This window comes from Pseudomonas sp. S44 (assembly GCF_016624805.1).
Taxonomy (GTDB): Bacteria; Pseudomonadota; Gammaproteobacteria; order Pseudomonadales; family Pseudomonadaceae; genus Aquipseudomonas; species Aquipseudomonas machongensis.
In genome coordinates this window covers 1-96,340 of record NZ_JACVTY010000024.1, presented here as the reverse complement: position 1 = coordinate 96,340, position 96,340 = coordinate 1, and the positions used below count along the sequence as shown (strand labels likewise).

Genomic DNA, 96,340 nt, shown 5'->3' with positions numbered 1-96,340 from the left:
CCTGTCACGCCGGGGGTCGCGGGTTCGAGTCCCGTCCGCTGCGCCATATTCGCTCCGAGGTCACTGAACCCCTCGAGGCACAAAGAAAGCGACCTTAGGGTCGCTTTTTTTTGTTTCTGTGGCCTGGTAAATGGCTAGTGCCGACCTTGGTATCAATCGCCAGTGCGGTTAGACATCTGCGTGGAGCTGACGGGGTCACTCCGAACATTTACCTGATGCTGACAGACTCTTCACCGACCAGCGGTTTCAGCGACCCAGCGATGTGTTGCACAATAGGCACCATTCGTTCTTCCCGGAATTGACAATGTCCAGATCTACCGTCTCTGTAGCGCTCGGGCTGGCCCTGGTGCTGGCGGGTGTTTCCGGCTGTTCCTCGAAAAAGGCAGCGATCTACGAACACGAGAACTTCGACGACTCGGGGACGTTCTCGCGCAGCTTCCAGGTCAGCGATGCCGGGTCGTGCGAAGCCGCGCGCCGGGCATTGCTGAGCCAGGGCTATATCATCACCAGCAGTGACGCGAGCCAGGTGGCGGGCAACAAGAGCTTCCAGCAGAACGCCGAGAACCACCTGCAGATCAGCTTCAACATCACCTGCGCCCCCGACAGCAGCGACGATCAGCGTTCGACGATCTTTGCCAACGCCCTGCAGGATCGCTACACCCTGAAAAAATCCAACACCTCGGCCAGCCTCGGTGTAGGCATCCTCGGCTCGGTGTCGATGCCGATCGGCTCCACCGACGACTCCATGGTCAAGGTGGCCAGCGAAACCGTGACTTCGCCGCAGTTCTACGAGCGTTATTTCGCGCTGGTCGAAAGCTACCTGCCAAAACCGAAGAAGCAGAAAAAGGCCGGCCCTCAGGTGGAGGCGCCCAAGCCTGAAAAACCGGCGCAGGAGTTGGGCTTGCCCGAGCCTGCGGCATTGGCCCCGGCCGCACAGCCAGCGGCGGTACCGGTGTCTGGCAGCGCGCCGCAGGTCGAGCCGGCAGCGCCGGTGACTCCTTCGGAGCACGCGCCATCGCCGACCGCTGCAGCACCGGCCGCCAGCGAGGCGCCCGCGGCGCCAGTGGTCGACGATAGCCAGGGCTCCCAGCCTATCGCGCCGCCGGTCGAAGCTGCGCCGATCCAGGTGCAGCAAGCGGCACCCACCGGCAAGTCGGTACCTTCGTCACTCTAGGGAAATGCTTCATCTGCTGTTACACACGTACTGCGGTTAACGACCTGAACGCCTGCTACGTTTATTCCTCATGGGGATGTCATGATTCCTTCATCCGGCCCGCTTAGCTTGATGGCCAGACCCATGAAAAAATGAATGCAAGAGGACGCAGGCCAATGGACGACTATCAGGAAGAACTTCTCGAATTCCAGGCATACGAACTGGATACCCCGGAGCCGGCGGAAGACGCCACCGAGCTCTAGCCTACTTGCCGCTGATGGCGGCGAAACTCCCCCGGTGTCAGCCTCGTCCAGCGCTTGAATGCGCGCTGGAAGGCTTCGGCCGATGCAAATCCCAGCAGATAGGCGATTTCACCGAAGGCCAGCTCCGTGTCGCGGATGTAGGTTTCGGCGAGGTCGCGTCGGGTGTCATTGAGCAGGCCGCGAAAGCTCGAGCCTTCCTCGGCCAGCTTGCGACGCAAGGTCCAGGTGGGCAATTGCAGGTGGCGTGACACTTCCTCCAGGTCAGGCTCCCGTCCGCCGTTGAGCAATGGGCCGAGCAGATGTGTGATGCGCTCGCCCAGGCTACGCACACGCGTGCGCTGGGTCAGCTCCGCCTCGCACAGTTGCAGCAGGTGCTGCCAGGTGCTGGGGCAGTGGTGTGGGTTGCCCAGCGCGAGCGCGGCCTGGCCGAGGCGCAGCTGGTTGCTGGCGGCACCGAACTGCACGGGCGTGCTGCACAACGGTTGGTACAGGGTACTGTAGGCGGGCGCCTCGAACTCGATTTCCATGCGTTCGGCCAGCAGCGGCGTGCCAGCCAGCCCTGACAACTGTGCCAGCCAGCCGGCCAGCAGCGAATCGACCACGAAGCGGTTGTAGGTGTTGTACGGGCTGATCGAATAAAAGCGCAGCCAGGCCCCTTGGGCGTCTTCGATGAACGCCGAGCTGCCACGATAGTTGGCAGCGTACAGCGGCTCATAGCGCAGCAGGGTACGCGCGGCCTCACGCACGTTCGGGGCTTGCGCTGCCGTCACGCCTGCCAGGCCGGCCTGGGCCAGGCGGCTCAGGCGTCCCATGCGCAGCCCAAGGGCGGGCTCGGTACTGAGCTCGATGGCTGCGTGCCCCAGGTGCATGTAGCGGGGAATCGACAGGCGGGCACCGGCTTCGTTCATGCGCATGGCATCCAGCCCATAACGTTGCAGCAGCGGTGCCGGGTCATATCCGAGCTCCTGCAGGGCTTCGGTCAGGGGCTGGACGAAACCTACCGAGAGGTCACCCAGGCGCACGCGTGGCTGGCGCATGCCCTTACAGCCAGAGGTTCAGCAGGCGGGCACCCTGGCTGGGATTGCCAGCCAGTTGCGCGCCCGCCTGGTTGGCAAAGCCCTGGCCGTCGCTGCCCAGCTCCCAGAACTGGCCGCGCAGGAAGACACTGATGCTTGGCAGCTTGGGGTTGGCGGCCAGGATCAGTTGACGCCAAGCCGCCTCTTCACTGACTTCGCCCTTGCTCAGCGGCAACTGGTTGGCAGCCTGTTGGTGGCGGTTGCCGCGCCAGGGTTCCTGCCAACTTCCCTTGCCACTGAGAAACACCGGATTGGCGATCAGTTGCACCGACTGGTGAGCCAACAGTTCATGGTTGCGCGGATACCAGCTGTCGCTGCCCACCAGTACACCCAGGCGCCCCGCCGGGGTCTGCACGACCTGCAGCGGCTTGGCCTGGCCATCTTGAATGAAACGACGGACCTCGCTATCGGCGTATTGCTGCAACTGCGGCTGGCCAAGCGGTGTGCCATCGCTGGCGAACACCAGGCTGCTGTTGAACAGGGGGCCTTTGCCGACGTGCAACTGGCCCTCCTCGACATAGGGCGACGGCAGCACGATGGAGCCGGCCACCAGGGTGACGCCGAACTCGCGGGCCAGGCCGCCAAACAGTTGCTGGTAGTCAGCGGCCATCTGCCGCGCCTTCATGCGCAGGTGCGCGTCGGAGCGGCGATCATCACCAGTGGCCGCCAGCATGGCCAGGCCGTAGCGCACGGGGTTGCTCAGCTCCAGCCACTGCCAGGCCTCGCGGAACTGGGTGACCTGGTACAGCTCCTTTTTCTCGCCGCGGGCCCAGAGCCAGGTGCCGATGTGCTCGGGTAGCACCACCACCGTTCGCGGGTTGACCAAGCCTTGGGCACGGGCCTGTTCCAGATAGGCCGAGAGCTTGCGGTGCAGGCGCCCGAGGTTCTGGTAGTCGCTGGGGTAGAGCAGCGGCTCGATGCCCAGCAGGTTGCCGTGCTCGCCGGGTACGCCCTGGTTGAGCGCCAGTTCGATGCGCAAATCGGACAGGTAATGACCTTCCGGGCGCTGTTGGGTCCAGAAGCCATAGCTGAACAGGGCGGCGATCATCACCAGCGCCAGGGCGCTTGCAAGGAGTTTGCGCATGAAGCGGTACGGCATCTTGAGGCCAAGGGTGCTCTAGGGTAGTCCCGCTGTGCAGCAGGATCAATAAGTTGTCAGTTTCGATCATTGAGCCAGTTCAAACGCCTGTTTAATGTCGACGGCAGACAAACGACGGGGCCCGTGTGAGGCACCCGCATTTCGTGATCACGCCTCATCAGGAGTCCCTCCATGGCTGCCGAACGTTACCCACACCTGTTGGCCCCGCTCGATCTGGGCTTCACCACCCTGCGTAACCGCACCCTGATGGGCTCCATGCACACCGGTCTCGAAGAGCGCCCGGGTGGCTTCGAGCGGATGGCCGCCTACTTTGCCGAACGTGCCCGTGGCGGGGTGGGCCTGATGGTGACCGGCGGTATTGCGCCGAATGACGAGGGTGGCGTGTACTCCGGTGCGGCCAAGCTCAGCACCGACGAAGAAGCCGATAAGCATCGGATCGTCACCGAGGCTGTGCACGCGGCTGGGGGCAAGATCTGCCTGCAGATCCTGCATGCCGGTCGCTACGCCTACAGCCCCCGGCAGGTGGCGCCCAGTGCCATCCAGGCACCGATCAACCCGTTCAAGCCCAAGGAGCTGGACGAGGCGGGCATCCAGAAGCAGATCGATGACTTTGTGAACTGTTCGGTACTGGCCCAGCGTGCCGGCTACGACGGCGTCGAGATCATGGGTTCGGAAGGCTACTTCATCAACCAGTTCCTCGCCGCGCACACCAACCACCGCACCGACCGCTGGGGTGGCAGCTACGAGAACCGCATGCGTCTAGCGGTAGAGATCGTCGGACGCGTACGTGAAGCGGTGGGCCGTGAGTTCATCATCATCTTCCGCCTGTCGATGCTCGATCTGGTCGAGGGTGGCAGCAACTGGGACGAGATCGTGCAGTTGGCCAAGGCTATCGAGCAGGCGGGCGCCACCTTGATCAACACTGGCATCGGCTGGCACGAAGCGCGCATCCCGACCATCGCGACCAAGGTGCCGCGCGCAGCGTTCAGCAAGGTAACCGCCAAGCTGCGCGGCGCAGTGCAGATTCCGCTGATCACCACCAACCGCATCAACACGCCGGAAGTGGCCGAAGCCGTGTTGGCCGAAGGCGATGCCGACATGGTATCGATGGCCCGGCCCTTCCTCGCCGACCCTGACTTCGTCAACAAGGCTGCCGAGGGCCGCGCGGACGAGATCAACACCTGCATCGGCTGCAACCAGGCCTGTCTGGACCACACCTTCGGCGGCAAGCTGACCAGTTGCCTGGTGAACCCGCGTGCCTGCCACGAGACCGAGCTCAACTACCTGCCCGTACGTGCGGTGAAACGCATCGCCGTGGTCGGTGCAGGGCCTGCTGGCCTCGCTGCGGCGACGGTCGCCGCCGAGCGTGGGCACGAGGTGACCCTGTTCGATGCCAGCGCCGAGATGGGTGGGCAGTTCAATGTGGCCAAGCGTGTACCGGGCAAGGAAGAGTTCTTCGAGACCCTGCGCTACTTCGCCAACAAAGTGAAGAACAGCGGCGTGACGCTGCGCCTGGACACCCGTGTCGGTGTCGACGAACTGGCGGCGGGCGGCTTCGACGAGATTATCCTGGCTACCGGGATCACCCCACGTACGCCAACCATCCCCGGGGTCGAGCATGCCAAGGTTCTGAGCTACCTTGATGTGCTGCTCGAGCGCAAGCCAGTAGGTGAGCGGGTTGCCGTGATCGGCGCCGGTGGTATCGGGTTTGACGTCAGCGAGTACCTGGTGCACAAGGGCATCGCCACCAGCCAGGATCGCGCTGCGTTCTGGAAGGAGTGGGGTATCGATGCCAGCCTTGAAGCCCGCGGCGGTATCGCGGGGGTCAAGCCTGAACCCCATGCCCCGGCACGCCAGGTCTATCTGTTGCAGCGCAAGAAGACCAAGGTCGGCGACGGCCTGGGCAAGACCACTGGCTGGATTCACCGTACGGGTCTCAAGAACAAACAGGTACAGATGCTCAACAGCGTCGATTACCTGAAGATCGATGATGCGGGCCTGCATGTGCGCATTGGCGAAGGCGAACCGCAGGTGCTGGCGGTGGACAACGTGGTGATCTGCGCCGGGCAGGAGCCGCAGCGCGAGCTGTATGAAGGGCTGCTGGCCAAGGGGCAATCGGTGCACCTGATCGGTGGTGCGGATGTCGCTGCCGAGCTCGATGCCAAGCGTGCGATCAACCAGGGATCGCGTCTGGCAGCGGAGCTCTAGGAAGACCGAACTGCAAATACATACTTAGCACCGACTGTCCGCCTGGTGGCGGCAACCTCTCGATTTTTCAAAAGAGATTGCCGCCATGACCCATCCCCCGCAACCCCAGCCGCTTGCCGCCGAACTGCCGGATCAATTCCCGCAAACCGATGCCCTGCCCACGCTCGGCGCGTCGGCCCTTGCGCTGTTCGAGGCACAGTTGCCGGGCCTGCTGGCGCGTGCCCCCTACCTGTTGCAATTCATCGACGACGAGGGCTCCGAGGAGCGTACGGTCACCCATGGCCACACCCTGAAGAGCCTGGTCGAGTCCGCACGCCTGGGGCAGACTACGGCTGATCTCTTCGACCCGGCACAGGCGGTGCTGTCGTCGAGCGCCAGTTCGCTGGCCGAAGCCGACCTGATTGCGGACGTGACCCTGGATCAGGTGCACGACGCCTTGAAGCTTATAGACGCCAAGACGGTGCTCAGCCGCTTCGAGGTCGATGCGCAAACCTACTGGGAGGTTCCCGCGCAGCTGTCGTTGGCCCCTCGGCAACTGGCCATGGAGCAGGAGGTGCGCGCGAGCCTGGCGGATGATGTGCAACTGCTGGAGAGCGTCGGAACGCTCACTGCCCAAGCCAGGGCGCTGATCGAAGACATCGTCGCCCACCCCCGTTTCTCCGACCGCAGCGTGCCAAGAGGTGTCTATGACCTGACGGTGCGCACCGGTGGAAGCTCGAAGTCCTTCTCTTTGCCAGGCATGCTGGTCCTCAGCGAAATCCCGGCCGGCTACGACCCGGCACTGTCCTACGTTACCGAGCGGCAGGCTCTGACCGGCGAAGCTGTGCTGTATTGCAGCGGGCACTTCGGTTTCATCCGTCGTCACGACAACCTCCAGGCCACCCTGGATGGGGTGCGCAAGGCATTGTTGGAGGATCGCGCCTGGGGCTTGGCCTTGTTGATGCGCCTGGCACCGGAGGCGCAGCAGGCGTTGCTGGAAGAATGGGAGCGCGAAGACGCAAGCTTCGAAGTGAGAGCCGGGGTGATCGAGGGCAATCCGTTCGAGCACCTGGCCAGACAGCAGTGTGAGGCCTGGCGTGCGAGCGCGACCTGCGAGCAGCGCGGTGTATGGGATGATCGTATCGGCCTGGATGTATCGCGTGCACGTTCCACGCAGGTGCTGGTGGCGTTCGAGGCCGAACGCCAGTCGTTGCGGGCGCAACTACCAGATGGTCTGCGCAACCTTGGCCAAGCGCAGCAAGACATGCTGGATGGCCTGTTGCTGGACATTGCCCAGCAGCAGAGCCTCGCCGAGGACTATTGGCAGCAGTTACCCGCTTTCGAGGATTTCGCCCGTGATCGGATTCGCACCGAATTGCGCAAGGACGGGCAGGATTTGGACCCCCGTGCTGTCACCGTCGAGATCGACGTCGTCGAATACAGCCCCGAATTGCCAGAGTCGGAACTTGCGCCGGGCGTCACTCCTGATCCTGGACAGGCGCAAAGCGTGCAGAGCGAGTGCTCGTTGCTCGAATACATCGCCATGCGCATGGATGCCAGGGCCGACGCCAGTTGGACGGTCGAATTCAGTGGCGTTACTCAGGCTCAGTCACGCTATCTTTCCAGTACTCGGCTGGGCAGCCTGATCCAGCGGCTGGACCTGCAGGCGCACTATCTACAAGCAATCAGCGACGCGTTGAAGACACCTTCCGATGGCGAAACCAAGGGCCTGCACCAGCGGCGCCACGATGCTGCGACAAGCCTGTTCGAGAAACGTCTGCGGCTCGATGCGTTCCTGGCGCATGCTACCGGTAACCTTGACGATTCCGGGTATCAGGCTGTCCAGGACATTCTGGATCATCCATCGCCGGACCAGCGGCCTATACGCGAAGGGCAGCGTGCCGAGTTGCAGTGGCTCACGCTGGGTGGCAACTCTCTGCGTGACGTGCTGATCTTCCATGAAGTGGGTGAGTCGTCACTGATCTGCTATACACCCGGCCATCCATCTGGCAAGCCGTTCAGGCGTCACAGCTCTCGCAGTGCGCTGCGCAGCGTGCTGGCCCAGGAGCTCGAAGGTCTCCAACGGATGTCCCCGTGGCCTGCAAGCACTGAGTACTGGGTGTCGCGGTTCGGCCGTCATCAGCTCGGGGCCGCCTTGCCTCTGTTGCTCCGCATCGCTGATGGCAAGGCCGGTGCAGAGCTGGCGACGCAAACCCTCAACCAACCGATAGGCAAGGCAATTTTCAATTATCGCATCGCTTATCTGCTGGCCGAAGGTAACAGCCTGGCGGTTTCCGATGCCGAGTTGCGGCTGGAGCGTGGCCTGGATATCGCTGTCACCGTGTTCCGCGTGCTGAGCGCGCTGATTCCTGCGCGGGTCATGACCGTGCTCGACCTGGCAGAGCTTGGCTACTACATGTTCAACAGCTATGCGGCGCTGGCCAGCGGGCAGCGCGAGCAGGCCGGAACCTATGCCCTCGAGGCCTTGACCAGCCTGAGCGGCCTGGCTAATGCAAAGTTCTACCGGTTCAAGGCTCCCGCTGCTTCGGGAGTGCCGCTGCGACTGGTGAGCGGCAGCGGTGTACGGTCGGTCGTCGCGATCGACGAAGTGCCCAAGCCTCAGGGCGCGCCCTTTGTCATTTCTCACGGCCTGCGCAGTGGGTTACTGGTCTTCGATGGCCGGTTGAACGTGTCTTTGCAGGGCCGTTACTACCCCGTCTACGAAGTGCGTGACCCGCTGCAACGCACTTCGACTTTTTATATCGGATCAGGCGACGGGGTTCAAAGCCGCTCGTTGTTTTCCAATCCCGATCCAAGAATCGAACGTGATCCACGTACAGGCGATTGGCTGATCGTGCGCCGCCCGGGGTTGCTGGGCGGAATGGATCAACCGCTGCCGGTTCGGCCAATGCCGCTGAAGGTGATGCGTGGCGTCCGAGAAAGCGCCAATAGCAGTGGCAGGACTTTCCGGATCATGGACGGCACCCAGGAGGTGGAGGTGCTGTTCGATCTGGATTATTGCTGCTGGTACTCATCTTCCAAAGGTCGTTATTACCGGCGGGATGAGCAGACGAATACCTATCTGGGCGCCGTCGACCCTGGCCCTGCGGCTTCTCGATTGGAGCGCCAGCAAGCGCGCCTGGAACTGGAGTGTCTCCAGCGGCCGGTGTTGCCAGAGCTGCCGCCGAGCAGTGGGCTGGAGCTGCTACCGAAGGTTATCCACCAGATCTGGATCGGCAGCGCAGACAGTCTGATTGCGTCTCACGACTCCACGCTCAAGGGCAACATCGAGATGGCACGGGCCGGCGGTTATCAGTTGCATCTGCATTTTCTAGGCCGCAGCGGATGGGGGGTGAACAATGCGTTGCAGCTGCGCAAGCTACGCTCGCGCTACCCAGGAGCAACCTGCACGTCCTTGAAGGGAGACGCGTTCTTCAAGGATTTCGAGGAGGGTCCGCAGGGTGAGGTGTTCAAGTTCTTCCTGCGGCCGGAAACCCGCAACTATGCGGCGGCCTGCGACGCCTTGCGCTACAAGTTGATAGATGAGTTGGGCGGGGTGTACATGGACATGGACGATGTGCTGCTCCGCCCGCTGCCTCAGTTGGCATTGCGCCCTGGGCAACTGGCGGTGGGCGGGGTGGTGAGCAACGCGACCCTGATGCTCAACGGCCCCAACAACAGTCATTTCGCCTCGCTCAAGGGCAATCCATTGCTCGATGCGGTGTTGCGGGAAATGTCCCAGCGTTTCAGCGCTAGTCGCAAGCTTGGGCATCGTCCGAAGTTTTCCGATCCTGGTTTCACCGAGTACATGCGTGAGGTATCACGGGTGACTGGCCCTGGTCTGCTCAATACGATGCGGCACAGCGCCAGCGCGATCGAGAAGGCCTTGACCGAGGCGAAGCTGTATATCTTCCACTCGCAGGACAACGGCGTACGTCCCGAGCGCGCGGTATTTGAATGGGTGAAGCGCGTTTCCGCGCTGCTGACGCCACTGGAAGACTACATCAATGTCGGCAATGCCCACAGCTGGAAGACGGGGCGCCGTTGACCTGCTAACGTGCGGGCTTTTCGGGGTGCTATAGATGTTCGATGGACTTTCCGGCTCCACCGCCGCGCCCCTGCAAAGCCTGCACCTGCCCTGGTTGGCGCACGCTGATGTGGCGTGCGCGGTGTTGCGTCTGGACCTGATCGACCCACTGGTCAGTGGCAACAAGTGGTTCAAGCTGCAGCACCACCTGCGTGCTGCCCGGAAGGCCAACGCACCTGGCCTGATCAGTCTGGGCGGCAACCATTCCAATCATTTGCACGCCTTGGCCGCTGCGGGCAGGCGCTTCGGCTTCGCCACCGCCGGGTTGTTGCGAGGCCAGCGGCAAGACACCCCGACCGTCCGTGATCTGGAAGCGCTGGGCATGACCTTGCACTGGTTGGGCTACGGTGGTTATCGGGCGCGCCACGCGCCAGGCTTCTGGCAACCCTGGCAGGCGCGTTATCCCGGCTGGCATTGCATCCCCGAAGGTGGGGGCGGTATGGAAGGTGCCTTGGGATGTGGGCAGATCGTCGAGCAGGCGCGAGCGCAATTGGCGTCGATCGGTTGGGATGATTACCACGCCTGGTGGCTGGCGGTGGGCACCGGCACCACGCTGGCAGGCCTGGTACTGGCCGAGCAGGGCGCGCATCCGGTGCATGGCGCCTTGGCGGTGCCGCGCGATCATGGTGTGGAGCAGGGCATTGCGCAACTGGCGGGTACAGCGGGCTATTGCCTGTACGATGCCTGCCGCGGCGGATTCGCCCGGCGCGATGACGCGTTGCTGGCATTCATCGCAGACAGCGAGCGGTACAGCGGTCTGCCACTCGAAGCGCTCTACACAGGGAAGGCACTGTTGGCCCTGCGTGAGCAGGTCGAGGCCGGGCGATTTTCACCCGGCACCCGCCTGATCTTCGTTCATACCGGTGGCCTGCAGGGGCGGCGCGGCTACTTGTAAGGCAGCATGCGCAGCAGTGTGTTGTCCCGGCGTACGTAGTGGTGGTACAGCCCGGCAACGGCATGCAGCCCGATCAGCCAGTAGCCCCAGGTGCCGATGCGTTCATGCCAGCCCTTGATGAACTTTGCCTGGTCCGGATCCTGGCCGATCAGTGCAGGCAGCTCCAGCCCAAAGAATGGTATTGGCTTGCCCGCAGCGCTGAGGATCAGCCAGCCGGCCAGTGGCATGCCGATCATCAGCAGGTACAACAGCACGTGGACCAGATGGGAGAGGCCGGTCTGCCAGGCGGGTGGCTTGGGCACGATAGGCGGTGTCGGGCGCGCCAGGCGCATGGCCAGGCGAAGCCATACCAGCACGAACACGGTGAGGCCGAGCATGAAGTGCAGGCTCTTCATCAGGTCGCGCTCGGCGCTGTCCTTGGGGAACAGGCCGCGCAGCTCGATGCAGGCATAGACGGCGGCGAGCAGCACCAGCATCAGCCAGTGCAAGGTGATGGACAGGCGCGCGTAGTGTGGCGCGGGAGTGGATGAAACCATGGTCGGTCCTCGTCATCAGGTTGGATGGGCGCTCTTGCTGGCGCCTGATGTGGACTTTAGCGCGTCGATTGGTAATTTTTCGTTGTTTCAGGTCGGTTGTTTCGATGATTTTTGGGCTCGGAACGGCATCTTCTCGAGCACTGGTCCTGGGTCATCCCGACAAGTGTGGCCAGCTGTCACTCACCAGAAACACTCGCTCCGCCTCTTGCCAGGCGCCTTCGCCATCCTCCTCCAACCTCACCAGCAATTGTGCCGCGGCTCCTTCCTCCAGGCGCCACAGCCAGGCTGCAAAACCCGCCGCCCCCCAGTGATCCCCAGCCTCGACCCGTGCAGGTGCCAGCCAGGCATGGCGTTGCAGCGGTTGCCAGAGTGCCATCGGATGAGCGCTGGCATACTGCGCCCACTCGCGTCGATGCAGCCATCGCCCGCGCAGGTGCGCAGGGTTGGCCCCGAAGGGGGCCGTGAGTTGCCCTGGCCATGGATGGAAAAGATAGCCACCCAGCCACAGGTGCGACTGCACATCGCCCACCTGCAGCTGATTCAGGACTTCCCGGCTTTCGGCCCGAGCCGAGATCGGCAACTGATGTGCGACCAGGTGCGCCAGCTTGCTGCCCAGGCGGTCGTGGCAGCCTGGCCCCAGCCACTGCGCCGGGTCATGGGCATCAGACTGATCCGGCCCGAGGTAAAGCTTGATCGCCAGTTCCAGGTGATGGTCGCCCGTGCGATCGCGCAGCAGGATATCCAGCTCACCCAAGGTTTGCCCGCCCCGGCGGATTGCCAGGTTGGCGGCCAGCAGCTCGACACCGGGTGCCTGTTGCAGGGCGAACTGCCAGAGGCTTTCGTAGTACAGCCCTAACCGCCGGCTGGTGAGGTGCGCCAGCCACGTCTGCAAGGGCTGCGCATCATGGTCGAGAGCCAGCAGCCAGTCGCGTAACCGCCCCGGATCGTCCGCCCAGCCGCTGGCCGCCAGCGGATGGCGTTGCGGGCAGGGCGGTTCGCTCAGCAGCGGCGGCGACAGCAGCGTCCACGCCAGATCACGCACGGCAGGGTGGCGGAGCTGGCGGGGCAGGGCATGGAGGTCGGTGAAGGGTGTCATCCTGCGAGCATAGCCGGTTTGCCGCTGGCCGGTCGTTTCGCCCATAATCCAGGCATTGTCACCCGCCGCAGAGCCTTGCAGGAGCCCCATGGAGCAATTTCGCAATATCGGTATCATCGGACGCCTCGGCAGCTCGCAGGTGCTCGACACCATTCGCCGACTGAAGAAGTTCCTGCTCGAGCGCCACCTGCACGTGATCCTCGAGGACACTATCGCCGAAGTGCTGCCCGGCCACGGCCTGCAGACCTCCACGCGCAAGCTGCTGGGCGAGGTCTGCGACCTGGTCATCGTCGTCGGTGGCGACGGCAGTTTGTTGGGCGCCGCCCGAGCGCTGGCCCGGCATAACATCCCGGTGCTGGGCATCAACCGCGGCAACCTCGGCTTTCTCACCGACATTCGCCCCGACGAGCTGGAAACCAAGGTCGCCGAGGTGCTCGACGGCCACTACCTGGTCGAGAACCGCTTCCTGCTGCAGGCCGAGGTTCGCCGCCACAACGAGGCCATTGGCCAGGGCGACGCGCTCAACGATGTGGTGCTGCACCCAGGCAAGTCGACGCGGATGATCGAGTTCGAGATCTACATCGACGGCCAGTTCGTCTGCAGCCAGAAGGCCGACGGCCTGATCGTCGCCACGCCCACGGGGTCCACCGCCTACGCGCTGTCTGCCGGCGGCCCGATCATGCACCCCAAGCTCGATGCCATCGTCATCGTGCCGATGTACCCGCACACCCTGTCTGGCCGGCCGATCGTGGTCGATGGCAACAGCGAGCTGAAGATCGTGGTCGCCAAGGACCTGCAGATCTACCCACAGGTCTCCTGTGACGGGCAGAACCACTTCACCTGCGCTCCAGGCGACACCATCACGGTGAGCAAGAAGCCACAGAAGCTGCGCCTGATCCATCCGCTGGATCATAACTACTACGAAGTCTGCCGCACCAAGCTTGGCTGGGGCAGTCGCCTGGGGGGCAGGGACGACTGATGCTCGATCCGGCACGCAGTTTCGACATCATCGGCGACGTTCACGGTTGTGCGTTGACCCTCGAACGCCTGCTCGACACCCTTGGCTACACGCGCACGGGCGGTGTCTGGCGCCATCCGCGGCGCCAGGCGCTGTTCCTCGGCGACATCGTCGACCGTGGCCCGCGCATCCGCGAGGCGCTGCATATCGTCCACGACATGGTCGAAGCCGGCCAGGCCCACTGCATCATGGGCAATCACGAGTACAACGCCCTGGGCTGGGTCACGCCGGCGCTCCCCGGCAGCGGCAAGGCCTTCGTGCGTGAGCACACGCCGCGTCATGCCCGCCTGATCGACGAGACCCTCACCCAGTTCGCCCAGCATCCCGGCGACTGGCATGATTTCATCCAGTGGTTCTACACCCTGCCGCTGTTCGTCGACGCCGGGCGTTTCCGTCTGGTGCATGCCTGCTGGGATCATCAACTGATCGCACAGCTGCGCGCCCAGTACCCGGACGGCCGTATCGACGAACACTTCGTGCAGGCCTCGGCGGTGTCGGGAAGCTTCGCCTCGACCGTGTGCAACCGCCTGCTGCGCGGCACCGACATGCGCCTGCCGGACGGCCTCACGCTGACCGGCGGCGACGGTCTGACCCGCGCCTTCTTCCGCACCAAGTTCTGGGAAGAAGACCCACAAACCTATGGCGACATCGTGTTCCAACCTGATGCGCTGCCCGAGGAAGTGGCCCGCGCGCCGCTCAGCCACAGCCAGAAGAACGCCCTGCTGCGTTATTCGGAGGATGAGCCACTGCTGTTCGTCGGCCATTACTGGCGCAGCGGCCACCCCGCGCCGATTCGCGCCAACCTGGCCTGCCTGGACTACAGCGCGGTGCTCTACGGCAAGCTGGCCGCCTACCGGCTGGACGACGAAACCCGCATCGACCCGCACAAGTTCGTCTGGGTCGATGTCGACCGACCGCAGGCCAGCCAATGAACGTGATCGAAGCGATGCGTCTGCCGCTGGGTGTCGACCTCAGTGGTTTCGTTGCCTTGTTGCGGCGCCTCGAGGTGCCGCACCGGGTGGTCGAGGAGGGCAGTGAGCAGGTGCTCTGGGTACCGCCGGCCATGGCCGCCCAGGTGCTTGACCTCTACCGGCGCTACCCTGACGGCAATGCCGATGTGGAGCCAGTCGTGGACGCAGGCTTGCCGGCGAGCGAGCCGGCCCGGCCCCCGCTAAAGGAACAGTTGCGCGCCTGCAAGGTTACCGCGGGGATGCTGCTGCTGTGCATGGCCGTCGTTGGCTTGACCGGCCTGGGCGAAAACCTCTCGACCCTGAGCTGGTTCACCTTCCAGGACTACCAGGTACAGGGCGACTACCTCTATTTCGTGCCGCTGGCCCAGGGCCTGGGCGAGGGCCAGTGGTGGCGCCTGGTGTCGCCCATGCTGCTGCACTTCGGCGTTCTGCACCTGGCCATGAACGGGCTGTGGTACTGGGAGCTGGGGCGGCGCATCGAATTGCGCCAGGGGCCCTGGGCGTTGCTGGCGCTGACCCTGGTGTTCAGCCTGGTGTCGAACCTGGCCCAGCATTTCATCGGCGGCCCGAACCTGTTCGGTGGGCTGTCCGGAGTGCTCTATGGCTTGCTCGGTTACCTCTGGCTCTACCAGTGGCTGGCGCCCACCCCATTGTTCAGCCTGCCCCGCGGCGTGCTGGTGATGATGCTCATCTGGCTGGTGATCTGCCTCAGTGGCGTGGTCGGCCAGCTCGGCTTCGGCCAGATCGCCAATGCCGCACACGTCGGCGGGCTGCTCATCGGATGCCTGACAGGCCTCTTGGGTGGACTGCTGGCCCGGCGTAAACTGTCGGCTTGATTTAGGAGACGCTCATGTCCACTTTCGCGCAAATGATCGAAAACATCACCCCCGAGATCTACCAGAGCCTGAAGACGGCGGTGGAAATCGGCAAATGGTCCGATGGCCGCAAGCTCACCGCCGAGCAGAAGGAGCTGTCGCTGCAGGCGGTGATTGCCTGGGAAATCCAGAACCTGCCCGAGGAAGAGCGCACCGGCTACATGGGGCCGCAGGAATGCGCCTCCAAGTCCGCGCCGATCCCCAACATCCTGTTCAAGTCGGACTCGGTACATTGATCGAACTCGCTCGTGGCTCCTTGAGCAAGATGGCGGTGCGTCTCGAAGCACCGGTCGTGCAGTACAGCTTTCGCCTCGGTGAGGAGCAGGTGCCGGTCAACCCGTTGATTGGCCAGTCGCTGCGTCTGGAATACCTCGGTGCGATCCACTGCACCCATTGCGGCAAGCGCACCAAGACCAGTTTCAGCCAGGGCTACTGCTACCCCTGCATGACCAAGCTGGCCCAGTGCGATGTGTGCATCATGGCCCCTGAACGCTGCCACTACGACGCCGGCACCTGCCGCGAGCCGTCGTGGGGCGAGCAGTTCTGCATGACCGACCATGTGGTGTACCTGGCCAACTCGTCGGGCATCAAGGTGGGCATTACCCGTGCCACGCAACTGCCCACTCGCTGGCTCGACCAGGGCGCCAGCCAGGCACTGCCGATCATGCGCGTGGCCACTCGCCAGCAGTCGGGCCTGGTCGAAGACCTGCTGCGCAGCCAGGTACCGGACCGCACCAACTGGCGCACCCTGCTCAAGGGCGATGCCGAGGTACTGGACCTGGTCGCGGTGCGCGAACAGATCTTCGATGCCTGCGCCGAAGGCCTGCGCGAGCTGCAAGGCCGCTTCGGCCTGCAGGCGATCCAACCGTTGCCCGACGCCGAAGTGGTCGAGATGCGCTACCCGGTCCAGGCCTACCCGAAGAAGATCGTCAGCTTCAACCTGGACAAGGACCCGGTGGTGGAAGGCACGCTGCTGGGCATCAAGGGCCAGTACCTGATCTTCGACACCGGCGTGATCAATATTCGCAAGTACACGGCCTACCAGCTGGCCGTGCTCCAGTAAAAGGATCGTCACCATGCGTACCGAACAACCGCAAGTGATCTACCTCAAGGACTATCAGGCGCCCGAGTACCTGATCGACGAGACGCACCTGACCTTCGAGCTGTTCGAGGACCACACGCTGGTCCATGCGCAACTGGTCATGCGCCGCAACCCCGAGCGCGGCGCCGGCTTGCCGCCGCTGGTGCTCGATGGCCAGCAGCTGGAGCTGAAGCGCGCCGCGCTGGATGACCAGGAGCTGCAGGCCGGTGACTACCAGCTCGATGACAGCAGCCTGACCCTCCACCCCAAATCTGAGCGCTTCACCCTCGACACCAGCGTGAAGATTCACCCGGAAAGCAACACCGCGCTGGAAGGCCTGTACAAGTCCGGCAAGATGTTCTGCACCCAGTGCGAAGCCGAAGGTTTCCGCAAGATCACCTACTACCTCGACCGCCCGGATGTGATGAGCACCTTCACCACCACGGTGATCGCCGAGCAGCACCGCTACCCTGTGCTGCTGTCCAATGGCAACCCGGTCGGCAGCGGCCCGGCAGAAGACGGCCGTCACTGGGCAACCTGGGAAGACCCGTTCAAGAAGCCGGCCTACCTCTTTGCGCTGGTCGCGGGCGATCTCTGGTGCGTCGAGGACAGCTTCACCCGCCAGTCGGGTCGCGACGTGACCCTGCGCATCTACGTCGAACCCGAGAACATCGACAAGTGCGACCACGCGATGGTCAGCCTGAAGAAGTCCATGCGCTGGGACGAAGAGGTCTATGGCCGTGAATACGACCTGGACATCTTCATGATCGTGGCGGTCAACGACTTCAACATGGGCGCCATGGAAAACAAGGGCCTGAACATCTTCAACTCCAGTTGCGTGCTGGCCCGCGCCGAAACCGCCACCGATGCCGCCCACCAGCGCATCGAAGGGGTGGTCGCCCACGAGTACTTCCACAACTGGTCGGGCAACCGCGTGACCTGCCGCGACTGGTTCCAACTGTCGCTCAAGGAAGGCTTCACGGTGTTCCGCGATGCCGAGTTCAGCGCCGACATGAACTCGCGCACGGTCAAGCGCATCGAGGACGTCGCCTACCTGCGCACCCACCAGTTCGCCGAAGATGCCGGGCCCATGGCCCATCCGGTGCGCCCGGACAGCTTCATCGAGATTTCCAACTTCTACACCCTGACCGTGTACGAGAAGGGCGCCGAAGTGGTAGGCATGGTCCGTACCCTGCTGGGCGCCGAGGGCTTCCGCAAGGGCAGCGACCTGTACTTCGAGCGTCATGATGGCCAGGCGGTGACCACCGACGACTTCATCAAGGCCATGGAAGACGCCAACGGCGTCGACCTGACCCAGTTCAAGCGCTGGTACAGCCAGGCTGGCACGCCGCGTCTTGAGGTCAGCGAAACCTACGATGCCGCGGCGCAGACCTACAGCCTGACCTTCCGCCAGAGCTGCCCGCAGACGCCGGACAAGCTCGACAAGCTGCCATTCGTGATTCCGGTGGCGTTGGGGCTGCTCGATGCTCAGGGCAATGACCTGCCGCTGCAATTGGCCGGTGAAACGGCTGCCGATGTCGCTACCCAGCGCGTACTGTCGGTGACCGAGGCCGAGCAGACCTTCACCTTCCAGGGCATCGTCGCCAAGCCGCTTCCGTCGTTGCTGCGTGGCTTCAGTGCGCCGGTCAAGCTGAGCTTCCCCTACGACCGCGACCAGTTGATGTTCCTCATGCAGCACGACAGCGACGGCTTCAACCGCTGGGAAGCGGGCCAGCAACTGGCCGTGCAGGTGCTGCAGGAGTTGATCGGCCAGCATCAGCGCGGCGAAGCGCTGAAACTCGACCCACGGCTGATCACCGCCTTGGGTACGGTGCTGGGCAACGAGTCGCTGGACCCGGCCATGGTCGCCGAGATGCTGTCGCTGCCCGGCGAGGCCTACCTCACCGAAATCAGCCAGGTGGCTGACGTCGACGCGATTCATACGGCCCGCGAGTTCGCCCGCAAGCAGATCGCCGAGCAGTTGTTCGATGCGCTGTGGGCGCGCTACCAGGCCAACCGCCAGGTGTCGCGCAGCACTGCTTATGTAGCCGCAGCCGAGCACTTCGCCCGCCGCAGCCTGCAGAACATCGCGCTGTCGTACCTGATGCTCGCTGGCAAGTCGCAGGTGCTGGAAGCGACCCTCGAGCAGTTCGAGCACGCCGACAACATGACCGAGCGCCTGACCGCGCTGGCAGTGCTGGTCAACTCGCCGTTCGAAGCCGAGCGCGCCAAGGCGCTGGAGGCCTTCGCCGAGCACTTCAAGGACAACCCGCTGGTCATGGACCAGTGGTTCAGCGTGCAGGCGGCAAGCAGCCTTCCGGGCGGGCTGGCGCGGGTCAAGGCGCTGATGCAGCACCCGGCCTTCACCCTGAAGAACCCGAACAAGGTGCGCGCGCTGGTCGGCGCCTTTGCCGGGCAGAACCTGGTCAACTTCCATGCCGGCGACGGCTCGGGCTATCGCTTCCTGGCGGACCTGGTGATCGAGCTCAACGCGCTCAATCCGCAGATCGCCTCGCGTCAACTGGCGCCGCTGACCCGCTGGCGCAAGTACGATGCCGCGCGTCAGGCGCTGATGAAGGGCGAGCTGGAGCGGATTCTCGCTTCCGGGGCACTGTCCAGTGATGTGTATGAGGTGGTGAGCAAGAGCCTGGCTTGATTCACTTTTAAACCGGGCTGGCCTATTCGCGGGCAAGCCCGCTCCCACAAGGATCAGGGAGCGGGCTTGCCCGCGATGCTTTTTGGCGGTTAACAAAACATAACGTCCCGCCCGTTGTGTTCGCGCGATTTTCCCCGATAGGATGGCCCAAAGCTATTGCAGGGCTCTGGATCAAGGGTTTTCGCAGTACCTGCAAGGCATTGACCCACTACAAGAACACAACAGGGGGCGGTCATGAGGGAATGGCTGAAGGCGGATGCCAGGCGCGGAGCCTTGGCGTTGACGGCCAGCGCGTTACTGGCGCTGGGCACATGGGCAGGTACCGCACAGGCCGCGGCCGTGGCCGAATATTCGGTGGAATCGGCCAAGGCCAGCCAGAGCCTGCTGATCGACGCCGTGCACGCCGGCAAGCGCCTGGTGGTGGTCGGCGATCGCGGCCATATCCTGTTCTCCGACGACCAGGGCAAGACCTGGACTCAGGCTCGGGTGCCAACCCGTCAACTGCTCACCGCCGTGTTCTTCCTCGACGACAAGCGTGGTTGGGCAGTCGGCCATGACGCGCAGATTCTCGCCAGCAACGACGGCGGGGCAACCTGGAGCAAGCAGTTCGAAGACCTCTCCCGTGAAGCCCCGCTGCTCGATGTGCGTTTCGTCGATGCCCAGCACGGCTTCGCCGTCGGCGCCTATGGTGCGCTGCTGGAAACCACCGACGGTGGGCAGAACTGGCAGGACGTCGCCGAGCGTCTCGACAACCCCGACCAGTTGCACCTCAATGGCATCACCCAGGTGAAGGATGCCGGCCTGTTCATCGTGGGCGAGCAGGGCAGCATGTTCCGCTCCAGCGACGACGGCCAGACCTGGTCGCACGTCGAAAGCCCCTACGAGGGCTCGCTGTTCGGCGTGACCGGCACTGGGCAGGCGCACACGCTGCTGGCTTACGGACTGCGCGGCAACCTGTTCCGCTCCACCGACTTTGGCGACACCTGGCAAGCCATCCCGCTGGAGGCGGGACGAGGGGCGCTCGAATTCGGCCTGGCAAACGCTACGCTTCTCGATGATGGCAGCCTCGTCGTGGTCGGCAACGGTGGCAGCGTGCTGCGCAGCCGCGACGACGGACAGACGTTCACGGTCTACAACCGCGCCGATCGCATCGCGCTGTCCGGTGTCAGCGGTCTGGCCGATGGCGGCCTGCTGCTGGTGGGGCAGGGTGGCGTACACCTGGCCACCGCCGAAGGCGCCCAGGAGGCTCGGCCATGACCCGTCCGGAGAATTTCAACATGCCCCACCACAAGGACAAGGCCACCCTGCTCGAGCGGCTGATCTTCAACAACCGCCCCGTGGTCATCGCCCTGTGCGTGCTGGTGAGCATCTTCCTGTTCTGGCAGGCCACGCAGATTCGCCCCTCCACCAGCTTCGAGAAGATGATCCCGCTGCAGCACCCGTTCATCGAACAGATGATGGAGCACCGCAATGACCTGGCCAACCTCGGCAACACCGTGCGCATTTCGGTCGAGGCGGTCAACGGCGACATCTTCGACAAGGACTACATGGAGACCCTGCGCCAGATCCACGACGAGGTGTTCTACATCCCCGGCGTCGACCGTGCCGGGCTGAAGTCGTTGTGGAGCCCGAGCGTGCGCTGGAGCGAGGTGACCGAGGAAGGTTTCTCTGGCGGCGAGGTGATCCCCAACACCTACAATGGCTCGCAGGACAGCCTCGACACCTTGCGTGACAACGTGCTCAAGTCTGGCCAGGTCGGGCGCCTGGTGGCCAACAACTTCAAGTCGAGCATCGTCGACATTCCGCTGCTGGAAAACTTCCCCGACCCGCAAGACCCGGGCAAGCTGACCAAGCTGGACTACCAGAAATTCTCCCACCAGCTGGAAGAGAAGATCCGCGACAAGTTCCAGGCACAGAACCCGAACGTGAAGATCCACATCGTCGGCTTCGCCAAGAAGGTCGGTGACCTGATCGATGGCCTGGTGATGGTGGCGATGTTCTTCGGGGTTGCGCTGGTCATCACCTGGGCGTTGCTGTACTGGTTCACCTGGTGCATTCGCAGCACCATCGCCGTGCTCATCACCACGCTGGTGGCGGTGGTGTGGCAGCTAGGGCTGATGCATGCGGTCGGCTTCGGCCTCGATCCTTACTCGATGCTGGTGCCGTTCCTGATCTTCGCCATCGGTATCTCCCACGGGGTGCAGAAGATCAACGGCATCGCCTTGCAGTCCAGCGATGCCGACAACGCCCTGACCGCAGCGCGGCGCACCTTCCGCCAGTTGTTCCTGCCGGGGATGATCGCCATCCTCGCCGACGCCGTGGGCTTCATCACCTTGCTGATCATCGACATTGGCGTGATCCGCGAACTGGCCATCGGGGCCTCGATCGGTGTGGCGGTCATCGTCTTCACCAACCTGATCCTGCTGCCGGTCGCGATCAGCTACGTCGGCATCAGCCAGAAGGCCATCGCCCGCAGCAAGAAGGATGCGGTCTGCGAGCACCCGTTCTGGCGCCTGCTGTCGAACTTCGCCAGCCCCAAGGTGGCGCCGGTGTCGATCGCACTCGCGCTGGTCGCCTTTGCCGGCGGTCTCTGGTACAGCCAGAACCTGAAGATCGGCGACCTCGACCAGGGCGCGCCGGAGCTGCGTCCGGATTCGCGCTACAACCAGGACAACAGCTTCATCATCAACAACTACTCGACCAGTTCGGATGTGCTGGTGATCATGGTCAAGACCCCGGCAGAGAGCTGCTCGATCCACTCGACCATGGCGCCGATCGACGAGCTGATGTGGACCATGGACAACACGCCGGGCGTGCAGTCGACCATCTCCCTGGTGACCGTGTCCAAGCAGGTCATCAAGGGCATGAACGAGGGCAGCCTGAAGTGGGAGACCCTCTCGCGCAACCCGGACATCCTCAACAACTCCATCGCCCGCGCAGACGGCCTGTACAACGCCGACTGCTCGTTGGCACCGGTGCTGGTGTTCCTCAACGACCACAAGGCCGAGACCCTCGAGCGCGTCACCACGGCGGCCAAGGCCTTTGCCGATGCGCACAACAAGGAAGGCCTGCAGTTCCTCATGGCGGCCGGTAACGCCGGCATCGAGGCGGCCACCAACGAGGTGATCAAGTCGGCCGAGCTGACCATCCTGATCCTGGTGTACATCTGCGTGGCGGTGATGTGCATGATCACCTTCCGCTCCTTCGCCGCCACCCTGTGCATCGTTCTGCCGCTGGTCCTGACCTCGGTACTGGGCAACGCGCTGATGGCGTTCATGGGCATTGGCGTGAAGGTCGCGACGCTACCAGTGGTCGCCCTCGGCGTGGGCATCGGTGTGGACTACGGCATCTACATCTACAGCCGTCTGGAAAGCTTCCTGCGCGCGGGCCTGCCGCTGCAGGAAGCCTATTACGAGACCCTGCGCTCCACCGGCAAGGCGGTGCTGTTCACCGGCCTGTGCCTGGCGATCGGCGTGTGCACCTGGATCTTCTCGGCGATCAAGTTCCAGGCCGACATGGGCCTGATGCTGACCTTCATGCTGCTGTGGAACATGTTCGGCGCGTTGTGGCTGCTGCCGGCGCTGGCACGGTTCCTGATCAAGCCCGAGAAGATGGTGGGCAAGGAGGGGGGCTCGATCTTCGCCCATTGAGGAAACTGACGCTATTCGTGCAGGAGCGGCGCAAGGCCGCTCCTGCACAGTTTCAAGGCCTCTTGCAGTGATCCGAAGATATAATGGCCACCTTCCTACCCCAAGGTGCACCCATGCCCCCTCTCGCAACCGCCCTGCAAACCTGCGACATGCTCCTGATCGACGGCCTGCACGCCTTCGAATTCACCTGCGACAGCTCTGGCCTCACCATCGAATGCATGGACGGGCGCCAGTTGCGCCGCTGGAGCTTCACCCCCGAACAGATCGCCGCTGCGCGGGCAGAGGGGAACGATTGGCTGCTCGACGATGCCCAAGCAGAACACCGTCTAGTCTTGATGAGTGCGTTTCGCGCCCCGGAAGATGACGAAGATGAAGCTGACCTCCAAGAGCCTGCTGACCGCTAGTCTGATGAGCCTGTCGATCCACACCCAGGCTGCCACCTTGCTGGTCGGCAGTTACACCGAGGGTGCCAGCCAAGGCATCTACCGTTATCAATTCGACCCGCGCAGTGGCCAGATCGCCACGCCAGCCCAGCAGGTGATCAAGGCTGTCAGCCCGTCCTGGCTGGTGCTGTCTGCCGACCAGCGTCAACTGTTCGCGGTGAACGAGACGCCCGCGGGGCACATCAGCAGCTTTGGCGTGAGTGGCAACGGCGAGATAACCCCGCTGAACAAGGTCGCCAGCCTGGGCGATGAACCGACCCACGCCAGCCTCAGTCACGACCAGCGCTACCTGTTCGTCGCCAACTACGCCGTGGCGCCCGTTCCTGGCGGTAGCCTGGTGGTGGTCCCGGTGGCGCGCGACGGCAAGCTCAAGGCGGTGCTACAGCAGCTGCGCCATGCCCCGAGCAAGGTCAATTCCGAGCGCCAGGCCGGCGCCCATGTGCACTCGGTGGTTCAGTCGCCCGATGGCCGCCATCTTTATGCCAGTGACTTGGGCGCCGACAAGGTGTTCATCTACCGCTACGACGGCGCCAGTACCGACCGGCCGCTGAGCCCGGCGATACCCGCGTTCGTCACCTTGCCGCCAGGCAGCGGGCCACGGCACCTGCTGTTCGATGCCAAGGGGCGGCATGCCTACCTCACGCTGGAAATGAGTGCCGAGGTGGTGGCCTTCGACGTTCTGGACGGTGCGTTGCTCGAGCGTCAGCGCCTGCCGTTGACCGACAGCACCGAACCTGCCGCCAAGGCCGCGGGCGGCCTGCACTTGTCCGCCGATGGACGTTTCCTGTACGTCAGCAACCGCGGCAGCGCCAACCAGATCGTGGTCTACGCCGTGGGCAAGGACGACGGCCAGTTGACCTTGCTGCAGCGTCGCTCGGTGGAAGGCGATCACCCCCGGGAATTCAGCCTGGATCCAAGCGGCAACTTCCTGCTGGTGGCCAACCAGAAGAGCAACCAGATCGTGGTCATGCGCCGTGATCCGCGCAGCGGCAAGCTTGGCGAAACGGTGCAAACGTTGCCCCAGGATGCACCTTCGGACCTGAAGTTTCTCGATTGACTATCAATCGGCTTGATAATCGCTACTGCTGCAATGAATTTCAGCCAAGCGCCTCGTCGGCGTAAGTTTGACCCAAGGCCCAAGAGGGCCACTGTCAAACAGCGAAGACGAGGACACACCGATGAACTTCAATCTCTTCCCGGTCATTGCCGCTTCCGCCATTTCCGCTTCCGTCGTGCTGCCGGTCCATGCCCAGTCGGAAAGCCGCAGCAAAACTGTCGAAACCCACAGCTACACCGAGCAGTACCTGCGCCAGAGTGCCCATTTCCACGCAGCCCTGAGTGCCAAGCACAGCAGCTGATGGACCCCTGACAGGTTTTTGTGGGAGCGGGCTTGCTTGCGAAGCAGTCACCACGGTGCCATGGCACCGACTCCGCCGGTGTTTGCGAGCAAGCCTACTCCCACAGAAACCTGGTCAATGGGTTTTTCAGCGGACCATGATCGCCTTGAACAGGTCCGATGCCAGCCATCCCTGCAACCAGCTCCGCACCCGCGGATAAGCCGCCTCGGCGAACCACTGAGGTTCGACCCCGGCGAACTGGCGCAGCAATGGCAGCAACGCGGCATCGGCCAGGCTTGGGTGGTCCGCCAGCAGGAAAGGCCTGTTCTCGAGCAGGCCTTCGAGCTCCGCCAGCCAGGCTTCGGCCTGCTGGCGGTAATGCTCGCGTGAATGCTCCGGGTAGCGCTCGGCGTATTTGTACAGGTTGACCTGCGCCTTGAAATCCCGGTCATTGCGCGCGATCAGCGCTTCGCCCCGTTCAGCCGCCAGTGGATCGGCCAGCAGCCGCCAGTCTTGCGGGTCGTCTTGCGCCAGCGCCCAGCGCATGATGTCCAGACTCTCCTCCAGCACCCGCTCCCCGGTATCGAGCACCGGCACCGTGCCCTTGGGCGACAGGGCCAGCAGTTCGGCTGGCTTGTCCTTGAGCGCCACCTCGCGAACTTCCACGTCACAGCCTGCATAACGCAGGGCCAGGCGCGCACGCATGGCCCAGGGGCAACGGCGGAATGAATAGAGGATCACCCACAGACCTCGACATCGCTCAGGCCATTGCCCTGGCGGCGTACCTGGATCTGCACCGGAATGCGCTCATGCATCTCCTGCACGTGGGAAATCACCGCGACCTTGCGCCCCTGGGCCTGCAGGCCGTCGAGCGCATCCATCGCCAGCTGCAACGACTCGGGGTCCAGGCTGCCGAAGCCTTCGTCGATGAACAGCGACTCGATGCGCAGGGTGCTCGAGGCCATCGACGCCAGCCCCAGTGCCAGTGCCAGCGAGACCAGGAAGGTCTCGCCGCCCGACAGCGAGTGCACCGAGCGCAGTTCGTCGCCCATCTCGGTGTCCAGCACCAGCAGGCCGAGGGCGCTGCCACCGCGCTTGAGACGATAGCGCCGGGCCAACTGGCGCAACTGATTGTTGGCGTGGTGCAGCAGCAGGTCGAGGTTGTAGCCCTGGGCGATCTTGCGGAACACATCGCCTGAGGCCGAGCCGATCAGGTCATTGAGCCGGCCCCAGCGCTGGCGTTCGCCACGGGCCTTGTCGATGTCGTCGGCGAGTGCCTGGTGCGCCTGCTGGCGACGCTGGTCGTCGGCCTGTTGGGCGCGCAGTTCGGCGCAGTGCTGTTCGTGGATGGCCAGTTGCTCGCGCAGTTCCCCAAGGCTCTGCTGCAGGTCTTCGGCCGATGCGTGGACGGTGGACTCGGCGCTGTGCTGTTGCAGGCGCTGTTCGCGCTCGTGCAGCAGCACCCGCGCCTGCTCGACAGCCTTGTCGGCGTCCTGCAAGTGCTGGCGCAGCGCGCTGACGGCGGCGTCGTCGATGGCCAGCAGGCGCTCCAGACCGACGTCGTCCAACTCAAGGTGCTCGGCGCGCCATTGGGCGATGTCGCCGTGCAGTTGTTGGTGTTCCTGTTCCAGTGCCTGCTGGCGATTGCCGTTGGCCTTGAGCTCACTGGCCAACTGCACGCCTTGGGTGCGCAGCGTCTGCAGGTGTTGTGCGGTATCGGCGTCGAGCGCACGGGCCTGCTCCAGTTGTGCCTCCATATGCTGTTGCCAGGCTTCGGCGCTGGGCTGTTCGCCAAGCAACTCGGCCAGCGCGGCCTGGGCCTGCTGTCGCTGGGCCTCAAGGGCGGCGAGTTGCTGGCGCAATTGTTCCTGGGTATTCAGCCGTGCTTGATGCTGGTCGCGCAGCTTGTCCAGCTGGAGTTGGCGTGCCTGCTGTTCTTCCTGTTCGTCCTTGCGCTGTTCGAGCTGCTGCAGGCGCTGGGTGATCTGCTGGTCGAGGGCGACGAACGCGTGGGTCGGGTCGTCGCTCAGGGCCTTGAGCACGTCGTCCGGCAGCACGCTGGCGAGGTCCTTCAGCCCTTGTTCCAGTTGCTGCTCGTCGTTGGCCAAGGCCTGGTGCTGTTGTTCCAGATGGCGCTGGGCCTGTTGCTGGGCCTCTTGCGCCGCTTGCAACTGCTGGGTGAGGCGGGCGGCGTCCTTCTGCAGGGCGAGCAGGGCGCTCTGGCGCTTCTCGTCCTTGCCGATTTCCTCGTCCAGGCGCCGCAGCTGACTGTCGAGCCAGGCGCTGCGGGCCTTGTCGTCCTGTGGTGCCAGGGCTGGCCACAGACTGTGGGCCTGCACCTGTGCGACCAAGGGCTGCAGCTGTTCGCCGAGTTGCTGTTGCTGCTGTTGGAAATCCTTGAGCTGGGCATTGACCACGCCCAACTGGGTGCGCAGCTCCACCAGTTGACCGTTGAGGGCCTCGACCTGTTGCTGCGCAGCCTCTTCTTCGGCCTGGTCATGGCGGCCGAGGCTCTGCAGCAGCGCTTCGGGCTGGTGGAACGGATGCTCGGCGCTGCCGCACACCGGGCAGGGTTCGCCGTCGCGCAGTTGGCCGCGCAGTTCTTCAACGCTGGTGTTGCGCGCCAGGCGTTGGCGATCGAGCAACTGGCGAGTGAGGGCGAGCGCCTGTTCTGCCGTTTCCAGCCGGGCCTTGGCCGATGTGCCGTCGCTGATCAGTTGCTGGCGTTGCTGCATGGCCTGTTGCTGTCGCTCACGCAGAACGTCGAGCTGCTGGCGCAGTTCCATCTCGCGACCGTGCAGGCGCGACAGTTCCTCGACAGCACGCTGCTGCTTGCGGTTGTCCTGGAGCATGCCGCCGAGCAGGTCGATCTGTTCGGCCAGGGCCTGGGGTTCGGCCTTGGCTTCGCGGAACAGCAGCTCGAAACTGTCGCGCTGGGTTTGCAGTTGGGTATTGGCCTGGCTGGCCTGCGCCTGCAAGCCTGGCAGCTCTTCGCGACCCTTGGCCAGACGGCCGCCGATCAGCATCACCTGCTTGAGCTGCGGCAGGTAGGCCTGCCAGGCATTGGCCAGGCCCGCCAGATGTTGGCTGTCGGCCAGCGCGGTGTCGATCAGGGCCAGTTGTTCCAGGCTGCGCTGCTGGTTCTGTTCCAGCTGCTGCAGGTGCTGCTGGCTTTCGGCAAGGTCCTGCTCAGCCTGCTGGCAGGCCGAGTGCTGTTTTGCCAGGTCCTGGTCGAGGCGGGCGAGGCCGTCCTGGGCGGCAAAGGCCTGGCGCAGGCGGGGAGCGTTCTCGCTGTGCTGCGCCTGGCATTGCGTGAGCGCGTCGCGTGCCGCGAGCTGCGCCTGCTCCAGTTCGCCAGTACGGGTGTGCAGTTCGGTCTGCTGGCGTACCTGCTCGGCGATTTCGGCGGCCAGCGGCGTGAGCTGGGCGGCCAGGGCCAGCTGACGGTGGAACTGATGGCGCTGCGGGGCCAGGCGCTCCAGGCGTTGCAGGTCGATACGCTGCTCGCTGAGCTGTGCGCTGGCGTGCTCGGCGGCCTTGAGCGCTTCACTGGCCTCGGCGTGTTGGGCCAGCAGTCGCTGTTGTTCGCTGAGCCAGGCGCACTGTTGTTCAAGCTGCCGCTCGCGCGCCTGTTCGCCCTTGAAGTGCTGTTGTGCCTGCTCCAGGCGCAGGTCAAGTTCGGCACGGGCCTCGGCGGCCAGCGGTAGCAGGTGGCTGGCGCGCTCCTCAAGATCCTTGAGCGCTTCGGCGGCCTCGCGCGAGCGGGTGAAGGCGCGCTGCCCCAGGCGGGTATAGATGGCCGTGTTGGTGAGCTTTTCCAGCAGTTCGCTGCGCTCGCGATCGTCGGCCTTGAGGAAGGCTCCGAACTCACTCTGGGCCAGCATCACCGCACGGGTGAACTGCTCGAAATTCAGCCCCAGGCGTGCTTCGGCCAGTTGCTTGTATTCGTTCTTGCCGCTGGCCAGCAGTTGTTCGCCGTCCAGGTCGTAGAAGCTCTGGCGGCTGTGCTGCAATTTGCCGTTGGCCTTGTCACGCGCTCGGTTGGCTTCCCAGCGGGCGCGGTAGCGCTTGCCATCGATGCCGACGAAATCGACCTCGGCAAAGCCGCTGCCGGTGCCACGGCGCAACAGGTTGCGCGGATCGGAGGTGGGGATTTCGCCGTCGGCGTCCGGCACCTTGGCTTCGCGGCCGATCTCGTTCAGACGTGGCACCGTACCGAACAGCGCCAGGCACAGGGCATCGAGCAGGGTGCTCTTGCCTGCGCCGGTCGGGCCGGTGATGGCGAACAACCCGGCGCTGGCCAAGGGCTCGGCAGTAAAGTCGATGTCGATGGGGCCGGCCAGGGAGGCAAGGTTCTTCAGGCGGATGGCCAGGATCTTCATGGCTGCTCCTCCAGTTGCACGTCCTGCAGCAGCAGGGCGAAGTCGCTCAGGGTCTGTTCATCGACGGGGCTGCCGTAGGCCTGCTCCCAAGCGCGGCCGAACAGGTCCTGTGGGGTCATCTGCGACAGCTCGACGAAGGCCTGTGCGTCCTCGTCCTGAGCGTTGCGCCCAGCATATTCGGCGCTGATGCGCACCAGGCGCACTGCCTTGCCCTGCAGTGCGCTTTCGATCTGTTGGCGCAGGTCGGGCTGCGGCTCGTCCAGGCGTACCCGCACTTCCAGCCACGGCTGGCGGTTGGGGTCTTCGAGGAGGTCGATCACCGGCAGGTCGGCAAGCTGCTCGAGCAGTTCGCCGAGCGGTGCCGGGCCCATGCGCTGCAAGGCCACGGCCCGCGGTACCAGGCGCGGTTCGACGCTGAGCAGCTCGGTGCCGTCCAGCTCGATCTCCAGTACCTGGTGCGGGTAGTTGATCTCGGCGAACGACAGCGGGATAGGCGCGCCGCTGTAGCGGATGCGGTTCTCCCGGTTGACCTTCTGTGGCTTGTGCAGGTGGCCCAGGGCGACGTAGCTGATGGCCTTGTCGAACAACCGCGCCGGCAGGGCTTCGGCATTGCCGATGATCAGGCTGCGCTCGGAGTCTTCGGAAATCGAGCCGCCGGCCATGTGGGCGTGGCTGATGGCGATCAGCGCCTGGTCCTTCTTGCGCTTGCCAAGGGCGGCGGCGATCAGTTGTTGATGCACCTGGGTGATGCCTTGCAGGTAGTCATCGCCCAGTTGCGGGCCGGTGACTTCTGCCGGGCGCAGGAAGGGCAGGGCCAGGCACCAGGCACAGACCTTGCCGCGGGCGTTGGTCAGCGGGATCAGCAGGCGTTCGGCGTCGAGCTGGCCTTCGTCGAGCCAGTGCACGCGGCCCAGGGCGTGAGTGCGCAGGCGGCGCATCAGGGCGGCGGGCAATTCGATGCGCGAGCCGGAGTCGTGGTTGCCGGCGATCATCACGATGTCCAGCTTGGGCTGCTGTTCGTGGGCCTGGACGATGAAGTCGTAGAGGCGCTCCTGGGCTTTGACCGGTGGGTTGACCGTGTCGAAGATATCCCCGGCGATCAACAGCGCGTCGGGTTGGCGCAGGCGCAGCTGGCCGAGCAGCCAGTCGAGGAAGCAGGCGTGTTCGAAGTCGCGTTCCTGGCCATGGAGGCTCTGGCCCAGGTGCCAGTCGGAGGTGTGAAACAGACGCATGGAGGACCTGTTGGTGTCGAATCAAGCGAGCGGCCGGGGCTGCGCTTGGGATGGGGTCTCGGAGGGTGGGTATGGTAACCCAAGTGGCTGCGCAGGTTCGCTTTTGCTGTGGCTGCGAGGTCGCCAGGCGAAGTGTTTGCGTAGAGGCTGATAGGTGTTCGCCGAAAGATTTTTGGTGCCCTTGAGATCGAGCGCCGCGCGGGCGGCGCTCGATCTCATGGACGCTGAAAATCTTTCGGCAAGCACCTCAGTTACCAACAAGATAATCACGCAAGCGCAGCAACATCGCATCACAACCCTGCAGTTGCACAACGCTGACAAACTCGTCCGGCTTGTGCCCCTGATCCATGCTGCCCGGCCCGCAGACCACGGTCGGGATCCCCGCCTGATCGAACAGCCCACCTTCGGTGCCAAAGGCCACGGTGCCGAAATCTTCCGAGCCACTGAGCAGCGCCACCAGGCGCGCTGCTTCGCTGTCTTCGGACGTTGCCAGCCCGGGGTAGGCACTGAGCGGCTTGAGGCGGATATCGCTGGTTTCACTGACGGCACGCATGCGTGGCAGCAGGTCGGTTTCGGCGTAGGTCTGCAGGCGCTCGGCCACGACCTTGGCCTCGAAACCCGGCAAAGCACGCACCTCGAAATCGAACCCGCACTCCTCAGGCACGATGTTCAGCGCCCGCCCGCCCTTGATAACACCGGTCTGGACCGTGGAGAACGGCGGATCGAAGCGCGCGTCATGGTTCTCGGGACGGGCCAGTTCGCCGCCGATCTCGCCCAGCTTGCCGATCAATTGCGCTGCGTACTCGATGGCATTGACGCCATAGGGTGCATAGGCCGAATGACAAGCGGCGCCGTGCACCTGGCAGCGCATGGCCAGCTTGCCCTTGTGCCCGAGCACGGGTTTGAGCTCGGTGGGTTCGCCGATCAGGCACAGGCGTGGCTTGTTCGGGCGCTGTTCGAGCGCCTCCAGCATCGAGCGCACACCGAGGCAGCCGACCTCTTCGTCATAGGAGAATGCCAGGTGCACCGGCGTTGTCAGCGGCTGGGCGAGAAACGCCGGCACCGCCGCCAGCACCGAGGCGATGAAGCCCTTCATGTCGGCCGTGCCACGGCCATACAGGCGACCATCGCGCTCGCTCAGGCGAAACGGCTCGACGCTCCAGGCCTGGCCGTCCACCGGCACCACATCGGTATGCCCGGACAGCACCACGCCGCCACGATCGGTCGGGCCGATGGTGGCGAACAGGTTGGCCTTGGTGCCCTCCTCGTTGAGGAACAGTTCGCTCTCGACCCCCAGCCCCGCCAGGTAATCGCGGATGAAACCGATCAGTTCGAGATTGGAGTCGCGACTGACCGTGGCAAAGCCGATCAGGCGCTCCAGCACGGCGCGGCTGGTGAGATCACTCATCGCCCGGCACCCCGTAGCTGGGTGCGGTGGTCGGGTTCAGGGCGCGGGTGACGTAGTCCTGCATCTGTGGGCGATAGGCCTGCCACAGGCGGTCGAGTTCGCCGATCGGGTCGTGCTCGGCCCAGTCCACACGCAGATCCACCAGCGGCCAGGTCAGCTCACCGGCGATCTTCAGGGCGGCCGAGTGCACAGGGCCTGCCTCGCCACCGGCGGCCATGGCCGCGTGCATCGCCGCCAGCAAGCGATCGGCCAGGTGCCCACCGGCCTGCTCGAACGCGTGCACCATCGCCTCGATCACCTGCGGCGAGGCCAGCAGGTTGCCCGCGGCTGCACACTGCTCGCCGGCGACCGCGTTGTGTACGCCGAGTGCTTCTTTGCCGGTGAACAGCGCGACCTGGCCGTGGCTGTCGATCACCGTCACCTGGCGGTACTCGCTCCAGCCGTTGGCGCTGAGCACCCGGTCCAGCGCTGCGGCAGGCGGCAACTGGCCCTGCTCGAGGGCGTCGAGGATCTGCGGGCCGAGGGCCGGCAAGGTGATGTTCTGCGTCGCCACCGCCCCGACCCCGGCGCGCACCCACGGGCAGCGGGCACCGACAGCGATGCTGGACGAGCTGATGGCGATGCCGACCTGGCCGGTTTCCTGGCAGCGGCCGATGATGGAGAAGGTCATGGTGCAGCTCCTTTCTGGGTTTACCGGCATTCTCGGCAAGCCCTGGCGGCGGCGAAACGAGCATTTTGCTTGGCATTGGCGAGGAAAAAACTGGGCACTGCGGGTTTGCTGCGCAAATCTGCCGTGCTGCTCGCTGCAGCGCTGCCACCCTTCGCCAATTTATCGGCAAGCCCCAGCTAAATACTATTTTCGCGAAATTCCGTGCATCCCTAGTCTGGCCCCAGGTAACGGCGGTCCTCCAAAACCGACCTGACAAAAACCGCCTGAACAAGGGCTCGGACATGACATTGAACAATCTCGAAATCGACACCCTCGTGGTCGGCGCCGGCCAGGCCGGCGTGGCCATGAGCGAACACCTGAGCAAACTCGGCGTGCCGCACCTGGTGCTGGAACGCAACCGCATCGCCGAGGCCTGGCGCACTGGACGCTGGGACTCGCTGGTGGCCAACGGGCCAGTCTGGCACGACCGCTTCCCTGGCCTTGAATTCGACCTCGATGCCGACGCCTTCGCTGGCAAGGACCAGGTCGCCGACTACTTCGAGCGCTACGTGCGCAAGTACAACCTGCCCGTGCGTACCGGCATCGAAGTCAAGCGCGTGGTGCGCAACAGCGACCGCCCGGGCTTCACCATCGAAACCAACGAAGGCGTGATCCGCGCCAACCGCGTGGTCGCCGCCACCGGGCCGTTCCAGAAACCGGTGATCCCGGCCATTGCGCCAAAGGATGAACGCCTGCACCAGATCCACTCCGCCGCCTACTACAACCCGCAGCAATTGCCTGAAGGAGCGGTGCTGGTCGTCGGTGCGGGATCTTCCGGGGTGCAGATCGCCGAAGAGCTGATGCGCGCCGGGCGCCAGGTCTACCTCTCGGTCGGTGCCCACGACCGCCCACCACGCGCCTACCGCAACCGTGACTTCTGCTGGTGGCTGGGCGTGCTGGGTGAATGGGACGCGGAAATCGCCAAGCCAGGCCGCGAACACGTGACCATTGCCGTCAGCGGTGCCCGTGGCGGCCATACCGTGGACTTCCGCGCCCTCGCCCACCAGGGCATGACCCTGGTCGGCCTGACCCAGTCGTTCGAAGATGGCGTGGTGCGTTTCCAGGACAACCTGGCCGACAACATCAACCGCGGCGACGAGAACTACCTGGCCCTGCTCGATGCCGCCGATGCCTACATCGAGCGCAACGGCCTGGACCTGCCAGAAGAGCCCGAAGCGCGCCAACGCCTGGCCGACCCGGACTGCGTCAGCAACCCGCTGCTGGAACTGGACCTGGCCAAGGCTGGTGTCACCAGCATCATCTGGGCCACCGGCTACGGCGTGGACTTCAGTTGGCTGCAGGTCGACACCTTCGACGCCAACGGCAAACCCCAGCACCAGCGCGGCGTGGCCCGCGAGCCGGGGGTGTATTTCCTCGGCTTGCCCTGGCTGTCCCGCCGCGGCTCGTCGTTCATCTGGGGCGTATGGCACGACGCCAAGCATGTCGCCGGCCATATCGCCACCCAGCGCACCTACCTGGCCTACCGCGACCGCGACCAGCGCGCAGCGGATGAGCAGCCACACACCTCGATCAGCAACGTCAGCACCCTCGGAGCCCACTGATGCCTACCCATACCCGCATCCGCATGTTCAACACCAAGGCCACCTACCCCAACCAGACCCTGGACAATGACCTCTGCCAGGCCGTGCGTGCCGGCAACACCATCTATGTACGCGGCCAGGTCGGCACCGATTTCGAAGGCCGCCTGGTCGGTCTGGGCGACCCGCAGGCGCAGGCCGAGCAGGCGATGAAAAACGTCAAGCAACTGCTTGAAGAGGCCGGCTCCGACCTGTCGCATATCGTCAAGACCACTACCTACATCACCGACCCACGCTTCCGCGAGCCGGTGTACCGCGAAGTCGGCAAGTGGCTCAAGGGCGTGTTCCCGATCTCCACCGGGCTGGTGGTCGCGGGTCTGGCGCAGGCTGAGTGGTTGATGGAAATCGATGTGATCGCTGTGGTGCCAGATGAGCAGTAAGCACTGATTGCCACCGCGGTGTTCTGTTCGCGGCGGTTCGGGTAGCCGAACCGCCGCGAATCGTTTACAGCTTCGCCAGCTCTTCGCGGCAGAACTCGACAAACAACTGCGCAGGCTTGGTCAATTGCACACGCTTGAGGTGCGCCGCCGCCAGCCCCGACAGCGCCACCGGTTCGGCGATATCCAGCGTCACCAGGCGCTTGCCGTCGTAGGTGAAGGGTGAATGCGGCCGGGTCACCAGCAGCGAAAAACCGAACCCCTGCCCTACCATCCCGCGCACCATCTCGATCGATGGCGAACTGAAGACGATGTTCGGCGTCAGCCCCATCTCGTTGAACAGGCTGACGAAGTAGGTGCGGCTCGGCGCAACGTCGAGCAGGATCATCGGCTCCGGGCACAGGTCGCGCAGCGAAACCTGGGCCTGGCTGGCGAAGCGGTGCTTCTCGGGCAGCAGCACATAGGGCTTCTGCGGCGGCATCAGCGGCTCGGCCTCGATGGTGCCGTCCAGGTCGTGGTCGTAGAGAAACGCCAGGTCGAAGGTGCCAGCGGTCAGCCCCTGGATCAGCTCCTGCTGCTCACCGTCACGCAGGCGGATGTCGACGCCGGGGTAGCGCTCGCGAAACCCTGCGATCAACCGTGGCAGATAAAGCGGCGCGACGGTCTCGAAGCAGCCGATGTCGATCTGCCCGGCCACCGTATCGTTGTCGGCCAGGGCGTTCTGCTCGAACTCATGGGACATCTGCAGCAGCGCCTTGGTCTTGGCGTAGAAGCGCTTGCCGCTGGGGGTCAGCGACACGCCCTGGGCGTGGTGACGAATGAACAACTGCACACCGAAGCTCTCTTCCAGGCTCTTGATCGCGGTGGAGATCGACGGCTGGGCGATGTACAGCTGGCGCGAAGCCTCGGCAACACTGCCAGCCTCCACGGTGGTGACGAAGTACTTGAGTTGTCGCAAGGTGTAGGAAGCCATGGGCACCTCTGGGGCGCCGTGGGCGGCGCGCGGAATTTTCCTCTCACCTTACCTTAGTGGCTGGCGCGCGTGCGGCCAGTGCAGCCTAGGATTTGCCTGGGGGCTGAGCATATTTTTGCTCGCTTGTTGCCCGCCCCCAGGGCAACGGCCCCTCAGAACCCGACCGTCGCCGACAGCAGCCAGGTTCGCGGGGTCGACAGGGTCAGGCCGGTGGCGGTGCCGTCGGGGACGTTGGCCGAGGCCCAGTAGGTCTTGTCCAGCACGTTCTCGACGCTGGCGCGCAGGGTGACGTCCTTGTCACCGAGCTTGAGTGCGTAGCGTGCACCCAGGTCATAACGCTGCCAGGCGTCGACCTTCTGCCGGTTGGCAGCATCCAGGTACTGGTTGCCGGTATGGATGACACGCGCGCTCAGGGTCAGCCCGTCGATGGCCGGCAGGTCCCACTCAACGCCAAGGTTGGCATTGACCACCGGCGCGCCGATGGCCCGGTTGCCATCGTTGCGGCCATTGGCCGTGCGGGTCTGCTCGGCATCGAGGAACATCGCCCCACCCAACACCCGCACCCCGTCCATTGGTTCGCCGAACAGGCTGATTTCCAGGCCTTGGTTGCGCTGCTCGCCGTCGGCGCTGAGGTTGTTCTGGGCATCGGTGAAGTACGACGGTTTCTCGATGCGGAACAAGCTGACCGTGGTGCTGAAACGCCCCATGTCGTACTTGGCGCCGACCTCCAGTTGCTTGCTGCGGTATGGCGCGAAGACCTTGCCGGCGTTGTTCGCCGTTTCCGGTGCCACCTGCCCCTGGGTCAGGCCCTCCATGTAGTTGAAGTACAGCGACAGCTGCTCGGTGGTGCGCCACACCAGGCCCATGGCCGGCGAGGTGGCGCGCTCGTTGTAGCGCTGGTCGGGCTCGCCGGGCTCGGAGCTGTCGACCTCGACACGCTGAAGGCGCGCGCCGAGGGTGAGCAGCACGGTGTCGTCAGCGAAACTCAGGGTATCGGCCAGGGCCAGGCTCGACAGCACGGTGTTGGTGTGGGTCGGGTTGTCGTCGGCCAACGGCGCGCCCGGTGCGGGCAAGGTCACCGGGTCGAACAGGTTGCTGACGCCGTTGGCATAGCGCGCACCGCTGTTGTCGAAGGTCAGGTCGAAGCGATTGAGGCTGATGTTGAGGGTATGGCCGACCGCACCGGTGTTGAACCAGCCGCGCACGCCGACGGTGCCGGTAACCACGTCCTCCTCGCGCTGGAAGGCGCGCGGGCTGACGGTGAAGCGACCGGCTTCGTTGACCACCTGCACGGCATGGCGCATGAAGTCGTAGTCGCCCTTGCGCGCTCCCAGGGCGCCCAGCAGCATCCAGTTGTCGCTCAGGTCATACTCGCCGCGCACGGCGCCGAAGGTATCCTTGGCCCGCGAGTAGCTCCAGGGTTGGGCGAAATTGTGGTGAACATCCTTGGCATCCGGCACCTTGAGCCCTGCGGCAAGGCCCACACGCTCCATTGGCGCATCCACGTCACGCGCCTGATGGCCGATATCCAGCGACAGGCGAGTGCGCTCGCCTTTCATATCCAGGCCCAGCACGGTCGCCTCGCGGTCCATATGCTGGTGATCCCATTCGGTATCGCCGGCCTGGCGCACCGCATTCAGGCGCACGCCAAAGCGTTGGTCGTCACCGAAGCGTCGACCGATGTCCAGATGACCGCCCCCTTGTCCCGCCGAGGCGTACAGCGCGGTGAACTCGGTCAGCGGCGTCTCGCCAGCGCGCTTGGGCTCGATGTTCACCCCGCCGCCAATGCTGCCGTTGGGCGCCAGTCCGCCAAGCAGCGCCCCCGGCCCCTTGAGGATATCGACCCGCTCGACCATCTCCATGTCGATCGAATAGGTCGGCAGCACGCCATACAACCCACCGTAGGCGACATCGCTGTTGTACAGGCTGAAGCCGCGCACGGAGAACTGTTCGAAGCGCCCGCCTGCCGGGTTGGTGCTGCGCACCGAGGGATCGTTGGCGACGACATCGGCAAGGGTACGGGCCTGCTGGTTCTGCAATATCTCGCGGGTGTAGGAGGTCATGCTCAGGGGCGTCTCCATGTAGTCACGCTCGCCCAACATGCCGAGGCTGCCCCGTCGTGACACCTGGCCGCCGGCATAGGCATCTGCTGCCGGCGCGGCGCCCTGGCCATGGACATTGATGTCGGGCAGCACATGCGCGCCCTCGACCGGCGCGGCCTGGCGCACCAGGGTGAAGCTACCGGGCCCTGCCGAGACCAGTATCAGGCCCGAGCCCTGCAGCAAGGCGGCGAAGCCCTCCTCGACCCCATATTCGCCTGCAAGCCCCAGGCTGCTGCGCCCGGCGACCAGCGCCGGGTCCACCGACAAGCTGACCCCAGCCTGGCCAGCAAAGCGTGTCAGCACCGCACCCAGGCTGCCGCCCGGTACCTGGTAGCTGCGCCGCGCTTCATCGGCCCAGCCCGACGCGGGCAGCCCCAGCGCAAGCAGCAGGCCAGCGCGCATCAGGTGCAGGGATAACGGGCGAAGCAAAGGGGTGCGGGACATCCGGAACGCTCTCAGATCAGGGGTGGATACCCTTGATGACAAGCGGGCGCCAGAAAAGGGACAGCGGTCAGGCAATTTTCTTGCGCGGGGTCAGCGACACCCAGTAGCGGGTGCGATAGTGCACCTGAAGCGGCAGGCTCGCCGCCAGCAGGGCCAGAATGCGGTCGGTGTCGTCGAGCTGGAAAGTACCGGTCACCGCCAATTGCTCCAGCGCCGGATCCCAGCGCAACACCCCGGGGCGGTAGCGATCCAGTTCACGCAGCAGATCGCCCAGGGGCTGGTCGTCGACGATCAACAAGCCCTGCTGCCAACCGGGCAGTTGGGCGTCGAACGGCTGGCTGGCGGTCACCCCGGAGGCGCTCAGCGTCGCCCGCTGACCAGCCTCCAGGCGAACCGCTGGCCCGGCCAGCGGTTGCAGGCTGACCTGGCCACGTGTAACCGACACCACACAGTCCTGCGCACGCTCACGTACGCACACCCCAGCCCCCTGCACGCGCACCAGGCCGTCGCGGGTCTGCACCTGCAGCGGGCCAACGGCGTCGAGGGCAATCTCGCCCTGCACCAACTGCAACCAGTGGCGGCCTTCGACGAAGTCCAGATTGACCGCCGTGGCGGTGTTGAGCTGCAACCGGCTGCCATCCGGCAAGGTCAAGCCGCGGCGCTCGCCTGTGGCGGTACGCAGATCGGCACGCCAGCCGTCCAGCGGTAACTGCCGATAGCCCAGCCAGGCCAGCGGCAGCAGCGCGCCAAAACCCAGCATCTGCTCCAGCACGCGGCGGCGATCTGGATCGGGGCGGTCCAGGCAAGCCACCGCCAATGGCGCCGGTACCTGGGCGAAGCGCTGGCGCAGCCCCTCGGCCTTCTGCCACAAGGCTTCATGGGCGGCACTGCGGGCTCGCCAGCGTTGCAGCGCAGCAGCCTGCTCCGTGTCGAGCTGGCCGGCATCCTGCAAGGCCAGCCACTGCGCTGCCTCACGGGCCAACTGGCGTGCGCCGACCTCCGCCGGGGCGCTCACAGGTCCACCAGCAGGCAGTGTTCGTATGCCTTGGCCATATAGCGTTTCACCGTACGCTCGGACACCTCCAGTCGCGCGGCGATGCTGGCGTAGTCCAGCCCTTCGAGCTGCGACCAGAGAAAGGCCCGGCGTACCACGGCAGGCAGGCCATCGAGCAGGTCATCCAGGGCCTGCAAGGTTTCCAGCAGCAACCAGCGCTGCTCCGGTGACGGTGCAAGCGCCTCGGGCAGGTTGGCGAGGGCGTCCAGGTAGGCCTGCTCGAGGCTGCGCCGCTTGTAGTGATTGACCAGCAACCGACGCCCGACCGTCAGCAGGTAGGCCCGTGGCTCGCGCAGGCTCGGCACGGCCTTGGCCTGCTGCGCCGCGAGCACCCGCAGGAAGGTGTCGTGGGTCAGGTCCGCCGCCGTCCAGGCATCGCCCAGGCGCCGGTGCAACCAGCCTTGCAGCCAGCTGCGATGGTCGCGATAGAGGGTGTTGAAGCTGGGTTCGGGTGCCGCGGCGGGGTCGGACATTCGGAGGCACACTGGGGAAGGATGAGATACGAATGCGAGTGATTCTAATTATTTCTCATTCGCTCGCCAAGGTGCTCTGCTCTGATCCGCCTGCGAAGCGGCGGCAAGAGCCACCGGCGAAATCCGATTAAACCCTCACCTACCTCTCCCTTCTAAACAGTTTGTGCCCCACGGCACACCCTGCAATCAACACCACCTCGGAGGGGGACCCGATGGACGAACGATTTCTGCAGTTGCTGACCACCACCACGGTATTCGGCATCTCCATCCTCAACCTGCTGCTGGCCCTGACGGTGACCGTGATCACCTTCCTCGTGACGCGCTGGGCGCTGAGTTTCCTCAAGCGCCGCGCCCGCCAGTGGTCCAGCCATGACGGGCAGCTCAGCAAGGTCATCACCCAGGTACTCGAAGGCACCAGCAACTTCCTGCTGATGCTCGCCTCGCTGCTGGTCGGCCTTGGCGTGCTGGACCTGCCGGAACGCTGGCTGGACCGGGTCGGCAGCCTGTGGTTCGTGGTCGCAGCCTTGCAGATCGGCCTGTGGGCCAACCGCGCCATCGCCATTGGCCTGACCCGCTACTTCGCCCGCCACGACACCGGCAATGCCTATCGTGGCAGCGCGCTGGCGACCCTGTCGGGCTGGGGCGCGCGGGTGCTGCTGTGGTCGGTGGTGCTGCTGGCGATGCTGTCGAACCTGGGCGTGAACATCACCGCCTTCGTCGCCAGTCTTGGCGTCGGCGGCATCGCCGTGGCCCTGGCGGTGCAGAACGTGCTGGGCGACCTGTTCGCCTCGCTGTCGATTGCCGTCGACAAACCGTTCGAGGTCGGCGACTTCATCGTCATCGGCTCGCTCGCCGGCACCGTGGAGAACATCGGCCTGAAGACCACGCGCATCCGCAGCCTCGGCGGCGAGCAGATCGTCATGGCCAACGCCGGCATGATCAGCAGCACCATCCAGAACTACAAGCGCCTGCAGGAGCGACGCATCGTCTTCGAGTTCGGCCTGTCGTACGACACGCCCACAGAGGCGGTGAAAAAGGCCCCGGCGATCGTCGAGGAGTCGATCAAGGCCCAGGGCCAGGTGCGCTTCGACCGCGCCCATCTGCGTGGCTTCGGCAAGGAGGCCCTGGAGTTCGAGGCCGTCTACATCGTCCTCGACCCCGGCTACAACCTGTACATGGATATCCAGCAGGCGATCAACTTCCAGTTGCTCGAGCGCTTCGCCAAGGTCGGCGCCAAGTTTGCCGTCGGCGCGCGCTCGATCAAGGTGACGGGCTTGCCGGAGGCCTCGAACCAGTTCACGCAGGTCAGGGGCCGAGACTCGCTGGGGAACTGAACGCCGCCCCCGGCGCTACAGCCTCACCCCGCACATCCCGGCGATGATTGCCAGCGCAATGGCCGCGCAGGCGAGCAAGCCACTGCGCCAGATCAGACGCACGGTCCGCTCCCGCACACCGTGCGCCTGCATCACCACGCGCAGCCCCAGCAGCAGGTGCACCAGGACCAGGAACACACCCAGGGTGTAGTGCGGCACCAGGCGGATGTTCCAGGGATCGAACAACAGGCCGGTGGGCGCGCCGGTGGCGAAATTCCAGTCGGTGGGAATGCCCAGGTAGGTGCGAGCGTAGATGAACACCGAGTTCATGTGCCCAAGCACGAACAACGACAGGAACACCCCGGACGCCACCTGCAAGGTGCGCAGCCGATCCTGTACCCGCGCGCTCCAGCGCCAGGCCAGGTGCAGGCCGCTGACCACCTGGAAGACGAAGGCCAGCACCAGCAGCGGTTCGATGAAGCCTGCCCGGTAGACGGTACGGCCGAGGTCCATGACCTGAGCGTGCAACTCAGGCCCGACCAGCCCGGTCAGGTGATTGGCCAGGTGGAACAGCACGTACAGGCACAGGATCGCCCCACTCACACCGTGGGCCACGCGCCAACGACCCAGGCCCCCGGTGACGGACGCCGCCGCCTGCTGCCGCCCGCTCAGCAGCGCAAGCGCAGCCAATCCCAGCCACAGCACGCACCACACCAGCGGATCGGGCAGCGTGCTGCCCAGCAGCGCCTGCACCACGCCGAGAAACACATACAGGGTCGGCGCAGCCACGCAGGCATAGGCGAATCGGCGCACGCCCACCGACACATCGGCACGCCCGGCCACCAGCAACCCCGGAATCGGCACGGCAAAGGCCAGCGCAAGCGCAATCACCGCGCCGATGCCATCCAGGCCGCTCGGCTCGCTGACATAGGCGTGGAACAGCATCAACAGAAACGGATACACCAGCACCGCCACCAGCGGTACGGCCAGCGGACTGCGGCTGCCCAAGCGCTCGAGCGCCAGCGGTGTGGGTTGTTCGACAAGGGTCATGGACGCGCCCTCTCCTCAGCCAGGCTGCGCAGCAGCCGATCATGCTCAACGCGCAGTTGCGCAGGCTCGAGTACCGCGGTGCCCTGCAAAGCCAAGTAATGCACCGAGCGCAGGCCGATGCAGGCAAAGGCGGCGCTCAGGTAGGGGGTGAGAAAGTCCGGCTGGCCGGGACGCTCGCCACTGAAAAAACCACCGGCTGCGATCGCCACATGCACCGGACGATCGGCGAGCAGGCCGGTCTTGCGCCCCTCGGCTGTACGACCGATGGTGCGTCCGACGCGCATTACCTGGTCGAGCCAGGCCTTGAACACCGATGGCACGGTGAAATTGTGCATCGGCGTGCCGATCACCAGCACGTCGGCGTGCTCGATTTCCGCGATCAGTTGTTCGGACAGCGTCATGGCCGAGCCGGCCAGTGCCTCCTGCAGCGCCTGGGGTGACTGCAGGCCGTCGGTGTAGGCTGCCGACGCATGGGCGATGGGCGTCAGGCCCAGATCACGGCGAGTCACCCGCACCTGGGACATGTCTTCCGACAAATGGGCGACAAGCGCTGCCGAAAGCGCCCGGCTGTAGGAGCCGGCCCTGGTGCTGCAATCGATATGCAGAATATTCATGCGAGGGTTCCGAACAGGGGCTTGCGGATGCAGGCCAGTGGACACGGGCTCATCGGTAGTCTCCGGGAGAGGGAAAAGCGAAACGCCGGGCTACAGGGCCTGGCTGAAGTGCAAGGCCTTGGCCAGCAGGCCCTGGCGGAAATAGAAACGCTGACCCAGGGCGTTGCCCAGCGCGGTATCGAGCACCAGGTGCGCGCAGCCCTGTGCCCGGGCCTCCTCGCGCAAGGCATCGATCAGGGCCGCGCCCAGGCCGTGGCTGCGGGCCTCGGCGCTGGCGACCAGGTCATCGACATACAGGAAGCGTCCGTAGAGCAGGTTCTCCTGCAACCGGTAACCGGCCAGCGCCTTGGCCTCCTCGCCCTGCCAGGCCGCCAGCAGGCGATAGTTCTGGCCGGCCTGGCGGCGCACCTGGTCGATGAACGCGGCGGCATCGGCAAGATGAGGTCGCAGTTCGCCCATCACCGCAAAGCAGGCTTGCAACTGCGCGTCGGTTTCGGCGTGGGCCAGGCGAAAGGTATTCATGGCATGTGTCTCTTGAGGTCTGGCCGCCACTCTAGGAAGATCATGACCTACCTCACAGGTGCAAGAATCGCTCAATTGAATGGGACATGCCCCATGGACCTGCAACAGCTCAAACCCAGCCGCGAACACACCGCGCCCATCTACCTGCAGCTCTACCAGCGCTATCGCGAAGCGATTGCCAAAGGCAAGCTGCGAGCGGGTGACCGGGTGCCCTCGGTGCGCAGCCTGGCCAGTGAGCTGAATCTGGCCCGGGGCACGGTGGAGATGGCTTACCAGATGCTGGTCGGCGAAGGCTATTTCATCACCCGCGGAGCGGCGGGCACGGTGGTTGCGCCAGGGCTATGCAAACTGTCCGGCGGCGCCCAGGTCAACCTCGAGCAGGCTGCACCCTCGCAGCAGCAGAAACAGGACCCACGCACCGAGCTGCCGCCCTTTCGCCTCGGGTTGCCAGCCTTGGATGCGTTCCCACGCAAGACCTGGGCACGTCTGGCAGCGCGTCACCTGCGCGGCCTCGACAATCCGGCCATGACTACGCCTCCGCCCGCCGGCCATACGCAATTGCGGCGCGCCATCGCCACCTACCTGGGCATCTCCCGCGGCATCAACTGCAGCCATGAGCAGGTGTTCGTCACCAATGGCTACCGTGGTGCGCTCGACCTGGTATGCCGAACCCTGCTGCGCCCCGGCGACCTGGGCTGGTACGAAGACCCGGGCTACCTGCACGCGCGCCAGTGTCTGGAGCACCTCGGCATGCGCCTGCAACCGGTGGCGGTGGACCGCGACGGCCTGGACGTCGCGCAAGGTCGGCGCCTGGCGGCGGATGCGCGGTTCGCAGTGGTCACACCGACCCACCAGAGCCCGATGGGCGTGGCACTGAGCCTGCAACGGCGGCTGGAGCTGCTGGACTGGGCCATGGCCGGCGATGCCTGGATCGTGGAGGACGACTACGACAGCGAATTCCGCTATCACGGCCGCCCCCTGCCTGCGCTCAAGAGCCTGGATCGCGAAGGGCGCGTGCTCTACACCGGCACCTTCAGCAAAGTGCTGTATCCCGGCCTGCGCCTAGCCTATCTGGTGGTGCCGGTATCCCAGGTCGAGCGCTTCAACGACAGTGCCTGTCACCTGCCAGGCCCTGGAGCCGTCGCGCCGCAGGCGACCGTGGCGCAGTTCATGGAGCAAGGCCACTTCGCCCGTCACCTGAACAAAATGCGCAAGCTGTACGCCACCCGCCGCGGCTACCTGGTCGATGCCTTGCAGGAACGCCTGGGCACACGCCTGAGCGTGCAACAGCAGGCCGGAGGCATCCATGTGCTGGCGCATATCCTGGATGCAACCGACGAGCGCCTGCTCGCCTCTCGCGCTCGAGCCGAGGGCATGGCGCTGCTTGCGCTGGGCGAATGGCGGGCACAGCCCTCGCCAGAGCAAGGGCTGCTGATGGGCTTTGCTAACTTCATCTGCGCCGAAGACGCGATGGCAGCGGTAAGCCAGCTGGAAGCGGTGTGGAAGGCGCTGGACGACACCGCAACGGCTAAAACACGCGGAAACAAATGAACATCTTTTGTTTCAATTTCAAAACACAAACAAATTATTACAATTACTTTGTTAATTTAAATGGAATTAACAAGCTCTTGCTCAGGTGATTATCCCGCTGGGGAATCGGACCAGAATCCGGCCGTCAACCCACCCCAGAGGAACCACACGATGAGCAACCTTCCCGTTTCCCGCAGCCACTACCTGACCGTCACCCTGGTCGCAGCGGTCACCGCCGCCGCCGCCTCCGCCACAGCCCTGGCCATGCAAGTGCCGGTCTGGGCCATGTTCATCGGCTGGATCGCTTTCTTCACCCGCGGCCTGACCACCCGCTCGACATTGGAGAACCTGGGCTGCGTCTGGCTCGGCCTGGTCTTCGGCGCGTTGGCGGCAGCAGGCGTGGGCCTACTCGCGCCGAGCGTCGGCGCATTGCTGGCGATCCCGATGGTGGTGTTCCTGGTGGCAGTCATCGTGGTCAGCCTGCGCGGCCTGCCGGTGATGAACAACCTGCTGTGCTACTTCCTGGGCCTGGTGGCCTGGTTCGCCGCGCACCTTGAGCCTTCGCTGGAGAGCCTGGCGCACATGGCCGGCGCCAGTACCCTCGGTTCGCTGGCAGGCTGGATCTCGCACTACAGCCCACGCAAGATCTTCGTGGCCTGATCTGACCCCGCAGTGGGTTCGTGCTGGCAGGCCTCACCATGCATAGGTCAGGCGCGCATAGTAGAAGGCCCCGCTGTAGCCATACGGCGAGAACGTCGAGTACTTGAGGTTGCCACCCGAGCTGTTGGCGAAATCCAGCTTCTCGGGTACCTGGTTGGTCACGTTGTCGCTGCCCACGGTGAACAGCCAGTTGTCATGGCTGTAGTCCAGCGCCAGGTCCAGCACCCACTGCGCGGCGAAGGTCTGGTCCGGGAAGCTGGTGTCATTCTGGTAGCTGGTATAGCTGCCATAGCGCACCAGGTTGCTGCGCAATGTCCAGTTGCCAAGGTTGAAGTCGTTGCCCAGGGTCAACTTGTGTTCGGGCGTGGTATCGCCCAGCAGGCCAAGGCGCTCGCGACGCTCCAGCAAGGAGGTGGTCGGCAGCCCCAGTTGGGCGAGGATGGCCGGGTCTTCCTTGGTGTCGGTGACCTTGGTGTGGTTGTAGTTGTAGCCCGCCGTGGTGTTCCAGCGCACACCGTTGTCGAACTGGTAGCGATAGCTGGCCACCAGGTCCACGCCGGTGGTGCGGGTATCCGCGCCATTGGTGAAGTAGCGGGCGCTGGTGTAGTTGATATCGCCCACACCACCGGCCCGTAGGTAGTCGATGGCCGTCTGGTTCAGGCGCAGGTTCGACGACAAGGTGATGCGGTCGCGGATATCGATCCGGTAGACGTCGGCGGTGATCTGCAGGTCGTCGGCCGGGCGCAGGACCAGGCCGAGGCTGTAGTTACGCGACTTTTCCGCCTTCAGTTCGTCTGCCCCGAGCAGGCGCGAAACCGGCGCATCCACCGGGAAGATCCCTGCCTCCTGAATCACCCCGTCGACCAGTTGCGAGGATGTCGACGCGAAGTGCTGCTGGGCCAGTGACGGTGCGCGAAAGCCCGTGGACAGGCTACCGCGCACCGCCACCGCCGGGGTGAAGTCGTAGCGCGCCGAGAGCGAGCCACTGACGTTCGAGCCGAAGTCACTGTAGTCCTCGTGACGGGCGGCGGCGGAGACACCGAGCTTGTCGCTGAACTTGGTTTCCAGGTCCAGGTACTGGGCGAAGTTCTGCCGGGTCCAGTGCCCGGCATCGGCATCGCGGAAACCGGCGTAGCCCTGGCTGCCGCTCTTGTAGTAGGAGGCCGGCTCCCCGGCGTTGACCTCGTAGCCCTGGTGCAGGTACTCGGCCCCCACCGCCACCGACACCGGATAAGGCAGCCAGCCCAGTTCGACATCGCGGGCCAGGTCCAGGGTCACTTGTTTCTGCTCGCTGGTCAGGCGGCCATTGTCGAAACTCAGCGGGGTGCTGCCGGTGTCGTTGAACAGCGCGCGGTTGAGCGTGCGGGTATTGATGCCGTAGTCGTTGCGACCGTAGCTGGCCGAGAGATCGTAGCGCCAGTCCTGGCCCAGGTCGCCGCGCAGGCCGGTGGTCAGCGAGGAATCCTCCAGCGTGCCGTTGATCAAGGGCAGGAAGCCATTCGGGTAGAGGCTCTGCACGTTGCCGGAGTTGTTGCTGGCGCGGTAGAAGGCCGCCGTCTGGCCGTGGGTCTTGCGGTAGCCGCCAAAGGCATAGAGCTGGGCCTGCTCGTTGAGGTCGAGCTGGCCATTGAGGAAGAACTTGAGGTTGTCGTTGGCCGGCTCGCCCTGGCGGAACACCTGCTGGCCGTAGGTCGTGGAGCCGAGGCTGCCGGGGCGCAGGTCATCACCGGCGCGGTTGGTGTAGTCGTTGTCGCTGCCCTCGGCGGACAGGTTCAGCCAGCCCTTGTCGCCCAGCGCAAGACCGGTGTTGGCCGACGCCTGGCGCTGGATACCATCGCCCTTGTTGTATTGACCGAAGCGGGTACTGACCGAACCTCCGCTGGCATCGTGCTTGAGGATCACGTTGATCACCCCGGCGATGGCGTCGGACCCGTAGCGCGCCGACGCACCGTCGCGCAGCACTTCGATATGGTCGATCGCCGAGATCGGGATGGCGTTGAGGTCCACCGGCGCCGAACCGCGCCCAGCGGCGCCGCCGAGGTTGACGAACGCCCCGCTGTGCCGGCGCTTGCCGTTGACCAGCACCAGCACCTGGTCGGGCGACAGACCGCGCAATTGCGCCGGCCGCGCCAGCTCGGCACCGTCGACCAGGCTCGGCCGCGGGAAGCTGATCGAGGGAATCAACCGCGCCAGCACTGCGCCCAGTTCCTCGGAGCCGGTGGCGCCCAGGCTTTCGGCGGAAATGATGTCGATCGGCGACAGCGACGCGTTGGCCGTGCGCTCCTGGGCACGGGTGCCCGTGACGATCACCTGCTCCAGGCGGACGTCCTGGCTGGCACCCTGAGCGCGGGCTTTACCTGCCGCAGCGGAGGCGGCAGGTGCAGCGGAAATCACCACGCCGTCCTCGCCCTGGCGATATTCCAGGCCACTGCCCTGGAGCACCTGTTCCAGCGCCTGGTCACTGCTGTAGCGCCCTTGCAGTGAGGGTGCGCGCTGGCCGGCGACATGCTGCGGGTCGAAGGCAATCGGTACGCCGCTCTGGCGTGAGATCTGCACCAGGGTCTGGCCCAGGTCGCCAGCCGGCAGGGCGTAGTCGACCAGGGGCTCGGCAGCCAGTGCGTGGCTGCCAGGCGCCAGCAGGCTACTGCCCAAGGCGACGGCGAGGGCAAGGCAGGAGTGGCGGAACGTGGCGTGAATCGGGTTGGGCATGGCGGGCCTTTTCTGCAGTGGGGTTTGCGCTAATGAGCAACCAGCGGGCGAAACCTGCAGAAAAGGCTTGGATCGATTGGTGCTTAGCTTATGCATCACGCGAGGTCGATACTCACCCACAGCGCGCCCACGCTCGCCAGCCGAATCGGCAAGGCGGCGGCGATCAGGCGCAGTGCCCGCGCGCTGTCATCCAGTGGAAACAACCCGCTGATCCTCAACTTCGCCGCCTCGGGTGTAATCCTGAGCACGCCGTGCCGGTAGGCACGCAAGGCCTCGACCACCTCACCCAGCGTACTCTCGCGCGCCTCGTACAGCCCGCTGAGCCAGGCGCTCGCCGCAGGGTCCGCACGCCCCAGCCAGAGCGCCTGCCCGGCGATCAGCCGTGCCTGTTGCCCCGCCCTCACCCGCAGCGCATCGCCCTGGCGCGTGCGCACCACGCTCTGGCGCGCAAGCACGGTGAGCCTGACCTCGCCGTCGAAACGCTGCGCAAGCAGCAGCGTGCCGCCCTGCTCCACCTCGATGTCGGCACGCGCAGTCTCCAGGGTGAGGGACGGGCCGCTGCACTCGAGTTGCAAGGCGCCCTGGTGCACGTAGAGCGTGCTTGGGGGGCGCGGGCTCACCCGCGTCTGCGCATCGAGGGTAAGGCGGCTGCCGCCGTCGAGTACGAAGCTGCGGCGCTCTGCGGTCAAAGTCAGCAGATCACCCGGCGCCCAGATGCGCTCGCCAACGGTCTTGGCTGCCAGTGCCGCCACACCGAGGCCCCCCAGCGCACCCAGGCTGTTCCTGAGAAACCGGCGGCGCCCGGAGGGAAGCTGCAATGCCGCGATCACCTGCTCTTCGGGCAGGCGCTGCAAGCCTGGCCGCTTGGCCTCGCCCAGCCCCTGGCTCATGCGGCGAAATACCTGGGCATGCATGGCATCGCCGTCGTGCCAACGCTGGAAGGCGGCGGCATCCTCCTCGCTCAGGTGCCCCGAATGCAGCAGCGCCATCCACTGCGCCGCCTCGTCGATCACCTGGGCCATGGGCTGCTCGCTCATGTGTCCAGCGCCTGGTAGCACAGGCGAAACGCTTCGCTCATGTACTGCTGTACGCGGCTGACGGAAATACCCAGCCGATGGGCGATATCGCTGTAGGTCATGCCACCGAGCTGACTGTGGATGAACGCCGCCTTGCCCTGGCCGGGCAAGCCGTCGAGCACACGGTCCAGGTGCAGCAGGCTGTCGATCACCAGGTGCGCCTCTTCCGGAGAAGGCTGCACCTGCGCTGGCAGGTCGCGAACCCAGCGCACATAGGCACGTTCGAGGTCGCGGCGGCGCCAGCTCTCTTGCAGCAGGCGCTGGGCAATGGTCGTGAGCATCGCCCGCGGCTCGCGAATGGCCGCCGGATCCGGCAGGCCGAGGATGCGCACGAAGGCTTCCGAGGCGATGTCTTCGGCGCTGTGCGGGCACGCCATGCGGCTGCGCAGGCGAGCGCAGAGCCAGGTGTAGTTCTGCACGAACAACTGCCCGAGCAGCTGTTGGGTCGATGACGGCCGCAAATCCATGTCCAACCTGCCAAGCTAAAGGCTGGCACTGTGCCTCAAAGTGGAAATCCGAAAAAGGAATATAAAATTAGATAAATATTCCTTTATGGAATAACCAGCTTGTCGTCACGCTTCACCTCCCTCAACAGACGCTCAAACGCCTCCAGCACCTGTGCCGGACGCTCCAGCATCAACTGATGGCCGCACTGGGCCAGCACCTGGAACTGTGCGCGCGGCAACTGTCGCGCCAGGGCTTCTCCGCCACTGGCGGGCGTCAGCCCATCACTGTCGCCAGACACCACCTGTACCGGCAGGTCGAGCCCGGCAAGCGCCTCGGGCTCAGGCCAGCTCGCGCTGTTCATCAGCGCCTTGAACACATCCAGGCGGTTGCGCTGGGCCAGGCCCTCCTCGTACTCGATCAGCGCCGGGTCGGCCAGCGGATGCCAGGCCCGCGCACGAAAGTCCTTGGCCAGGATCGGCCGCAACAGCTTCAACAACCAGGTCGGCAGGCCCAGCAAGCCACCGCGCCCCGCAGGCCGCTGCAACAGGCTGCCCAGCAACAACGCGCCGTCGATACGCACGTGCGGCAGCTGACGCGGCAGCTCGAGCAACGTGCTCATGGCCAGGCCGCTGCCATAGGAGTGCCCCACCAACAGGTTGCGCCGCCCGGCATGGCGCTGCAGCAATGCCACCTGGTCGGCCACCAGCGCCTCCCAGGCATAGGCGCTGGTGTCATGCGGCTTGTCGCTGTCGCCGTGGCCGAGCAGGTCCCAGGCCACCAGGGTGTAACCCTGCTCGCGCAGGCTTGGCCACAGCTCGCGCCACTGATCCTTGTTGCCACCACTGCCATGCCCGAGAAAGACCACGGTGTCGGGTTCGTGGCTGCCGGGCTGCACAGCCACGCTCAGCCGTCGTCCGGGGCGCACTTCGATGAGTTGGCCGCGCACCCGCGGCAAGTCGGCGAATCGGTTCGGGTCAGCCATGGGCACCTAGGGCCTCCTTACAGGCAAATGAATCGGGACGGGCCAAGCCCAGGTGGTCGCGCAAGGTGCTGCCCTGATAGGCACGCCGGAACAGCCCTCGGCGCTGCAGCTCAGGTACCACCTTGTCGACGAAGGCCCCCAGGGCATCGGGCAGATACGCCGGCATCACATTGAAACCATCTGCGGCGCCCTCGGTAAACCATTGCTCCATCTGGTCGGCAATCTGCCGGGCGTCGCCTACCAGCACCAGATGGCCACGTGCTGCGGCCATGCGCAAGTACAGTTGACGGATGCTCAGCCCCTCCTCACGGGCCACGCGGATCAACAGCTCACGGCGGCTGACGCCGGACTCGGTGCCCGGCAGATCCGGCAACGGCCCGTCGAGAGGATACGCCGAAAGATCGACACCCCCGGCAATATCGGCCAGCAACGACAAGCCGACTTCAGGCTGCACCAGTGCCTGCAACTGCTCGAACAACGCTTGGGCCTCGGCGCGCGAGTCGGCCACGATCGGCAGCACCCCCGGCATGATTTTCATCTGCTCGGCACGGCGCCCGAAGCGCGGTAGCAGCGCCTTGAGTTCGCGATAGAAACGCTGGGCACCGGCCAGTTCCGGCTGTGCGGTGAATACCACTTCGGCATGGGCTGCCGCCAGCTCGCACCCCGCCCGTGAAGCGCCGGCCAGCACTTGCACGGGCGTCACCCCAGCGCTTGCCCAATGACGCTGCAACTGTTCGAGAAAACGCCGGGCCAGCTCATAGCGCCGGGCGTGTTCGAAGTGCCCGTCACGCCCGAAGTTGAACGCTTCCTGGGCATTGCTCGACGTCACCAGGTTCCAGCCGCTGCGCTGTCCACTCAAGGCCTCGAGCGAGGTGAAGGCCTGCGCCAGGGTCTCGACCTGGTTGTAGGAGGTGGTGACCGTCGCCACCAGGCCGATGCGCTCGGTGACCGCCGCCAGCGCTGCCAGCAAGGTCAGCGGCTCGAAATGCTCGGTGCGTGCCATGCGGCTCAACGCCTCGCGATCGCCCGGCAGCATGGCCAGGGTGTCGGAGAGGAACACGGCATCGAAGCAGCCGCGCTCGGCGGTGCGTGCCAACTGCCTGTAATGGGCAAAGTCCAACCCGCCATCGGCCTGGGCATCAGGGTGACGCCAGCCCGCGACATGGTGCCCGGTGGCCATGAGAAAGGCGTTCAGGCTCATCATCCGCCGGCTCATGGGGTGGCCTCGGCCACTGGCGCCTGCACCGCGAAGTCCTGCAACAGCCTGCGCGTGTAGGGATGCGCCGGCCGTTCGAGCACGTTGCGGGTCGCGCCCTGCTCCACCACCTGGCCAGCCTGCATCACCGCGATGCGGTCGCACAGCCGCGCCGCCACCCGCAGGTCGTGGGTGATGAAGACGATGCTCAGCTTAAGGCGCCGCTGCAGGTCTTCGAGCAGTTCGATGATCTGCACCTGGATCAGCGCATCGAGTGCCGACACACACTCATCGGCAATCAGCACCTTTGGCTCCACCGCCAGCGCCCGGGCAATGCCGATACGCTGGCGCTGACCACCGGAGAATTCATCGGGGTAGCGTGCCAGCGCGGTGGCCGGCAGCCCGACCAGGGCCAACACGTCGCGCGCCTTCTGCGCCGCCTCTGCCTGGCTGCGCCCCTGGGCCAACGGCCCGGTCATCAATTGCGTGCCGATACGCTGGCGTGGATTGAGCGAGGCGAAGGGATCCTGGAAGATCATCTGCACCTGGCCACGCAAAGGCCGTAGCTGCGTCTCGGGCAACCCTGTCACATCACGTCCGTGCCACTGCAGGCTGCCAGCATCGCTGCGCAGCAGGCGCACCAGGCAGCGGCCCAGGGTCGACTTGCCCGAGCCGGACTCGCCGACGATCCCCAGGGTTTCGCCCTCGCCCAATTGCAGGTCGACACCCGCCAACGCCTGGGTCGTGCGTCGGCCCCACCAGCCGATGCGGCGGCTGAAGTGTTTTTCCAGTTGTCGTGCCTGCAACGCCAGCGCCCCTTGCCCCAACGGCGGCCGTGGATGGGCCGGCACGGCACCGGCGGCAGCGATCAGTTGTCGGGTATAACGCTGCTGCGGCGCGCTCAGCACCTGGGTACAGCTGCCTTGTTCCACCACATGGCCCTGCTGCAGCACCAGCACGCGATCGGCGATGGCCTCGACCACGGCAAAGTCGTGGGTGATGAACAGCATGGCCATGCCGTGCTCGCGCTGGATACGGCGCAGCAGGTCGAGGATCTGCCGTTGCGTGGTCACATCCAGCGCCGAGGTCGGCTCATCGGCGATCAGCAGCTTCGGCGCGAACGCCAGGGCCATGGCAATCACCACTCGCTGGCGCTGCCCGCCAGACAACTCGAAGGGGTAGGCATGACGCAAGCGCGCGGGATCGGGCAGCCCCACATAGCCCAGCAGCTCGATAACCCGCGCGCGACGCTGGGCAGCGTTCTTCATGCCGTGGGCCTGGAGTGTCTCGTCGATCTGTCGGCCCACGCCGAGCAGCGGGTTGAGTGCACTCATCGGCTCCTGGAAGACCATGCTGATATCGCGCCCGCGCAGCGCGCGCATGGCCGCATCGTCCAGTTTGGCAAGGTCATCACCGCGCCAGCGCAGCGTGCCCTGCTCCACCTGCACAGGCGTCGGCAGCAGGCGCAGCAGGGCCTTGGCCAGCATCGACTTGCCCGAGCCGGACTCGCCTACCACGCACAGGCACTCGCCTTCGCGCACCTGCAACGACAGGTCGTGAAGCGCATGGCTGCGATCACCGCCTGCTGGCAGTGCGATACGCAGGTGCTCGATATCGAGCAGGATCGGCTGGCTCATGACGACACTCCTGTTCGGCGGGCAGGTTCGAATGCGATACGCAGGCCTTCACCGACGCGGTTGACCGCCAGCACGCTGAGCAGGATCGCCAGCCCCGGCAACAGGCTCATCCACCAGGCCTCGCGCAATACACCACGCGAGGCGTTGATCATGTAGCCCCAGCTCATCGCCTCTGGATCGCCCAGGCCGAGAAACGCCAACGCCGCCTCGGTGAGAATCGCCGTGGCCATGACGAAGCTGAGCGTCACCAGCAGCGGCGCCAGGGCATTGGGCAGGATCTGCCGGAACACGATCGCCAGCGGCGACTGCCCCAGCACCCGCGCAGCCTGGACGAACTCACGCTGGCTCAGGCTGAGGAATTCGCTGCGCACCAGGCGCGCCACACCCGGCCAGGCGACCAGGGCGATGGCCAGCACGATGGTGCCCAGCGACGGCTCCAGTACCGCCACCAGGATCACCGCCAGCACCAACTGCGGAATGATCTGGAAGAACTCGGCCACGCGCATCAACAGCGCATCCAGCCAACCGCCGAAGTAACCCGCGAGAGCACCGACCAGCAAGCCGACAAGCAACGTGGCCAGGCTCGCCAGCGCCCCCACCGCCAGTGACACCCGGGCGCCATACAGCAGCCCCGTGCCCAGGTCGCGCCCCAGCAGGTCGCTGCCTAACCAGTGCCTGGCCTGCGTGAAGGGCGCGAGCATCGGCGTGGTGTTCATTTCCCAGGGAGACCCCTGGCCGATCCAGGGTGCCGCCAAGGCCAGCAGCCCCAACAGCAGCAGGAACACCGCGCCAGCCAGTGCCGCGGGTTGCCCGAGAAAACGTTGCCACACGCTTGAATCCCTCATCGTACTGCCCCTCCCGCTGCGATCCGCGGGTCGAGCAGACGGCAGGCCAGGTCAGTGAGCAGGTTGAAGCCGACCACCAGGATCGAGATCAGCAGAAAGCCGCCCAGCAACACGCCGTAGTCGCGCTGGGACAGGGCGTCGTACATCAGTCGGCCGATGCCCGGCCAGGAATACACCACCTCGATCAGCAAGGCGCCGCTTGCCAGTTGCCCCAGTTGCAGCCCGGCGAAGGTCACCACCGGCAGCAGCGCGTTGCGCAGCACATGGGCGAAGACGATGCGCGCCGGATGCAGGCCCTTGGCGCGCGCCGTATAGACATGCTCCTGGCGCAGTGCTTCAAGGGTGGACGCGCGGGTCAGGTGCACGTAGAGGGCGAGGAACAGAAAGCTCAGCGACAGGCATGGCAGCACCAGGTGACGCAGCCGGTCCGCCAGCCAGGGGACGCCATGCAGGTCGCGGGCAACGGTCTGCATGCCGAACGCCGGCAGCCAGTCGAGGTGGACCGAGAACAACAGGATCAGCAGCATCGCCAGCCAGAACGGCGGCGTGGCGAACAACAGCAACGCACCATTGGCGATCAGCCCGTCCAGCCAGGGTCGGCGCTGGCGGTTGAACGCTGCCAGCGCGCCCAGGCCGACCCCGAGCACCGACGAGACGAGAAACGCAGCGCCCATCAGGCTCAGGGTGGCGGGCAGGCGCTCGGCGAGCAGGTCCCACACCGGTGCCTGGTTGCGGTAGGAATAACCCAGGTCCAGATGCGCCACCTGGCCCAGGTAACGCCACAACTGCTGTGGCAGTGGCTGGTCCAGGCCCATGTCGCTGCGCAGCTTGGCAACGTACTCGACATCGTCGATCCCGGCCTCGCCGGCCATCAGCAATGCCGGGTCGCCAGGCGCCAGGCGCACCAGCAGAAAGCTCAATACCAGCACCCCAAGGACCATCAGCAGTGCACGCCCCAGGCGCCCACCGAAAGACCTCAAGCCGCTCATGGCGCCGGGGCGTCCAGGTAGACGCTCTCATAGTCTTCGTTGAGGCTGGTGGCCGTCTGCAGCAGGTTCTTCACCTGGCTGTGGAACAGCGTCGGGTAGCGCATCTCGAAGATCGGCGCGACCGGCAGCTCGTCGTTGAGCAAGTGCTCGAGCTGGCTGTACAGGCGGGTGCGCTCCGCGCCCTCGGGCGTATCGGCGACCTGGTTCCACAAGCGGTCGGCCTCGGCATTGCGGTAGCCGCCGACGTTGGCGAAGGGCGACGTCTTGACGATGTAGTCGGAGCGGTACAGGTAGGCATTGACCAGATAGGGATCGCCGATCTGGAAAATGAAATTGTAGGTCAGGTCGAAGTCCCAATCGCTGACACGCTGGAACCAGGTGGCCGCATCGGAGGTCACCACCTGCACCTTGAAGCCCAGCGGCTGCAAGGCCTGACGGGTGTATTCGGCAAGCCGTTCCCAGGCCCCGCCCTTCTCGCCGTTGAGCAGGCGGATCCGCACGGCGCCCACATCCACCCCGGACTCGGCGATCAGCGCCTTGGCCTTGGCAAGGTCGTAGCCGTACTGCGGCAGTTGCGGGTCGTGGTAAGGCGAACTCGAAGCGAAGGCGCCCGGCGCGACCTTGCCGGCACCGAAGAAAATGTTGTCGACGATGAACGGGCGGTTCAAGGCATAGAGGATCGCCTGGCGCACTTTGGGGTTGTCCAGTGGCGCTTTGCGCGTGTTGAACTGCAGGAAGGCCAGGCCCGAATACAGCTCCCAGCCCTGCTCGGAGGCGTGTACCCCCGGTAACGCTGCGAGACGTTTGAGGTCGGCATAGTCGGCATCGCCGCTGCGCAGCACCTGCACGTCATCGCGCTCGAAAGCGGCCGCGCGCGATGAGCCATCGGGGATCACGTGGAAGACGATGGCATCCAGGTGCGGCAGGCCCTTTTTCCAGTAGTCGGGGTTTTTCACCAGCTTGATGTAGGCGCCTCGCTTCCACTCCTGGAACACGAAGGGCCCGGTGCCCACGGGCTTGAGGTTATAAGGGTTGCTGCGAAAGTCGGTGCCGGCATACAGGTGCTCGGGCACCACCGGGCGCAGGCCGCTGCCGAGCAACGAAAGGAACGGAGCGAAAGGCTTCTTCAGGTGAAAGACCACCTGTTGCGGATCACTGGCGTCGATGCTGTCGACGTACTCGGCGAACACGCTGCCGACGCGCTTGTCGACTTCCGGGTAGAAGGTGCCAAAGCTGAACTTCACATCGGCCGCCGTGAAGGGTTGGCCATCATGCCAGTGCACATCGGGTTGCAGCGTGAAGCGGTAGGTCAGGCCATCCGGCGCAACGCTCCAGCTACGCGCCAATACCGGTTGGGGCTTGAGCGTGGTGTCGAAGGTCAATAACCCTTGCAGGATCTTGCCGCTGACGTACTGGGTGGAAACGTGGGTGACCACCCCGTGCATCAGCGACGGCGGCTCAGGTTGGGCGATCAGGTTCAGCACGCCACCGTCGCGCGGCGCGGCATGGACGCTGGCGGCAAGAAGCGCGGCACCGGCCAGCAGGCCCAGGCGTTTCAGGGCAAGACGCAGCGGCCCGGGGTGAGGCGGACGGCGGTGGGCTTGATGTGGCATGCGGACTCCTTGGCGATGATTGCACGGGGCACAGGCCCCTCTGCAGGGCATTTTTGCAAGGGGTGTGCCACTGCGCGCAACGCCTGCCCACGGGCACCGCAGGGGCTCGTGACGCAACTTCACTGATGAAAAATCCACAGCGCGCGGCGTGAGTGTGGAAAAAGCAACAGTGTGCCCGGCGATGCATCGCTTTCCACGGCTGCGTCCAGCCGCGCCGCACCGCGCATGAGGTGCGCGCAAGCCAACTGGCACAGCCCTTGCCCTGCTTGTCAGATCGACAATCCACCGGACACTCGACCCATGTCACAGGACTACCTCGGCAACCCTCTCGATACCGAACACCCCCAGGCCCGCATGGCGCTGGACGATTTCATCGGTGGCTTTCTCGGCTACCACCCGCGCGCCGAAGCCATCCTCGCCAGCGCCGAGCGCCACCCCGAATCAGCGCTGAGCAATGCCCTGGCCGGCATCCTGCTGATGTTCAGCGAATCGCGCGAAGGCCCGGCCCTGGCCGAGCGCTATCGGCAGGTCGCCGCTCGGGTGAACGCACCGCATCCGCGGGCGGCGTTGTACCTGGCGCTGCTGCAGGCCTGGATGGACGAGGACCTGGACCAGGTGCTGCAGCTCAGCGAAACCCTGCTTGAGCACTACCCACGCGACCTGTTCGCCGCCAAGCTCAACCAGTATGTGCAGTTCAATCGCGGCAACTGGCCGGCCTTGCTGCGCATCGCGCTCAAGGCGGTCGATGGCTGCGGGGATGTCGCCCAGAGCCACGGCATGCTGGCCTTCGCCTACGAGCAGTGTCATTTGCTCGAGGAAGCCGAGGCCAGCGCACGCCAGGCCCTGGCACTGCAGCACGACGAACCCTGGGCGCAGCATGCGCTGGCCCATGTGATGCTGACCCAGGGGCGAATCGAGGAAGGTATCGCCTTTCTTGAGCGCGTCAGCCCGCATTGGCAAGGGCTCAATTCGTTCATGTACACCCACAACTGGTGGCACCTGGCGCTGTTCTACCTCGGGCGTGGCGACCAGGCGCGGGTGCTGGAGATCTATGACCGGCATGTGTGGGGTGTGCTGCCCGCCTACTCGCAGGACCAGGTCGGCGCCGTGTCGTTGCTGGCCCGGCTGGAACTGGCGGGCGTCGACGTGGGCGAGCGCTGGCAAGCGTTGGCGCCCTACCTGCAACAGCGCCACGACGACACGGTACAGCCGTTCCTGAGTGTGCAATACCTGTATGGGCTGGCGCGCGCCGACAAGCCCGAGGCACAAAGGCTGCTGCAGGCACTGCGCGAACGCGCACGCGAGGCACCGCCGTTCAGCCGGGCGGTCTGGGCCGAGGTGACAGTGCCGCTGGCCGAGGGTTTGCTGGCCCATGCCCGTGGCGAACATACGCTGGCGTTGGCGCGGCTTGGCGTGGCCCTGCCACGGCTGAACGAGATTGGTGGGAGCCATGCCCAGCGGGATCTGTTTGCCCAGATCGAGCTGGACGCGCGGCTGGGGGCGCAGGATTGGGCCGGGGCGCAGCAGGTGCTGGAACTGCGACGGCGCTACGACGGGCTGGACGTACCGACCAATCGAGCGCTGGCGCGGGTGTATCGAGCCTTGGGGTTGCCAGGGCTGGCGCAGGCTGCGGTGGCGCGCGTCGAGGAGGTGCTCGGGCGCTAGCCGGGCGACGGCAAGCATGCTCCCCGAACACCGGCAACGCCGGTGTCTGCCTCTACCGCGCGCGCCGCGCCTCGTACACCCCCCGGGCGATTGCGCGGGCCACGCAACTGGCCGCCGCCGCGCCGATGCGGCCGACATCCACCTGCCGCCGCGCCCCACTGCTCAATTCGACCTCGCCGCTGGCCAGGGCGAACACGGTGTCGCCATCGAATGGCAGGTGCGCCGGACGCACCGCCATGGCAATGCCATCCTGCCCCATGATCGCCACACGCTTGCACTCGGCAGTGCTCATCCGTGCAGTGCTGGCGATCACCACCAGCGTGGTATTCGCCCCAGCCTGAAGACGCCCCATCGAGTCCAACCGTGACAGTTCGGGCATCGGGTCGCTGCAATCCTGATCAGCGCGAGGGCGAACACCACCGGCCTCGCCCTCGATTTCCCACGGCCAGGCCCAGAAGGTTTCGCCATCGGGCATGTACACCGAACCGATAGGGTTGGCCACCACCAGCGCCGCGACCATCACGCCATCGCCCAGGTCCAGCGATGCCGAACCCAGGCCACCCTGGAGCACACCTGCCATCGCGCCACGCCCGGCGCCCGCCGCGCCAAGGGCGAAATCGGCGGTGCAGTTGCCCAACGCCTCGATCCCCAGCCGCCGGTAAGGCGGCTCCATCCCCCAGCGCTTGTCGCCGCCATTGGCCAGGTCATGCAGCACAGCGGCTGGCACGATGGGAATGGCCGGTGCGCCGGCCTTCAGATGCAAGCCCACACCCTGCGCAGACAAAGCGGCAGCCACCCCGTCCGCCGCGCCCAGCCCGAACACCGAGCCGCCGGCAAACACCAGGGCATGCAACTGCCCCACCATGTTTTCCGGTTCCAGCGCCGCGGTTTCACGCCCACCCGGGCCGCCACCCCGAATATCGACGCTCGCCGTCCATGGGCGTTCGGTACGGATCACCGTGACGCCAGTGGCGACACGCTCATCGAGGGCGTGGCCGACCAGCAGGCCAGGGATGTCGGTGAGCAAGTTGCGCGGTCCGGGGCGTGGCATCGAATGAATTCCTTGAAAGAGGGTTCGTGCCCCGGAGCAAGTGGTGTGCCAATGCCGGCGGTGCTGCCTGGCGTCCCATGGCAAGGACGACGTCACTGCGCAAAAACCAACACCTTGGCCAGACACTGCTACAAAAACACCAGTCCACGCCTCGCCCTGATCTCAAACCCTTGTCCAGAAAGGCCTTTTCAGCCTGGCACAGCCCTTGCTCCAGGCTCCGCCACCAGAGCTTGAGACCGGAGCCACGCGCAGTCGGCAACAAGCCGCCTCTGATCTTTTCGCGACGCAGAGACGTCGCCTTACTCGACAAGGTTGGCCACCCAGCAGGGCGCGAACCGGGGAACACACTGGAGCCTTCGTACATGACTTCTTCACGCCTTACCGGTTTGCGCCGGCCGTGCAAGACCTTCGCCCACAGCCTGCTGTTCCTCGCCCTGTGCGAGGCCGCTGGTGCCGGCAGCCCATTGCTGGCCGCCGAGAGCAAGAGCGACAACCCGCTGGACACCGTGGTGGTGGTCGGCAACCGCGGCCAGGCGCGCACCCTGGCCGAAAGCCCGGCACCGGTGGATGTCATCTCGTCCAAGCAACTGCTGGCCACCGGGCAGCCTGACCTGACCCGCGCCCTGAGCCGCGTGCTGCCCTCGCTCAACCAGCCTGCATCGTCCGGCTTCGGCTCCACCTCGGTGGTGCGCCCCATCAGCCTGCGTGGCCTGAACGGCGACCAGGTGCTGGTGCTGGTCAACGGCAAGCGTCGCCACAACAGCGCCTTGCTCAATAACGGGACCTACCTCAACTCTGGCTCGCAGCCGGTCGATCTCGACATGATCCCCACCGCCCTGGTCGACCACGTCGAAATCCTGCGCGACGGTGCCTCGGCGCAATACGGGTCGGACGCTATCGGTGGCGTGGTCAACATCGTGCTCAAGCAGACCGACCACGGCGGCAGCCTGAGCACCAGCTATGGTCAGAACTACGAGAACGGTGACGGCGAAACCGTACGCCAGACCGGCAACGTCGGCCTGGCCCTGCCCAACGACGGCTTCATCAACCTGGGCGTGGACATCAAGCACCAGAAGATTTCCGACCGTTCCGACAATGCGCCCTACACCGACAGCGCCGGCAACACCAGCCTGCAGCACACCTACTACGGCACGGGGTTGCCCGAAGCGCGCAACTTCAGCCTGGGCTACAACGCCGAACTCCCCGTGAGCGATGCGCTGACGCTGTACTCGTTCTCCACCTACACCCGGCGCAACTCGGAAAAGCCCCTGGCCTTCCACCAGCCATCGACCTTCGACGGCATCGCCACGCCCTTCCCCGAAGGCATAGAAGACACCCTGCGCTTCATCGAAAACGACTTCCAGGTGGCCTTCGGCGGCAAGGGCAACGTCGCCGGCTGGGACTACGACCTGTCGAGCACCTACGGCCAGGACCACGCCGAAGCGACCCTGCGCCATACCTACAACCTGAGCTACGGCCTCGACTCGCCCACCTCGGTGGACACTGGCGTGAAGACCTTCAGCCAGTGGACCAACAACCTCGACCTGACCCGCGCCTTCGACCTCGGCCTGGCCAAGCCGACGCAGATTTCCTGGGGGCTTGAACAGCGCTACGAGAACTACAAGATCGGCAAGGGCGACTACGCCTCCTACGCCAGCGGCCCGTTCACCACCGGCGCCAGTGGCAACCCGATCGCACCGGGCACCATTTCCGGTGCTGGCACCACACCCGCCGACGCCGCCGAAAAAGGCCGCACCAGCCTGGCTGGCTACGGCGAGATCGGCCAGGACCTGACCGACAAATGGCACGTCGATCTGGCGGGTCGCTACGAGCACTACAACGATGGTTCAGGCACCACCACCAACGGCAAGTTCGCCACCCGCTACCAGCTGACGCCGATTCTCGCTGTGCGCGGCAGTTTCAGCACCGGTTTCCGCGCGCCCTCGCTGGCCCAGCAGATCTACAGCTCGACTTCGCAGAGCAACGTCAACGGCAACCTGTTCGACTACCGCAACGTAGCGGTCGATTCGGCCGTGGCCAAGGCGCTGGGGGCCAGCACCCTCAAGCCCGAGAAATCCACGAACTTCGGCCTGGGCCTGACCCTGCAGCCGACCGATGCCACCAGCATCACCCTCGATGCCTACCAGATCAAGATCAAGGACCGCATCGCCCAGACCGGCTACCTTGGCGGCACCCCGCAGATCACCGCGATCCTCGCCGCGGCCGGGCTGCCCACCAACCAGTCGGTGACCTACTTCACCAACGCCCTGGACACCACTACCCGCGGCATCGACCTGGTCGGCGACTACCGTCAGGCGCTGGGCGCCTACGGCAGTGTGCGCTACACCCTGGGCTTCAACTGGAACACCACCGAGATCGACGATATCCACGCCTCGCCGGTGGCCCAGCAGGCCCTCGGGCCTACCGGTGGCTATGACCGTCAGCGTCAGGGCAACCTCAAGCACGGCCTGCCCGAATCCAAGCTGCTGCTGGGCGCCACCTGGACCATCGATAAGTTCGAGATCGGCCTGAACCTGACCCGCTACGGCGAGTACACCCAGTACGGGACTACCGAAGCCTTCGACCGCACCTTCTCGCCGACCTGGATCACCGACCTGAACCTGGACTATCACCTCACCTCCAGCCTGACCCTGACCGCAGGCGCCAACAACCTGTTCAACGTCTACCCGGAACGTACCCACCTGCCCAGCAGCTCCGGCGCCTTCCCCTATGGCAACTTCTCGCCCTATGGCACCACCGGCGGCTACTGGTACACCGGCCTGACCTACAACTTCTGACCCACCGCCCTGTCGCCCCGCAGGCGGCAGGGCCCTGCCGAACGCTTGCACGGAGGCTGTCATGACCCGTCGCACCGACCAGCTCAAGCTGGGCGCATTTCTCGCCAACAGCGGTCACCATGTGGCCGCCTGGCGCCACCCCCTGGCCCAGGCCGACGCCAGCCAGGACTTCGAACATTTCAAGGCCATCGCCCGCAGCGCCGAACGGGGCAAGTTCGATGCACTGTTCATTGCCGATGTGGTGGCGCTCTGGGGCCATCACCTCGATGCCCTGAGCCGCACCGCGCGTGCCGAGCACTTCGAGCCGCTGACGTTGATGTCGGCACTGGCGGCGGTCACCGAGCGCATCGGCCTGATCGCCACCGCCACCACCAGCTACAACGAGCCGTACCATATCGCCCGCAAGTTCGCCTCCCTCGATCACCTGTCCAAGGGGCGCGCCGCCTGGAACCTGGTGACTTCGGTGGTTGCCGACGAAGCCTGGAACTTCGGCCGCGAGCAGCACATCGACCACACTGACCGCTACCAGCGCGCCGAAGAGTTCCATGACGTGGTCAAGGGCCTGTGGGACAGTTGGGACGACGATGCCTTCGTCCGCGACAAGGCCAGCGGCCGCTACTTCGACCCGGACAAGCTGCACACCCTGAACCACAAGGGCGCGCACTTCTCGGTGCGTGGCCCACTGAACGTGGCTCGCCCACCCCAGGGGCACCCGGTGCTGGTGCAGGCCGGCGCCTCGGAAGCCGGCAAGGCCCTGGCGGCGCGGGTGGCCGAAGTGATCTTCGCCGCACACCACGAGTTGCCCGCCGCCCAGGCCTTCTACCAGGACATCAAGCAGCGTGCTGCAGCTTTGGGCCGCGATCCCGAGCACATCAAGATCCTGCCTGGCGTCACCCCTTTCATCGCCGATACCCGCGAACAGGCCCAGCAGTTGTTCGAACAGTTCCAGGCCCTGATCGACCCGGTGCTGGGCCTGCGCCTGCTGGCCGACACCCTGGGTGAAGACATCGACCTCTCCGGCCACGACCTCGACGGCCCGTTGCCCGACACCCCGCCCGGCCAGCGCGGCAGCCGCCGCGACCAGGTGCTGCAACTGGCCCGGCGCGACAATCTCAGCATCCGCCAGCTGTACCTGCGCCTGGCTGGTGGCAACCCGGTGATCGGCACGCCGAGCGATATCGCCGACAGCTTCGAGCAGTGGTTCCAGGCCCGAGCCTGCGACGGTTTCAATGTGTTCTTCCCCTACTTTCCCGGCGCCATCGACACCTTCGTCGACCAGGTGATCCCGGTGCTGCAGCAACGTGGACTGTTCCGCCTCGACTATGCCGGCAGCACCCTGCGCGAACACCTGGGCCTGCCGCGCCCGGCCAACCGCTTCAGCACGCGGGCCCCGGCATGAAGGCCCTGGCCGGCCTGGTGCTGGCGGCGGGCGTGATCAGTGCATCGCCTGCCCTGGCCCTGAATATCCTGCTGAGCAACGACGACGGCTACCAGCATCCGAACATCCGCGCGCTGTACAGCACCCTCAAGGCCGCCGGACACGCCGTGCGCATCGCCGCTCCCAAGAGCGAGCAAAGTGCGCGCGGCGGTGCCTTCTACTACGGACGCGAAGTCAGCATCGGGCGCGACGACGACCCCGCCTACCCCGACAGCTACTTTCTCGCCACCCACGAGCAAGGCCCCTGCACCAGCCCGATCTGTGCCGGCCAGAGCGTCAGCATCGAGATCAGCGCAACACCGGTGATGGCCGTGCTCATGGGCCTGAAGAAGGTCATGCCCGATCCGGACCTGGTGATCGTCGGCCCCAACCCCGGCAACAATGTCGGCGCGATCAACCTCGCCTCGGGCACCTTCAACGCCGCCAGTGCGGCGCTGCAGACCGGCGTGCCGACCCTGGCGGTAAGTACCGACCTCAAGGATCACGACCCTCAGCGCACCGCACGCTTCGTGCAGCGCCTGGTGCAGGCGCTGGAGCAACAGCGCCCGGCCGACGGCAAGCTGCTGCCCGCTGGCATCGGCCTCAACATCAATCTGCCCGCCGGCAGCGAGGTCAAGGGCATTCGCCTGACTCGCATCGGCCGCTACGTGGGTTTCGACACGCAATACACCGACGACCTGGGCAGTTTCGGCGCAGCGCTTTCCGGCAAACCCGGCATCGGCTTTTCCCGCAGTGCACCTGCCAGCGACACCGAGCAGGACGACGAAGCCGTGTGGCTGGCCAAAGGTTACCTGACCATCAGCCCCTTCAGCGGCCTGCTGCAGTCACCTGCCGCCACACCCGCCCTGCAACGGCTCAGCGCCCTGCCCGCCCCCGACCGAGGACAGACACCATGAGCGGTGGTTTTTCACTGGGTTTTCTCACCCGCGTCTACCAGCCGCAGTTCGACGCCAAGGTCTACCGCGAGACCCTGGAGCTGTTTCGCGTTGCCGAAGAGCTCGGCTTCGACAGTGGCTGGGTGGCCCAGCACCATTTCGCCAGCGAACAGGGGCGCCTGCCCTCGCCGCTGGTGCTGCTGTCGGCCATCGCCCAGCGCACCCGGAGAATCCGGCTGGGCACGGCGATCATCGTCCTGCCCCAGGAGCCGCCGCTGCGCCTGGCCGAAGATGCCGCCGTACTCGACCTGCTGGCCGACGGGCGCGTGGAATTGGGCCTGGGTGCCGGCTTTGACCCAGACACGTTCAGCGCCTTCGGGCTGAACCCCGAGCAGCGCCACGGGCGCTACGAAGACCACCTGCAACGCTTGCACGATGCCCTCGGCAACGCCGCGCTCAACGACCAAGGGCTGCAACTGCGTCCTGCGGCTCGCGGGCTTGGCCAGCGCCTGTGGGAGGCCACTTCACGGGTGGAGCAGGTGGCCGCACGTGGCAACGGCCTGATCATGGCGCCCAACCCGCACCTGCCGGTCGAGGCCGGCGTGGAGCTGGTGCAGCGCTATCGCCAGGGCTGGCGCAGTGATCACCTCACAGCGCCGCGCGTGGTGCGGGTGCAAGCGGTGTTCCCAGAGGGTGGCGACGACACCGCGCTGCGCCAGGACATCCAGGCCTATGTGCGCCGCCAGCAGGCCATCGGTGTGCTCGACGCCTCCCTGGGCGGCGATCTGGGTGCAGTGCTCGAACGCCTCGGCGTGCTGCATGGCAGCTCGACGCAGATCGTCGAGGGGCTGCGCCGTGGCCCACAGCTGGGTGTGCACGACCAACTGGTGGTGCAGGTGCAGACCACCAGTACACCGCTGCGCGAAGCGATCCGGGCCCTGGAAATCCTGCGCCAGCACATCGCACCGGCGCTCGGCTGGCGCCCTGGCGTCGCCATTAACCGACCTCTCGTGGAGCCCGTGCAAGCATGACCTTATCCCCGCAAAAACCCTTCAAGCTGGGCTTTCTCAGCCACGCCTTCGGCGAGGACCCACGGCAGGCCTATCGTGACCTGCTGGAGCAATTCGAAGTGGCCGAGGCCCTGGGCTTCGACGGCGGCTGGATCGCCCAGCACCACCTGAGCAGCGGCTTCGGCCAACTGCCTTCGCCCCTGGTGTTGCTGGCCGCGGTAGCCGAGCGCACGCGACAGATCGAGCTGGGCACCGGCGTCATCGTGCTGCCCTTCGAAGACCCGATCCGCCTGGCCGAAGACGCCAGCGTGCTGGACAGCCTCAGCGGCCAGCGGGTGCAACTGGGGCTGGGCAGCGGCGGCGCCAACCTCGACAACTTCACCGCCTTCGGGCTGGATCCAGCACAACGCCAGGCGCACTTCGAAGCCCAGCAACAGCAGTTGCAGCAACTGCTCGAAGGCGCGACCCTGCACGCCGACCTAAGCCTGCAACCGCCCGCCTGCGGCTTGCGCCAGCGCCTCTGGCACTCCCACGGCAGCGTCGCGGGTGCCGCGTATGCCGCCCGGCAAGGCAACGGCCTGCTGCTCGGCACCGCCACCCACGACCCGCTGACCGTGCAGAAACCCCTGGCCGACGCCTACCTGCATGCCTGGCGCGATACAACCCGAGCGCCACGTATCGGCGTGGTCCGTGCGGTGTTTCCCGCACACGACCGGGCCAGTGCCCAGGCGGAACTGGCCATCGACATCGAACGGCATGTACCGCGCCTGCGCCGTGAGGGGTTGATCGACGAGGCGCTGGACCTGGACGCGCATCTGCGCCTGATGAACGTGCACCACGGCGCCCCCGACGACATCGTCCACAGCCTGCGCCAGGACCCGGCGCTGCTGGGCTACGTCGACTACCTGATCGTGGTCACCCAGGCCGAAAGCTCGACCCAGGCCCAGGTGCTCGAACGCCTGCGCATCATCGCCGAAGACATCGCACCCGCGCTCGGCTGGCGAGCGAAGCACGGGCTGGCTACTCAGCCGCAGGCGACGGTGGGATGATGGTGACCTCTTTCTGCCGCCCGACGGAGCGTGGTCATGGCCCTTGAATTCAGCTGGCAACTGCCGCTCTGCGGCCCGGCTGCGGCGCACGGCGGCGTGACAGGCCCTGGGCACTGGATTCAACTGGCCCAGGCGGTCGAATATGCCGGGCTCGATGGCCTGTGGATTCCCGGTGGCGCGCAGTGCCTCGACAGCCTGGGCATAGCCGCAGCGCTGTGTGCACACACCCGCCATGTGCGCTTGACCGTCAGCATACCGCCGCAAGTGATGCTGCCAGCAGCGCTGGCCAGTACAGTGCAGAGCCTGCAGTCGATCAGCGCCAACCGCGTGCGCCTGCACCTGCCAGACGGCGAACAGAACAGCCTGCGCCAGGCGTTCGGCGACTGGCTCAACCGCGACCAGCGCAACGAGCGTATTGGCGAATACCTGGAAATCCTCGGGCGCCTGCTGCGCGGCAGCGACCCGGGCTTCACCTACAACGGTCGCTATTTTCAGCTGGAGAACGCAGGCTTCGCCTGGCGCGACCTGCCCGCACCGCCCATCGTCCTCGACGACAGCCAAAGCCCTGCGCTGATCGCCAGCCACGCCCAGGCCTGCCTGCTGCGCCCGGCGCCACCCGCCTGGCTGCGCCAGGCCATTGCCCGACAGCGCGACGCCAGCCCCGAACCGGCGTTGGCACCGACGTTCGCCTGCACCCTCGGCCTGATACTCGCCGACACCGAAGCGCAAGCCTGGGAAGCCGCCGCCCGCCAACTGCCTGCACCACCCGCCGACCGCGCCGACAGCGTGACGCGGTTGCAACGCGACGGCCACCCGCTACGCCGCTTCGAGGTGCACCCCAACCTGCTGCAGCAGGCCCCCGATCAACCGCTGTACCTGGTCGGCACCGCGCAGCAACTCGCCACCCGCCTGCAAGAGCTGCACGGCGTAGGGATCGAGCATATCGTCATCCAGGGCCAGCCGACGGTCAGCGAGGTGCTGCGCTTCGGCGAGCAAGTCCTGCCCCTGCTGACCCGCAAGGAGAGCGTCTGAGATGTACAAGCCCGCGCACAGGCCGATCGAGATCGACTGGTTCCTGCCCACCAATGGCGACGGCCGTCACCTGACCAGCAGCGGCCTGCCCAAGGTCGGCCTGTTCCAGCAGGGTGAACGCGCGCCGACCCTCGACTATTTGCGCCAGGTGGTACGCGCCGCCGAGCTCGGCAACTTCGACGGCATCATGGTGCCCACCGCCAGCGGTTTCGAAGACCCCTGGCTGATCACGGCCGTGCTGGCCCAGGAGGTACAGCGCCTGCGCTTCCTGCTGACGGTGCGTCCGGGGCTCGAACTGCCCGCCTACAGCGCCCACCGCGCCGCGACCCTGCAGTTGCTCAGCAACGGGCGCCTGGACCTGCATGTGGTCAGCGGATCGAGCCGCTTCGAGCAACGCTCGCTGGGGGATTTTCTCGAGCATGACGAGCGCTATGCACGCACTGCCGAGTTCCTCCAGGTGTTCCAGGCCGTCTGGAGCGGACACGGTCAACCCCATCACGGACGCTACTACCGCAGCGGGGGCGGCAGCCCGATCGCACCTCAGGCAGCAGCACCGGCGATCTATTTCGGCGGCGCATCCAACGCCGCCGAACAGGTGGGCGCAGCCCATGCGCAGACCTACCTCATGTGGTGCGAACCGCCGCAGATGATCGCCGAACGCATCCTGCGCATGCGCGAGCTGGCGGCAACTCGCGGACGCACCTTGCGCTTCGGCTTGCGTTTGCACGTGTTCGCCGCGCCCACCGATGAGCAAGCCTGGGCGCATGTGGAGCGGTTGCTGGAGGAGATCCCCAAGGAAGCCATCGAGCAGGCGCAACTGCAGATGGCCGCCTACGAGTCGGTCGGCCAGTCGCGCCAGACCGGGCTGGTCAAGGGCCGTGGACGACGGGCGCGTGAGCTGGAGGTTTCACCCAACCTCTGGGCCGGGGTCGGGCTGGTGCGGGGGGGCGCCGGCACTGCGCTGGTGGGCAGCTACCAGCAGGTCGCCGACCGGATCGAAGCCTACAGCCAACTGGGCGTGGAGTGTTTCGTGCTGTCGGGCTTCCCGCATCTGGAAGAGGCAATTCACCTGGGGGCCGAGCTGGTGCCGTTGTTGCGGCGGATCAGCCCGGCGTGCGGCCCTTGAGCATGCCGTGATTGACCAGCAAGGTGCGCATGGCATTGCGGGTGATGCCCAGCAACGCCGCCGTGCGCAGCTGGTTGAAGCCGCAATAGGCAAACGCTTCGCGCACGATCAGGTCTTCGATGTCGTGCAGCAACGCCTCTCCAGGGACCTCGAACAAGCGCAGCAACTGTTCGCGCATCACCTCCTGGGGCAGCGTGTGCACGTTGCCCGCACTGGCCCTGGCCACACTCAGCCCAGCGGAAAACTTCAGGTGCTCCGGGCGGATCGGCTTGTCGCCGGCCACCAGCAATGCCAGGTGCACAACGTTTTCCAGCTCACGGATATTGCCCGGCCAAGGATAGTCGAGCAGCGCCTGGGTCGCCGACTCGGAGAGCATCGGTTCACTGATGTTCAAGCGCGCGCTGTAGAGCCGCCGAAAGTGTTCCACCAACGGCAGGATGTCGAGGGGCCTTTCGCGCAGTGGCAACACGGCGACCTGGGCGACGTTGATGCGATAGAAGAGGTCCAGGCGAAAGTTGCCCGCCTCCACCGCCTGCTCCAGGTCAACGTTGGTGGCGGTTACCAGGCGGATGTCGATCTTCACGGGCTTGCGCGAGCCGACCCGCACCACCTCCTGCTCCTGCAGCACACGCAACAGCTTGACCTGCAGCGCTAGCGGCAGATCGCCAATCTCGTCGAGAAACAAGGTGCCGCCGTCAGCCTCCTCGAACCAGCCGGCACGACGGCCCGTGGCGCCGGAAAAGGCCCCGGCCTCATGGCCGAAGAATTCGCTTTCGGCGAGCGTTTCGCTGATCGCCCCGCAATTGACCGCCACGAAGGCGCCACGACGGCCGCTGGCCGCATGCAGGTAACGGGCGACCAGCTCCTTGCCGGTGCCGGTCTCACCGTTGATCAGCACGGGCACTTCACTGGGCCCGACCCTTTGCAGAAACTCCAGCAGTTGGCGCGAACGCGGATCGGCGAAGACCAGGGCCTTGGCCCGAATCGACAGGGGATCCTTTTCCCCTTGGGGGAAGGTCAGGATCGGGCTCGAATGTCCCTGGGGGCCGCTCATGGCAAGGAGTTCCAGCGTAGGTCGCGATCGGAAGGTGACGCTACTTTAGCGAGCCGCGGTTATAACCAGAAATATTTAAAAAGCATTACCACAAAACTTTTATTTCTGAGCGTCGAGTCCCGGCTGTCTTGGACACATGATTTTTGGTGCACACCGCCGACTCGGACCACCTTGCCAGCGTCGAGACCTTCATCAACGCCCTGCGCGGCAGTGGTAAAGCGTTCATCCACACCTCCGGCTCCAGCGTGGTCGGCGACGACGCGTGGGGTGCCTATGAACGGGAGGCGATCTTCACCGACGAGACGCCGTTCGAGCCGATGGACATTCGTCGCGACCGTGTCGCGATCAACCAACGCGTGCGCAATGCCGACGTGGAGCTGGCCTGCGCACAGCATTTCAAAGGTCTCACTCGCTCATGCATTTGCATGAGCGAGTCCCTTACATCGCTTATAGGCCAGCCTGCGTGGTTGGCGCCAACCTGGGCGATTGCTGCAACAGTCCACGCGGCAGCCGGAAACCTTTGAACGGCTGTTGAGTAATGGGATTGAAAGCCTTCTCAGCGCTTAGCCGATAACGCATCACGCCATCGCCGGTCCTGAAGCTCAGGTCCACACTGGTCGCCGTGCGCCCATTGAGCGATCCGCGGCTGAGCAAACGAAACATCGACCAGGGGCCGCGGTATTCCAAACTACTGCTATTGCCGTTCTGTCTGAGCAAAGTCAGGTTGCTACGCACGTGCTGCCCCAAGGTGTTGGGCCAGACGATACCGGTGATCTGGCGTGGACCATGGGTGTATGAAATAAGCTGCCCATCAAGATCCAGCAGACTGGTGCGCTGGTTGGCGCTGAGCCCCAGCGGCTCGATGCTGAACTGCACGCTCAGGTTGCCGCGCTGATCGAAGAAGGTTTCACGGATGCGATCTGCCAACTCCAGCTGTTCAATCACGTCGCTGCGAATCAGCGGGTGCCCTTGCTCGCCGGCCTGCAAGGCTTCGAGGTTATCCTTCAGGAAGACCTTGAGATATTGATCATTGAACTGCTGCAGCCGCCCCTTCGGTCCGAAGAACGCTTCGAAGTCGTCCAGGGAAGCATCGGGCGCTCGTACCACGAAGGGATAGCGTCCGGCCAGACGCTGCTGGAAGAAGCTATACACCTCGGCATCCCAGCGCCGCTCCAGTTCGCGCAGCGCTTCGACGTTCAGCACCTGTGCCGTTTGATCGGCCACTTTCCTGACCTGGTGGTTGATCGGCTCCGGCAGGCCGGTAGCGACTCGTTGCAAGGTGCTGATTGGATCTTGCCCTGTCATCGCGAAACGTTGATGCACGGCCCGAAGTGCAGCCTTACCTCTGTCCGGACTGTCCTGCACCGCCTTGGCATAGTCATGGACAGCCGCAATGGCGCCCAGGGTTTCATCGTAGTAACTGGGCTTCTCACCCGTTGCCCGCAGCATGCTACCCAGCCCTGCAAAAGTACGCTGGATTGCCCACGCCTGTTGTTGCTCTGGTTTGTCGGCTCTCGGTCGCAACGCCTCAGCCTCCCCAGAGACCTCAACGCCCACAGCCGATGAAAGCGATGCGTTGTCCTTTACAGTCTCCAACAGCCGATGCAGGGGTGCGGCTGGGCCGGTGAACTGCTGCAACACCTCAACCCCATGATCCAGATCGCGGAAGTCAGCCACCGAGAAGGCATTCAAGGCCCGCCGCCAACTGTCGATGAAATCAGCGCTGTACAAGCTGCGCAGCCTTTCTCCCAGCGCCTCTCGGTCGGCATCCGAGTAATCAAGCTGGCCGCGCTCACCCAGCGCCCATTCGTCGACCATCGCCAATTCGGCGAAGCGCTGGCTGCGCGGCTCGAAGTATTCCTTGAAGCCCTTGGCGGTAAGCATTGGTGCCAGCAACAGCCCTTCACCCTGCCTGGCACCGACAGCGGGCTGATACACCACATCGAACGCTGGCCCAACCTGATGACGCAGGTCCAGACCTGCATGCAACTGCTCCCCTGCCTGCTGCTTGAGGCTCGCATAGACTCGCTCTGGCAGTGGCACCCTGCGCAAGGTCTGCTGCACCTCGGCGATACGCTGTTTGTACTGCGGCAGTTCGGTATCGGCATAGGCCATGGCGTACTTCAGGTGCCGCATAAGGTCACGTTGCAGTTGCCCTTGGCCGGGAAACTTTTGCTGCCACTGGCGGGCCATCCAGTCCTCGACCCATTCGGGTCGGCGATTGCGCCGGTCCTCTAGCATCCTGTAAACCCTGAGCGCTGCCATTTGCTGCTCACTGCCTGGGGACGCTGCATCCATGGCCTCAATTACCCCACTGGCCAAGGCCGGCAGAAAGCGTTTCGAGAGCAAACTGAGGTAGGCCTCATCGACGCGGGGTCCGATGGCACGCCCCTGATACAAACCTAGATCAGCCACACCCGGCCACGCGGCACGATAGTCGCCAAACACCGACACAGCGTCGCGAATCTGGTCCAGCGGTTCCAATAGGTTGCGCCCGGTCGGATCCAGGCGCTGATCCACTTGGTGATGACTGTATTCCTGGCTTTTGGCGAGCACGTTGGCAGCCTTGGCGCCATTGATATCGAAGTAGCGTTGCCAGCTGGCGATTGAGACGAAAACAGCCAGTGCACCGACACCCGTTCCAACCCAGAGCAACTGCCGCTTGCCGCGCGCCACTCTGATGTTGTCGCCGGCAAGCCCGGCCTCCTGATAGATGACCCGCCTGAACGCGTGCTGGATGAAATAGGCCAGCGCCTTGCCCTGGGTCTTGCCTTCAAGTAGCGGAGGCGTCGTTTTGTAGGGCTGTGCCGCCTCACGAACGAACGCATTGAGCATGTCGCCTTGTTGTACGACCGAAGACCAGTACACGCCGCGCACCAGGGCCGGCGTGGTGAAGCGATCGCTTGCCAGCGTTTCTTTCAGGAAGCCCAGCAGTATGGGACGCAGCCCGACCAACTGAGCGTGCAATGAGAACAGACGCGCGCGCAGTGACGCGCCGCCCAACGTATCGAGGCGATCCACCACCTGCTCGAACAATTGGCTGATCAATTGATCGTAGTAGTCGCCATACTCGTCCAACCAGGCGTCGAAGGTCGTAGCCGCATCGAGCTTGAAGGTGAAGCCCAGCATCTTTTCCCGGGAGGCAGCGGGAACCCCTGCGTAAAGCTGGTCAAAACCATCCAACAGATCGAACTTGCTCAGCACCACATACAGCGGCAGGCGCGAGCCCAATTGGCTACTCAACTCATACAAGCGGGTGCGCAAGACATGTGCCAGTGCAACGCGCTGCTCTGGCGTGCCGTGCAGTAGCGCAGGCAGGTCGACAACCAGCACCACGCCGTTGAGAGCTCTCTGGCTGCGGTTGCGTACCAGCCAACCCAATAGGTGCTGCCACAACCTGGCCGGGGTACCAGGCGGTACTGCCGGTGCCTCTGCCGCTTCGCCCGGCGAAACCGATCGCGACTCTTGACTGATGAAGGCGCCCGGCGGATCAATGATCACCGCATCGTTGCTCACCCACCAACCGATCGGGTACGCCAGCGCTTGCACTTGTCGGCCACGCGCCTGCGCCTTGTCGATGCGAGTCAGAGAGAAACTCTGTTCGGTACGGTCGATGAAGCTGGTTTTACCCGCGTGCTGGTCACCCACCACCAGGTACCAGGGCAATCGGTACAAGGCGTGTCGCCCACCGGCATTGTGCAGAAATCGCGAAAGCCCTTGGTCCAATGCCTTCTCTTGCGCTTGAACGAACGGCAACGTTTGATCCAGCTCCGCGGCCACAGCCTGATTGCGCTCTGCCTGCAGGCGGCGATTACGCCCGCGCAGCACAACCAGCCAGCACAGCAGTGGCACCAGCACAAGCACCAGGCTTGCCAGCCCTCGATGAGCCACACTGGCCAACGGTTGCTGTTCACGCCACGTCCATTGCGGACCGAGCCACCAGATGGTAACGAGCATCAGCACAGCACCCAGCGCAAGCAGCAACGGCATCGCCAGACCAATACGCGTTACCAGCGGCAAGCCCCAGCGTTTGAGTTGCGTCCATAATTGCTTCATCAAGACTCCTGTTCCTTGCTCCGTTCAACCAGCAACTGGGGAGCGGCATACTGCTGAAGCCGCTGAAAGACCTCTGGCTCCCATGCGCTGGCGGTGGTGTGCTGCATCGTCCGGGCAACGCTTGCGCACAGGTCCTGCGCCAGCCAGGACACTCCCCGCGCCGCCAGCAAGTCAGCAGCGATCACCGTGGTATGGCAGCGCTCCCGAGGCGTTCGCAAATCCGCCTGCATTCCCTGCAGTCTGAGCAGAACCGGTTCGACGCCAGCGGTTTCCAGTTGGCCGGTCAACTCTTCGCGCAGGCTTGCAAACTCCTGCGCGCCTGCGTCCTGATCGGATTGCCCCTGGGAGCCCTTGAGCCAGGCCAGGCATTGGTCATCCACGAATACCCGGCCGTCGCTGAAGCACAATTGCTGCAACGCTGGCATGCGCAGCACGAACCGTGCGGTGGCAGCGCGAATGGCCTCCGCCACTTCGCCCATCGCCAACCGGGTTGCGGCAGTCGCCGCGAGGAAGCTGCCGCGAATCCAGTAAGGGCAGGCCGTTACGCTCTTTTCGATCCGCTGCAGCAACGCCGCGTCAATCGTCGTACCCGCGATAGCCTCTTCATAATCACCGGCGATATCCTGCGGAACGGCCATCAGCTCCGTCCGATTGCCCTGCCTGGTCTGCGGCGCAACCTGAATGTGTGCCCACAGGCCGAATCTGCGTAACTGGTAGCCGGTAGGGTCATAGGGGTCCTGTTGATTGATGAGCTCGGCCATGCTCAATACCGCACGCCGCGTTTCTCGCTCATTGCCCAGCGACACCCGCGGCACTGGCGTGGCGATGACTTGCGCCAGGGATGCAGGTTTGGTGCTGGGTGTAGAAGCCGCAGGCGCGATAGGCTCGCCAGCCCCGATGGCCAGCTCCAGGTGTTTGCGTAACAAGCACTCGAGCTCGTCCAGAGCAGCGGCATCCAGCAGCGCGGTGTGTTGTTGCTGCTGCAGACGCTTCAATCCGTCCTCAGCCATTGCGGCATGAGAGGCGTTGTAGGTAAAGCGGTCCAGCCGCGGCAGCGCCTCGATCAAGCGGGTGACCATCATCCCGACCAACTTGCGCTTGCCCAGGTAGCCCTTGGGGCCGGGCTTTGGATGAGCGGTTTCCCAATAGCGCTCAACAACGCCCGCCAACAATGCCAAGGTGAACCCCCAGCGCTCCCAGCAACCATTGCGCAGCCATGCCGCACTCAGGTGGGCAACGATCCGCAAGTGCTTGCACTGCTCGCTCAGGTACTGCCGGGACGCCTCTTCGATGTAGACCCAGTCGATCGAGGTTTCCTGCAGCCCACCCAGCTTGACCATCTCCTGGTCTATGGCCTGGTACGTCTCGTCCTCCACATCAAACAGGCCAGCGGGTGTCTGTGGGTCGATCGGCGCAAGCAGCCGGGCGATCTCTTCAGCCGAAACCTGTGCTACCAGCGACATGTCTTGCGCGCCTCATTGATGAGCGGGTCAAGTCCCTGGGCGTCAAAGATCAAGCCATCGACGGCCGGGTTGTCGCTCTGGACGTGGATGCGGTGAGCGCCGATCAGTTGCTTGATCTGCTCGATTCCCGGTAAACCTCGACCAGCGTCGAGTACCTGACCGTTTTCCATCACCTGCCATGGCGTCGCTTGGGTCGCGCGCTGCTCACCCTGCAACCGCACGTTCACCCGTCCCACATCGACAGGGCGGCCGAGCACCAACTGCAACCTGGAGATGTTCTGCACACAGCTGATGACCAGGTACGGAGCCGGCGTTGCCGATGCGATGGCGGGCGCGGAAATCAGCAAGCCCTCCGCTTGAGCGTTGAGGCGAAACGTCAGGTCCTCTGGCGGCCGGCTTGCTTCGTGAGTCAACACGCGGCGTACCGTGGGTGAGTCCTGCTCTGGCGCGGACCACTCCACCGGCTCAACGCGAGGCGGTGTTCCGGCGGACTTGTCAAAGCATGCCAGGCGCTCGAGGTTAGACACGATCCGCGGGCAATCTTGATCAGCGTATGCGTCCATCGGCATACAACCAAACAGCAGGAATACTCCTACACCGCATGTAATCCGGTTAATCACTGCAAGCAACTTCTCGCGCTAGATTCTTAATTATCCAAAACCAGGCTTACGCACAACTCAATATTTAAACCCACCTGGAAACTGGCGAAATCGTAGGCCATAAGCACGACAAATAACAAACAAATATTATGTTACAAATTCTCGCTCGACCAAATAACTCCATGCGATGCAAGGTTTTTATAGATGGAATCCCCTCCTAACAACACAGTAAAAATCCGCGCATTCCAGAAAGAACTTTCCTACAAGACAATGTAGGAAATTTCAGTAATCACGGAAACTTCCTACAGACTAAGGACAGATCATATGGCTAAAAATATTGGTTCAGTCGCGCCCAAGGAACGTATAAATATCAAATATGTTCCGGCCACTGGAGATGAACAGGCCGAAATAGAGCTTCCCCACAAGATGTTGGTCATGGGCGATTTCGGCTTGGATGACAACCGTGCGCTGGAAGACCGTCCAGTCATGCGCATCCATAAACACACCTTCAACAACGTGCTGAACGACGCCGACGTAAGCCTGGGCATGTCCGTACCTTCCATGCTCAACGCAGCACCAGGCACAGAGCTCGCCGTGCAGTTGCAGTTTCGGTCGATCAACGACTTCGGGCCAGACCGGATCGCCCGCCAGGTACCGGAGCTGAACAAGCTGCTGGAGCTGCGCGAAGCCCTGGTTGCCCTCAAAGGGCCGTTGGGCAATGTGCCTGCGTTTCGCAAGCAACTACAGCACCTGCTGAGCAACGAGCACGCCCGAAAGCAGCTCGCCCAGGAACTGGATCTGGTGCTCGAAGCACCAAAAGAAGACTGAGACAGCGGAGCGTCCCATGCCTAAGCAAAACAGTACTACCGTGACCGTTGAGGCAACTATCGACACATTGGGCACAGCCAGTTTGCTCGACCAGATCATGGCAGAGACTCAACTGGTTCCGGCACAAGAGGGTTATCAAGTCGCCAAACAAGGGGTCTCGGCTTTTATTGCTGAAATCCTTAAAAGCAATGACCCAGATCAATTAATCAACAAACACCGTGTCGATCAGATGATTGCCGAAGTGGATCGGGTACTCAGCAAACAGATGGATGCGATCCTGCACCAGCCTGAATTCCAGCAACTTGAGTCTTCGTGGCGGAGCCTCAAACTTCTGGTTGATCGCACAGACTTCCGCGAGAACATCAAGCTCGAAGTCCTGCATGTCAGCAAGGAAGACTTGCTCGATGATTTCGAGAATGCTGCCGATATCACCTGCAGCGGAATGTACAAACACGTTTACACCGCGGGTTACGGTCAGTTTGGCGGCGAGCCGGTTGCAGCGATGGTGGGCAACTACAACTTCGGCCCCTCTTCCCCCGATATCAAACTGCTGAGCTACATGGCCTCCGTCGGTGCCATGTCGCACGCCCCTTTCCTCGCAGCCCCGTCCCCCGACTTCTTCAACCTGAGCAGCTTCGAAGAGCTACCCAACCTGAAAGAGATCAAGGACATTTTCGCCGGCCCGCGGCATGCCAAGTGGCGTGCGTTCCGTGAAAGCGAAGATGCCCGCCACACGGCGCTGACCGGTCCGCGCTTCATGCTCCGCTCGGCCTATCATCCGCAGGAAAACCCCGTCCAGAGCTATCACTACCACGAGAATATCGACGGGAAGCACGACAACTACCTGTGGGGCAATTCGGCGTTCCTACTGGCCAGTTGCATCAACGACAGCTTTGCCCGCTACCGCTGGTGCCCGAACATCATCGGCCCGCAGTCGGGCGGCGCCGTCGAGGACCTGCCGGTGCACTTGTACGAGTCCCTGGGCCAACTGCAGGCCAAGATCCCCACCGAAGTGCTGATTTCCGACCGCAAGGAGTTCGAGCTGGCCGAAGAAGGCTTCATCGCCTTGACCATGCGCAAGGACAGCGACAACGCAGCATTCTTCTCCGCCAACTCGGTACAAAAGCCGAAGAACTTCCCCAAGACCCCGGAAGGGCAGCAAGCGCAGACCAACTACAAGCTCGGAACCCAACTGCCCTATCTGTTCATCGTCAACCGCCTGGCCCATTACATCAAAGTATTGCAGCGCGAGCAGATCGGTAGCTGGAAGGAGCGCCGTGACCTTGAGTCCGAGCTCAACAAGTGGATCAAGCAGTACGTCGCCGACCAGGAGAATCCCTCGGCCGATGTGCGCAGCCGTCGGCCTCTGCGAGCCGCTAGAGTCGAGGTATCGGACGTCCCCGGTGATCCGGGTTGGTACCAGGTGTCGCTCGCCGTGCGCCCGCACTTCAAGTACATGGGGGCGAACTTCGAAATCTCCCTGGTCGGACGGCTTGATACCCAATGAGCGGATTTTTTGACCGACTGGTGGCCGATCAGCTCGCAAACCGCAAGCCCTCCAGGCAAGAAAACGCGACCCAGAAGTTCGCGGCCATCAAGCGTCACTTGGAAACACTGCTCAACGCTCGCCAGGGTTGCTCACAGAGCAGCCCTGAGCTGGGCCTGCGTGACTTCAATGGGCACGACGCAAGTAGTGGCGACCTGCTGCAGCAAGTGAGCGCAGACATCCGCCGCACCATCCAGCGCTTCGAGCCACGCGTGCAAGTGCGCTCGCTCAAAGCCGTGCCCGATTGTCACGCCCCGCTGGAGCTGCATTTCAGGCTGGACTGTCACGTGCAGGTCAACAACCACACGGAACAGCTGCAACTGGAACTGCTGGTCAACGGCCATAACCGCCACACCCGAGTGAGGTGACCTATGTCGCTCAAGGAAAGATTCAGCGAAGAGCTGCGTTACCTGCATGAGCTGGGGAACGACTTCGCCGAAGACAACCCACAGCTTGCCCGACTGCTCGGCAAGGGTGGTAGCGACCCGGATGTCGAGCGTTTGATGGAGGCCTTTGCCTTCCTCACCGCCAAGCTGCGGCTCAAGCTGGAAGACGACCTCCCAGAACTGACGCACCCCATGCTGCAACTGCTGTGGCCCAATTACCTGCGGCCGCTGCCGAGCGCCACGATCATCCAATTCACGCCACGCAAGCAGGCACTGAGTCAGTCCCAGCGGATCCCGAGGAGCTCGCGGCTGTTTTCCAGAGCTGTGGATGGGGTGTCCTGCGAATTTCGCACCTGCATGGCGGTGGACATCCATCCCTTCGAGATCGAAGCAGTGAACGCCACCCAGACGCTCGACAGTTCGGTGGTGCGCATCGACCTAAGCACCTTGGTCGAGCGACCGTTGAGTACTCTCGGCTGCGACAGCCTGGACTTCCACCTGAGCGGCGACACCGAAACTGCCCGCACGCTGTACCTCTGGATCGCGCAGTACCTCAAGCATGCCGCAGTGACGATCAATGGCGAGGTCCGTCGGCTGCCAGCCAGCAGCATCATCTTCCCAGGCTTCAGCTCAAACGAAGGGTTGCTGCCTTACCCGCAGAACGTTTTCGACGGCTATCGGATCTTGCAGGAGTACTTTGTATTTCCCAAGCGCTTCCACTTTTTCAGCATAACCGGGCTGGAAAAGGTCTGGCCCGATCAAGCCACTCGGCAGGTGGGCCTTGAACTTCATTTCACCCGCCAGCTACCTGACTCGTTGCGCATCGGCAAAGGGGATTTCAGCCTATTCTGCACCCCCGCTGTAAACCTGTTCAGCCACAGCGCCGAACCTATCGACCTATCCAACCAGCACGCCCCTTCTGATCTCATTCCCAGAGGTGAAGAGCGGCACGCCTATGAAATATTCAGTGTCGATCGGGTGATCAGCACTCGCACGACCACCGACGGAAGTACCGGCGAACACCTACGTACCTTCCGTCCCTTCGAGTCGTTCGCCCACGAGATCGAGCATGTTCAAGGGCGCACAGCGCTGTACTACCGCTACACACTTGAAGAGTCCCTGCTGGGCGACGGCGTGACTCATCGCATCGCCTTCGTGCGAGCGGATGCCAACGCTTACATCGGTGAGCTGGAAACTGCATCCATCGACCTGACTTGCACCAACCGCAACCTGCCACTGGCGCTAGGCATCGATGACATCAATGCCCTCACTGAAGCAACACCACCGCTGGCGACGTACACCAATATCTGCGTGCCCACCCGCCCCTATCGACCGGTACTGGACGGCCAGCTGCAGTGGGCTCTGATTTCCAACATGTCGCTCAACTACCTGTCGCTGCTTTCATCCGAACCGCTGAAAGCGGTCATTCGCGCCTATGACTTCGTGGCCTTGCACGACCTGCAGCAGACGCGCACCACCCACAAGCGCCTCGAAGGGATTCGGGATGTTCAGACGCAACCTCTGGACTGGCTGATCAAGGGCCAACCCATTCGAGGGCTACGCACACGGCTGAAGCTGGATCAGGCGGCATTTCTCTGCGAGGGCGACCTGTATCTGTTCGGTTGCGTGCTCGCGCACTTCTTCGCCCTGTACGCCAGCATCAATTCCCTCCATCAACTGGAAGTGATCAACACCACCAACAACGAGCACTACACATGGCCAATCCAGACCGGCAAGCAACCGCTGATCTAGCCGACAAGTTGCTCGCCGATGCGCACCAATACAACTTCTTCCAGCTGCTGGAGCGCCTGCATGGCCTGCACGGGGATGACCTGGAACCGCGTTGGCCGGACGAAGCCACTCGGCTACGTGTGCGGCTGGGTTGTGATCCACGGCTGACCTTTCCGCTATCCGATGTGTACAAAGCTGAACGCATCCCTGGAGAAGCAGACCGCTATCGTGTGTGCACCACGTTCATGGGGCTGCATGGCACCGACTCACCCCTGCCCTCCTACTACCTGGAGCAAGTGGCGTATGAGCATGCGCACGGCATCGGTGTGCGGCCTGCGTTCTTCGATTTCTTCAACCACTACCTGCTCAGCCTGCTGCACCGCATCTGGCGCAAGTACCGCTATTACATTCGTTTCCAGCCGGGTGCCAGCGATGGCTTCTCCCAGTACATCTTTGCCCTGCTCGGGTTGAATGACAAACAACTGCGCGGCGACACGGCGCTGCCCTGGAGCCGGCTGCTCAGCTTCGCCGGCGTCATCGCCAGCCGCAGCCGTGCGCCCGGTACCGTCGCCGGCATCATCGCCCACTGCTTCGACCTCAAGCAGGTGCAGATCCGCGAGTTCGAAACCCGCCTGGTTCCCACCACGGCCCAGCAACTGGTGAGCCTGGGCCGCAGCAATGGCGAGCTCGGCAGCTCCTTTATGGTCGGCAGCCGCACGCGTACTCGCAGCAGCAAGTTCACCATCGTGATCAGTGAACTCGACCAGGATCAGCTGCGCGACCTGTTGCCCAGCGGCATCAACTTCAATCGCCTGCGTGCACTGATCGACTTCCTGCTGCGCGACGGCCTGGCCTACGACCTGGAGCTGCGCCTCAAGCAGAACGCCCTATCGCCCTTTTGCCTGCACGCCAGCCAAGGCGCCTACCTGGGCTGGACCAGTTTCGTCGATGATCGCCACGGTCAGATCGCCCCGGTTGTGCGGTTTCGGGGGCGCTCATGAGCACCTTGACCTTGAGCATCATCAACCTTGAACAGTTGCCGCACGACGTCACGGTTCGACACCAGTTCGATTGCGCTGGCGGCACCATCGGCAGCGCAGAGGCCACCTGGCGGATCAATGATCGCGAAGGGAGCGTCGCACCAATCCACTGCGAGATTCGCTGGCTCGAAGGCAGCTTCTGTGTCATCGACCTCTGTCAGCGCACCTATCTGAACGACAGTCTCGACAGCCTGGAATCGCTCACCGCCAGGCGACTGCTCGACGATGACCGACTGCGCATTGGCGCTCTCAGACTGCTGGTTCAGCTTTCGCATACGGATGTGCGCTCTTTGGAGGATCTGTTCAGCCCTGAGCAGAGAACCCTTGATCAATGGCTGCTCGATGTACCCGCTCAGAGCTGGCAATCGGTTTGCGCCACGCGCGAGGCCGCCATTGAAATCTGCTCGGCCTTCGAACCAGGGGTTGGCAGCGACCCCTTGGCGGCGCTGGACACTGTGACAGGACCTGCGCAGCAGAACTCGTTGGAAAGCCTGATTGCAGGAAAACACCCATGACCCGTTACTCATTCGCAGCCGCTGTGCTGATGGCATTGATCGGACTCTCAGGCTGCACGTCTCTGAGCAAGATCGGCCAAGTCATCGTGGACCCCTCGGTGCCCGTCGGCCCGCCCAAGGAACACCCCACCCAAGTCGCGTTCAGCATCAACGCCAGCCCAACGCTCAACGGCAACGCCCACAGCGTCGAAGTACCCGTCGAGCAGCCTGGCGCCCTGGAACCGAGCCCCTACGCCGTCAGCTTGAGCGCGGGTGACCCTTACGCCTTGACCGAAAAAGTCGGGACCCTGCTCGAATACCTCCAGCAACAGTTCCCCGCCATGTCGCCGGTCGCGATGCCAGAGGACGAGGACGATGACCTACTGCGCTCGCCCATGGAAGAGAGCACCCCCGGCAGCTATGACGACCCGACCGTGATCCTCACCTTACCCCACACCACCACCGTGGCCGCCAAGCCTGTCGCTACGCCCATGGCGATCAAGATCCTGCAGCTGCGTGATGACTCGCTACTGCGCAACAGCGTTTACGAACTGCTGGACAAAGACCCGCCCAAGGCATTGCGCAGCACCTACATCCGCGATGACGACTACCTGCTGCGACCTGGCCAGTTCAAGTTCATTCCCTTTGCGCCCATCGATCCCGAAACCCGCTTCATCGCGGTGATCGGCGACTACCGCAATCAGGAAAACGCCACCTGGAGCCAAGTGCTGCGCATTCCCCCTCGCGGCCACCAGGTCATCCTGTCGGTGTTGCTCAACGACACACAGGTCCAGCTCAAGGAGGAAGACTGATGCCACGCCAGACTACCTCACCTACTCACGCTGACACGGAGCGCTCATGAGTTCACGCAACCCCGTCCTCTGGCCTGAAGGCCTGTTCGTCAAACCGCAGCATTTTCAACAGGCGGCCCGAGCCAGCGAAGCAGCCCTGCACCAACGCCTGGGCAGCCTCAATGCGGCGTTCTATGGGTTCAGCGAACTGCAGTTGAACGACGAGTACTTGAGCCTGGGCAAGATCGCCATCACCCGTGCGCGAGGCATCATGCCAGATGGCACAGTGTTCGATATCCCCGCCGACCTGCCGCCACCTCCACCACTGGAGATCGAGGACGACGGGACGAAAGACAGCGAGATCTACCTGTGCCTGCCACTGCGCACCGAAGGCGGCCGGGAGGTGAGTTGGCCCGACAACGCCGCCAACTTCCGTTACAGCGCCCAGGCCGAGGAAATCAAGGACACCCACAGCGCAGACGGTGACCTGGTACAGGTCGACCTGGCAGTACCCAACCTGCAGCTCAAGCGCAAGGCCGAAGACAGCAGCGCCTACACCCGCCTGGCCGTTACTCGTATTCTGGAACGGCGCCCCGATGGCAGCCTGCAACTGGACGAAGGGTTCTACCCCACCAGCGTTTCGGTGCGCGCCGTACCGGCGCTGCAGCGCTTCCTTGAAGAGATCACCAACACCCTGCGCGAACGCGCACGCAACTTGGCCGCCCGCATCGGTGCCTCTGGGCAGTCGGGCATCGCCGACATCCGCGACTTCAACCTGCTGCAGGCCATGAACCGCTGGTGGCCGTGCTTCCAGCATCTGGCCAGGCAAGGCCAGACCCATCCCGAGCAGTTGTACCTGTGCATGAGCCAGGCCTGTGGCGAGTTCGTCACCTTCACCGACGAGACGCGGCTGCCACAGGAGTACCCCGCCTATCACCACACCGCGCTGCGCACGTCGTTCAAACCGCTGGAAGACACCCTGCGCCGGGCACTGAGCACGGTGCTGCAACCCCGAGCCGTCTCGTTGCCATTGCAAATGCTGGAGTACGGCGTGATGACGACCACCCTGGAAGACCGACGCCTGATCGACCAGGCCGACTTCATCCTGGCGGTACGCGCCAATCTGCCACCGCACACGTTGCGCCAGATGTTCGTGCAGAAGGCCAAAGTCGTCTCGCTGGAATCGTTGAACGAAGCTGTGCCATTGCAACTTCCGGGTATTCCACTGGTGCCGCTGCCCGTGGCGCCCCGAGACCTGCCCTTCCACGCAGGGTTCACCTACTTCGAACTGGACCGTCGAGCCCCATCCTGGGCTGGCATGAAGACGTCCAGTGGCTTCGGCATTCATGTCGCCGGCGAGTTCCCAGGGCTTGAACTGCAGTTCTGGGCAATCAGGAGTGAATGAGATGAAGGATGCTATTCACGACAGTCAGGATGGCAACGGGGGCCTCTTCGACACGATAGCCACGGCAGGTAAGGAAGCTAAAAAATCCTCCGCCGACACCGCCACGCATGCGCAGGCACAACCTGCTTTTCAAGGCTACCTCGCCGACCCTGACTTCCAACTGCGGGGCGGCTTCTCAAACTTGATGCTGGATGCCGCCGCCCCCCTGTTCGGCCTGGTGATGCGCCTGCGCACGCTGGATTCATTGCCCAACATCAAGGAAGTGCATCAACAGGTACGCAACCAGATCGACAACATCAGGGAAGAGATGCGTCAGCACGGCTACGAGCATGCCCAGTTGCTCGCGTACTCCTACGGGCTGTGCCTTTACATCGATGAAGCGGTCATGGAGCGGCCTTGGGGCAAAGCCAGCTGCTGGAGCCAGGAACCCCTGCTCAGCATCTTCCACGACGAAACCTGGGGTGGGGAAAAGTTCTTCACCGTGCTCTCGCGCCTTATGCAGGAACCCAAGCGTTATCAGGACGCACTGGAGTTCATGTACTTCGCGCTGTCCCTGGGCCTGAAAGGCAAGTACGCCGTCGCGCCCAAAGGCGAAGAATCGCTCAACGGGCTCATTCACCAGCTTCACGGAATCATCCGCGAGCTGCGCGGCCCCGTACCGGAATCGATCAGTGATCCCTACACCAACGTCGCCCCGCGAAATTTCCGCATGAACCGGCAATGGCCGTGGTGGAGCCCGTTGGTGATTTGCGCCGCAGTCATGGCGGTGGCCTACGGCATCTACAGCTACCGCCTGCACCTGATTACCACCGAGGTGCTGGCGTCGCTCAACGGCATCTTGCAGCAGTAGATCGCCGACACCCGTGGCAACGGAATTCAACGAATTGACGAGGCATCTGCCTCGTTGACAAGCCCATCGTACCCGATGGCCACGCCACCTAGGTGCGCGTGCTTTATCCACATGGATGCAGGAGATACTGCCATGCCAACACCCGCTTACATCAAGATCATTGGTAAAACCCAAGGCAACATCACCGCTGGCGCATTCACCGCTGATTCAGTCGGCAACGTTTTCCAGCAAGGCCATGAAGATGAAATTCTGGTGCAGGAAATCAAGCACGAGGTAACCACGCCTACCGATCCCCAGAGCGGCCAACCCAGCGGGCAACGAGTACACAAGCCGCTGATTTTCACCAGCGCGCTGAACAAGGCCACGCCGCTGATGTATCAGGCGCTGGCCACCGGTGAGATGCTGACCACCGTTGAGATCAACTGGTATCGCACCTCGGTGGAGGGCAAACAGGAGCACTTCTTCACCACCAAACTCGAAGACGCGACCATCGTCAGTATCAACACGGAGCTCCCGCACGCCCAGGACAAGGAGAACGAAAACTATACGCAGCTGATCGAGGTTGCGCTGGCCTACCGGAAAATCACCTGGTCACACGATGTGGCCAATACCGAAGGCTCTGATGACTGGCGTGCGCCTGCCGCCTGATCCATGCGAATGCTCCGGGCAGGTGATGCCTGTCCGGGCTTTGCGTTCATTCAGACGGCGGACAAGGATTTTCTATGCCTAGCCAATCTGACTTGCGTTACAGCTTCCAGCCACTCGTGGGCAAAGCAGAATTCGAAGTGGTTTCGTTCACACTCAAGGAAGGTATCAGCCAGCCGTTCACGCTCGAACTTCAGCTGATCAGCTACGAAAACGACATTGACTTCGGCCAGTTGCTCGACAAGCCGGTGCTGTTCACCATCTGGAATGGCGAACGTCCCGTGCGCTACGTGCACGGCCTGGTCAGCCGTTTCAGCCAAGCTGAAAGCGGCTTCTACCGCACTTACTATCACGCGCTGGTCGAGCCACAACTGGCCCGCGCCGACTTGCGTTCGAACTGGCGTATCTTCCAACAAAAGACCGTGCCGCAAATTCTTGAACTGATGCTCAAGCGTCAGGGCATCGCCCAGTACGAACTGCGCAGCAGCATGGACCACCAGGTCCGCGAATTCTGCGTTCAGGCCGGCGAAACAGACCTGGCGTTCATCGCTCGCCTTGCTGCTGAAGAAGGCTTCGTCTATCGCTTCGCCCACAGTGAAAAGCTGCACAAGCTGATCATCACTGATCGGCTGCAATCGCTGGGGTTGATCAGTCATGGCGCCATCAAGGCCGAGGATGAAGACGAAGGTTTCTACGAAGACGATGAGCCGGTAGATCCCAACACCGTCCTCTATCAATCCAGCAGCGGTGGCGACCAGCCAATTCCCTGTCTGCGCCGTTTGAACTACAGCGAACAGGTGCGCACGGCACGCCAGGTGCAACGCGACTACACCTTCACCAACCCGGCCTACCGCCAGGAACACCGCGCCTCTGGCCCCTTCCTGGAGCATCAGTCCAGCGAGTACGAGTACTTCGACTATCCAGGCCGCTACAAGCGCGATGTCGTAGGTAAACCGTTCACTGAAAACCGCATCACGGCCCTGCGTCACGATGTCCGACTGGCGCAAGTCGAAGGTGATGACGTACGCCTGCAACCGGGCTTGAGCTTCACGCTGACCGGACACCCACGAGCCGACCTCAATGCGCACTGGCGAGTGAATACGGTCATTCACGGAGGCACCCAGCTCACCAGCCTGCAGGAAGAGGCCACCAGTATCAATCAAAGCACACGGTACGAGCAGACCGCCGTGCTGATCCCCGGCCGCACCGAATGGCGCCCTGCCCCTCTGGCAAAACCGCGAATCGACGGCCCGCATATGGCTACCGTGGTCGGGCCGAAGGGCGAAGAGATCTATTGCGATGAGTGGGGGCGGGTCAAGGTCAGTTTCCCTTGGGATCGCGAGAGCGAGAGTAACGAGTTCAGTTCCTGCTGGGTACGCGTCTCCCAAGGCTGGGCCGGCGGTAGTTGGGGCTCGATGGCCATTCCGCGAATCGGCCAGGATGTGATCATCCAGTACGTCAACGGTGACCCCGACCAACCCATGATTACCGGGCGCACTTACTGTGGCGATCAACTGCCACCGTACGACCTGCCCGACAACAAGACCCGCATGACTATCAAGAGCCAGACCCACAAGGGGGATGGTTTCAACGAGCTGCGCTTCGAGGATGAGTTGGGGCGGCAGGAGGTGTTTATTCATGCCGAGCGGGATCAGAACAATGTGGTCAAGCACGATGAGACGACACAGATTGGCAACGACCGCAAGGAGCAGGTCGAAAACGACGAGTCCATCCTGATCGGCAACCATCGCGACAAGACCGTCGGTAACGACGAGCGAGCCACAATTGGCAATGACGCTTTTCTGAAAGTCGGTCGTAACCAGACAATCACCGTTGCCAAGGACCGTGTTGAAACCATCGGTAATCATTGCCACCAACAGATCACTGCCAATCATCACACCCGCATCGGCGGCAACCTGGAGCAGCAAGTTGAAGGGCACGCCGAGCTGGAGGCCAGTCTTGAAATCCGCAGACGCACCCGTCGCTACGATCTGCGTTCAACGGAAACTGTGCTCATTCAAGGGCCTGGTGGCTCCATCCGAATTGACGAGACAGGCATCACCCTGGACGGCTCGACCATCCATATCAACGGACAACTAATCAAATCGCCAGGCGGCAACACAAATCCCTTCTCCATCGCCAGCGACTTCGTCAGCGGCAAACCGCTCGAGCGCCTATGCGGACGCCGCGCAGATGGCACGTGCCCCTTGCCCGATTGCCGCTGCATCAAAAGGCCAAGCCAATGAGCACCGCGCTTCTGCAGCCACACGGCAACGGCAATGTCGCCTGCGACTGCCAATTTTTGCTGCTCATGACCAGTACACTCGAAGACTGGGCGTATCGCCCCATTCCCCAGGAAGGCGAATGGATGCCCGCCTATGCCCCTTCGGTACTCGACCTCATCCATAACATCAGCCGAAATACCCCGCACGCATGGCCATGGAAGCGCAGCGCGCTGGATAACCAGCACGATTTCGGCCCTCTGCTGGTAAACACCTCAAAAGCACCTGAGCTCCGCACCTATGCCATGGAGACCTGGATGCCCATCGGCGGTGCCATCGCGCTGGACGCTGAAGTTGACCTCGAAGTGCTGATTGGCCACCTCACCAGCCTTGTGCAAGTCACGCTCCCGGACCAGGGCGCCGCCCTGTTTCATCTCAAACCCGATCATCTCTCAGCCTGGCTGGGTGCGCTGGATGAACGCAACCGCGAGCTCTGGCTGGGGCCCATCTCTCGGCTGGCATGGCGAACCAACTGGGGCCCCGCCCACCAGTGGCAGGCGCTCGAACGCCGACCGACGGCTGCACGCTCGATATCCGACCCGGCATTGACCCTTGGCGCACATGAACTGGAGCGGCTGCAGGCAGGCCTGCACGAGCACTTCGTCCTCTCATTGGCACACGAGGTATTGGCCATGCCGACCTACACGACACGTACCTTGCCCGAAATCCGCCGCTGGATAGAAACCCTGCTCCCGCAACTCAAAGCGCTCAATTTTCGTGACGAGGACGTTGCCGGCCAGTTCATCCGGATGACGGCCAAACACATGTCCATCATCAGCGATGACCAGGCCGGGGAGATCTACACCAACCTCGAAGAATCGCCCCAAGGGCGCCTTCGGCAACTGCAAGCGCTGATTGACAGCAAGGAGCCCCTTCATGACTGACGCTTCGGTTAGCAGTGCCACTGCCGGCCCCGCCTGCAGCCCGCGCGTTCCAATCCTGCCGGTGCGCTACGCGATCGTGCCCCGTGCCGCCGACACTCCTGCCTACCTGTATACCGATGCAGGCTTCAAGCTGGAGCAGGGCCTGCCCCCGCTACGGCATTGCGCCTATACGCTGCGGGCCCTGCGCCCAGGATACGTCTACGTGTTCATGAAAGGCTCTCTGGGCGAAAAGCTTGTCATTCATGAATACGACGGAGAAGGGAATTACAAAGAGTTGGGCTACCAGGGATTAGAGAAATACCACCGCCGCAACCGCTATCGTTCCGGCAAAACCATGGCTTGGGTTTGGGCAGATACCTGCCAGGAGTCAGCCAGGGAAGTGTGGATCGGTTACAGCCCCCACTTGTGGACCAACGCTACCACCGCCCGCATCAGCGCTTCGCCCGCCCTGCGTAAACGGCACATGCGCCTGCTGGACATGGCCGAGCTGGTGGCCGGCAATCAGGCCCCCTCCTCCCAGCCCCATATATTGCCCCTCAGCGCATTGCAGAACTGGGTCGAAGACTTCAAACAGGCCAATCGGCGCATGCCCCTGACCTGGAGCAGCCACCCAGTCGCCGATACCTTGCCGGTCGGCACGCTCAGCGCAGCGGCTCGGCATTATCCGTGGTCGCAGCCAAAAGTACCGGTGGTGGTGGCACTCGCTGACGCCGAAGGCATGGCCCTGGACCTGAGCCTGTCGGTTTCGGCGTACCAGCACCAACTGCGCGACCTGATGCCTGCCGAGCAACTGGAACACACACAACCCGCGCAAAGCCCAGAGCAACAGCGGTTACCGTCCTGCTTCAAGCTGGACGTGGAGCAAGTGAGCCCTCAGAGCCGCGACTTTCACCATCGCAACTTGGTGGCCATGCTGCTGAACAAGACGTTGGAGAGCCTGTACCCGGCAGATGCGCCTTCGCCGCAGTTGGTCGGTTTTAGGTTGAAGCCAACCCGCGACAACCCTGCCCACTCACCCGCCGCGGCACGCTACCTGGCCCTCACCCACGAAGATTACTCCGCCAACGGGGCACGCCTGGGCCTGCGCATCGATACTGAAAAATACCTGCGGTTCCTCGACGAGCGCGATGCGCTTGATCAGCGCATGGCGCACCTGCGTGACCTGGCACTGCAAGCCAGCCATGATCACGACACCTGGCTGGCCACTGCAGAGGCCGAGCACATCGATGACCCTTATAGCCTGGCTGCCGCCCTGGCCTGCTATGACCGCGACGATCGCACTTCCGCCCGCGGGCTGGAAATCATCCTGGCGTTGCTGATTCTGCCCATGAGCCAGCCAACCCCCGGGAGCGAAGATCAGGACCCACGGTTCAGGCGCCTGGAGCAGTGGCTCGATCAGCACGACAGCCCGCTGTACACCGCCCTGGCACCGTTCAACCCGTTCAAGGACAAAGCCGATGCGGTCGGCGGCCTGTTGGGCGCCGCCGACAACGTAATCGAAGGATTGGCCGACCGCTTCCCGGCAAGCGCCGGCATCACCGAACTCACCGCACAGTCGGTCAGCACCGTGGTGCTCAAGCGGCTGCGTGGCACTACCCGCTGGGACACCAGCCATGGTCTGCGCCAGCAAGTGCTGGCGGCAGCGCGTGAGGCCAATGCCGAGAAGGTATTGGGATTGTTGGCGGCGCGCTACCAGATCACCGATCAGGCCATTCGGGATAACCCGTTCAGCCAAGCCGTAGAACAGTACTTGAACAAGGGCATGGCCCAGGTTGAAGAGATGAAGCAACTTCGCATCTCGGGCAGCCGCACGGTAGCGATCGAGTTGACCACCACTGCGCACATGAAACCCAACTTTATTGGGTTGCTTACATCGGGTAGTGGCGGAGCTTTGAACGCGGGGATGCTGTGGTTCAACGTGATTTCACTGAAAGCAGCTTATAACAGCCTACAGAAGAGTTCTGCCCCGGAATACACACTGGGGTTTGCGTCGTCAATATTTGGTGTGATCGGTGCGGCTGCAGCGACGTTGGTTAGCGTCCGGGCCACCCAAAAGGCAGTGATGATGAGATTGCGTCCGACAGCGCCGGGAATGGCATTTGGCAACGGAATTACAAGTTTCTTGAGCAGCAAACTCTTTGCGCGATTAGCAGGATATCCTGCAATAGGTTTTGGCTTTTTCTCTGATAGCGCCAAGGCGTGGCGGCAAAACGAAAATGGAAACTCTTCTGCCGCAGCGTATTCATTCACTGGTGGAGTAAGCATGGCTGTCGGCGCTGCTGTCATCCTTGACGCAGGCCTTGCAGCTTCGATGGTTGCGTCGTCAGTCCCGTATGTAGGATGGATCACTGCTGCTTTTGTACTTTTAGGAACAGCGATAATCGGAGGGGGGCTCTACCTCCATGCCAAAGCACAGGAGCATTTACATAGCCCCATTGAGCTATGGGCTGCACGCAGCATGTTCGGAAACAGGATAAATGATGGTGAAATTCATGCCGATATTATTTTAGATAACAATAAAAAACTGCCAGCATTTAAATCTATATTTACAGAAATCAAAGCTTGGTACGACGAGCATTATACACCCAAGCTTCTTTCATCTGAGCAGGCCACATCGCTCGGCGTAAATAACATGGACAGCAAGTGGCATGAAAACAGTCATTGGACGCCACCTGACTGGGCAGCGATCACACAAAATAAAGTAACAACACCGCAGCCAACCGCGGAGTTCACAGTATTTTTACCGGGCTTCGTAATAGGTGTCAGTGAATGGTCGGCGAGCTTAAACAGCTTTGGTGAGGGCGAAGAAACGTATGTATTCCCAGTCGACCCCACCTGCCACATCATAGACGCCGGTTTTATATTGCATTTCAAAAAAACTCTTTCTACCCAGAATCATGCCTCGCTACACCTGACCTACCGCGTCAATCAAGGAGTATACGAAGGCACTGAGATCAATAAAATTTTCCGACTTGAGCGCTGATATGACAACTCTATGGGCATTTAAATACAACTCAAATTCAGGATACGAACCCACCATTCGCGGACAGTTCGCAAGCGTGTCAAACAGCACGTTATGCCTGCGCAACCCGTGGGTTGCAGACTGTGTATTCATGGGAAAACTATTCTGCGCAATCATCATCGCAAGCATAATCAGTCTATATCCTATTCTTCTATCCATCGAAACATGGAACCCCCACACACTTAATCCTCCATTGATAATCGGAACAGCACTTGCCCCCTTTGTATTCCTACCATTTATTTTTTTTCGAATATACCTAATTAAAGGCCTATCCAATTTTTACCTCAACCGAACAACTCAAAAAATACACTATCGACGCTTGAGCAAGATATTAGTTTTCGAGTGGTGCAACACTGAAGGTGGCCTTATGAAGCGCACCGAGTTCGGCGGCTCATCCTTCACCACCAGCTATGCACTCGCCTTCGCCCCCCGCCGTGCAGACGGCAGCCTCCACCAGAAGGACTGTCTGTGGGTCGACAGCAATGAACCCACCGAACCCGACATCAGACACGTCGCCGAAGTCTGGGAATACCTGCGCCATTTCATGGACCACGGCCCAGACAAACTACCGCCACCTGGTGAACCTAACTGGTGGCACCGGCCACTGCACGCCATCTGCCTGACCCCGGCAGAAGCCTGGCGTCATTACGCCCCCTGGCGAACCGGGGAGCCCGGTGAACTCCAAGGCAAGAAAAACTGGCAACTGCCGTTCTGGGCCGTGTTGTTCCCTTACAACCTCACAGTCGCCATCTGCTGGTATGGCGTCTGCCGGCTGTTCAACGTCCGGGCTGCGCCGCCACCGCCAGAGGCGTTCGAGGAAGCACCTGCGCAGCCATACAAAAGGAAGCGCAAATGAAACCCATCGTCCTCGTCGGCCACGCTCATGACTGCCCACTTCATGGTGCAGGGACGGTAGAAACCGGCGCAAGCGCAACATTCGTGGATGGCAGGGCCGTCGCACGCGTGGGCGACCGCATCAGTTGCGGGGCTGTGATCGAAACCGGGGCTGACTGCACGCTCATCGAAGGCCAACCGGCAGCCAGGGAGGGAGACACGACTAGTCACGGCGGGACGTTGGTCGAGGGGGATCCAGGTTGGCTTGTTGACTAGCTGTACGGAGCGGATATCAGGCCAAACGGCCCTGCGTTTGGCCTGGCCGCCGGATTGAATGCCACACCCGCGCCGTGTCCGCGATGCTCGAGGCCTTCCCGCTCTGTTCATGGGGTGAGGAGGAATAGCGTTTTCATGGGCTAGTGCGCTTTTCCATTGGCTGTCGGTCAGCGCACGCACTGTAGGCACCCGTCAATTAGCGCGATCTTGTCAGGATTATCTGCACACTTGGCGGCGAACAGAGTTGCCATGCTTTGGCTTAGTCGTCTGAGCTGGATTGGAGGTGCCATCGTGCTCGCTACCAGTATCGCCTTACTGATTTTCGATGAAAACGCGCTAGAAAAATGGTGCAGCAAATGCTGTTTCCGCCTTCAACTATCTAACAAAGGCTACCCAAAGGATGCAGAAGAACTTGAGTCTTTGTTCACCGCAATTAGCGAGGTCATATAATGTATTTTGTTGAGTGGCTCTCATGGCTTGCCTACATTGATCCAAAAGAAGAGCGCGATGCTTTTGAAAAACAGCACAAGAAAGCGAACCGGAAAATCATATATGAAAGCGACGAGCAGGAGATGATTGAATTTGCGAAAAAGTCAGCTTGCAACACACCTAAAAGTCGAGGGCCAGTCTATATTTACAATGAGCGCATATTGGAAATGCGTTGCGGCACGTGGGAGGATAAACGGGGACTGATAAGCATACTATCCCTTACGGCTATAGCTTACTCATTAGCAAATATAGCGATTGTTTTAGAGGACATAAAATTTCTTTTAAACCTAGCACTCAACTATAATGGCGAGCCCTATGGCGAGCAGCTTCTCATGGCGTCATTCTTCCTCACCATGGGCTTAGGTACATTATGGCTTTACTTAAAATTCGGGCTCCGCTTCACGCGATTCGAGATGTTCACATCCCGCCACTTACTAATACGTTTCAACCGCACTACCCAACAAGTCTACCTGCACCGTCCAACATACTGTGGCGGTATCGTCACACTCCCTTGGCACGGCGTCATGTGCAGTGGCTCGGATAAAAAATACGCCGCTGCCGGTAGCTTAGGCCTTCCTTTGGATCTTATATGGCCACCCTCGTACGCCGGCGCTCTACATCCTGAACTCGTCCACGTAGGCAAAGCCGCCAACAACTTCGCGGAACTACAAGCCGAATGGGAGTTCATCCGCCGCTTCATGGATGAGGGGCCAGAGGGTTTGCCGCGTCCCCACATCACCTCGCACTTTCCCTGGCCCTGGCAAGCCTTCACACCTCAATTCGAAGGGCTGACCCGCTACTTTCGTACCTCCTCTCGAATCACCAAGATCGGCCTCGTCTTGATCTCGCCCGCCTTCCTGATCATCGGAACCGGTCACTGGCTGAGCCTCATGCTGTGCTGGAAACCGCGCTGGCCCAAGATCATTCGCGAAGCCGGACTACCCGGAAAGCCCGTTCCGCCATTCACCACGCTTGACGACTATCCACCGGCTATCCAGGAGCGGTTGCGCGAGAACGCTTACCTCTGGGCCGCCCGCCCAGGCAAGCGTCCGGAGAGAAAGAAACGCACCGCTACGCGTCAGCCAAAGACCGAAGTAGAAACCTCGACCCTCGAGCAGGATTGAATCACCCCTGATTCCCTAGACACCTTCAGCCTCTTCAGAGGCCGTTGGTTTATGCACAGAACGAGCAATCAGAAAAAATGAAAAAATGGAAGTAAACGCGATGTTTATTTCGTCGTGTGTATCTCCTACTCTATAGTTGAGAAATGCACTCGGAATTCGGGCGGCGCTTCCTTCCGCTGCCTGCAGTAGCGTCAATCAGGAGCAACACCACAAGGAGGTTCGATGCTCAACCGAACAGCGGAGGACTGGCGACGTCTGGGCCACCTTCCGACGCTACTCGAGGCGCTGCCCACGCTCGTCGGCGAGCTAGGGTTTCGCTACTACCGTTTCAGCTTTGCAAGCTGCACGCATGCGGTCAGCGCAGGCAATTTGTTATTAGGCGCGGATGCGATTATTCAGGCCGCACTGGATTTGCGAGCACATCACCTGCAACGCTCAAACATCCCATTGATATGGGAGGCCAAGGCCTTCGCTACAGCGCCCTCGCTCTGGACCGAGGCCCAGCGCCTCGGTCTTCGCCATGGGTGGCTACAGCCCCTGCATGAAGGCCCTGCCCACAGCTGCCTGGCGCTGTTGCGGCCTCACGTCAGCGTGTCTACTACAGAGCATTATCAAAACGCAGCATCAGCGCTCTGGCTGGGTGAATTCCTCCACCGCACGGCATCGCAAAGTGATGCAGCGCTCAAGCCCTATCGCGGGTGCGTTTGAACACCCCCGCATACACAAGCAAGATGACCGCGACAAGAACCAAGGCAACGTAAGAAACTCGTTGTAAGCTCCTGGTAGCCTTTCCAAGCAGGCAACTCGCTCGTTCGGTTCGACGACTTCGTCAAGCGCCCAGGCGCAGAGGGCGCTGATGCTCTCGGTGCGCAAGGCGGCGGGCGAGTACTGCGAAGGGCTAATTCTGTCCAAGTCGATGGAGCTGCCGTTCCGCGCCGTGCCACCGAGCCTGTATCTCGCCCTTAAGATGACGGAACCCGAGGAAAAAGCCACAAGTCATACCTTGATGCAGCAACATAGGCTCAGTGAACCGGACGCAGCTGTACGCATGGCCCAGCAAACCGACCAGGGCCGTGGCACCGGGCCCCTGCACTTGGCCTGCCAGGAGAAGCACCATGCTCAAACGGATGAGCAAGACCAACACCCAATGGGCACTGGGCTGGTGTGCCCTGATCGTCCTTGTCGTACTGCTTTGGCAGCCGTTTCACGCACAGATGATCGACAAACCCGACGGCCCACCCTGGATCTACGGCAATCCCGAGGCCCGGTTTACCGTGGCGCTCTACGCCGACCTGGAGTGCCCACATTGCCAGGTGTACCTGCCCCAGTTGCAGCGCTGGGTCGTCACCAACGATCACGTCAACCTGGCCTGGCATCATCTGCCGCTACCCCAGCACGATCCTGCCGCCAGCCGCGAGGCCGCGCTAGCCGAGTGCGCAGGTCAGCTGGAAGGACGCGAAGCGTTCTGGGGCGAGGTGCCGTGGGTATTCCTGCACACCCAGGGCAATGGCCTTGGACTGCCCAGCGACACGAAGTACCCCAAGCACTCCCCCGCCCTGCAGGCCTGTCTTGAAGGTCAGGAAATAGCTCAGGTGGTGCAGGCGCATCAAAGGGATGCGCAGCGCTACGGATTGAATGTCACCCCTGCCCTGCGCCTGATCGACAATCACAGCCAGCGGATCCTGACCTTGCGCGGTACCGTCGAGCCCGATGCCCTGCTTTCGGCAATCGACCTGCTGGTCCCGCCCGAAAGCCCAAACACCGAAATGCCTGCTAACACAGTCAGCGAAATGCCCAGGTAACTCATCGAGGGACGAAGCCGGGCTCTTCTCCAGCTCGGGCGCCTTGAGCAAGGCACGGTATAGCCGCGTCCCCGCTCGATTCTGGCAAGCATGTCGAGCAGATAGTGGCGCTTGATGGTGTAGATCGACAAACAGCGACGGCGCAAACCCGGATTTCATGGCTAATCTCTGGACTAAAAAGTCCGGATGCCCATGGATGGGAGTGGCTTTGACTGAAACGAAAAAAGACGCCGAAGCGTCTTTTTTCAAGGACCTACAGACTTCCATGGAACTCTGTAGATCGATATTTGGAGCGGGAAACGAGACTCGAACTCGCGACCCCGACCTTGGCAAGGTCG

Annotated in this window: 77 protein-coding genes and 1 pseudogene; 48 read left to right on the top strand and 30 right to left on the bottom strand. The window is 63.5% G+C overall.

The annotated features are described in order from the left end of the window. Positions 1–304: 304 nt before the first annotated feature. The gene (locus IAE40_RS18105) at positions 305–1,174 is read left to right on the top strand and encodes a DUF2242 domain-containing protein (RefSeq protein WP_200603644.1); all 870 of its coding nucleotides are present in this window, start codon (positions 305–307) and stop codon (positions 1,172–1,174) included. A gap of 238 nt (positions 1,175–1,412) precedes the next feature. Here IAE40_RS18105 and IAE40_RS18100 read toward each other — a convergent pair whose 3' ends face one another. Continuing rightward, the gene (locus tag IAE40_RS18100; protein ID WP_200603643.1) at positions 1,413–2,453 is read right to left on the bottom strand and encodes an AraC family transcriptional regulator; all 1,041 of its coding nucleotides are present in this window, start codon (positions 2,451–2,453) and stop codon (positions 1,413–1,415) included. A 4-nt stretch (positions 2,454–2,457) separates the two neighbouring features. After that, positions 2,458–3,576: a nitrilase-related carbon-nitrogen hydrolase gene (locus IAE40_RS18095; RefSeq protein WP_153773420.1), complete on the bottom strand. Its 1,119-nt coding sequence runs from the start codon at positions 3,574–3,576 to the stop codon at positions 2,458–2,460. Between the two features lie 186 nt (positions 3,577–3,762). Here IAE40_RS18095 and IAE40_RS18090 point away from each other — a divergent pair, with 186 nt between their 5' ends. The 3 genes from IAE40_RS18090 (at position 3,763) to IAE40_RS18080 (ending at position 10,760) form a co-directional block, all read left to right on the top strand. After that, on the top strand, positions 3,763–5,799 hold the full coding sequence (locus IAE40_RS18090) for an oxidoreductase (protein WP_200603642.1): 2,037 nt from the start codon (positions 3,763–3,765) through the stop codon (positions 5,797–5,799). Between the two features lie 85 nt (positions 5,800–5,884). Beyond that, the gene (locus tag IAE40_RS18085; RefSeq protein WP_200603641.1) at positions 5,885–9,826 is read left to right on the top strand and encodes a dermonecrotic toxin domain-containing protein; all 3,942 of its coding nucleotides are present in this window, start codon (positions 5,885–5,887) and stop codon (positions 9,824–9,826) included. 34 nt (positions 9,827–9,860) lie between these two features. Then, positions 9,861–10,760 (top strand): 1-aminocyclopropane-1-carboxylate deaminase/D-cysteine desulfhydrase, encoded by a 900-nt coding sequence (locus IAE40_RS18080; protein ID WP_197889832.1) that lies wholly within the window; start codon positions 9,861–9,863, stop codon positions 10,758–10,760. Here the strand turns inward: IAE40_RS18080 and IAE40_RS18075 are convergent. Beyond that, positions 10,751–11,296: a cytochrome b gene (locus IAE40_RS18075; protein ID WP_054893117.1), complete on the bottom strand. Its 546-nt coding sequence runs from the start codon at positions 11,294–11,296 to the stop codon at positions 10,751–10,753. The genes IAE40_RS18080 and IAE40_RS18075 overlap by 10 nt on opposite strands. 151 nt (positions 11,297–11,447) lie before the next feature. Continuing rightward, positions 11,448–12,437 (bottom strand): DUF1853 family protein, encoded by a 990-nt coding sequence (locus tag IAE40_RS18070; RefSeq protein ID WP_200603646.1) that lies wholly within the window; start codon positions 12,435–12,437, stop codon positions 11,448–11,450. A 43-nt stretch (positions 12,438–12,480) separates the two neighbouring features. Between IAE40_RS18070 and IAE40_RS18065 the strand changes: the two genes are divergently transcribed. The 11 genes from IAE40_RS18065 (at position 12,481) to IAE40_RS18015 (ending at position 24,444) form a co-directional block, all read left to right on the top strand. Beyond that, positions 12,481–13,371, top strand: a complete 891-nt coding sequence (locus IAE40_RS18065; protein ID WP_054893119.1) for an NAD(+) kinase — start codon at positions 12,481–12,483, stop codon at positions 13,369–13,371. Continuing rightward, on the top strand, positions 13,368–14,342 hold the full coding sequence (locus IAE40_RS18060; protein WP_178117541.1) for a metallophosphoesterase: 975 nt from the start codon (positions 13,368–13,370) through the stop codon (positions 14,340–14,342). Before IAE40_RS18065 ends, IAE40_RS18060 begins: the two co-directional genes overlap by 4 nt. After that, positions 14,339–15,217, top strand: coding sequence for a rhomboid family intramembrane serine protease (locus IAE40_RS18055; RefSeq protein ID WP_200603640.1), 879 nt, complete (start codon positions 14,339–14,341; stop codon positions 15,215–15,217). The genes IAE40_RS18060 and IAE40_RS18055 overlap by 4 nt, the downstream gene beginning before the upstream one ends. Before the next feature lie 14 nt (positions 15,218–15,231). Then, positions 15,232–15,492, top strand: a complete 261-nt coding sequence (locus IAE40_RS18050; RefSeq protein WP_054893122.1) for a YeaC family protein — start codon at positions 15,232–15,234, stop codon at positions 15,490–15,492. Continuing rightward, positions 15,489–16,319: a DUF2797 domain-containing protein gene (locus IAE40_RS18045; RefSeq protein WP_063543897.1), complete on the top strand. Its 831-nt coding sequence runs from the start codon at positions 15,489–15,491 to the stop codon at positions 16,317–16,319. The genes IAE40_RS18050 and IAE40_RS18045 overlap by 4 nt, the downstream gene beginning before the upstream one ends. A 13-nt stretch (positions 16,320–16,332) precedes the next feature. Beyond that, positions 16,333–18,993 (top strand): aminopeptidase N, encoded by a 2,661-nt coding sequence (gene pepN / locus IAE40_RS18040; protein WP_200603639.1) that lies wholly within the window; start codon positions 16,333–16,335, stop codon positions 18,991–18,993. A 234-nt stretch (positions 18,994–19,227) separates the two neighbouring features. Continuing rightward, complete coding sequence (locus IAE40_RS18035; RefSeq protein ID WP_200603638.1) at positions 19,228–20,250, top strand: YCF48-related protein; 1,023 nt, start codon at positions 19,228–19,230, stop codon at positions 20,248–20,250. Between the two features lie 20 nt (positions 20,251–20,270). Further along, complete coding sequence (locus IAE40_RS18030) at positions 20,271–22,643, top strand: efflux RND transporter permease subunit (RefSeq protein WP_370671066.1); 2,373 nt, start codon at positions 20,271–20,273, stop codon at positions 22,641–22,643. 113 nt (positions 22,644–22,756) lie between these two features. After that, positions 22,757–23,047, top strand: a complete 291-nt coding sequence (locus IAE40_RS18025; RefSeq protein ID WP_153773411.1) for a DUF5629 family protein — start codon at positions 22,757–22,759, stop codon at positions 23,045–23,047. Then, the gene (locus tag IAE40_RS18020; protein ID WP_420029848.1) at positions 23,013–24,143 is read left to right on the top strand and encodes a lactonase family protein; all 1,131 of its coding nucleotides are present in this window, start codon (positions 23,013–23,015) and stop codon (positions 24,141–24,143) included. The genes IAE40_RS18025 and IAE40_RS18020 overlap by 35 nt, the downstream gene beginning before the upstream one ends. 121 nt (positions 24,144–24,264) lie before the next feature. Then, positions 24,265–24,444 (top strand): hypothetical protein, encoded by a 180-nt coding sequence (locus tag IAE40_RS18015; protein ID WP_054893614.1) that lies wholly within the window; start codon positions 24,265–24,267, stop codon positions 24,442–24,444. A 126-nt stretch (positions 24,445–24,570) separates the two neighbouring features. On the opposite strand, the gene IAE40_RS18010 is transcribed toward IAE40_RS18015, so the two are convergent. From IAE40_RS18010 to IAE40_RS17990, 5 genes are all read right to left on the bottom strand, one after another. Next, positions 24,571–25,164, bottom strand: coding sequence for a glutathione S-transferase (locus tag IAE40_RS18010; protein ID WP_200603637.1), 594 nt, complete (start codon positions 25,162–25,164; stop codon positions 24,571–24,573). Next, entirely contained in the window at positions 25,161–28,805 is a 3,645-nt protein-coding gene (locus IAE40_RS18005) for an AAA family ATPase (RefSeq protein WP_200603636.1), read from the bottom strand. Before IAE40_RS18005 ends, IAE40_RS18010 begins: the two co-directional genes overlap by 4 nt. Further along, the gene (locus IAE40_RS18000; RefSeq protein WP_063543913.1) at positions 28,802–30,037 is read right to left on the bottom strand and encodes an exonuclease SbcCD subunit D C-terminal domain-containing protein; all 1,236 of its coding nucleotides are present in this window, start codon (positions 30,035–30,037) and stop codon (positions 28,802–28,804) included. Before IAE40_RS18000 ends, IAE40_RS18005 begins: the two co-directional genes overlap by 4 nt. 247 nt (positions 30,038–30,284) lie before the next feature. Continuing rightward, entirely contained in the window at positions 30,285–31,445 is a 1,161-nt protein-coding gene (gene argE / locus IAE40_RS17995) for an acetylornithine deacetylase (protein ID WP_200603635.1), read from the bottom strand. Then, complete coding sequence (locus tag IAE40_RS17990; RefSeq protein ID WP_054892748.1) at positions 31,438–32,115, bottom strand: DUF1028 domain-containing protein; 678 nt, start codon at positions 32,113–32,115, stop codon at positions 31,438–31,440. The genes argE and IAE40_RS17990 overlap by 8 nt, the downstream gene beginning before the upstream one ends. Before the next feature lie 281 nt (positions 32,116–32,396). Between IAE40_RS17990 and IAE40_RS17985 the strand changes: the two genes are divergently transcribed. Together IAE40_RS17985 and IAE40_RS17980 are read left to right on the top strand one after the other, a co-directional pair. Beyond that, positions 32,397–33,716, top strand: coding sequence for a flavin-containing monooxygenase (locus IAE40_RS17985; RefSeq protein WP_063544390.1), 1,320 nt, complete (start codon positions 32,397–32,399; stop codon positions 33,714–33,716). After that, the gene (locus IAE40_RS17980; RefSeq protein WP_063544388.1) at positions 33,716–34,132 is read left to right on the top strand and encodes a RidA family protein; all 417 of its coding nucleotides are present in this window, start codon (positions 33,716–33,718) and stop codon (positions 34,130–34,132) included. Before IAE40_RS17985 ends, IAE40_RS17980 begins: the two co-directional genes overlap by 1 nt. A gap of 64 nt (positions 34,133–34,196) precedes the next feature. On the opposite strand, the gene IAE40_RS17975 is transcribed toward IAE40_RS17980, so the two are convergent. From IAE40_RS17975 to IAE40_RS17960, 4 genes are all read right to left on the bottom strand, one after another. After that, positions 34,197–35,102, bottom strand: coding sequence for a LysR family transcriptional regulator (locus tag IAE40_RS17975; protein WP_054892743.1), 906 nt, complete (start codon positions 35,100–35,102; stop codon positions 34,197–34,199). Positions 35,103–35,254: 152 nt separating this feature from the next. Further along, on the bottom strand, positions 35,255–37,648 hold the full coding sequence (locus tag IAE40_RS17970; RefSeq protein WP_200603634.1) for a TonB-dependent receptor: 2,394 nt from the start codon (positions 37,646–37,648) through the stop codon (positions 35,255–35,257). A 67-nt stretch (positions 37,649–37,715) separates the two neighbouring features. Beyond that, positions 37,716–38,663, bottom strand: coding sequence for a FecR domain-containing protein (locus IAE40_RS17965; RefSeq protein ID WP_200603633.1), 948 nt, complete (start codon positions 38,661–38,663; stop codon positions 37,716–37,718). After that, positions 38,660–39,175, bottom strand: coding sequence for a sigma-70 family RNA polymerase sigma factor (locus tag IAE40_RS17960; RefSeq protein WP_112897975.1), 516 nt, complete (start codon positions 39,173–39,175; stop codon positions 38,660–38,662). Before IAE40_RS17960 ends, IAE40_RS17965 begins: the two co-directional genes overlap by 4 nt. A 212-nt stretch (positions 39,176–39,387) precedes the next feature. Between IAE40_RS17960 and IAE40_RS17955 the strand changes: the two genes are divergently transcribed. Continuing rightward, a complete protein-coding gene (locus IAE40_RS17955; protein ID WP_197891490.1) occupies positions 39,388–40,509 on the top strand; it encodes a mechanosensitive ion channel family protein in 1,122 nt (373 codons plus the stop codon). A 15-nt stretch (positions 40,510–40,524) separates the two neighbouring features. Here IAE40_RS17955 and IAE40_RS17950 read toward each other — a convergent pair whose 3' ends face one another. The 3 genes from IAE40_RS17950 to IAE40_RS17940 form a co-directional block, all read right to left on the bottom strand. After that, entirely contained in the window at positions 40,525–41,538 is a 1,014-nt protein-coding gene (locus tag IAE40_RS17950; protein ID WP_200603632.1) for a hypothetical protein, read from the bottom strand. After that, entirely contained in the window at positions 41,535–42,152 is a 618-nt protein-coding gene (locus tag IAE40_RS17945) for an FMN-dependent NADH-azoreductase (protein WP_200603631.1), read from the bottom strand. The genes IAE40_RS17950 and IAE40_RS17945 overlap by 4 nt, the downstream gene beginning before the upstream one ends. A gap of 90 nt (positions 42,153–42,242) precedes the next feature. Then, positions 42,243–42,674 (bottom strand): GNAT family N-acetyltransferase, encoded by a 432-nt coding sequence (locus IAE40_RS17940; protein ID WP_200603630.1) that lies wholly within the window; start codon positions 42,672–42,674, stop codon positions 42,243–42,245. A gap of 93 nt (positions 42,675–42,767) precedes the next feature. Between IAE40_RS17940 and pdxR the strand changes: the two genes are divergently transcribed. After that, positions 42,768–44,225, top strand: a complete 1,458-nt coding sequence (gene pdxR / locus IAE40_RS17935; protein ID WP_200603629.1) for a MocR-like pyridoxine biosynthesis transcription factor PdxR — start codon at positions 42,768–42,770, stop codon at positions 44,223–44,225. Between the two features lie 150 nt (positions 44,226–44,375). Next, positions 44,376–44,864, top strand: coding sequence for a DUF1097 domain-containing protein (locus IAE40_RS17930; protein WP_112897971.1), 489 nt, complete (start codon positions 44,376–44,378; stop codon positions 44,862–44,864). A gap of 33 nt (positions 44,865–44,897) precedes the next feature. Here the strand turns inward: IAE40_RS17930 and IAE40_RS17925 are convergent, their stop codons facing one another. The 9 genes from IAE40_RS17925 to IAE40_RS17885 all read right to left on the bottom strand — a co-directional run bounded on the left by IAE40_RS17925 (position 44,898) and on the right by IAE40_RS17885 (position 56,357). Next, the gene (locus IAE40_RS17925; protein WP_200603628.1) at positions 44,898–47,573 is read right to left on the bottom strand and encodes a TonB-dependent receptor domain-containing protein; all 2,676 of its coding nucleotides are present in this window, start codon (positions 47,571–47,573) and stop codon (positions 44,898–44,900) included. Positions 47,574–47,668: 95 nt separating this feature from the next. Then, on the bottom strand, positions 47,669–48,610 hold the full coding sequence (locus tag IAE40_RS17920) for a DUF4880 domain-containing protein (RefSeq protein ID WP_200603627.1): 942 nt from the start codon (positions 48,608–48,610) through the stop codon (positions 47,669–47,671). Further along, positions 48,607–49,116 carry a sigma-70 family RNA polymerase sigma factor gene (locus IAE40_RS17915; RefSeq protein ID WP_125930204.1) on the bottom strand — a complete coding sequence of 170 codons (510 nt, stop codon included), beginning with the start codon at positions 49,114–49,116 and terminating at the stop codon, positions 48,607–48,609. The genes IAE40_RS17920 and IAE40_RS17915 overlap by 4 nt, the downstream gene beginning before the upstream one ends. A gap of 83 nt (positions 49,117–49,199) precedes the next feature. Further along, a complete protein-coding gene (locus IAE40_RS17910) occupies positions 49,200–50,078 on the bottom strand; it encodes an alpha/beta fold hydrolase (RefSeq protein WP_200603626.1) in 879 nt (292 codons plus the stop codon). After that, positions 50,071–51,282: an LLM class flavin-dependent oxidoreductase gene (locus tag IAE40_RS17905; protein WP_232233459.1), complete on the bottom strand. Its 1,212-nt coding sequence runs from the start codon at positions 51,280–51,282 to the stop codon at positions 50,071–50,073. The genes IAE40_RS17910 and IAE40_RS17905 overlap by 8 nt, the downstream gene beginning before the upstream one ends. Positions 51,283–51,290: 8 nt before the next feature. Continuing rightward, positions 51,291–52,910, bottom strand: coding sequence for a dipeptide ABC transporter ATP-binding protein (locus IAE40_RS17900; protein ID WP_200603625.1), 1,620 nt, complete (start codon positions 52,908–52,910; stop codon positions 51,291–51,293). Next, positions 52,907–53,755 carry an ABC transporter permease gene (locus tag IAE40_RS17895; RefSeq protein ID WP_200603624.1) on the bottom strand — a complete coding sequence of 283 codons (849 nt, stop codon included), beginning with the start codon at positions 53,753–53,755 and terminating at the stop codon, positions 52,907–52,909. The genes IAE40_RS17900 and IAE40_RS17895 overlap by 4 nt, the downstream gene beginning before the upstream one ends. Continuing rightward, positions 53,752–54,744, bottom strand: a complete 993-nt coding sequence (locus IAE40_RS17890) for an ABC transporter permease (RefSeq protein WP_200603623.1) — start codon at positions 54,742–54,744, stop codon at positions 53,752–53,754. The genes IAE40_RS17895 and IAE40_RS17890 overlap by 4 nt, the downstream gene beginning before the upstream one ends. Continuing rightward, complete coding sequence (locus tag IAE40_RS17885; protein WP_082420836.1) at positions 54,741–56,357, bottom strand: ABC transporter substrate-binding protein; 1,617 nt, start codon at positions 56,355–56,357, stop codon at positions 54,741–54,743. The genes IAE40_RS17890 and IAE40_RS17885 overlap by 4 nt, the downstream gene beginning before the upstream one ends. 300 nt (positions 56,358–56,657) lie before the next feature. On the opposite strand from IAE40_RS17885, the gene IAE40_RS17880 reads away from it, so the two are divergent. Then, entirely contained in the window at positions 56,658–58,022 is a 1,365-nt protein-coding gene (locus IAE40_RS17880) for a tetratricopeptide repeat protein (RefSeq protein ID WP_200603622.1), read from the top strand. 52 nt (positions 58,023–58,074) lie between these two features. On the opposite strand, the gene IAE40_RS17875 is transcribed toward IAE40_RS17880, so the two are convergent. Then, complete coding sequence (locus IAE40_RS17875) at positions 58,075–59,073, bottom strand: P1 family peptidase (protein ID WP_153773066.1); 999 nt, start codon at positions 59,071–59,073, stop codon at positions 58,075–58,077. Between the two features lie 362 nt (positions 59,074–59,435). On the opposite strand from IAE40_RS17875, the gene IAE40_RS17870 reads away from it, so the two are divergent. From IAE40_RS17870 to IAE40_RS17840, 7 genes are all read left to right on the top strand, one after another. After that, positions 59,436–61,871: a TonB-dependent receptor plug domain-containing protein gene (locus IAE40_RS17870; RefSeq protein WP_200603621.1), complete on the top strand. Its 2,436-nt coding sequence runs from the start codon at positions 59,436–59,438 to the stop codon at positions 61,869–61,871. A gap of 61 nt (positions 61,872–61,932) precedes the next feature. Beyond that, a complete protein-coding gene (locus IAE40_RS17865) occupies positions 61,933–63,270 on the top strand; it encodes an LLM class flavin-dependent oxidoreductase (protein ID WP_054892727.1) in 1,338 nt (445 codons plus the stop codon). After that, positions 63,267–64,205 (top strand): 5'/3'-nucleotidase SurE, encoded by a 939-nt coding sequence (gene surE / locus IAE40_RS17860; RefSeq protein ID WP_200603620.1) that lies wholly within the window; start codon positions 63,267–63,269, stop codon positions 64,203–64,205. Before IAE40_RS17865 ends, surE begins: the two co-directional genes overlap by 4 nt. Continuing rightward, positions 64,202–65,215 (top strand): LLM class flavin-dependent oxidoreductase, encoded by a 1,014-nt coding sequence (locus IAE40_RS17855; RefSeq protein ID WP_200603619.1) that lies wholly within the window; start codon positions 64,202–64,204, stop codon positions 65,213–65,215. The genes surE and IAE40_RS17855 overlap by 4 nt, the downstream gene beginning before the upstream one ends. Next, a complete protein-coding gene (locus IAE40_RS17850) occupies positions 65,212–66,243 on the top strand; it encodes an LLM class flavin-dependent oxidoreductase (protein WP_153773062.1) in 1,032 nt (343 codons plus the stop codon). Before IAE40_RS17855 ends, IAE40_RS17850 begins: the two co-directional genes overlap by 4 nt. A gap of 36 nt (positions 66,244–66,279) precedes the next feature. Further along, on the top strand, positions 66,280–67,275 hold the full coding sequence (locus tag IAE40_RS17845) for an LLM class flavin-dependent oxidoreductase (protein WP_153773061.1): 996 nt from the start codon (positions 66,280–66,282) through the stop codon (positions 67,273–67,275). Position 67,276: 1 nt separating this feature from the next. Then, entirely contained in the window at positions 67,277–68,401 is a 1,125-nt protein-coding gene (locus IAE40_RS17840; protein ID WP_054892722.1) for an LLM class flavin-dependent oxidoreductase, read from the top strand. Here the strand turns inward: IAE40_RS17840 and IAE40_RS17835 are convergent. Further along, positions 68,379–69,455 (bottom strand): sigma-54 interaction domain-containing protein, encoded by a 1,077-nt coding sequence (locus IAE40_RS17835; RefSeq protein WP_200603618.1) that lies wholly within the window; start codon positions 69,453–69,455, stop codon positions 68,379–68,381. The two genes, IAE40_RS17840 and IAE40_RS17835, sit on opposite strands and share 23 nt — an antisense overlap. A 146-nt stretch (positions 69,456–69,601) precedes the next feature. Between IAE40_RS17835 and IAE40_RS25770 the strand changes: the two genes are divergently transcribed. Continuing rightward, positions 69,602–69,979: a hypothetical protein gene (locus IAE40_RS25770; protein WP_234465183.1), complete on the top strand. Its 378-nt coding sequence runs from the start codon at positions 69,602–69,604 to the stop codon at positions 69,977–69,979. Here the strand turns inward: IAE40_RS25770 and tssM are convergent. The 3 genes from tssM to vasI are packed head-to-tail and all read right to left on the bottom strand — an operon-like array spanning position 69,903 to position 75,537. Continuing rightward, positions 69,903–73,511 carry a type VI secretion system membrane subunit TssM gene (gene tssM / locus IAE40_RS17825; protein WP_200603617.1) on the bottom strand — a complete coding sequence of 1,203 codons (3,609 nt, stop codon included), beginning with the start codon at positions 73,509–73,511 and terminating at the stop codon, positions 69,903–69,905. The two genes, IAE40_RS25770 and tssM, sit on opposite strands and share 77 nt — an antisense overlap. Then, positions 73,511–74,974: a type VI secretion system protein TssA gene (gene tssA, locus IAE40_RS17820; protein WP_197891462.1), complete on the bottom strand. Its 1,464-nt coding sequence runs from the start codon at positions 74,972–74,974 to the stop codon at positions 73,511–73,513. Before tssA ends, tssM begins: the two co-directional genes overlap by 1 nt. After that, positions 74,962–75,537: a type VI secretion system-associated protein VasI gene (vasI, locus tag IAE40_RS17815; protein ID WP_232233457.1), complete on the bottom strand. Its 576-nt coding sequence runs from the start codon at positions 75,535–75,537 to the stop codon at positions 74,962–74,964. The genes tssA and vasI overlap by 13 nt, the downstream gene beginning before the upstream one ends. Before the next feature lie 360 nt (positions 75,538–75,897). On the opposite strand from vasI, the gene tssB reads away from it, so the two are divergent. The 19 genes and pseudogenes from tssB to IAE40_RS17725 all read left to right on the top strand — a co-directional run bounded on the left by tssB (position 75,898) and on the right by IAE40_RS17725 (position 96,002). Then, positions 75,898–76,401, top strand: a complete 504-nt coding sequence (tssB, locus tag IAE40_RS17810; protein WP_153773056.1) for a type VI secretion system contractile sheath small subunit — start codon at positions 75,898–75,900, stop codon at positions 76,399–76,401. A 16-nt stretch (positions 76,402–76,417) separates the two neighbouring features. Continuing rightward, positions 76,418–77,908 carry a type VI secretion system contractile sheath large subunit gene (tssC, locus tag IAE40_RS17805; RefSeq protein WP_153773055.1) on the top strand — a complete coding sequence of 497 codons (1,491 nt, stop codon included), beginning with the start codon at positions 76,418–76,420 and terminating at the stop codon, positions 77,906–77,908. Further along, complete coding sequence (tssE, locus tag IAE40_RS17800; RefSeq protein WP_153773054.1) at positions 77,905–78,315, top strand: type VI secretion system baseplate subunit TssE; 411 nt, start codon at positions 77,905–77,907, stop codon at positions 78,313–78,315. Before tssC ends, tssE begins: the two co-directional genes overlap by 4 nt. 3 nt (positions 78,316–78,318) lie before the next feature. Next, entirely contained in the window at positions 78,319–80,085 is a 1,767-nt protein-coding gene (tssF, locus tag IAE40_RS17795) for a type VI secretion system baseplate subunit TssF (protein WP_200603616.1), read from the top strand. Continuing rightward, positions 80,049–81,065 carry a type VI secretion system baseplate subunit TssG gene (tssG, locus tag IAE40_RS17790; protein ID WP_153773052.1) on the top strand — a complete coding sequence of 339 codons (1,017 nt, stop codon included), beginning with the start codon at positions 80,049–80,051 and terminating at the stop codon, positions 81,063–81,065. The genes tssF and tssG overlap by 37 nt, the downstream gene beginning before the upstream one ends. Continuing rightward, positions 81,062–81,619, top strand: a complete 558-nt coding sequence (locus IAE40_RS17785) for an FHA domain-containing protein (protein WP_197891447.1) — start codon at positions 81,062–81,064, stop codon at positions 81,617–81,619. The genes tssG and IAE40_RS17785 overlap by 4 nt, the downstream gene beginning before the upstream one ends. Continuing rightward, on the top strand, positions 81,616–82,410 hold the full coding sequence (gene tssJ, locus IAE40_RS17780; RefSeq protein WP_197891445.1) for a type VI secretion system lipoprotein TssJ: 795 nt from the start codon (positions 81,616–81,618) through the stop codon (positions 82,408–82,410). Before IAE40_RS17785 ends, tssJ begins: the two co-directional genes overlap by 4 nt. A 46-nt stretch (positions 82,411–82,456) precedes the next feature. Beyond that, positions 82,457–83,794 carry a type VI secretion system baseplate subunit TssK gene (gene tssK, locus IAE40_RS17775; protein ID WP_200603615.1) on the top strand — a complete coding sequence of 446 codons (1,338 nt, stop codon included), beginning with the start codon at positions 82,457–82,459 and terminating at the stop codon, positions 83,792–83,794. Between the two features lies 1 nt (position 83,795). Next, on the top strand, positions 83,796–84,644 hold the full coding sequence (gene icmH / locus IAE40_RS17770; protein ID WP_197891441.1) for a type IVB secretion system protein IcmH/DotU: 849 nt from the start codon (positions 83,796–83,798) through the stop codon (positions 84,642–84,644). Between the two features lie 132 nt (positions 84,645–84,776). Next, positions 84,777–85,292 (top strand): Hcp family type VI secretion system effector, encoded by a 516-nt coding sequence (locus IAE40_RS17765; RefSeq protein WP_153773047.1) that lies wholly within the window; start codon positions 84,777–84,779, stop codon positions 85,290–85,292. A gap of 74 nt (positions 85,293–85,366) precedes the next feature. Further along, a complete protein-coding gene (locus IAE40_RS17760; RefSeq protein ID WP_200603614.1) occupies positions 85,367–87,535 on the top strand; it encodes a type VI secretion system Vgr family protein in 2,169 nt (722 codons plus the stop codon). Next, positions 87,532–88,455: a DUF4123 domain-containing protein gene (locus IAE40_RS17755; RefSeq protein ID WP_232233456.1), complete on the top strand. Its 924-nt coding sequence runs from the start codon at positions 87,532–87,534 to the stop codon at positions 88,453–88,455. The genes IAE40_RS17760 and IAE40_RS17755 overlap by 4 nt, the downstream gene beginning before the upstream one ends. Continuing rightward, positions 88,448–91,438: a T6SS effector BTH_I2691 family protein gene (locus tag IAE40_RS17750; protein WP_200603613.1), complete on the top strand. Its 2,991-nt coding sequence runs from the start codon at positions 88,448–88,450 to the stop codon at positions 91,436–91,438. The genes IAE40_RS17755 and IAE40_RS17750 overlap by 8 nt, the downstream gene beginning before the upstream one ends. 1 nt (position 91,439) lies before the next feature. Continuing rightward, a complete protein-coding gene (locus IAE40_RS17745) occupies positions 91,440–92,333 on the top strand; it encodes a hypothetical protein (protein WP_200603612.1) in 894 nt (297 codons plus the stop codon). Continuing rightward, positions 92,330–92,587, top strand: coding sequence for a PAAR domain-containing protein (locus tag IAE40_RS17740; RefSeq protein ID WP_197891434.1), 258 nt, complete (start codon positions 92,330–92,332; stop codon positions 92,585–92,587). Before IAE40_RS17745 ends, IAE40_RS17740 begins: the two co-directional genes overlap by 4 nt. Before the next feature lie 449 nt (positions 92,588–93,036). Then, complete coding sequence (locus IAE40_RS17735; protein WP_234465182.1) at positions 93,037–94,200, top strand: DUF6708 domain-containing protein; 1,164 nt, start codon at positions 93,037–93,039, stop codon at positions 94,198–94,200. 222 nt (positions 94,201–94,422) lie between these two features. After that, on the top strand, positions 94,423–94,908 hold the full coding sequence (locus IAE40_RS17730; RefSeq protein WP_197891432.1) for an autoinducer binding domain-containing protein: 486 nt from the start codon (positions 94,423–94,425) through the stop codon (positions 94,906–94,908). Positions 94,909–95,041: 133 nt separating this feature from the next. Then, positions 95,042–95,296 (top strand): annotated as a pseudogene (locus IAE40_RS25765) (hypothetical protein); the annotation flags it as partial. 19 nt (positions 95,297–95,315) lie between these two features. Continuing rightward, complete coding sequence (locus tag IAE40_RS17725) at positions 95,316–96,002, top strand: DsbA family protein (protein ID WP_200603611.1); 687 nt, start codon at positions 95,316–95,318, stop codon at positions 96,000–96,002. The last annotated feature ends 338 nt before the right edge of the window (positions 96,003–96,340 follow it).

What these genes read in the sequence shown, in the direction of transcription:
- IAE40_RS18105 (WP_200603644.1), top strand. Translation starts at nt 305, where the DNA reads ATGTCCAGATCTACCGTCTCTGTAGCGCTCGGGCTGGCCCTGGTGCTG.
- IAE40_RS18100 (WP_200603643.1), bottom strand. Translation starts at nt 2,453, where the DNA reads ATGCGCCAGCCACGCGTGCGCCTGGGTGACCTCTCGGTAGGTTTCGTC.
- IAE40_RS18095 (WP_153773420.1), bottom strand. Translation starts at nt 3,576, where the DNA reads ATGCGCAAACTCCTTGCAAGCGCCCTGGCGCTGGTGATGATCGCCGCC.
- IAE40_RS18090 (WP_200603642.1), top strand. Translation starts at nt 3,763, where the DNA reads ATGGCTGCCGAACGTTACCCACACCTGTTGGCCCCGCTCGATCTGGGC.
- IAE40_RS18085 (WP_200603641.1), top strand. Translation starts at nt 5,885, where the DNA reads ATGACCCATCCCCCGCAACCCCAGCCGCTTGCCGCCGAACTGCCGGAT.
- IAE40_RS18080 (WP_197889832.1), top strand. Translation starts at nt 9,861, where the DNA reads ATGTTCGATGGACTTTCCGGCTCCACCGCCGCGCCCCTGCAAAGCCTG.
- IAE40_RS18075 (WP_054893117.1), bottom strand. Translation starts at nt 11,296, where the DNA reads ATGGTTTCATCCACTCCCGCGCCACACTACGCGCGCCTGTCCATCACC.
- IAE40_RS18070 (WP_200603646.1), bottom strand. Translation starts at nt 12,437, where the DNA reads ATGGGCGAAACGACCGGCCAGCGGCAAACCGGCTATGCTCGCAGGATG.
- IAE40_RS18065 (WP_054893119.1), top strand. Translation starts at nt 12,481, where the DNA reads ATGGAGCAATTTCGCAATATCGGTATCATCGGACGCCTCGGCAGCTCG.
- IAE40_RS18055 (WP_200603640.1), top strand. Translation starts at nt 14,339, where the DNA reads ATGAACGTGATCGAAGCGATGCGTCTGCCGCTGGGTGTCGACCTCAGT.
- IAE40_RS18050 (WP_054893122.1), top strand. Translation starts at nt 15,232, where the DNA reads ATGTCCACTTTCGCGCAAATGATCGAAAACATCACCCCCGAGATCTAC.
- pepN (WP_200603639.1), top strand. Translation starts at nt 16,333, where the DNA reads ATGCGTACCGAACAACCGCAAGTGATCTACCTCAAGGACTATCAGGCG.
- IAE40_RS18035 (WP_200603638.1), top strand. Translation starts at nt 19,228, where the DNA reads ATGAGGGAATGGCTGAAGGCGGATGCCAGGCGCGGAGCCTTGGCGTTG.
- IAE40_RS18030 (WP_370671066.1), top strand. Translation starts at nt 20,271, where the DNA reads ATGCCCCACCACAAGGACAAGGCCACCCTGCTCGAGCGGCTGATCTTC.
- IAE40_RS18025 (WP_153773411.1), top strand. Translation starts at nt 22,757, where the DNA reads ATGCCCCCTCTCGCAACCGCCCTGCAAACCTGCGACATGCTCCTGATC.
- IAE40_RS18020 (WP_420029848.1), top strand. Translation starts at nt 23,013, where the DNA reads ATGAAGCTGACCTCCAAGAGCCTGCTGACCGCTAGTCTGATGAGCCTG.
- IAE40_RS18015 (WP_054893614.1), top strand. Translation starts at nt 24,265, where the DNA reads ATGAACTTCAATCTCTTCCCGGTCATTGCCGCTTCCGCCATTTCCGCT.
- IAE40_RS18005 (WP_200603636.1), bottom strand. Translation starts at nt 28,805, where the DNA reads ATGAAGATCCTGGCCATCCGCCTGAAGAACCTTGCCTCCCTGGCCGGC.
- IAE40_RS18000 (WP_063543913.1), bottom strand. Translation starts at nt 30,037, where the DNA reads ATGCGTCTGTTTCACACCTCCGACTGGCACCTGGGCCAGAGCCTCCAT.
- argE (WP_200603635.1), bottom strand. Translation starts at nt 31,445, where the DNA reads ATGAGTGATCTCACCAGCCGCGCCGTGCTGGAGCGCCTGATCGGCTTT.
- IAE40_RS17990 (WP_054892748.1), bottom strand. Translation starts at nt 32,115, where the DNA reads ATGACCTTCTCCATCATCGGCCGCTGCCAGGAAACCGGCCAGGTCGGC.
- IAE40_RS17985 (WP_063544390.1), top strand. Translation starts at nt 32,397, where the DNA reads ATGACATTGAACAATCTCGAAATCGACACCCTCGTGGTCGGCGCCGGC.
- IAE40_RS17980 (WP_063544388.1), top strand. Translation starts at nt 33,716, where the DNA reads ATGCCTACCCATACCCGCATCCGCATGTTCAACACCAAGGCCACCTAC.
- IAE40_RS17975 (WP_054892743.1), bottom strand. Translation starts at nt 35,102, where the DNA reads ATGGCTTCCTACACCTTGCGACAACTCAAGTACTTCGTCACCACCGTG.
- IAE40_RS17970 (WP_200603634.1), bottom strand. Translation starts at nt 37,648, where the DNA reads ATGTCCCGCACCCCTTTGCTTCGCCCGTTATCCCTGCACCTGATGCGC.
- IAE40_RS17960 (WP_112897975.1), bottom strand. Translation starts at nt 39,175, where the DNA reads ATGTCCGACCCCGCCGCGGCACCCGAACCCAGCTTCAACACCCTCTAT.
- IAE40_RS17955 (WP_197891490.1), top strand. Translation starts at nt 39,388, where the DNA reads ATGGACGAACGATTTCTGCAGTTGCTGACCACCACCACGGTATTCGGC.
- IAE40_RS17950 (WP_200603632.1), bottom strand. Translation starts at nt 41,538, where the DNA reads ATGACCCTTGTCGAACAACCCACACCGCTGGCGCTCGAGCGCTTGGGC.
- IAE40_RS17945 (WP_200603631.1), bottom strand. Translation starts at nt 42,152, where the DNA reads ATGAATATTCTGCATATCGATTGCAGCACCAGGGCCGGCTCCTACAGC.
- IAE40_RS17940 (WP_200603630.1), bottom strand. Translation starts at nt 42,674, where the DNA reads ATGAATACCTTTCGCCTGGCCCACGCCGAAACCGACGCGCAGTTGCAA.
- pdxR (WP_200603629.1), top strand. Translation starts at nt 42,768, where the DNA reads ATGGACCTGCAACAGCTCAAACCCAGCCGCGAACACACCGCGCCCATC.
- IAE40_RS17930 (WP_112897971.1), top strand. Translation starts at nt 44,376, where the DNA reads ATGAGCAACCTTCCCGTTTCCCGCAGCCACTACCTGACCGTCACCCTG.
- IAE40_RS17925 (WP_200603628.1), bottom strand. Translation starts at nt 47,573, where the DNA reads ATGCCCAACCCGATTCACGCCACGTTCCGCCACTCCTGCCTTGCCCTC.
- IAE40_RS17920 (WP_200603627.1), bottom strand. Translation starts at nt 48,610, where the DNA reads ATGAGCGAGCAGCCCATGGCCCAGGTGATCGACGAGGCGGCGCAGTGG.
- IAE40_RS17915 (WP_125930204.1), bottom strand. Translation starts at nt 49,116, where the DNA reads ATGGATTTGCGGCCGTCATCGACCCAACAGCTGCTCGGGCAGTTGTTC.
- IAE40_RS17910 (WP_200603626.1), bottom strand. Translation starts at nt 50,078, where the DNA reads ATGGCTGACCCGAACCGATTCGCCGACTTGCCGCGGGTGCGCGGCCAA.
- IAE40_RS17905 (WP_232233459.1), bottom strand. Translation starts at nt 51,282, where the DNA reads ATGATGAGCCTGAACGCCTTTCTCATGGCCACCGGGCACCATGTCGCG.
- IAE40_RS17900 (WP_200603625.1), bottom strand. Translation starts at nt 52,910, where the DNA reads ATGAGCCAGCCGATCCTGCTCGATATCGAGCACCTGCGTATCGCACTG.
- IAE40_RS17895 (WP_200603624.1), bottom strand. Translation starts at nt 53,755, where the DNA reads ATGAGGGATTCAAGCGTGTGGCAACGTTTTCTCGGGCAACCCGCGGCA.
- IAE40_RS17890 (WP_200603623.1), bottom strand. Translation starts at nt 54,744, where the DNA reads ATGAGCGGCTTGAGGTCTTTCGGTGGGCGCCTGGGGCGTGCACTGCTG.
- IAE40_RS17885 (WP_082420836.1), bottom strand. Translation starts at nt 56,357, where the DNA reads ATGCCACATCAAGCCCACCGCCGTCCGCCTCACCCCGGGCCGCTGCGT.
- IAE40_RS17880 (WP_200603622.1), top strand. Translation starts at nt 56,658, where the DNA reads ATGTCACAGGACTACCTCGGCAACCCTCTCGATACCGAACACCCCCAG.
- IAE40_RS17875 (WP_153773066.1), bottom strand. Translation starts at nt 59,073, where the DNA reads ATGCCACGCCCCGGACCGCGCAACTTGCTCACCGACATCCCTGGCCTG.
- IAE40_RS17870 (WP_200603621.1), top strand. Translation starts at nt 59,436, where the DNA reads ATGACTTCTTCACGCCTTACCGGTTTGCGCCGGCCGTGCAAGACCTTC.
- IAE40_RS17865 (WP_054892727.1), top strand. Translation starts at nt 61,933, where the DNA reads ATGACCCGTCGCACCGACCAGCTCAAGCTGGGCGCATTTCTCGCCAAC.
- surE (WP_200603620.1), top strand. Translation starts at nt 63,267, where the DNA reads ATGAAGGCCCTGGCCGGCCTGGTGCTGGCGGCGGGCGTGATCAGTGCA.
- IAE40_RS17855 (WP_200603619.1), top strand. Translation starts at nt 64,202, where the DNA reads ATGAGCGGTGGTTTTTCACTGGGTTTTCTCACCCGCGTCTACCAGCCG.
- IAE40_RS17850 (WP_153773062.1), top strand. Translation starts at nt 65,212, where the DNA reads ATGACCTTATCCCCGCAAAAACCCTTCAAGCTGGGCTTTCTCAGCCAC.
- IAE40_RS17845 (WP_153773061.1), top strand. Translation starts at nt 66,280, where the DNA reads ATGGCCCTTGAATTCAGCTGGCAACTGCCGCTCTGCGGCCCGGCTGCG.
- IAE40_RS17840 (WP_054892722.1), top strand. Translation starts at nt 67,277, where the DNA reads ATGTACAAGCCCGCGCACAGGCCGATCGAGATCGACTGGTTCCTGCCC.
- IAE40_RS17835 (WP_200603618.1), bottom strand. Translation starts at nt 69,455, where the DNA reads ATGAGCGGCCCCCAGGGACATTCGAGCCCGATCCTGACCTTCCCCCAA.
- tssM (WP_200603617.1), bottom strand. Translation starts at nt 73,511, where the DNA reads ATGAAGCAATTATGGACGCAACTCAAACGCTGGGGCTTGCCGCTGGTA.
- tssA (WP_197891462.1), bottom strand. Translation starts at nt 74,974, where the DNA reads ATGTCGCTGGTAGCACAGGTTTCGGCTGAAGAGATCGCCCGGCTGCTT.
- vasI (WP_232233457.1), bottom strand. Translation starts at nt 75,537, where the DNA reads ATGGACGCATACGCTGATCAAGATTGCCCGCGGATCGTGTCTAACCTC.
- tssB (WP_153773056.1), top strand. Translation starts at nt 75,898, where the DNA reads ATGGCTAAAAATATTGGTTCAGTCGCGCCCAAGGAACGTATAAATATC.
- tssC (WP_153773055.1), top strand. Translation starts at nt 76,418, where the DNA reads ATGCCTAAGCAAAACAGTACTACCGTGACCGTTGAGGCAACTATCGAC.
- tssE (WP_153773054.1), top strand. Translation starts at nt 77,905, where the DNA reads ATGAGCGGATTTTTTGACCGACTGGTGGCCGATCAGCTCGCAAACCGC.
- tssF (WP_200603616.1), top strand. Translation starts at nt 78,319, where the DNA reads ATGTCGCTCAAGGAAAGATTCAGCGAAGAGCTGCGTTACCTGCATGAG.
- tssG (WP_153773052.1), top strand. Translation starts at nt 80,049, where the DNA reads ATGGCCAATCCAGACCGGCAAGCAACCGCTGATCTAGCCGACAAGTTG.
- IAE40_RS17785 (WP_197891447.1), top strand. Translation starts at nt 81,062, where the DNA reads ATGAGCACCTTGACCTTGAGCATCATCAACCTTGAACAGTTGCCGCAC.
- tssJ (WP_197891445.1), top strand. Translation starts at nt 81,616, where the DNA reads ATGACCCGTTACTCATTCGCAGCCGCTGTGCTGATGGCATTGATCGGA.
- tssK (WP_200603615.1), top strand. Translation starts at nt 82,457, where the DNA reads ATGAGTTCACGCAACCCCGTCCTCTGGCCTGAAGGCCTGTTCGTCAAA.
- icmH (WP_197891441.1), top strand. Translation starts at nt 83,796, where the DNA reads ATGAAGGATGCTATTCACGACAGTCAGGATGGCAACGGGGGCCTCTTC.
- IAE40_RS17765 (WP_153773047.1), top strand. Translation starts at nt 84,777, where the DNA reads ATGCCAACACCCGCTTACATCAAGATCATTGGTAAAACCCAAGGCAAC.
- IAE40_RS17760 (WP_200603614.1), top strand. Translation starts at nt 85,367, where the DNA reads ATGCCTAGCCAATCTGACTTGCGTTACAGCTTCCAGCCACTCGTGGGC.
- IAE40_RS17755 (WP_232233456.1), top strand. Translation starts at nt 87,532, where the DNA reads ATGAGCACCGCGCTTCTGCAGCCACACGGCAACGGCAATGTCGCCTGC.
- IAE40_RS17750 (WP_200603613.1), top strand. Translation starts at nt 88,448, where the DNA reads ATGACTGACGCTTCGGTTAGCAGTGCCACTGCCGGCCCCGCCTGCAGC.
- IAE40_RS17745 (WP_200603612.1), top strand. Translation starts at nt 91,440, where the DNA reads ATGACAACTCTATGGGCATTTAAATACAACTCAAATTCAGGATACGAA.
- IAE40_RS17740 (WP_197891434.1), top strand. Translation starts at nt 92,330, where the DNA reads ATGAAACCCATCGTCCTCGTCGGCCACGCTCATGACTGCCCACTTCAT.
- IAE40_RS17735 (WP_234465182.1), top strand. Translation starts at nt 93,037, where the DNA reads ATGTATTTTGTTGAGTGGCTCTCATGGCTTGCCTACATTGATCCAAAA.
- IAE40_RS17730 (WP_197891432.1), top strand. Translation starts at nt 94,423, where the DNA reads ATGCTCAACCGAACAGCGGAGGACTGGCGACGTCTGGGCCACCTTCCG.
- IAE40_RS17725 (WP_200603611.1), top strand. Translation starts at nt 95,316, where the DNA reads ATGCTCAAACGGATGAGCAAGACCAACACCCAATGGGCACTGGGCTGG.